At 63.6% G+C, this 112,074-nt stretch carries 116 protein-coding genes, 1 tRNA gene and 1 pseudogene (2 of these 118 running past the window's edge); 48 read left to right on the top strand and 70 right to left on the bottom strand.

Annotation, left to right across the window (positions count from 1 at the left end):
• Positions 1-580: the 3' portion of a DUF7504 family protein gene (locus tag BM083_RS09380; RefSeq protein ID WP_089868833.1), read on the top strand. 164 nt of this gene lie to the left of the window's left edge; only the last 580 of its 744 coding nucleotides appear in the window; the start codon falls outside the window, past its left edge; it ends in the stop codon at positions 578-580.
• A gap of 229 nt (positions 581-809) precedes the next feature.
• Here the strand turns inward: BM083_RS09380 and BM083_RS09375 are convergent, their stop codons facing one another.
• The 7 genes from BM083_RS09375 to BM083_RS09345 all read right to left on the bottom strand — a co-directional run bounded on the left by BM083_RS09375 (position 810) and on the right by BM083_RS09345 (position 9,399).
• Positions 810-1,454, bottom strand: a complete 645-nt coding sequence (locus tag BM083_RS09375; RefSeq protein ID WP_177197596.1) for an FkbM family methyltransferase — start codon at positions 1,452-1,454, stop codon at positions 810-812.
• A 217-nt stretch (positions 1,455-1,671) separates the two neighbouring features.
• Entirely contained in the window at positions 1,672-2,658 is a 987-nt protein-coding gene (locus tag BM083_RS09370) for a segregation and condensation protein A (RefSeq protein ID WP_089868829.1), read from the bottom strand.
• On the bottom strand, positions 2,651-6,232 hold the full coding sequence (gene smc, locus BM083_RS09365) for a chromosome segregation protein SMC (RefSeq protein ID WP_089868827.1): 3,582 nt from the start codon (positions 6,230-6,232) through the stop codon (positions 2,651-2,653). Before smc ends, BM083_RS09370 begins: the two co-directional genes overlap by 8 nt.
• Before the next feature lie 74 nt (positions 6,233-6,306).
• The gene (locus tag BM083_RS09360) at positions 6,307-6,576 is read right to left on the bottom strand and encodes a DUF7518 family protein (RefSeq protein WP_089868825.1); all 270 of its coding nucleotides are present in this window, start codon (positions 6,574-6,576) and stop codon (positions 6,307-6,309) included.
• Positions 6,577-6,717: 141 nt separating this feature from the next.
• Complete coding sequence (locus BM083_RS09355; protein WP_089868822.1) at positions 6,718-8,046, bottom strand: amidohydrolase; 1,329 nt, start codon at positions 8,044-8,046, stop codon at positions 6,718-6,720.
• A gap of 1 nt (position 8,047) precedes the next feature.
• A complete protein-coding gene (locus tag BM083_RS09350; protein ID WP_177197595.1) occupies positions 8,048-8,536 on the bottom strand; it encodes a hypothetical protein in 489 nt (162 codons plus the stop codon).
• A complete protein-coding gene (locus BM083_RS09345) occupies positions 8,533-9,399 on the bottom strand; it encodes a DUF3100 domain-containing protein (RefSeq protein WP_089868820.1) in 867 nt (288 codons plus the stop codon). Before BM083_RS09345 ends, BM083_RS09350 begins: the two co-directional genes overlap by 4 nt.
• A 228-nt stretch (positions 9,400-9,627) precedes the next feature.
• Here BM083_RS09345 and gatB point away from each other — a divergent pair, with 228 nt between their 5' ends.
• A complete protein-coding gene (gene gatB, locus BM083_RS09340) occupies positions 9,628-11,118 on the top strand; it encodes an Asp-tRNA(Asn)/Glu-tRNA(Gln) amidotransferase subunit GatB (RefSeq protein ID WP_089868818.1) in 1,491 nt (496 codons plus the stop codon).
• 101 nt (positions 11,119-11,219) lie between these two features.
• Here gatB and BM083_RS09335 read toward each other — a convergent pair whose 3' ends face one another.
• The 3 genes from BM083_RS09335 to BM083_RS09325 are packed head-to-tail and all read right to left on the bottom strand — an operon-like array spanning position 11,220 to position 12,612.
• Positions 11,220-11,405, bottom strand: coding sequence for a hypothetical protein (locus tag BM083_RS09335; protein ID WP_245756875.1), 186 nt, complete (start codon positions 11,403-11,405; stop codon positions 11,220-11,222).
• Positions 11,389-11,634 (bottom strand): hypothetical protein, encoded by a 246-nt coding sequence (locus BM083_RS22795; RefSeq protein ID WP_143085708.1) that lies wholly within the window; start codon positions 11,632-11,634, stop codon positions 11,389-11,391. The genes BM083_RS09335 and BM083_RS22795 overlap by 17 nt, the downstream gene beginning before the upstream one ends.
• A gap of 45 nt (positions 11,635-11,679) precedes the next feature.
• Positions 11,680-12,612: a diacylglycerol/lipid kinase family protein gene (locus tag BM083_RS09325; protein WP_089868809.1), complete on the bottom strand. Its 933-nt coding sequence runs from the start codon at positions 12,610-12,612 to the stop codon at positions 11,680-11,682.
• Positions 12,613-12,848: 236 nt separating this feature from the next.
• On the opposite strand from BM083_RS09325, the gene BM083_RS09320 reads away from it, so the two are divergent.
• Positions 12,849-15,347 (top strand): DNA topoisomerase I, encoded by a 2,499-nt coding sequence (locus BM083_RS09320; protein ID WP_089868807.1) that lies wholly within the window; start codon positions 12,849-12,851, stop codon positions 15,345-15,347.
• Here the strand turns inward: BM083_RS09320 and BM083_RS09315 are convergent.
• From BM083_RS09315 to BM083_RS24215, 3 genes and pseudogenes are all read right to left on the bottom strand, one after another.
• Complete coding sequence (locus BM083_RS09315; RefSeq protein ID WP_089868805.1) at positions 15,344-15,670, bottom strand: DUF5615 family PIN-like protein; 327 nt, start codon at positions 15,668-15,670, stop codon at positions 15,344-15,346. The genes BM083_RS09320 and BM083_RS09315 overlap by 4 nt on opposite strands.
• Entirely contained in the window at positions 15,667-15,900 is a 234-nt protein-coding gene (locus tag BM083_RS09310) for a DUF433 domain-containing protein (RefSeq protein ID WP_089868803.1), read from the bottom strand. The genes BM083_RS09315 and BM083_RS09310 overlap by 4 nt, the downstream gene beginning before the upstream one ends.
• A 36-nt stretch (positions 15,901-15,936) precedes the next feature.
• Positions 15,937-16,041 (bottom strand): annotated as a pseudogene (locus BM083_RS24215) (restriction endonuclease); the annotation flags it as partial.
• 79 nt (positions 16,042-16,120) lie between these two features.
• On the opposite strand from BM083_RS24215, the gene BM083_RS09305 reads away from it, so the two are divergent.
• Positions 16,121-17,131, top strand: a complete 1,011-nt coding sequence (locus tag BM083_RS09305) for an HNH endonuclease (RefSeq protein ID WP_089868801.1) — start codon at positions 16,121-16,123, stop codon at positions 17,129-17,131.
• Between the two features lie 65 nt (positions 17,132-17,196).
• On the top strand, positions 17,197-17,919 hold the full coding sequence (locus BM083_RS09300) for a phosphoglycerol geranylgeranyltransferase (protein WP_089868798.1): 723 nt from the start codon (positions 17,197-17,199) through the stop codon (positions 17,917-17,919).
• A 166-nt stretch (positions 17,920-18,085) separates the two neighbouring features.
• Here the strand turns inward: BM083_RS09300 and BM083_RS09295 are convergent, their stop codons facing one another.
• From BM083_RS09295 to BM083_RS09285, 3 genes are read right to left on the bottom strand one after another with little or no spacing between them, the layout of a single operon-like run.
• Positions 18,086-18,580 carry an Lrp/AsnC family transcriptional regulator gene (locus BM083_RS09295; RefSeq protein WP_009366456.1) on the bottom strand — a complete coding sequence of 165 codons (495 nt, stop codon included), beginning with the start codon at positions 18,578-18,580 and terminating at the stop codon, positions 18,086-18,088.
• Between the two features lie 42 nt (positions 18,581-18,622).
• Positions 18,623-20,842, bottom strand: coding sequence for a universal stress protein (locus BM083_RS09290; RefSeq protein WP_089868796.1), 2,220 nt, complete (start codon positions 20,840-20,842; stop codon positions 18,623-18,625).
• Positions 20,842-21,324, bottom strand: a complete 483-nt coding sequence (locus tag BM083_RS09285) for an NAD-binding protein (protein ID WP_089868795.1) — start codon at positions 21,322-21,324, stop codon at positions 20,842-20,844. The genes BM083_RS09290 and BM083_RS09285 overlap by 1 nt, the downstream gene beginning before the upstream one ends.
• Before the next feature lie 160 nt (positions 21,325-21,484).
• On the opposite strand from BM083_RS09285, the gene aspS reads away from it, so the two are divergent.
• The 5 genes from aspS (at position 21,485) to BM083_RS09260 (ending at position 25,832) form a co-directional block, all read left to right on the top strand.
• Positions 21,485-22,789 (top strand): aspartate--tRNA(Asn) ligase, encoded by a 1,305-nt coding sequence (aspS, locus tag BM083_RS09280; RefSeq protein ID WP_089868793.1) that lies wholly within the window; start codon positions 21,485-21,487, stop codon positions 22,787-22,789.
• A gap of 235 nt (positions 22,790-23,024) precedes the next feature.
• Positions 23,025-23,462, top strand: a complete 438-nt coding sequence (locus BM083_RS09275) for an SHOCT domain-containing protein (protein ID WP_089868790.1) — start codon at positions 23,025-23,027, stop codon at positions 23,460-23,462.
• A 73-nt stretch (positions 23,463-23,535) separates the two neighbouring features.
• Positions 23,536-24,117 (top strand): hypothetical protein, encoded by a 582-nt coding sequence (locus BM083_RS09270; protein WP_089868788.1) that lies wholly within the window; start codon positions 23,536-23,538, stop codon positions 24,115-24,117.
• Positions 24,118-24,185: 68 nt separating this feature from the next.
• Positions 24,186-25,031 carry a pantoate kinase gene (locus BM083_RS09265; protein WP_089868786.1) on the top strand — a complete coding sequence of 282 codons (846 nt, stop codon included), beginning with the start codon at positions 24,186-24,188 and terminating at the stop codon, positions 25,029-25,031.
• Positions 25,032-25,082: 51 nt separating this feature from the next.
• The gene (locus BM083_RS09260; RefSeq protein ID WP_089868784.1) at positions 25,083-25,832 is read left to right on the top strand and encodes a 4-phosphopantoate--beta-alanine ligase; all 750 of its coding nucleotides are present in this window, start codon (positions 25,083-25,085) and stop codon (positions 25,830-25,832) included.
• A gap of 1 nt (position 25,833) precedes the next feature.
• On the opposite strand, the gene BM083_RS09255 is transcribed toward BM083_RS09260, so the two are convergent.
• The gene (locus tag BM083_RS09255) at positions 25,834-26,919 is read right to left on the bottom strand and encodes a molybdopterin-dependent oxidoreductase (protein WP_089868783.1); all 1,086 of its coding nucleotides are present in this window, start codon (positions 26,917-26,919) and stop codon (positions 25,834-25,836) included.
• A gap of 59 nt (positions 26,920-26,978) precedes the next feature.
• Entirely contained in the window at positions 26,979-27,638 is a 660-nt protein-coding gene (locus tag BM083_RS09250; RefSeq protein ID WP_089868781.1) for a hypothetical protein, read from the bottom strand.
• A 98-nt stretch (positions 27,639-27,736) separates the two neighbouring features.
• Here BM083_RS09250 and BM083_RS09245 point away from each other — a divergent pair, with 98 nt between their 5' ends.
• Positions 27,737-28,264: a hypothetical protein gene (locus BM083_RS09245; protein WP_089868779.1), complete on the top strand. Its 528-nt coding sequence runs from the start codon at positions 27,737-27,739 to the stop codon at positions 28,262-28,264.
• A gap of 1 nt (position 28,265) precedes the next feature.
• Here BM083_RS09245 and BM083_RS09240 read toward each other — a convergent pair whose 3' ends face one another.
• Complete coding sequence (locus tag BM083_RS09240) at positions 28,266-29,237, bottom strand: glutathione S-transferase family protein (RefSeq protein ID WP_089868777.1); 972 nt, start codon at positions 29,235-29,237, stop codon at positions 28,266-28,268.
• Positions 29,238-29,410: 173 nt separating this feature from the next.
• Between BM083_RS09240 and BM083_RS09235 the strand changes: the two genes are divergently transcribed.
• From BM083_RS09235 to BM083_RS09225, 3 genes are read left to right on the top strand one after another with little or no spacing between them, the layout of a single operon-like run.
• A complete protein-coding gene (locus BM083_RS09235) occupies positions 29,411-30,445 on the top strand; it encodes a thiamine pyrophosphate-dependent dehydrogenase E1 component subunit alpha (RefSeq protein ID WP_089868776.1) in 1,035 nt (344 codons plus the stop codon).
• Positions 30,442-31,452, top strand: coding sequence for an alpha-ketoacid dehydrogenase subunit beta (locus BM083_RS09230; RefSeq protein WP_089868774.1), 1,011 nt, complete (start codon positions 30,442-30,444; stop codon positions 31,450-31,452). The genes BM083_RS09235 and BM083_RS09230 overlap by 4 nt, the downstream gene beginning before the upstream one ends.
• Positions 31,449-32,492 carry an NAD(+)/NADH kinase gene (locus BM083_RS09225; RefSeq protein ID WP_089868771.1) on the top strand — a complete coding sequence of 348 codons (1,044 nt, stop codon included), beginning with the start codon at positions 31,449-31,451 and terminating at the stop codon, positions 32,490-32,492. Before BM083_RS09230 ends, BM083_RS09225 begins: the two co-directional genes overlap by 4 nt.
• A 28-nt stretch (positions 32,493-32,520) precedes the next feature.
• On the opposite strand, the gene BM083_RS09220 is transcribed toward BM083_RS09225, so the two are convergent.
• Positions 32,521-33,483, bottom strand: coding sequence for a TRM11 family SAM-dependent methyltransferase (locus BM083_RS09220; protein WP_089868768.1), 963 nt, complete (start codon positions 33,481-33,483; stop codon positions 32,521-32,523).
• A 207-nt stretch (positions 33,484-33,690) separates the two neighbouring features.
• On the bottom strand, positions 33,691-35,523 hold the full coding sequence (locus BM083_RS09215) for a 2-oxo acid dehydrogenase subunit E2 (protein WP_089868766.1): 1,833 nt from the start codon (positions 35,521-35,523) through the stop codon (positions 33,691-33,693).
• 102 nt (positions 35,524-35,625) lie between these two features.
• On the opposite strand from BM083_RS09215, the gene BM083_RS09210 reads away from it, so the two are divergent.
• Positions 35,626-36,552, top strand: coding sequence for a sulfide-dependent adenosine diphosphate thiazole synthase (locus BM083_RS09210; RefSeq protein ID WP_009366475.1), 927 nt, complete (start codon positions 35,626-35,628; stop codon positions 36,550-36,552).
• Positions 36,553-36,567: 15 nt separating this feature from the next.
• On the opposite strand, the gene BM083_RS09205 is transcribed toward BM083_RS09210, so the two are convergent.
• The 4 genes from BM083_RS09205 to dcd form a co-directional block, all read right to left on the bottom strand.
• A complete protein-coding gene (locus BM083_RS09205) occupies positions 36,568-37,461 on the bottom strand; it encodes an SDR family oxidoreductase (RefSeq protein ID WP_089868764.1) in 894 nt (297 codons plus the stop codon).
• A 198-nt stretch (positions 37,462-37,659) separates the two neighbouring features.
• A complete protein-coding gene (locus tag BM083_RS09195; protein ID WP_089868759.1) occupies positions 37,660-38,331 on the bottom strand; it encodes a class I SAM-dependent methyltransferase in 672 nt (223 codons plus the stop codon).
• Positions 38,332-38,337: 6 nt separating this feature from the next.
• Positions 38,338-39,240 (bottom strand): thiamine-phosphate synthase family protein, encoded by a 903-nt coding sequence (locus tag BM083_RS09190; protein WP_089868757.1) that lies wholly within the window; start codon positions 39,238-39,240, stop codon positions 38,338-38,340.
• Entirely contained in the window at positions 39,237-39,827 is a 591-nt protein-coding gene (gene dcd / locus BM083_RS09185; protein WP_089868755.1) for a dCTP deaminase, read from the bottom strand. Before dcd ends, BM083_RS09190 begins: the two co-directional genes overlap by 4 nt.
• A gap of 377 nt (positions 39,828-40,204) precedes the next feature.
• Between dcd and pth2 the strand changes: the two genes are divergently transcribed.
• The gene (gene pth2 / locus BM083_RS09180; RefSeq protein WP_009366481.1) at positions 40,205-40,543 is read left to right on the top strand and encodes a peptidyl-tRNA hydrolase Pth2; all 339 of its coding nucleotides are present in this window, start codon (positions 40,205-40,207) and stop codon (positions 40,541-40,543) included.
• A 7-nt stretch (positions 40,544-40,550) separates the two neighbouring features.
• Here pth2 and BM083_RS09175 read toward each other — a convergent pair whose 3' ends face one another.
• Positions 40,551-40,970, bottom strand: a complete 420-nt coding sequence (locus tag BM083_RS09175) for a DUF8048 family protein (protein ID WP_089868753.1) — start codon at positions 40,968-40,970, stop codon at positions 40,551-40,553.
• A 180-nt stretch (positions 40,971-41,150) separates the two neighbouring features.
• Between BM083_RS09175 and truD the strand changes: the two genes are divergently transcribed.
• Positions 41,151-42,491, top strand: coding sequence for a tRNA pseudouridine(13) synthase TruD (gene truD, locus BM083_RS09170; RefSeq protein WP_089868751.1), 1,341 nt, complete (start codon positions 41,151-41,153; stop codon positions 42,489-42,491).
• Between the two features lies 1 nt (position 42,492).
• On the opposite strand, the gene BM083_RS09165 is transcribed toward truD, so the two are convergent.
• Complete coding sequence (locus BM083_RS09165; RefSeq protein ID WP_143085707.1) at positions 42,493-43,854, bottom strand: hypothetical protein; 1,362 nt, start codon at positions 43,852-43,854, stop codon at positions 42,493-42,495.
• 191 nt (positions 43,855-44,045) lie between these two features.
• Between BM083_RS09165 and BM083_RS09160 the strand changes: the two genes are divergently transcribed.
• From BM083_RS09160 to BM083_RS09120, 9 genes are all read left to right on the top strand, one after another.
• A complete protein-coding gene (locus BM083_RS09160; RefSeq protein ID WP_089868747.1) occupies positions 44,046-44,813 on the top strand; it encodes a DUF2103 domain-containing protein in 768 nt (255 codons plus the stop codon).
• A gap of 108 nt (positions 44,814-44,921) precedes the next feature.
• Positions 44,922-45,194, top strand: a complete 273-nt coding sequence (locus BM083_RS09155; RefSeq protein ID WP_089868745.1) for a 50S ribosomal protein L37ae — start codon at positions 44,922-44,924, stop codon at positions 45,192-45,194.
• Positions 45,194-45,328, top strand: coding sequence for a DNA-directed RNA polymerase subunit P (locus tag BM083_RS09150; RefSeq protein WP_009366488.1), 135 nt, complete (start codon positions 45,194-45,196; stop codon positions 45,326-45,328). Before BM083_RS09155 ends, BM083_RS09150 begins: the two co-directional genes overlap by 1 nt.
• Before the next feature lie 4 nt (positions 45,329-45,332).
• The gene (locus tag BM083_RS09145) at positions 45,333-45,650 is read left to right on the top strand and encodes a KEOPS complex subunit Pcc1 (RefSeq protein WP_009366489.1); all 318 of its coding nucleotides are present in this window, start codon (positions 45,333-45,335) and stop codon (positions 45,648-45,650) included.
• 7 nt (positions 45,651-45,657) lie between these two features.
• Positions 45,658-46,122 carry a halocyanin domain-containing protein gene (locus tag BM083_RS09140; RefSeq protein WP_089868743.1) on the top strand — a complete coding sequence of 155 codons (465 nt, stop codon included), beginning with the start codon at positions 45,658-45,660 and terminating at the stop codon, positions 46,120-46,122.
• Between the two features lie 51 nt (positions 46,123-46,173).
• On the top strand, positions 46,174-46,581 hold the full coding sequence (locus BM083_RS09135) for a spore germination protein GerW family protein (RefSeq protein WP_089868741.1): 408 nt from the start codon (positions 46,174-46,176) through the stop codon (positions 46,579-46,581).
• Between the two features lie 66 nt (positions 46,582-46,647).
• Positions 46,648-47,037, top strand: coding sequence for a prefoldin subunit beta (locus tag BM083_RS09130; RefSeq protein WP_009366492.1), 390 nt, complete (start codon positions 46,648-46,650; stop codon positions 47,035-47,037).
• Positions 47,038-47,050: 13 nt separating this feature from the next.
• Positions 47,051-47,299 (top strand): DUF3194 domain-containing protein, encoded by a 249-nt coding sequence (locus BM083_RS09125; protein WP_089868738.1) that lies wholly within the window; start codon positions 47,051-47,053, stop codon positions 47,297-47,299.
• 75 nt (positions 47,300-47,374) lie between these two features.
• On the top strand, positions 47,375-47,587 hold the full coding sequence (locus tag BM083_RS09120) for an HVO_0649 family zinc finger protein (RefSeq protein ID WP_089868736.1): 213 nt from the start codon (positions 47,375-47,377) through the stop codon (positions 47,585-47,587).
• Positions 47,588-47,642: 55 nt separating this feature from the next.
• Here BM083_RS09120 and BM083_RS09115 read toward each other — a convergent pair whose 3' ends face one another.
• The 4 genes from BM083_RS09115 to BM083_RS09100 all read right to left on the bottom strand — a co-directional run bounded on the left by BM083_RS09115 (position 47,643) and on the right by BM083_RS09100 (position 53,104).
• Positions 47,643-49,631, bottom strand: a complete 1,989-nt coding sequence (locus tag BM083_RS09115; RefSeq protein WP_089868734.1) for a DUF2070 family protein — start codon at positions 49,629-49,631, stop codon at positions 47,643-47,645.
• An 86-nt stretch (positions 49,632-49,717) separates the two neighbouring features.
• Positions 49,718-50,269: a GMP synthase subunit A gene (locus BM083_RS09110; RefSeq protein ID WP_009366496.1), complete on the bottom strand. Its 552-nt coding sequence runs from the start codon at positions 50,267-50,269 to the stop codon at positions 49,718-49,720.
• A 77-nt stretch (positions 50,270-50,346) separates the two neighbouring features.
• Positions 50,347-50,883 carry a DUF7097 family protein gene (locus BM083_RS09105; protein ID WP_089868731.1) on the bottom strand — a complete coding sequence of 179 codons (537 nt, stop codon included), beginning with the start codon at positions 50,881-50,883 and terminating at the stop codon, positions 50,347-50,349.
• Positions 50,884-50,968: 85 nt separating this feature from the next.
• Positions 50,969-53,104 (bottom strand): peptidase M6, encoded by a 2,136-nt coding sequence (locus BM083_RS09100; protein WP_394327613.1) that lies wholly within the window; start codon positions 53,102-53,104, stop codon positions 50,969-50,971.
• A gap of 165 nt (positions 53,105-53,269) precedes the next feature.
• Between BM083_RS09100 and BM083_RS09095 the strand changes: the two genes are divergently transcribed.
• A complete protein-coding gene (locus BM083_RS09095) occupies positions 53,270-53,635 on the top strand; it encodes a DUF192 domain-containing protein (protein ID WP_089868729.1) in 366 nt (121 codons plus the stop codon).
• 178 nt (positions 53,636-53,813) lie between these two features.
• A complete protein-coding gene (locus tag BM083_RS09090) occupies positions 53,814-55,349 on the top strand; it encodes a (R)-citramalate synthase (protein WP_089868727.1) in 1,536 nt (511 codons plus the stop codon).
• Positions 55,350-55,601: 252 nt separating this feature from the next.
• Here the strand turns inward: BM083_RS09090 and BM083_RS09085 are convergent, their stop codons facing one another.
• Entirely contained in the window at positions 55,602-56,825 is a 1,224-nt protein-coding gene (locus BM083_RS09085) for an outer membrane protein assembly factor BamB family protein (protein ID WP_089868725.1), read from the bottom strand.
• A gap of 110 nt (positions 56,826-56,935) precedes the next feature.
• Between BM083_RS09085 and BM083_RS09080 the strand changes: the two genes are divergently transcribed.
• A complete protein-coding gene (locus BM083_RS09080) occupies positions 56,936-57,253 on the top strand; it encodes a DUF8081 domain-containing protein (RefSeq protein ID WP_089868723.1) in 318 nt (105 codons plus the stop codon).
• 1 nt (position 57,254) lies between these two features.
• Here the strand turns inward: BM083_RS09080 and BM083_RS09075 are convergent, their stop codons facing one another.
• Positions 57,255-57,437: a hypothetical protein gene (locus BM083_RS09075; protein WP_009366504.1), complete on the bottom strand. Its 183-nt coding sequence runs from the start codon at positions 57,435-57,437 to the stop codon at positions 57,255-57,257.
• A 205-nt stretch (positions 57,438-57,642) separates the two neighbouring features.
• On the opposite strand from BM083_RS09075, the gene BM083_RS09070 reads away from it, so the two are divergent.
• Entirely contained in the window at positions 57,643-58,050 is a 408-nt protein-coding gene (locus BM083_RS09070) for a hypothetical protein (protein ID WP_089868721.1), read from the top strand.
• Positions 58,051-58,259: 209 nt separating this feature from the next.
• Here the strand turns inward: BM083_RS09070 and BM083_RS09065 are convergent.
• Positions 58,260-58,344: transfer RNA gene (locus BM083_RS09065), tRNA-Ser, on the bottom strand.
• A 120-nt stretch (positions 58,345-58,464) separates the two neighbouring features.
• Between BM083_RS09065 and BM083_RS09060 the strand changes: the two genes are divergently transcribed.
• Entirely contained in the window at positions 58,465-59,415 is a 951-nt protein-coding gene (locus BM083_RS09060) for an AAA family ATPase (RefSeq protein WP_009366506.1), read from the top strand.
• 44 nt (positions 59,416-59,459) lie between these two features.
• Here BM083_RS09060 and BM083_RS23255 read toward each other — a convergent pair whose 3' ends face one another.
• From BM083_RS23255 to BM083_RS09040, 5 genes are all read right to left on the bottom strand, one after another.
• Positions 59,460-59,606, bottom strand: a complete 147-nt coding sequence (locus tag BM083_RS23255; protein ID WP_177197594.1) for a hypothetical protein — start codon at positions 59,604-59,606, stop codon at positions 59,460-59,462.
• A gap of 114 nt (positions 59,607-59,720) precedes the next feature.
• Complete coding sequence (locus BM083_RS09055; RefSeq protein WP_245756873.1) at positions 59,721-60,263, bottom strand: DUF7519 family protein; 543 nt, start codon at positions 60,261-60,263, stop codon at positions 59,721-59,723.
• Positions 60,260-61,534, bottom strand: coding sequence for a DUF58 domain-containing protein (locus BM083_RS09050; RefSeq protein ID WP_089868719.1), 1,275 nt, complete (start codon positions 61,532-61,534; stop codon positions 60,260-60,262). The genes BM083_RS09055 and BM083_RS09050 overlap by 4 nt, the downstream gene beginning before the upstream one ends.
• Positions 61,531-62,094 carry a DUF7269 family protein gene (locus tag BM083_RS09045; RefSeq protein WP_089868716.1) on the bottom strand — a complete coding sequence of 188 codons (564 nt, stop codon included), beginning with the start codon at positions 62,092-62,094 and terminating at the stop codon, positions 61,531-61,533. The genes BM083_RS09050 and BM083_RS09045 overlap by 4 nt, the downstream gene beginning before the upstream one ends.
• Positions 62,091-63,062 carry a DUF4129 domain-containing protein gene (locus BM083_RS09040; protein WP_089868714.1) on the bottom strand — a complete coding sequence of 324 codons (972 nt, stop codon included), beginning with the start codon at positions 63,060-63,062 and terminating at the stop codon, positions 62,091-62,093. Before BM083_RS09040 ends, BM083_RS09045 begins: the two co-directional genes overlap by 4 nt.
• 239 nt (positions 63,063-63,301) lie before the next feature.
• On the opposite strand from BM083_RS09040, the gene BM083_RS09035 reads away from it, so the two are divergent.
• The 7 genes from BM083_RS09035 to BM083_RS23770 are packed head-to-tail and all read left to right on the top strand — an operon-like array spanning position 63,302 to position 70,430.
• Positions 63,302-65,593, top strand: a complete 2,292-nt coding sequence (locus BM083_RS09035; RefSeq protein ID WP_089868712.1) for a type II/IV secretion system ATPase subunit — start codon at positions 63,302-63,304, stop codon at positions 65,591-65,593.
• Positions 65,590-67,566 carry a type II secretion system F family protein gene (locus tag BM083_RS09030; protein ID WP_218148957.1) on the top strand — a complete coding sequence of 659 codons (1,977 nt, stop codon included), beginning with the start codon at positions 65,590-65,592 and terminating at the stop codon, positions 67,564-67,566. The genes BM083_RS09035 and BM083_RS09030 overlap by 4 nt, the downstream gene beginning before the upstream one ends.
• Positions 67,563-68,288, top strand: coding sequence for a DUF7289 family protein (locus BM083_RS09025; RefSeq protein ID WP_089868710.1), 726 nt, complete (start codon positions 67,563-67,565; stop codon positions 68,286-68,288). Before BM083_RS09030 ends, BM083_RS09025 begins: the two co-directional genes overlap by 4 nt.
• The gene (locus tag BM083_RS09020) at positions 68,281-68,742 is read left to right on the top strand and encodes a DUF7266 family protein (protein ID WP_009366515.1); all 462 of its coding nucleotides are present in this window, start codon (positions 68,281-68,283) and stop codon (positions 68,740-68,742) included. The genes BM083_RS09025 and BM083_RS09020 overlap by 8 nt, the downstream gene beginning before the upstream one ends.
• Positions 68,739-69,485, top strand: a complete 747-nt coding sequence (locus BM083_RS09015; protein WP_218148956.1) for a DUF7263 family protein — start codon at positions 68,739-68,741, stop codon at positions 69,483-69,485. Before BM083_RS09020 ends, BM083_RS09015 begins: the two co-directional genes overlap by 4 nt.
• On the top strand, positions 69,478-69,894 hold the full coding sequence (locus tag BM083_RS09010; protein WP_009366517.1) for a DUF7262 family protein: 417 nt from the start codon (positions 69,478-69,480) through the stop codon (positions 69,892-69,894). The genes BM083_RS09015 and BM083_RS09010 overlap by 8 nt, the downstream gene beginning before the upstream one ends.
• Complete coding sequence (locus tag BM083_RS23770) at positions 69,891-70,430, top strand: DUF7261 family protein (RefSeq protein ID WP_089868708.1); 540 nt, start codon at positions 69,891-69,893, stop codon at positions 70,428-70,430. Before BM083_RS09010 ends, BM083_RS23770 begins: the two co-directional genes overlap by 4 nt.
• Here the strand turns inward: BM083_RS23770 and BM083_RS09000 are convergent.
• From BM083_RS09000 to BM083_RS08980, 5 genes are all read right to left on the bottom strand, one after another.
• Positions 70,427-72,031, bottom strand: a complete 1,605-nt coding sequence (locus BM083_RS09000; RefSeq protein WP_089868706.1) for a Na+/H+ antiporter NhaC family protein — start codon at positions 72,029-72,031, stop codon at positions 70,427-70,429. The two genes, BM083_RS23770 and BM083_RS09000, sit on opposite strands and share 4 nt — an antisense overlap.
• Positions 72,032-72,295: 264 nt before the next feature.
• Positions 72,296-72,736, bottom strand: coding sequence for a cytidine deaminase (locus BM083_RS08995; protein ID WP_089868704.1), 441 nt, complete (start codon positions 72,734-72,736; stop codon positions 72,296-72,298).
• 46 nt (positions 72,737-72,782) lie between these two features.
• Positions 72,783-73,622: a carbohydrate ABC transporter permease gene (locus tag BM083_RS08990; RefSeq protein ID WP_089868702.1), complete on the bottom strand. Its 840-nt coding sequence runs from the start codon at positions 73,620-73,622 to the stop codon at positions 72,783-72,785.
• Positions 73,619-74,545, bottom strand: a complete 927-nt coding sequence (locus BM083_RS08985) for a carbohydrate ABC transporter permease (RefSeq protein ID WP_009366522.1) — start codon at positions 74,543-74,545, stop codon at positions 73,619-73,621. Before BM083_RS08985 ends, BM083_RS08990 begins: the two co-directional genes overlap by 4 nt.
• 66 nt (positions 74,546-74,611) lie before the next feature.
• Positions 74,612-76,075, bottom strand: a complete 1,464-nt coding sequence (locus BM083_RS08980) for an extracellular solute-binding protein (RefSeq protein ID WP_089868700.1) — start codon at positions 76,073-76,075, stop codon at positions 74,612-74,614.
• A 170-nt stretch (positions 76,076-76,245) separates the two neighbouring features.
• Here BM083_RS08980 and BM083_RS08975 point away from each other — a divergent pair, with 170 nt between their 5' ends.
• Positions 76,246-77,385: an ABC transporter ATP-binding protein gene (locus BM083_RS08975; protein ID WP_089868698.1), complete on the top strand. Its 1,140-nt coding sequence runs from the start codon at positions 76,246-76,248 to the stop codon at positions 77,383-77,385.
• Here the strand turns inward: BM083_RS08975 and BM083_RS08970 are convergent, their stop codons facing one another.
• From BM083_RS08970 to BM083_RS08910, 13 genes are all read right to left on the bottom strand, one after another.
• Positions 77,386-78,186 carry an IclR family transcriptional regulator gene (locus BM083_RS08970; protein ID WP_089868696.1) on the bottom strand — a complete coding sequence of 267 codons (801 nt, stop codon included), beginning with the start codon at positions 78,184-78,186 and terminating at the stop codon, positions 77,386-77,388.
• 163 nt (positions 78,187-78,349) lie between these two features.
• On the bottom strand, positions 78,350-79,246 hold the full coding sequence (locus tag BM083_RS08965; protein WP_089868694.1) for a DMT family transporter: 897 nt from the start codon (positions 79,244-79,246) through the stop codon (positions 78,350-78,352).
• Positions 79,247-79,311: 65 nt separating this feature from the next.
• Positions 79,312-79,773, bottom strand: coding sequence for a nucleoside 2-deoxyribosyltransferase (locus BM083_RS08960; protein WP_009366527.1), 462 nt, complete (start codon positions 79,771-79,773; stop codon positions 79,312-79,314).
• Positions 79,774-79,859: 86 nt separating this feature from the next.
• Positions 79,860-80,294: a nucleoside 2-deoxyribosyltransferase gene (locus tag BM083_RS08955; RefSeq protein WP_089868692.1), complete on the bottom strand. Its 435-nt coding sequence runs from the start codon at positions 80,292-80,294 to the stop codon at positions 79,860-79,862.
• A 131-nt stretch (positions 80,295-80,425) separates the two neighbouring features.
• Positions 80,426-81,481, bottom strand: a complete 1,056-nt coding sequence (locus BM083_RS08950; RefSeq protein ID WP_009366529.1) for a mannonate dehydratase — start codon at positions 81,479-81,481, stop codon at positions 80,426-80,428.
• A 63-nt stretch (positions 81,482-81,544) separates the two neighbouring features.
• Complete coding sequence (locus BM083_RS08945) at positions 81,545-82,261, bottom strand: MBL fold metallo-hydrolase (RefSeq protein ID WP_089868690.1); 717 nt, start codon at positions 82,259-82,261, stop codon at positions 81,545-81,547.
• A gap of 3 nt (positions 82,262-82,264) precedes the next feature.
• Positions 82,265-83,203: a nucleoside hydrolase gene (locus BM083_RS08940; RefSeq protein ID WP_089868688.1), complete on the bottom strand. Its 939-nt coding sequence runs from the start codon at positions 83,201-83,203 to the stop codon at positions 82,265-82,267.
• Positions 83,204-83,278: 75 nt separating this feature from the next.
• On the bottom strand, positions 83,279-84,226 hold the full coding sequence (locus BM083_RS08935) for a nucleoside hydrolase (protein ID WP_089868686.1): 948 nt from the start codon (positions 84,224-84,226) through the stop codon (positions 83,279-83,281).
• 4 nt (positions 84,227-84,230) lie between these two features.
• A complete protein-coding gene (locus tag BM083_RS08930; protein ID WP_089868684.1) occupies positions 84,231-85,067 on the bottom strand; it encodes an NAD-dependent epimerase/dehydratase family protein in 837 nt (278 codons plus the stop codon).
• A gap of 148 nt (positions 85,068-85,215) precedes the next feature.
• Complete coding sequence (locus tag BM083_RS08925; protein WP_089868682.1) at positions 85,216-86,349, bottom strand: mandelate racemase/muconate lactonizing enzyme family protein; 1,134 nt, start codon at positions 86,347-86,349, stop codon at positions 85,216-85,218.
• A gap of 74 nt (positions 86,350-86,423) precedes the next feature.
• Positions 86,424-87,251: a fumarylacetoacetate hydrolase family protein gene (locus tag BM083_RS08920; RefSeq protein ID WP_089868679.1), complete on the bottom strand. Its 828-nt coding sequence runs from the start codon at positions 87,249-87,251 to the stop codon at positions 86,424-86,426.
• 1 nt (position 87,252) lies between these two features.
• Positions 87,253-88,044 (bottom strand): SDR family oxidoreductase, encoded by a 792-nt coding sequence (locus BM083_RS08915; RefSeq protein ID WP_089868677.1) that lies wholly within the window; start codon positions 88,042-88,044, stop codon positions 87,253-87,255.
• A gap of 1,057 nt (positions 88,045-89,101) precedes the next feature.
• On the bottom strand, positions 89,102-89,890 hold the full coding sequence (locus BM083_RS08910; RefSeq protein ID WP_089868675.1) for a helix-turn-helix transcriptional regulator: 789 nt from the start codon (positions 89,888-89,890) through the stop codon (positions 89,102-89,104).
• Between the two features lie 250 nt (positions 89,891-90,140).
• Here BM083_RS08910 and BM083_RS08905 point away from each other — a divergent pair, with 250 nt between their 5' ends.
• The gene (locus tag BM083_RS08905; protein WP_089868672.1) at positions 90,141-91,094 is read left to right on the top strand and encodes a DMT family transporter; all 954 of its coding nucleotides are present in this window, start codon (positions 90,141-90,143) and stop codon (positions 91,092-91,094) included.
• Between the two features lie 9 nt (positions 91,095-91,103).
• Here the strand turns inward: BM083_RS08905 and BM083_RS08900 are convergent, their stop codons facing one another.
• From BM083_RS08900 to BM083_RS08880, 5 genes are all read right to left on the bottom strand, one after another.
• Positions 91,104-91,754 (bottom strand): metal-dependent transcriptional regulator, encoded by a 651-nt coding sequence (locus tag BM083_RS08900; RefSeq protein ID WP_245756871.1) that lies wholly within the window; start codon positions 91,752-91,754, stop codon positions 91,104-91,106.
• A 64-nt stretch (positions 91,755-91,818) separates the two neighbouring features.
• Complete coding sequence (locus BM083_RS08895; protein ID WP_089868669.1) at positions 91,819-92,829, bottom strand: metal ABC transporter permease; 1,011 nt, start codon at positions 92,827-92,829, stop codon at positions 91,819-91,821.
• Positions 92,826-93,608: a metal ABC transporter ATP-binding protein gene (locus BM083_RS08890; protein ID WP_177197593.1), complete on the bottom strand. Its 783-nt coding sequence runs from the start codon at positions 93,606-93,608 to the stop codon at positions 92,826-92,828. Before BM083_RS08890 ends, BM083_RS08895 begins: the two co-directional genes overlap by 4 nt.
• Positions 93,605-94,690, bottom strand: a complete 1,086-nt coding sequence (locus tag BM083_RS08885) for a metal ABC transporter substrate-binding protein (RefSeq protein WP_089868665.1) — start codon at positions 94,688-94,690, stop codon at positions 93,605-93,607. Before BM083_RS08885 ends, BM083_RS08890 begins: the two co-directional genes overlap by 4 nt.
• Positions 94,691-94,913: 223 nt before the next feature.
• Complete coding sequence (locus tag BM083_RS08880) at positions 94,914-95,414, bottom strand: hypothetical protein (RefSeq protein ID WP_089868662.1); 501 nt, start codon at positions 95,412-95,414, stop codon at positions 94,914-94,916.
• A gap of 219 nt (positions 95,415-95,633) precedes the next feature.
• Here BM083_RS08880 and BM083_RS08875 point away from each other — a divergent pair, with 219 nt between their 5' ends.
• From BM083_RS08875 to BM083_RS08855, 5 genes are all read left to right on the top strand, one after another.
• Positions 95,634-96,881 (top strand): sensor histidine kinase, encoded by a 1,248-nt coding sequence (locus BM083_RS08875; RefSeq protein ID WP_089868660.1) that lies wholly within the window; start codon positions 95,634-95,636, stop codon positions 96,879-96,881.
• Positions 96,882-96,896: 15 nt separating this feature from the next.
• Positions 96,897-97,670 (top strand): sugar phosphate isomerase/epimerase family protein, encoded by a 774-nt coding sequence (locus BM083_RS08870; RefSeq protein ID WP_089868658.1) that lies wholly within the window; start codon positions 96,897-96,899, stop codon positions 97,668-97,670.
• Positions 97,671-97,736: 66 nt separating this feature from the next.
• Positions 97,737-98,228 (top strand): hypothetical protein, encoded by a 492-nt coding sequence (locus tag BM083_RS08865; RefSeq protein WP_089868655.1) that lies wholly within the window; start codon positions 97,737-97,739, stop codon positions 98,226-98,228.
• Positions 98,225-99,793, top strand: coding sequence for a sodium:solute symporter family transporter (locus tag BM083_RS08860; protein WP_089868653.1), 1,569 nt, complete (start codon positions 98,225-98,227; stop codon positions 99,791-99,793). The genes BM083_RS08865 and BM083_RS08860 overlap by 4 nt, the downstream gene beginning before the upstream one ends.
• On the top strand, positions 99,793-100,239 hold the full coding sequence (locus tag BM083_RS08855) for a hypothetical protein (RefSeq protein WP_089868651.1): 447 nt from the start codon (positions 99,793-99,795) through the stop codon (positions 100,237-100,239). Before BM083_RS08860 ends, BM083_RS08855 begins: the two co-directional genes overlap by 1 nt.
• A gap of 203 nt (positions 100,240-100,442) precedes the next feature.
• Here the strand turns inward: BM083_RS08855 and BM083_RS08850 are convergent, their stop codons facing one another.
• From BM083_RS08850 to BM083_RS08840, 3 genes are all read right to left on the bottom strand, one after another.
• The gene (locus BM083_RS08850; protein ID WP_089868648.1) at positions 100,443-101,249 is read right to left on the bottom strand and encodes a DUF1801 domain-containing protein; all 807 of its coding nucleotides are present in this window, start codon (positions 101,247-101,249) and stop codon (positions 100,443-100,445) included.
• A 330-nt stretch (positions 101,250-101,579) separates the two neighbouring features.
• A complete protein-coding gene (locus BM083_RS08845; RefSeq protein ID WP_089868646.1) occupies positions 101,580-101,825 on the bottom strand; it encodes a hypothetical protein in 246 nt (81 codons plus the stop codon).
• 845 nt (positions 101,826-102,670) lie between these two features.
• Entirely contained in the window at positions 102,671-103,396 is a 726-nt protein-coding gene (locus BM083_RS08840; protein ID WP_089868643.1) for a helix-turn-helix domain-containing protein, read from the bottom strand.
• A gap of 102 nt (positions 103,397-103,498) precedes the next feature.
• Here BM083_RS08840 and BM083_RS08835 point away from each other — a divergent pair, with 102 nt between their 5' ends.
• Positions 103,499-104,368 carry an SDR family NAD(P)-dependent oxidoreductase gene (locus BM083_RS08835; protein WP_089868641.1) on the top strand — a complete coding sequence of 290 codons (870 nt, stop codon included), beginning with the start codon at positions 103,499-103,501 and terminating at the stop codon, positions 104,366-104,368.
• Positions 104,369-104,580: 212 nt separating this feature from the next.
• Positions 104,581-104,973: a cupin domain-containing protein gene (locus BM083_RS08830; protein WP_089868639.1), complete on the top strand. Its 393-nt coding sequence runs from the start codon at positions 104,581-104,583 to the stop codon at positions 104,971-104,973.
• A gap of 90 nt (positions 104,974-105,063) precedes the next feature.
• Here the strand turns inward: BM083_RS08830 and BM083_RS08825 are convergent, their stop codons facing one another.
• The 3 genes from BM083_RS08825 to BM083_RS08815 form a co-directional block, all read right to left on the bottom strand.
• On the bottom strand, positions 105,064-106,509 hold the full coding sequence (locus BM083_RS08825) for a short-chain fatty acid transporter (protein ID WP_089868637.1): 1,446 nt from the start codon (positions 106,507-106,509) through the stop codon (positions 105,064-105,066).
• 217 nt (positions 106,510-106,726) lie between these two features.
• The gene (locus BM083_RS08820) at positions 106,727-107,086 is read right to left on the bottom strand and encodes a DUF7344 domain-containing protein (protein WP_049893598.1); all 360 of its coding nucleotides are present in this window, start codon (positions 107,084-107,086) and stop codon (positions 106,727-106,729) included.
• Positions 107,087-107,242: 156 nt separating this feature from the next.
• Entirely contained in the window at positions 107,243-107,851 is a 609-nt protein-coding gene (locus BM083_RS08815; protein WP_089870044.1) for a DUF6663 family protein, read from the bottom strand.
• A 130-nt stretch (positions 107,852-107,981) separates the two neighbouring features.
• Between BM083_RS08815 and BM083_RS08810 the strand changes: the two genes are divergently transcribed.
• The gene (locus tag BM083_RS08810; protein WP_177197592.1) at positions 107,982-109,286 is read left to right on the top strand and encodes a hemolysin family protein; all 1,305 of its coding nucleotides are present in this window, start codon (positions 107,982-107,984) and stop codon (positions 109,284-109,286) included.
• Between the two features lie 70 nt (positions 109,287-109,356).
• On the opposite strand, the gene arcD is transcribed toward BM083_RS08810, so the two are convergent.
• On the bottom strand, positions 109,357-110,859 hold the full coding sequence (gene arcD / locus BM083_RS08805) for an arginine/ornithine antiporter ArcD (protein ID WP_089868634.1): 1,503 nt from the start codon (positions 110,857-110,859) through the stop codon (positions 109,357-109,359).
• A 125-nt stretch (positions 110,860-110,984) separates the two neighbouring features.
• Positions 110,985-112,074, bottom strand: the 3' portion of a protein-coding gene (locus tag BM083_RS08800; protein WP_089868632.1) for a dihydrolipoyl dehydrogenase family protein. 341 nt of this gene lie beyond the right edge of the window; only the last 1,090 of its 1,431 coding nucleotides appear in the window; its start codon lies off the right edge, out of view; the stop codon is at positions 110,985-110,987.

The raw sequence follows: 112,074 nt of genomic DNA, 5'->3' as shown, positions 1-112,074 counted from the left end.
TCGTGACAACACGCCGCTCGACACCGACTTCGACCCGACGCGGTTCGGTTTCGTCGACGTCACCGGGTCGGCGACACGGGCGACACTCACCGAGTCGGCTGACAGACCAGACAGCGGTGACGTTACGGACAGGTTCGGTACGGTCGACTCCGTCGAACCCCAGACGCCGTACACGCCGGCGTCCACTGCCGACGACATGCCACGGTGGTTCAGTCGGGTAGAACCGAATGCCTCACTGTCAACACTCGCTAGACACGTCCACGACCACCTCACGCGATTCGAGACGACCGACCCGAAACCGGGCGAGATTCGCGTCTGCGTCGACTCACTGGACACACTCGTCGACGACGCGCCCTCTCACCACCTTCGACGGTTCCTCCAAGTGGTTACGAGTCGCATCCGGGCCGCCGGAGCAATCGGTCACTTCCACCTCTCGGCGTCGCCCCGCGAGAACAGCCCCGTCACTGTCGACGGGTTGTTCGATGCGACGGTCGAGACCCGACCGACAGTTGACGGCACACAGCAGCGCTGGACGCTCCACGGACCGGGGATTCAGACGGACTGGCTGCAGTTCGACTGAACGAGCACTCGTGCGAGTTGGGGGAGGATTTCGTACTTTGCAAAGAGGTGAGTTCCAACATTCAGGACTCAGTATACAACACCGGGAGGTGAGTCTGTCACCGTGCAGATTCGATACGGAATCGAACAACGAGACCCGGTCTGATTCCACACTCCCCGAACTGAAACTTCCCCGGCGTGAACTCCGAAGGCGACTGCTCCGACGACGCTGTGCTCACGCGAGTTTGCCGTTACCTGGAATGTTCCGACTTCTTGGCCTTGAGGAGGTTTTCTCGAAGGTGTTCCACTTTGTCGAACCCGTATCTCCGTAGAAGCTTCTCTACGTCCTGTGTACTACCTCCAAGACGTTCCAATGGCTGGTCGTGAGTGACGATATACGCCAGCCGTGTCGTGGGTGACGAGAAGACCGTCAACCCGCCACGGAGTAGGTTGAGTTCCTCGCCCACAATATCCGCCACAATGACCGTCGGCGATGGAATACCATCGTCCGTGACGACTCCATCAAGTGTTCGAACTGGTATCTCCGACCCCTGCCCCGAACGGTGAGCCTCTTTCGCCCCACCACGAGAGGCGTGTCGAGTGTCTAACACCATCACCCCGTCCGAATTCGAGACGGCACAGTCCATGACGATGGCGTCGAGGCCATTCAATTTGAGATTCGTCTCCAAGCGTTTACGTGTCCGTGGATTGGGTTCGAAACAGACGATGTCGAGATCGCGATAGTGTCGACCGACGACACAGCTGATGATGCCCATATGGGCACCGATCTCGAAGAGAACGTCCCTCTCGTTCATCTCTGAAAACATATCTTCGAACAACTCGTGGTATCCTCCGCTATCGGCCGGGATAGATTGGTGCTCGTTTTCGGACGTCACTTGGAACTGCACCTCGACACCACACACCGTCGTGTGAGTCGGGTCCTCGAACGAACGTTCTTCGTCTCGCTCCATGATGCTGACGAGAGGCACTAATTCGACATAACAGTCCGCTTCCCCTATCACGTACGTGATGGCTTCGCGCCCGCGATTCAGCACGAGAACTCCGTCAACGGGAGAAAACGCCAGCCGAACGGACGAGAACTGTCACTCGCGCTCAGTCGGCGATAGCTTCGACTTCGTCTTCTTCGCTCTCGTCGGTCTCCTCGTCTGAGGACTCCACTGCAGTCGGGTCCTGCACCCAGAGGTCACCGAACAGTTCGTCCTGCTCGAGACGAATCTGTCCGCGGTGTGCGAGAAAGAGGAGTGCGAGGAACGTCTGGAACGCCCGGCCACCGGCGTCGCGTATCTCGGCGAAGAGCACCTCGGCGCGACCCTCGCCGTAGTGTGTCGCGAGCGTCGCTTCGACCTGTTCGATGGTCGCTTCGATGTCTTCGTCGTGAGTCGTTCCCGTGACGTCCGCCTCGCCGGGTTCGCCGTCGCGGCGGAAGTCGTCCGCGGAGTGGTAGTCGAGCGTCTGCGTCCCGCGACGGAACCCTTTCGGCGAGTTCGTGGTGTCGTACTCACGGGACTCCTTCCACCACGTCCCACGTTCGGCGTCGCGGAGTTCGCGGACGAGTTCGTCGAGCGTCTCCGGCGACCCCCGAGCACGCTTGCGTTCGAGACGGCGGTCCATCTCGGCTTCGAGTGCGTCGACGGGGTCGAACCCGTTGGTCGCGGTGTCACCGTCGTCGTCGAACGCCGGGTCGTCGCCCCGCATCGCCATCTCCCACGGTTCGAGTTCGGGTTCCTCGTCGGCTTCGTCCGGCGAAAGCAGTTCGTCGCCCTTCATCCGTAGGAGGACGCTCGCGTAGAACAGCGCCCGACCGGAGGTCCGGAGGTCAGTCGCGTCCAACCGTTCGAGAAAGGCGTCGGTGACGGCGACGATGTCGATGTCCCACGGCTCTATCTCGCCCTCTTCGGCCAACTGGACGAGCAGTTCGACCGGTTCGACTTCGTCTTCGGCGTCGGTCGAGTCGTCGACGTCGGGAGCGTCGTCGAAGTCAGCGGCGGCCGAGACGTCGTCCGGGAGCGCGTCGTCAATATCGTCGACATCGCCGCCACCGTTTGTCGCTTCCGCGCCGTTCTCGCGGGGGTCAGTCATCCGCAGTGACCTCCGCCTCTTCGAGTTCGCCCAACTGGATGCCCGTCACGGCGCTGATGTTGTCCTCCTGCATCGTCACGCCGATGGCACGCTCGGAGCGTTCGAGCAGGGCCGAGCGATGCGAGACGACGACGAACTGCGCGTCGCCCGCGAGGTCGTCGACCATCTGGCCGACGCGCTCGGCGTTGACCGCGTCGAGGAACGCGTCGACTTCGTCGAGTGCGTAGAACGGGGCCGGGTTGTGTCGCTGGATGGCGAAGATGAACGCCAGCGCCGTCAGCGACTTCTCGCCGCCGGACATCGCGTCGAGACGCTGGACCGGTTTGTCGCCCGGTTGGGCCTTCATCGTCAGCCCCTCCTCGAAGGGGTCGTCGGGGTTTTCGAGGACGAGTTCGCCCGTCCCCGCCGAGAGTCGCTCGAAGATGTCCTGGAAGTGCTCGTTGATGGCGTCGAACGACGTCATGAACGTCTGTTTCTTCTGGGACTCGTAGGACTCGATGCGCTCTCTAATCCCGTCTCGCTCTTCGGCCAGTGTGTCGCGACCCGCTTGGAGCGTTTCGAGGTCGTCTTTCACCTCGTCGTACTCGTCGATGGCGAGCATGTTGACCGGTTCGAGTGCCTCCATCTTCCCGGTCAGACGCTCGATAGTCGACTGGACTTCGTCGTGGTCGGGCACGTCTTCGGGGTCGTAGTCACCCACCTCGGCTTCGAGTTCGTCTATCTCCCACGCCAAGCGTTCGACGGCACTGCTGAGACTGGAGATGCGCGACTCGACCGAGGAGACCTTCTCTTTCTGCGCGTCGCGTTCGTTCTTCGCCTCGCGCAGTTCGTCTTTCAACTCGCTTCGCTCCTCTTTGAGTTCCGCGAGTTCCTCTTCGAGTTCGGAGACGGCCTCGCGCTTCTCGTCGAGTGTCGCCTCTCTCTCCTCGATTGCCTCGCGGCGCTCCTCGATGTCTTCTTCGGCTTCCGCCTTGCGGTTCTGGGCGGACTCGACGGTGTCGTGCAGGTCGTCGACGGCGTCTTCGGCGTACTGCTTCTCCAACTGGAGTTCGTTGAGTCGGCCGTCTAAGTCGTCCATCCGGTCCTCGAACTCGCCGATGTCGGCACGAATCTCGTCGGCTTGCTGGGTGAGTTCGGGAATCTCCGAGTCTTTCAACTCGGTCTCCAACTCCTCGATGTCGCTCTCGACGTCGGCGATTTCGTCGGCCTTCGTCGAGATGTCGGCGTCGAGCGACTGCATCTTTGCGTCGACGTCTTCACGTTCGTCCTGCAACTCGTCGAGTCGCGCTTCGAGCGTCGCTATCTCGTCTTCCGCGCCGTCGAGTTCGCCTTCGACGCGGTCGATGTCGCTCTGAATCGAGCGGACCTTCTCGGTCGCGTCGGCCTGCCGGTCGCGCACGTCGTCGATGCGGTCCTCTACGTCCTGAACGTCCGCCTGTAACGACTGGCGACGGTCTTCGAGGTCCGATATCTCCTTCGCGATTCGTTCGAGTTGCCCTTCACCAGATTTGGAGAAGGAGTAGCGCGACCCACCGCCGGACCCGCCGGTCATGGCACCGGAGCGCTCGACTAAGTCGCCGTCGAGCGTCACCATCCGGTAGTCGCCCATCAGGTCCCGTGCGGTGTCCATATCCTCGACGACGAGCGTCGACCCCAGGACGTAGGAGAACACGCTGGCGTACTGGCCGTCGAAGTCGACGAGGTTGTACGCGAAGTCGACGACACCGGGCTTGTTCGGCTTTCGGGGAAGGCTCCGGTTGTCCATCTTCGTGATGGGCAGGAACGTCGCCCGACCCGCGTTACGGCGCTTCAGGTAGTCGATACAGTCGGACCCGACGCCGTCGTCGTCGACGACGACGTTCGCCAGTCGTCCGCCGGCGGCCGTCTCACAGGCCGTGGCGTACTCGCCGGGGACGCTCGCGAGTTGGCCGACCGCACCGTGGACGCCGTTCATCCCGGCGTTGATGACCGTCGTGACCGCCCGCGGCCACGAGTTGCCACCGTCGCCGTTCGCTCGCGACTCCATCTCGGCGTACTGGCTCTGCTTACGCCGAATCTTCTCTTCGACGTCCGAAAGCTCGTCTTTCGCCTCCTTACGCTCGTCGCGGAGGTCGTTGACGATTCCCTGCACTTTCGCCTTGTTCTTCTCGGCTTTGTCGAGTTCGCTGTGGAGTTCCGAGAGTTTGGCCTTCAGTTCGGGGATGCGCTCACGGGCGTTCTCTATCTCCTCGCGCGTCTCGCTAATCTCGTTGGAGCGACGGCGCGCGTCGTCGAGGAGGCGGTCTTTCTCCCGCTGGAGGTCGTTCTTCTCCGTCTTGAGTTCCTCGACCTCCTCTTTCCGACTACTGAGTTCGTCTTTGAGTTCGTCGAACTCGGTGTCGACGCTCTCGATTTTACCCTGGACCTCGGCGAGTTCGACCTGCTTCGACTGGATGTCGCTCTTGATAGACGCTTTCTCGACTTTGACCGAGCGAATCTCGTCTTCGTACTCGTCGACCTGCTCTTGCTTGCGGTCGATGCCGACGAACGCCTGTCTGCGCTCGTTTTCGGCTTCCTCGATACGCTCTTCTGCGGTCTCTATCTTGCCTTCCAGACGACTTATCTCGCCTTTGACTTCCTCGATTTCGCTCTTGATTCGGAGTTGTTCGTCCTCACCTTTCCGCTCGATGTCGCGGTTGAGGTCCTCCAACTCGTCGTCGAGGCGCGTGACGCGACCTTGCTTTTCGTCCAACACCGACTGGAGGCCGTCGAGTTCGTCCTCTTTCGTCTCCAGTTTGGATTTCGTCCCGTCTAAGTCGGCGCGTTTGTCTTCGAGTTCGGCGGCTTTGAGGTAGCCTTCGTACTCCTCTCTCTCCTCGCGGAGCGACTTGTACTCCAGTGCCGTCTCGCGTTCGTCTTGCAGTTGGTCGAGACGCTCCTCTTTCTCGGCGATTCGGAGGTCGGCCTCACCGATGCGTTCTTCGACCGTTTCGAGTTCGCCGAAGGCGTCCTCCTTCTTCGCGTCGAACTCGGCGACGCCCGCGATTTCGTCGATGATGCCCCGCCGCTGGTAGGGCGTCATGTTGATTATCTCGGTGACGTCCCCCTGCATGACGACGTTGTAGCCCTCGGGGGTGACACCGGCTTGCGCCAGCAGGTCTTGGATGTCCGAGAGGTTGACCGAGCGTTCGTTCAGATAGTAGTACGAGTAGTAGTTGTCCTCGGTCTCTTTCACCCGTCGTTTGATGGTGATCTCGTCGACGTCGCCGACGTTGTCCGTGCCAGCGGCGTTGACCACCTGCGACCGGTCGAGCTTACCGTCGCTGTTGTCGAGGACGACGGTAACACTGGCCTCTTTGGTTCCCGGCGGTTCCTGACCGTCGTCGTAGCCGGGGTTGTAGATGAGGTCGGTGAGTTTCTCGGCCCGAATCCCGCGGGTACGGGCTAAGCCGAGCGCGAAGAGGACACCGTCGATGATGTTCGACTTGCCCGAACCGTTCGGTCCGGTGACGACGGTGAAATCCTCGTAGAACGGGATCCGAGTCTTCCGCCCGAAGCTCTTGAAATCGTCAAGGACGAGCTCTTTGATATGCATGTGTTGTCTTCACGTTCCGACGTGAACGGCTCGATGAATACCGTTCATCGATGCTCACGAGAGAAGTCGCAAGCTTACGCGACGATGATGTCGCTTCCGCTGGACTGCTCCTCGTCGTCTCCTTCCTTGGCGTCGTCTGCTTTATCAGCTTCGGCCTGCGTTTCTTCGTCCGCTGTCTCTGCGGCGCGGTCACGACGCCGACCGGTGGGGGCGACGTCGACATCGACCTCTTCTTCGAGTTGTCGGACGCGCTCTTTCGTCTCGACGAGTTCCTCGGTCAGTCCGTTGACCGCTGCCTGCAGTTCCTTCACTTTGGATTCGAGTTCCTCCACCCTGTTGCTCATGGGCCTATTGGCTGTCTCTGGCCGTATAAAGGTACGTCAGACGTTAAGTGGGAGATGGTGATATGTCGGCGGCTGGGGACACGCTCACCCACAGACCTTCGCTACTGAAAAACCGGGCGACGGCGTAACGGGACAGCGCTGTCAGTCCAAGTACGACGCCTCGACGTCGCCGCGGAACGACCGTACTTCGTCGAGATACGTCTCAGTGTCCTTCTTCGCGGCTTTAGCAGCGAGTATCGACTGTCGACGCTCTTCGGAGGCGAGTACGTCGACGAGCGTGCACGCGGTGAGTTTCGCCGGCAGGATGTAGGCCATCTCCTCGTCGACGACGCGGAAGTCGCGGGCGTGCAGACTGCCCTCGAACCCGCCGACCCACGGATGGATGCCCGGCAGAATCTGCGTCACGTCGCCCATGTCGGTCGACCCCGTGAGATGCGTCCCGCTGGGACCGAGTGCGTCGGTGCCGACGAGGTCACGGACGTTGTCGTCGTACGCGCCGACGATGGTCGGGTCCGTCCGAAGCGGCATGTAGCCGGGGTAGTCGTTTATCTCCACATCTGCGCCGACGCCCATCGCGCCGGATTCGAGCGCACGGTTGACTGCAACGTTGGCTTCGCGGACGGCGTCGACGCTCTTGGCTCGCACGTACGACTCCATCTGCACGTCCGCCGGGACGACGTTGACGCCGTCGCCGCCCTTCGTGATGATTGGGTGGACGCGAACGGCGTCCTCGTCGGCGAAGCGCTCGCGCTGGGCGTGGATGGCGTTCATGCCGAGCATCGCGGCGTTGAGCGCGTTGACACCCTCTTCGGGTGCTGCTCCGGCGTGAGCCTCTCTTCCTCGATACGTGACGAACTTGCCGACGAACCCGTTCGTCGAGAAGTCGCTCGTGACGACGCGTTCGGGGGCGTCGTTGCCGGCGTGCATCATGATGCCGAGGTCGACGTCGTCGAGGTGACCGCGCCGGATGAGTTCCTGTTTCCCGCCGACGAACTCTGTCTGCCCGGATTCGATGAGTTCGCGGCGATACGAGAGGTCGAGATACTCTTCGGCGGGAACGCCGACGAAGTCGATGGCGGCGTCCAGTTCGTCGACGACGCCAGCACCCGTGAAGCCGGATGCGACACCGACGAGATGTGCGAGTTGCGCGTGGTGCCCACAGGCGTGGACCGCACCCGTCTCCGGGTTGGCCTTCGGGTGGTCGGGGTTCACTAGCGCGTCGAGTTCGCCGAAGACGGCCGCTCGCATCTCGCCCGACCCGAGTCGAGCGCGTGCGCCGGTGACGGCGAGTTCCTCTTCGACCGAGAGTCCCATCGACTCGAACGCCTCGGCGACTTTCCGTGTCGTCTTCGTCTCTTTGAACCCGAGTTCGGGTTCGGCTTCGACGGACTTCGCGAGGTCGATTATGGCCTCGCGGTTGTCGTCGATGGCAGCACAGACCTGTTGTTTCAGTGCGTCGGCGTCGACCATCTCAGATCAACCCCTGTGCGCTGAGCACGGCCTGTGCGATGAGTGCCGACCCGAAGTACGTCCCGAAGAAGACGAAGACGGCGACGACGACGAGTTTCCAACTGACCTCCTTCATGCGGCCGGTCTGGAGTCCAATCGAGAGGCCCGCGTAGGCCAAAATCGGCGTCGTCGTCGCGAGGAAGTCCACCCGCTCGACGTAGCCGAGGAACGGCCCTTGCACCGGCGAGAACGGTAGTGCGAGTGCGAAGGCGATGATCATCGCGTAGGCGAACGCCGGCAGGTCGAGCGGAATCGCCCGCCCGAGCAACAGCGCCACGAGACCGATGAGGACGATGAGTCCCATCCCGGGGATGGACTCGACGAACCCCGCTCTGAATCCGGTCTCCGGGCCGATGGAGTTGGCGACGAGCGTCAGGATGCCGACGACGAGCAGCATCTTCAGCGAGTTCAGCGCGAACCGACCCGTCTCCATCTGGGTGGTGTCGCTCATGCGTCCCTCCCGACGACCGGTTCGAGTACTCGATACAACCGGGTGATGACCGGGAGGCCGACGAGCAGTACCATGTAGAGACCGGTGATGCCCGTGAGGAGGTTACTCGTCGCCGCGAAGGAGAGAATCTGGTCTTCAGGTACGGAAGAGACGGTCTGGGCCAACGAGGCGGAGCAGGCGGTCATCATGCTCGCACTGCCCATCCCGCAGGCCATCGAGAGCGCGAGTGGGTGAATGCCCGTCGCCGGTGCGAACCCGCCGAGCAGACCGAAGAAGACGGTGCCGAGGACGGTTCCCGTGAGGTACGTCCCGAGGACGCCGCGGCCCTCGGGAGAGTCGATGCCGTACTTGTCGGTGATGACTCCGAGCGTCGGTTCGCGAGCGATGCTCACTGCACTACCGATGGCCTCGCGCTTGAGGCCGAGTGCGAGCGCCAACGGAAGCGCGAGGAGAATCGTCCCGAGGTTGCCGAACTCCTGCAGGACGAACGCAGGGCCAGCCTCGACGAGTTGGTTGAACGCCGGGGCGACGAGCGTCCCGTACTTCACACCGAGCGGCATGAGCGCGATGATGAGCAGCGGCGAACTGACGCGACTCACATCCTTCGAGACGATTTTACGAAGCGGGTCGACGTATCGCCCGAGGACGTTGTACGTGACCAGAATCCCGATGACGACGGCGTAGAGCATCGGAAGTAAGACGACTTGCCCCGGACCGACGGGGAAGGAGATTTCACCGATCAGTTCGGCGACGACGACGATTGCGAGGACGGTGAGATGCGTCCGGGCGTGAACGCCCCACCGACCGGCGGTCCGTATCGGTGCCCAGCGGTCGCTCGCCGGTTCGTCTGCATCATCCGTCATGCGATGGCTCACCACACATACCTCGAACGGTGACGGCACCGGTATAAAAATACACAGCTAATTCGACACGAATGTCGAAAATTTGTCCAGCTGGAGAAACAATTGTCAAATTTTGCAGTGGCGGCGAGGACCAGCATCGCGTGTGTGAGGTCGACAGAGATGGCCGACGCCGAGGCGGCCCGACGCAGTCCCGTTAGCCTTTAGCCACCGGCACGCAAATCCCGGATAATGACTGCTCAGGCGCTCGAACAGCGAGAACTCGCCTCCGTCATCGGACTGGAAGTCCACGTCCAGTTGGAGACGGCGACGAAGATTTTCTGTGGATGTTCCACCGCGGCGGCGGAAGACGAAGAACCCAACACCCGGACCTGTCCCGTCTGTCTCGGACTGCCCGGCGCACTGCCCGTGCTCAACGAGGGTGCAGTCGAGGCGGCGGTGAAGATTGGCAAAGCCCTGAACGCCGACATTCCCGAAGAGACGACGTTCCACCGGAAGAACTACTACTACCCCGACCTCCCCAAGAACTTCCAAATCACCCAGTACGACGCCCCTATCTGTCAAGACGGACAGTTGGAAGTCGACATCCGTGACGAGCGACGCATCATCAACGTCCGCCGCGCCCACCTCGAAGAAGACCCGGGAAGCCTCCAGCACAAAGGCGGCAGCATCGACACCGCCGACTACACGCTCGTCAACTACAACCGTGCAGGGACGCCGCTGATGGAAATCGTCACGGAACCCGACTTCCGGAGTCCGAAAGAGGTCAGAAACTTCCTCGCCAAGTTGGAGGAAGTGCTCGAATATCTCGGCGTCTTCGACTCCACGCGCGACGGGTCGCTCCGCGTCGACGCCAACATCTCGATGGTCCCCGCCGACGACGTCGCCGACGACGGGTCTATCTCGAAGGAGACGCTCGACGCGGCGAACCGCACGGAGGTCAAGAACATCTCCAGTCACAAGGGCGCAGAGAAGGCGCTTGCCTACGAGGTCACTCGCCAGAAGAACGCGATTCAGCGCGGCCGCGTCATCGAACAGGAGACGCGTCACTGGGACGAATCTCGTGGCATCACCGTCTCGATGCGCTCGAAAGAAGAGGAGAAAGACTACCGCTACTTCCTCGAAGCCGACCTGCCGCCGCTACAGGTCTCCGACTGGAAACAGCAGATTCCGATTCCGGAACTCCCCGACGCGCGCCGCGAGCGCTTCCGCGAGGAGTACGGACTTGACGAGGAATCTGCTTCCAAACTGACCTCCACGAAGGAAGTCGCGGACTTCTACGAGGACGTCGCCGAGTCGTTCGACCCCGACCTCGCAGCGACGTGGGTCGCCGACAACCTCCTCGGCGAACTGAACTACCGCGACATGGAGATTACCGACGTCAGCGACCGACTCGACGAGTTCAAGCATCTCGTCGAACTCGTCGCTACCGACGACATCACGACGAAGAACGCCGAGGAGATCGTCCTCCGGCAGATGCTCGACGACGGTGTCGACCCAGACACCGTCATCGAGCAAGAGGGACTCGGTAAGGCCGACGACGACGAAATCGTCGACTTCGTCGAGGAGGCCATCGAGGAGAACCCCGACGCCGTCGAGGACTATCACTCGGGTGAAAGTGGCGCGTTGAACTTCCTCGTCGGGCAGGTCATGCAGAAGTCCCGCGGAAGTGCAGACCCCGGTACGGCGAACCAGTTGCTCCGCGAGCGACTGGACGACTGAGGACGCGACGGAGCCACACAGCAATCTGCGCTGTGCGCGGGTCTCTGCGAGTCGACTCTCGCGACTCGCTGGTTCGGCTCTTCGGTTCTTCGATGCTCTGACTACTGGTGTTCGTCGCCGTGGTACGCCCATCGCTCGGTAGCGACGAACTCGGTACTCTCGCACGCGCCGCACCGGTCGGGTGCAGAGAACTCGTGGCCGTCCTCGATTTCGGCGACTGACCCCGCGTGGACGACTTGGCAGTTCGTACAGACGAACATTTCGACGTGCTCAGGGACGTGAGACATACTGTACCAGAGGGACAGAAGCACCATGATTCTTTGTGCGCTCGCCGTGACGCCAGTGCACGTTTCGTGGTGCGTCGTTCACGAGCGTGAGTCCGTCGTCGTCGACGGTCAGCTCTGTCGCTTCGTACTGGTAGTCCACTCCCGTCACGTCGAACAGCGGGGCGTAGAGGGGTACAGTGACGAGGAGGACACCGACGAGGAGGGCGAGCGAACGGAGACGCGAGTCCATCACCGAATCTCGTGGCAGTGCGTCGAAAAGGCTTGTCCTGTCGCGTCACTCGTCCGTGGGGTCGGCTTCGTAGTCCGGGCCGACACACACCTGTAGCGCCTTCGGCCGAGTGTGCAAGACGAGATGGTCGTCTCGGTGCGGTTCGCCGTCGATGCTGAAGTTGATGGGTTCGCCGTCGAGCGCGTCGACGGTCAGTTGACTCGCCTGAAACCGGTGGACGTGTTCGGTGTCGCGGGCGAACACGCGGTGTGCGGCGGCCTCCGCGACGGCTTTGCTCGTCGGCATCTGCTCGATGACGACGACTTCGAACAGACCGTCTTCGACGTTCGCCTGCCCGCCCTGTTTCGCGAAGCGCCGAACGTTGCCGACGAGCGCACCGAGTGCCTCGCCCGCCCATCGCGTCTCTTCTCCCTTCGAGACGGCGCTGACGTCGATGTGGAGGCCGTCGAAGTCCGCCGCTTGTTGGACGCCGGTGATGGCGAACGCCAGCGACCCGAATCGCTCTTTCAGTTCGCTCGACGTGGCGATGCTCGCCTCTGCGGTCAGCCCGGCGACACAGGACATGACGAACGGTGTCTCGCCGGCGACGCCGATGTCGATTCGTCGCCGCTCGCCCGTGTCGAGGACGGCGAACGCTCGTTCGATGCCCGTGACGTCGATGTTAGTGGCGAAGAGATTCTCCGTCCCCGTCGGGACGACGCCGAGCGTGACGTCGTCGAGTCCGTCGGCGGCGTCGAGTCCTCGAAGCACCTCGTTCAGCGTGCCGTCGCCGCCCGCCGCAGCGACGAGGTCGGCGTCGGCTTCGACGGCGGCCTCGGCGAGTTCGACCGCGTGACCCGGTCCCTCGGTCTGCTCGATACGGTAGCCTCGCTCGGCGGCCAGCGAGCGGACGCGGTCGACGTGGGTTGCGGTCCCACTCGTCGGATTGAGAACGAGCCAGCGGTCGTGCACGCACTCGGATTCGTCCTCGTGACTCATTTGTGTACTGGCTACGGCCATCGACGGGACCGGTTCCCGGGGGCGAGTGGTGTGGACGGTATCTGTACGGGATGCGTCTCGAAAGTCCGGCGAACCGATGAGCCACGACCTGTTTACCTTCGCGCGCTTGCGCGCATAATGCGCACTCGCCCACACACGTTGTGTCGTCGCCGTCGTGCGGTTTCTTCGTTGCCGGCACGAAAGATTTAGGCCGTCCCTGCGCCTATCGCTCGGCAATGAGTCGTGGCCCCGAACTGATAATCACGGAAAAAGACAACGCGGCGAGACGAATCGCCGCCATCCTCAGCGGTGAGTCCGCCGAGGCCGAGCGGATGAACGGCGTCAACGTCTACAAGTGGGGCGGGAAGCGCTGTATCGGTCTCTCCGGGCACGTCGTCGGCGTCGACTTCCCGGCGGAGTACAACGACTGGCGCGACGTCGAACCGGTCGAACTCATCGACGCGCCAATCGACAAACATCCCACACAGGAGAACATCGTCGCTGCCCTCCGGCGACTAGCGCGGAAAGCGGGGAACGTCGTCATCGCGACAGACTACGACCGCGAGGGTGAGTTGATCGGCAAGGAAGCGTACGAACTCGTCCGCGAGGTCAACGAAGACGTCAACATCGACCGCGTGCGCTTCTCCTCTATCACGAAGCGCGAGGTAACCGAGGCGTTCGAGAACCCCGACGACCTCGACTTCGATTTGGCGGCGGCGGGCGAAGCCCGACAGGTAATCGACCTCGTCTGGGGTGCCGCACTCACGCGGTTCCTCTCGCTGTCGGCGCGGCAACTCGGTAACGACTTCATCTCGGTCGGTCGGGTACAGGGGCCGACGCTGAAACTCATCGTCGACCGTGAACGCGAAATCGACGCCTTCGACCCCGAAGATTACTGGGAACTCTTTGCAGACTTAGAGAAGGACGACGAGTCGTTCGAGTCGCAGTACTTCTACCTCGACGAGGACGACAACGAGGCCGAACGCGTCTGGGATGAAGAGTCGGCCACGAAGGCGTTCGAGACACTCCAGAGCGAGTCGTCGGCGACGGTCACGTCCGTCAACCGCCGGACGCGAACCGACGAACCGCCCGCGCCGTTCAACACGACGCAGTTCATCCGCGCCGCTGGCTCTATCGGCTACTCGGCCCAGCGAGCGATGAGCATCGCCGAGGACCTCTACACGGCGGGCTACATCACGTACCCCCGAACGGACAACACCCACTACCCGGAGGACCTCGACCCGCGCGAACTGCTCGACGCCTTCACGGGTTCGAGCACGTTCAGCGACGACGCCGAGTCACTGCTCGACCAAGAGGAGATAGAGCCGACGACAGGCGACAAGGAGACGACGGACCACCCCCCGATTCACCCGACGGGCGAACTCCCCTCCGCGTCGGACCTCTCGGAGGACGAACACGACGTGTACGAACTCGTCGTCCGGCGGTTCTTCGCCACCGTCGCGGAGGCCGCGAAGTGGGAACACCTGCGCGTCGTCGCCGACGTCGCCGGTCTCTCGTTGAAGGCCAACGGCAAGCGCCTCATCAAAGAGGGCTACCACGCGGTCTACCCGTACTTCAACAACACCGAGAGCTTCGTGCCGGACGTCGAAGAAGGCGAAGAACTCGCCGTCACCGACACCCGCATCGAAGCCAAGCAGACCCAACCACCGCGGCGCTACGGCCAGTCGCGGCTCATCGAGACGATGGAGCAGATGGGCATCGGGACGAAGGCGACTCGCCACGACGTCATCCAGAAGCTCTACGACCGCGGCTACATCGAGTCGGACCCGCCGAAGCCGACACGACTGGCACGGGCCGTCGTCAAAGCGGGCGAGGACTTCGCGGACCTCATCGTGTCGGAAGAGATGACCGCCCAGTTGGAGGAGGACATGCTCGCCATCGCCGACGGGAAGGCCAACTACGAGGACGTCACCAACGAGTCTCGCGAGATGCTCGAACAGGTGTTCGAGGGGCTGATGGAGAACAGCGAGGAGTTGGGCTCACAGCTCAAGAAGTCGCTGAAGGCCGACAAGACCCTCGGACCGTGTCCGGAGTGCGGCGAGGACCTCCTCGTCCGCAAGTCCCGCCACGGGTCGTACTTCGTCGGCTGTGACGGCTACCCGGACTGCACCTACACGCTCCCGCTCCCCTCGACGGGCAAGCCGCTCATCCTCGACGACACCTGCGAGGAGCACGACCTCCACGAGGTGAAGATGCTCGCCGGGCGCAAGACGTTCACGCACGGCTGTCCGCAGTGTAAGGCTGACGAGGCCGACGAACAGGAGGACGAGATTATCGGTGTGTGTCCGGAGTGCGGTGAGGAGGAGGGCGGTGAGTTGGCTATCAAGCAACTCCGCTCCGGGTCGCGCCTCGTCGGTTGTACTCGCTACCCTGACTGCGACTACTCGCTACCGCTGCCTCGGCGCGGCGAAATCGAAGTCACCGACGAGATGTGCGAAGAACACGACCTGCCGCACTTGATTGTGCACTCCGGCGACGAACCCTGGGAACTCGGCTGTCCCATCTGCAACTACCGCGAGTATCAGGCCCGACAGGTCGACGGTTCGGAGTTGGAGTCGATTCAGGGCATCGGCGAGAAGACCGCCGAGAAGCTGAAAGAGGCCGGTATCGAAGACGTACCCGGTCTGAAGGAGTCGGACCCCGACGACGTCGCCGCGAAAGTGGAGGGCGTGGGAGCGGATACGGTGCGGAAGTGGCAGGCAGCGGCGGATTAGAGGTAGTGGATTCCGCGCCACTCGTCGTCGACAGCTTCGAGAAACGCGTCGAGTGATTTGACGAGGTCACCGACTCGTGCCTTTGACTGGTCGGCGAAGATAATCCCTGCGTGGTCGAGACTCTCCGATTTCACGAGCGAGAGGAAGTCGTCGTCGAACGTGAACAGAAGCCAATCGTTCTCGACGACGAACTGAAGGTGTTCACGGTCGGGTGCTCCCAGCCGCTCGTGGTCACGAACGGTGTGTATCTCCCAGCCACGCCGTTTGAGTCCCTCGGCGACGGGAATCCAGATCCCCTCGTCACAGTAGAGTGGCCGAGTCATGCCGACGCCGACGCGGAGGAACTGGAACGGAACTCGTCGATATGGTCGTAGTAGAACGCGAGTGCAGTGTGAACGTCGCCGAGTGTCAAGAACGGGTAGAGGTCGACAATTTCGTCAGGTCCGTAGCCGCTGTGCTCGTAGGCTTTCGCGATGTCGATGACGCGAACACCCGTCCCCTCGATTGTCGGCGCACCGTTGCTGTGCTCGGGGTCTCGGACGATTTCGGTCATGTCCGATAGTTGCTCGGCTTGACGGTTAAACCCTCACTAGGAGACCGCCGCTTCGACGATTTCGATTTCCTCCTCGGTCAGGCCGTACAACTCGTAGACGATTTCGTCGATGAGTTGGTCGGTCTTCTCGATTTTCTCTCCGATGCGTCGGCGCGTTGCTTTTGCGTAGAATCGCCAACAGAAGAATTAACAGCTTGTTGACCATCGTCTGTAAACATCGATGAGTGATGTAGGGAACGTGTTTCTCGCGCCGTGCAGCAACGCCCACGCACAGAAGCATCTCCGAGACACAGTTATCGACGGTGTCGGACAGTCTCTCTACCGGAAGTTCACGGAGAGAGAGTTCGGTGACCGCGTCGCCGTCTGGGGAGCGTCCCCGGGTGCGGACAAGTATATCGAACAGATGCGACACGGCGACGTCATCCTCTTCTACACCGGCAATCAGCGGTACCAGTACGCCGCGAAAGTCGTGACGACCGAGTACAATCCGAAATTCGCCGCGATGCTGTGGACGGATTACGACCTTTCCCTTCGAGACAATATGGACGACCTTTGGCCATACGTGATGTATCTCTCGGACGTGCAAGAGGTCGATATCGACAGCACCGAGATACACCACAAACACGCTGGCCACAGTCGCGGTCATCCACAGAACTTCATGCGGTTGAACGACGGCGGACGACGAAGCATCGTGCGCGAGTACGGGAGCGTCTCCGCGTTCGTCGACCACACTGCTGTCGAAGACCACTCCGACGAATACGACGACGCCGAGAGCGAGTTGTACGAGCGAGTACAGAAGACACCAGAACTCACCGAAGACGAGGCACAGTACACAGAAGCGTATCGCCGTGCTCGCTCGTCTGCGTTCCGACGAGGCGTCAAACGGGCGTACGACAACCACTGTGCAATCTGTGGCGCGAAACGGTTCTCACCGACAGGCCGTCCGGAGGTCGAAGCAGCACATATCTACCCGCGGAGCCAGAACGGACGCGAAGATATCAGAAACGGTCTCGCGTTGTGTAAACTCCATCACTGGGCCTTCGACAACGGATGGCTGTCGGTTCGAGATAGATACGAGGTTTTGGTCAATGAACGGCCTGAGCTACCGGGATACGACGAGTTCGTTCAGCTTCGAGAGAAGCCGCTCTGTCTCCCCGAACGTGAAGACCTGCATCCTGCAAAGATGTATCTACAGGAGCATCGCGCACTTCACGGCTTCTCCGCCGATTGAGCATCGCCACCACACCACTCACCGATTCGCACCCTTTTTCATCCCCTCACGGAGTATAACGCCCAATGACTACACCGTGGACTGACTGGGACCACATCACGAAGATCGATCCGGACAAGGACCTCGTCGACGGCGAGACGTTCGAAGACGTCTGCGCCACCGGCACCGACGCGCTCGAAATCGGCGGCACGCTCGACATGACCGAAGAGAAGATGGAGCGCGTCGTCGACGCCTGCGCGAAGTACGACGTCCCCATCTACCAGGAACCGTCGAACCCCGGCGTCGTCATCGACGACGACGCTCTCGACGGCTATCTCATCCCGACGGTGTTCAACGCGAAGGACTCCTTCTGGGTCACCGGCGCGCACAAAGAGTGGGTCCGAATCGAGGACGGCCTCGACTGGGACCGCACGCACACCGAGGCGTACATCGTGCTCAACCCGGACTCCTCTGTCGCAGAGTACACCGAGGCCGACACGGACCAGAACGCCGACGACGTCGCCTCCTTCGCCCGCGTCGCCGAGAAGATGTTCGGCCAGAAAATCGTCTACATCGAGTACTCCGGTACCTACGGCGACCCCGAGAAGGTCGCCGCCGCTCACGACGCACTCGACGAGGCCACGCTGTTCTACGGCGGCGGCATCCACGACTACGACTCGGCGCACGAGATGGGGAGCAACGCGGACGTCGTCGTCGTCGGCAACCTCCTGCACGACGAAGGCGTCGACGCGGTTCGCGAGACGGTCGAAGGGGTCAAAGCCGCCCACGGCGAACTGGCCGAACCCTGAGTGCGGCGTCGGCCGGTCGGCTGGTCGACCTCGGCACACGGCTCAGTCTGCCATCGCTCCGAGGGAGGCGGCGAGCAACCCGGAACGACCGAGAAGAGAGTGGATTTTCCGCCCGTACAGTCACCGTATCTCCCGCAACACGCCGCGCCGAGAACAGCAAGGGCAGTCAGGACTCGCGAGACTCCAGTTCTGTCTCGTCGTCCTGGCCGAACCAGTAGAACGGACAGCTATACTCGTTGTGTACGAGTTCTTCTTCGACGATCTCCAAGCCGAGTTTCGAGAGGTCGCGACCGAGACGGCTGAGGTCGTCGCTGTCACGGCCGACTGCGATGACGTGGAGGTTCTCCTCGCCGGTCATCAGTTCGCGGACGGAGACGACGCCGGGAACTTCCAGCGCCTCGCGAGCGAGTTCTTCGCGCTCGGGAATCGGCGCGGTACAGAAGATGATGGTGAACAGTTGGTAGCCGACGAGTTCGTAGTCGACGTCGACGTGGGCTCCTTGAACGACGCCGTCGGCTTCCAGACGGCCGATTCGGTTGCGAACAGTGCTCGGCGAGACGCCGTAGTCCTCTGCAATCTCTGCGGCGGACGTGCTGCGAGCGTCCTGCTGGAGACGGTAGATGATGTAGCGGTCGAGTTCGTCCAACTCGCGGTTCGGCATACGCAGTCAGGTGGGCCGGCGTCTGAAAGCGTTTACGTTCCCCTAGAGGAGCCTACGTTCGAGTCTCCGGCCGAGCCATCCCGGTGTCGTCTCGTCACGGGGACGGACGAGAATCGACGGGCAGTCGACGGCGAGAGAGACCGAACTGCTCCCCGTGACCAACACGTCTGTCTCGCCGGTCTCTAAGTCCGATGCCCCATCGTCGGGTCGTAAGAACCCGGTTCTGACGGGCGACGAGCAGAGACTCGCGATATCCTCGTGATAGTCGTCGAGCGTGCTGCGCTGGGCGTCGGAACCGAACTCGCCGACGACGTACTCGAAGCGGATTTCGGCGTCGTGGGCGGCGGCGATGGCGTCTGCGATGGCCACCTTCGCCGGGTCGTACGGCCCCTCGTCGGTGACGACCGTCACGACGTTCACCTCGCCGAGACCGGTGTCGCTGTCGTCGCCATTCGTCGCGTGGCGGTCGGTGGTTGTCGTTCGGTTAGGGTCGACGAGCACCGCGTCACAGTCGGTGTGAGCGAGCACCCACTCGACGTCCGACCCGAACAGTCGTTCTCGCAACCCGTTCGGTTCGGTCTCCATGACGAGCATGTCGACGTCCGTGGAGTCGATGTAGTGCGCGAGCGCGTGGCGAGTGTCGTGGCTGACAACCTCGCTCACGCGAATCGGGAGGTCGAAGTCGGCCGCCATCGCGTCGGTACGCGCTTCGAACTCGATGTCGTCGGCCGACTGCGTCGTGGCGGCGTCGAGCGGTACCTGGTCTGCGACGTGGTCGAAACGGACGACAGAGACGCTCCCGTGATGTGGTCGGGCGAGGTCCGCCGCGACGTCGACGAGCGTTCGCTCGTTTGCGAGGTTCATCTCCTCGGGAACCGCGACCAGCACCTCGTAGCCGTCGGTCGCGGGCGTGACCGCCTCACGAGTGCGTTCGACGGCCTGACTGCCCAGTTCGCGTCGAATCGCGTCCACGGCAGCCCCCTCGCGGTCGACGCGACTCCGACCGTAGGCGAGATACCACACGGTACCGGCGACGATGATGACGACTGCGCCGACGAGCGGAAGGGTTCCCATCTGCGTGAGCAAGAGCAGTCCGCTACCCACGCCGAACAGCTGAACCCACGGGTAGAGCGGCGAACGGAAGTCGGGGTTGTACTCCATCGCCCCGCGGCGGAACGCGATGAGTGCGACGTTGACGAGCACGAACACGAGAATCTGGAACGCGCTCGCGAGTTTCGCGATGTCTGCGATAGGGACGAACGCGATGAGCAGGAGCAACACCACGCCGGTGAGCGTGATAGACGTGCTCGGCGTGTTGAAGCGGTCGCTTATCTCCCCGAGCGAGGGCGGTGCGAGGTTGTCTCGACTCATCGCGAACGGGTACCGCGAGGAGGAGAGGACGCCCGCGTTTGCGGTACTGATGAGCGCCAGCAGTGCTGCGACGACCACGGCGAGGACACCCGCAGTGCCGAGTGCGGCGTCGGCCGCGACGGCCATCGGCGCGCTCGAGTCGCTGAGCGACCCCGGTTCTGTGACACCCAGCATCACGAACACGATGAGCACGTACAGTACCGTGGTAAAGGCGAGCGATCCGAGGATGCCGATCGGGATGTTCCGCCCAGGGTCTTCGATCTCCTCGGCTACGCTCGCAACTTTCGTCACGCCCGCGTAGGAGACAAACACCAGCCCGGTGGCTTCGAGGATGCCGCCGACGCCGCTGTCGAAGAACCCGTCGTAGTACGTCAACTGCACCGTCGGAACGCCGCCGACGGCGAACCAACCCAGGGCGGCGAGCATCACGGCGACGATGGCGACCTGGAGCTGTCCAGTCTGTTTCGCGCCGAGCACGTTCACGACGACGAGGAGTGTCGCCAGCGCCAACGCCAGCGGCGTCGTGATACTCTGTGGAACGTCGAAGAGATACAGCAGGTACGGGACGCCGCCGACGAGCGCCAGTGCCCCCTTGAACGAGAGCGCGAACCACGTTCCCGCACCGGCGATGGTGCCGAGGAGCGGTCCCATGCCGCGTTCGATGAACACGTACGTCCCGCCGGATTCGGGCATCGCGGTCGCCATCTCGGACTTCGAGAGCGCCGCCGGCACCACCAGCAGTCCGGCGATGAGGTAGGCGAGAACCACGGCCGGGCCGGCGATGTCCGCAGCTAGCGCCGGGAGGATGAAGATGCCGCTCCCGATCATCGCTTCGATGCTGATGGCGAACACCGAGAACAGCCCGAGGTCACGTTCGAGGGTCTTCGGCACTACGCATCGACCCCGCTGTCGGAGGCATCGTCCGACGTGTCAACTTCGCTTGCAACTCGCGTACGCTGTGGAGCGGCGTCCCGTGTGGTTCGGCGGCGGTCGTCCAGCGCCGAGACGAGCGCGGAGGTGGCACACACCGGTTCGACACCGGCGTCGACGAACAGCTCGACGTTGTCGGGGTCGTTCACCAACGCGACGACGCGTCGGGCACTCCGAACTTGTAACAACTGAGCGACGAGGAGGTTCCGGCTGTCCTCGCTCGACGCGACGATGGCGATGCCGACGTCTTCGGCACTCACGTGGTCGAGTGCGGTTGCCTCACTCGTTTCTACTAACTGTGCGTCGACGCCGGATTCCGCTGCACGGTCGACGGCGCGGCTGTCCGTGTCGAGGTAGACAACTTCGACGGATGCCCGCTCGAGTGCCTCCGCGAGCGTCTCCCCGACGACCCCACCGCCGACGATAACTATGTCATGTCCCATGGCGAATCGATTCTATATCCGTTTCTATTTGCTGAATCGAGATAAGTAGTGCGGTATATTTACTGAATCGTCCTAAACGGTTCGAACGATGGTGAAGGATTCGGGACACAGTAGCGCCGAATCGACCGTTTTTAAGTCCCGTAGGTTGAAACGGCCACGTATGCAAGGCCGAACCTACACGGCAGACGCCGAACCCGGCGACACGGTCAAGGTCGCTGGCTGGGTCCACGAGATTCGTGACCTCGGCGGCATCGCCTTTCTGATTCTCCGAGACAAGTCGGGGAAGATTCAGGTCAAGTTCGAGAAAGACGAGATGGACGACGACCTCGTCGAGACGGGGCTGGGCGTCCACCGCGAGAGCGTCGTCGTCGTCGAAGGCGACGTCGAAGAGGAACCGCGCGCACCGACGGGTGTCGAAGTCACGCCCGAGTCGGTCGAGGTGCTCGCCGACGCCGACCCGGAACTCCCGCTCGACCCCTCCGGCAAGGTCGACGCCGAACTCTCGACGCGTCTCGACAACCGGACGCTCGACCTCCGCAAGGACGAAGTGAAGGCCATCTTCGAGATTCGCGCCGAGGTCCTTCGCGCCGTTCGCGAGAAGTTCCGCGACGTCTACGCGACCGAGATCAACACGCCGAAAATCGTCGCGACGGGGACCGAGGGCGGAACCGAACTGTTCCCCATCACCTACTTCGGCAAAGAGGCGTTCATGAACCAGTCGCCGCAGCTGTTCAAGCAGCTGATGGTCGGCTCCGGCCTCGAACGCGTCTTCGAAATCGGCCCGATCTTCCGCGCCGAGGAGCACAACACGCCGCGACACCTCAACGAGGCGACCTCCATCGACTTCGAGTCGGCGTTCGCCGACCACCAAGAGGCGATGGACGTCTGTGAGGCCGTCGTCAAGGCCGCCTACGAGGCAGTCGACGAGAACTGCCAGGAAGAGCTCGAAGCGCTCGACCTCCAAGACGAATTCGAGGCACCCGAGGGCGACTTCCCGCGTCTCTCCTACGAGGAGGCAATCGAGCGCATCAACGCGACGGGCAAGCTCGACGAGCAACTCGTCTGGGGCGACGACCTGCCGACCGAAGGCGAGAAGGCGCTCGGCGAGGACGTCGGCACCCACTACTTCATCACCGACTGGCCCAGCGAGATCAAGCCGTTCTACATCAAAGACCACGACGACGACGAACAGCTCTCGACCGGGTTCGACATGATGCACCCGAACATGGAACTCGTCTCCGGTGGTCAGCGTGAGCACCGCTACGAGCATCTCGTCGAAGGCTTCGAACAGCAGGGACTCGACCCCGAATCCTTCGAGTACTACACGAAGATGTTCAAGTACGGCATGCCCCCGCACGCCGGGTTCGGACTCGGCGGCGAGCGTCTCATCATGACGATGCTCGGTCTCGGCAACATCCGTGAGGCTGTGTTGTTCCCGCGAGACCGTCAGCGTCTGAGTCCGTAGGACGAAGACCTGACTGTCAGCAAGACTCACGCTGTTCGTCTTGCAAGACCGACAACGGCTCTCGCCGTAAGGCGAAACGGCCACCAACTACGGTGTCCCCTCGTGGCGACGACGGTGCACCGAGCACCACATCTTCTGCGGTTCTCGGTTCTGGAGAGAGCCACGACTACGCAGTCGTCTCTCGGTTCGTGCACCAGCGCGGTGCGTTTATGTCCGTTACCGGCGATTCTCTACCATGTCCCGCGGACCCTACGACTCACACTCCCTCCGAACCGACGGCGGCGAAGAAGACGAAGAAGAGACGCCGCTCCAGCAACTCGTCGCCGGCGTCGTCATCGCGCTCATCTTCCTCGTCGGCTTCGGTCTTCTCGCGGTCGGCTACCCGTGGTTCTGGGTGGCCTTCCCCGTGGGTTTCGCGGGAGTACTCCCGGCCGCGCTCGCACTCGCGAAGTTGTACGAACACAGTCGTGACTCGCGCGCGAGTCGGCCATCCGAACCGACCGTCACCGACGAACACGCCGACGCACTAGCGGCGCTCCGCGCTCGCTACGCTCGCGGCGAACTCGACGAGGAGGAGTTCGAACACCGACTGGAGCGACTCCTCGAGACCGAGACCGTCGACGACGCGAGAGCGCACGTGACCCGAGAGAGAGAGCGAATCAGCGAACGCTGAGGACCGACAGTCGAAACCGGTGAACGCCCCGTCGGCCGTGGCGCTTTTTCCCGTCTGACCCCTCTCGTCAGGCATGTCCCAGTTCAACGAGCACGTGCTCGAAGAGGCGGGGAGTCGCGGAGAGAAACTGCTCGTCGACGACCTCGTCCTCCTCATCGAGCGCCACGAGAGAGAGGGTGGCCCCGGCGTCGCCATCGACCGCGTGGAGGCGTACGCCGAGAAACTCGCCGCGCAGGACGCTCCCGTCAAGCCGGACAAGGTCAGACCGGCCATCGAGGAGCGACTCACCGACGCCGAGACGTGGTCTGCCGACGCGGCGGCCAGCGGCACGTGGTTCGGGTCGGGGACACTCTACGACGTCGGTAACGGCCGCGTCAGTACACTCCCGTCCCGCTGGCACCGAGAACTCACCGGGACGAGAGACCTCACCCGATACCTCGAAGTCATCCTCGACGACACACACGGAAACGGCTTCGACAGCGGTGGTACCGACGGCGGCGTTCCCGAGACGGTTCTCGTCCACGCGGCGACAGTGCTCGGCGGCCTGGGTCAGGGACAGGCCCGCGAGCAGTTAGCGGACCTCCACGAACGCAGCGTCGTCACCGAGTCGGCTGACCAGCATCCGAACGCTCGCATCCATCTGACCGACGACTGACTCTCGACCGCTCGGCCACTCCAGAGAAGATAACAACCGTTAATCGGCGGCTTCTCCTTTTCCCGACAATGACCGACGAAGCCACGGCGTTCGTCCCGGGTCACGTCACCGGCTTCTTCAGCGCACACCCGGCCGACGAGCCAGTACAGGCTGGCTCTCGCGGCGCGGGGGTGACGCTCGCCGACGGCGTCGAGGTGACTATCCGACGACCAGAGACACCGACTGCAGCAACAACACAGCACGTCGAACTCGACGGTGAGACCGTCGAGATGCCGCCCGTCGAGCGCGTCCTCGACGCACTCGGCGTCGACGCATGGGTGAGCGCCGAGACGTCGCTCCCGCTCGGTGCGGGGTTCGGCGTCTCCGGAGCGATGGCGCTCGGGACGGCGCTCGCGGCGAACCGCGTCTTCGAGTGCGGCCGCTCGGAGAACGAACTGACCGCACTCGCACACATCGCAGAGGTTCAGTCGGGGACGGGTCTCGGCGACGTCGTCGCCCAAGCACGAGGTGGCGTCCCCATCCGCCTCGACCCCGGCGCACCCGGCTACGGCCGACTGGACGGCGTCCCCGAACGGCCCACCGTGGAGTACGTGACCTTCGGCGAACTCTCGACCGAAGACGTGCTCTCTGGCGACACTACCCAGTTGTCGGCGGCCGGCGAGGACGCACTCGCTCGACTCGTCCGCGAACCGACGCTCACACAACTGATGTACGCCTCTCGGCGGTTCGCGCGCGAGGCTGGCCTGCTGACCGACGAGGTGACCGAGGCGATTCGCGCCGTCAGCGACGCCGGTGGTGAGGCGTCGATGGCGATGCTCGGCCGAACCGTGTTCGCGCTCGAAACGGGGCTCTCGGACGCTGGCTACGACGCCGTCTCTTGTCGGACGCATCCGGCGGGGGCGACGCTCCGATAGCGACGGTCCCGGTTCCTTCGGGTTTTTCAGCACCCACGTCTCAGTGCCTCTATGAGCGACATCGACATCCCCGAAGACCATCCGCGATACGAGTCGTTGCTCACTCGACACCGTATCGAGGACGGGGTGGACAAGGGCATCACCAGCCGCCAAGGACTCATCGCACAGGGGCGCGGAGAGACGTTCGACTATCTACTCGGCGAGCGCACTATCCCGAGCGCCGCCGCCGCCGAACGCGCCGCCGCCGCCTACCTCCTCCTCGCGGAGCATCCGGTGCTCTCGGTCAACGGAAACGTCGCCGCGCTCGTCCCCGGCGAACTCGTCGAACTCGCCGAAGCGACGGGCGCGGACCTCGAAGTCAACCTGTTCAACCGAACCGAAGCGCGCATGCAGGCCATCGTCGACCACCTGCGCGAACACGGCGCAGACGAGGTGAAGGGACTCACCGCCGACGGCCGGATTCCCGGTCTCTCACACGAACGCGCCAAAGTCGACAGCGACGGCATCGGCGACGCCGACGTCGTCCTCGTCCCGCTCGAAGACGGCGACAGAGCGGAGGCGCTCGCCGCGATGGGCAAGGTCGAACTCGTCGTCGACCTCAACCCGATGTCCCGGTCGGCGCAGTCTGCGACCGTCCCCATCGTCGACAACATCGTCCGCGCCGTCCCGAACATCACACGCCACGCTCGTGAACTGGCCACCGCCTCCCGCGAAGAACTCCAGCGCATCGTCGACGAGTTCGACCGCGACGAGGCGCTCGCGGCCGCCGAGCAGGCGATTCGTGAGGGTGGCGAGGACTGAGTCAGTCGAACCCGCTGACCAGCACGGCGACCCACTGGCCGAAATCCTGCGTCTCGCGCACGTCGACGGACTCGACCCACTTGACCCACTGGAACCCTCGACGGCCGGGCGCGACGAGACGAATCGGCGCACCGTGGCCGTGACTCAGTCGCTCGCCGCCGACGTGTGTCGCCAAGAGCGCGCCACGAGCCTCCTCGATGGGGAGACTCCAGCGATATCCCGTGACCGACCGGAACTGGACCCACTGGCCGTCGTCGTCGACACCCGCGCGGTCCAGCAAGTCGCCGACGCGGACGCCGCGCCAGTCTTGGACGGTGTACCACCCGCTGGTACAGTCGAGGAGCGCCTGCAGTTCACCGTCGGTGTCGAGGTTTTCGACACCCAGTTCGAGTTCGTCGGCGACGAGACCGCCCACCCGAAGTCGCCACGTCGAGCGGTCGATTGGGTCGGGGTCGTCTGCCACCCAACTCGTGACCGGGAACTCGCTCCCTTCGATGGGCTTCGACCCGGTGAATCGTCGCGTCGCACCGGCCGTATCGAACACTCGATTGACGGTCTGCTGGCCGCGCCAGAGGAGTGCGCCGCCGACGAGCAGACCGGTGTACCGGAGCACGTCTCGGCGGCCGTCGACGTCCGAGCGTCGCGGCAGACGGAATCCGGGGAGCGTCCGCCGCGTCCAGAGATGGGCGAGAAAGAGCGGGACCAACAGGAGTCCGAAGAAGATGTGGACGTTCAGCGCCCCCCAGTAGAGCAGTCGAAAGTCGCCGCCGAACACCCAGAACACGCCCGTCGACAACGCGCCGACGGTCACCGCCGTGAGCGCGACGGAGAGCCACGTCGCGTTCGTCCGCAGGCGTCGCTCGGCTACTCGGCGGCGTACCCGCCACAGTTTGACAGAGAGAACGAAGAGGAGGACGACACCAGCGACGCTGTGGAACCAGAAGACGAACGCGTCGTTCGGGTCGCCGGAGACGAGGCTCACCAGCCCCGACCCGACGAGCGAGACGACGAGGACGAGCAGTGTCCAGTCGACGAGGCGGGCCGACGGTGTCGCGCGAGCGACCCACCGACGTACACGAGACGGCACAGTCGCTCTCTTCTAGTGGTTCGACAGTAAAGACTGCATCGCGAGGAAGGGGTGCGTCGCTACGACTCGTCGTTCTCGTCGTCTTCGTCGCTGTCGCCGTCCTCGTCACTGCTGTCTTCGTCTACTGCCTCGTCGTCGTCTGCCTCTTCGACGACGTCGTCTTCGGCGAGGACCTCCTCGGTTTCGGCGTCTTCGTCGTCTTCGTCTGCTTCGTCGTCGACGGCGAGTCCAGCCTGGTGGCCACCGTCGTCGACGTCGTCGAACGTCGACTGCGCCGTGTCGTCTGCGCCGCTCTGGCGGTACTTCACGACGGCGTAGGTGACGCCGGCGGCGACGCCGAGGAACGCCAGACGCGGAAGCGTGACCAGTCGCGAACTCGACTCCTCGTCTGCTTCCTCTTCGTCCTCGTCGACGTCGACGGTGATGGACTCCTCGTCGTCGGCCTCGACCGACGCTTCGGTGTCGTCCGACTCGTCCGAGTCTGCCGACTCACTCGCACCGCTTCGGGACTTTCGCTTGCGGTCGATGAGCGTGAACCCACCGACGACGGCCGCCGAGAGGAGTTGCTTCTTGAGTTCGGCGTCGTCTAACTCCGCCAGCGCTTCGATTGCACTGGGAAGGTCCATCTCGCCGCTCATCACGGCGTTCACGATGTCGGTGTCGCCGTCGTCGGCCGAACTGAACAACTGCACTACGTTGAGAAGTGGCGTCGTACTCATAGGGAGATACCACCACCTTCGAGCGACACCATCCCAAACGTTTCGGCCGTGACACCTCTTCGGTACGAGTTTATCCGACCTGCTCTCGTAGCTACAGTATGGCATCTGATAACACACCAGACCGTGAACGCGTAAACGAGCAGGCGCTCGCCGAACTCCGTTCCCACGAGACGTGGCACGGCCCGCATCTGATTCGGAGCATCGAGCGACATCACTCGGAGACGCATCCTGGCATCCCGCTGTCGCTGTTCGATGCGTACACCGAGCGACTGGGGTACGACGCCATCCGGTCGCGCGCCGACGTCGAGGAGAAAGTCGTCGACGACGAGAACTGGCAGTCCGAGGCAGCCTACTACCGCATCGGTGACAACGTCAGTGCGTACCCGGTCACGTGGCATCGACACTACGAGGACGGTGGGGTTCGCGGACTGGTCGGCGTGATGCAGCAACAACTCGGACACGACGTTCAACGTGGCGACCTCTTGCTCGCACTCGAAGCCATCGCTGGCGTCGACCGACCGACGGCGGACGCGATGTTGACGACGGCCCGACGAGAGAGACAGGTCGTCGTTCAACCGCGGACGAACCCCGAGGCGTTCGTCTATCCGGCGAAGACCGAAGGGTGAGCTACTCGAACAGTGCTTCGGGCGGCCCGCCCGGAAGTCTGTCGCGGTCGTGTTCGGCGCTGAAGTCGATGTCTGGACCGATTGGGACCAGACGCTTCGGATTGACGTCGCCGTGGCTTCGGTAGTAGTGTTCGACGATGTGTTCGACGTTGACCGTCTGGGCGATACCCGGCAGTTGGTAGAGTTCCTTCGTGTAGTTCCAGAGGTTCGGATACTCGTGGATGGCCCGCCGATTACACTTGAAGTGAGTGTGATAGACGTGGTCGAATCGGACGAGCGTCGCGAACATGGCGAGGTCTGCCTCGGTGAGCACGTCGCCAGCGAGGTAGCGCTGTTCGGAGAGGACCGCTTCGTAGTGGTCGAGCGCGTCGAAGAGTTCGCCGACGGCGCGGTCGTAGGCGTCCTGTGACCCGGCGAATCCGGCGCGATAGACGCCGTTGTTGATGGGGTCGTAGATGTCGTCGACGAGTTGGTCGACGTCGTCCTGTCGTCCCTCGGGGTAGAGGTCGACGTCGTGTTCGGCGAGTTCGTCGAACTCGGTGTCGAGCATCCGCATGATCTCTTCGGACTCGTTGTTGACGACCGTCTCGCGCTCTTTGTCCCAGAGGACGGGGACCGTCACGCGGCCGGTGAACTCGTCGTCGGCCTTCACGTAGATGTCGCGGAGGAACTCCTGTTCGTACAAGGGGTCCGGATACTGCTCGGAGAACTCCCACCCGTCGTCGATGCGAACGGGTTCGACGAGCGACAGCGAGATGGCGTGTTCGAGGCCTTTCAGCGCGCGCATCATCGCCGTCCGGTGTGCCCACGGGCACGCCCGGCAGATGTAGAGGTGGTAGCGACCCGCCTCGGCGGGGAACTCGTCTTCGCCGATCCAGTTGCGGAAAGAGGTCTCCTGTCTGTCGAACTCACCGTCGTCGTCGGTCGACTCGTACGCGTCGGTCCGCCACTCGCCGTCGACGAGCATGTTCATGCCGTCACCTCACAGCAGACTAATCGGTCGTTCACACCCGAGATAGCGGCCGACGCTCGAAAAGGATTCGGGGCCTGTGCGTCAGTTGCCGGGAACCAGACGAGAGGCACGTATCACTATCGTTACCAATCCCGAAACAATGATTATGGATAATAGTGATAGATATACGAGCCATGGTAGCAATAGACATCGAATCCGAAGAGGGACAACGAGAGGCACTCAGGCGGATGCTCACTATCCGCGCGTTCGACACGAAAGCAGGCGACCTGTTCGGGGACGGTGAACTCCCCGGGTTCGTCCACCTGTATATCGGCGAGGAAGCAGTCGCCGTCGGCGCGTGTTCGGCGCTCGAAGAGGAAGACTACATCACGAGCACCCACCGTGGTCACGGCCACTGCATCGCCAAAGGCCTCGAACCGGAGCAGATGATGTCCGAACTCTACGGGAAGCGAGACGGCTACTGTAACGGGAAAGGTGGGTCGATGCACATCGCGGACGTCGACGCCGGGATGCTCGGCGCGAACGGTATCGTCGGTGCCGGCCCGCCGCTGGCGACAGGGGCGGCACTCACCTCACACCTTCGAGGAGAAGACACCGTCGCACTGGCGTTCTTCGGCGACGGCGCGGTGGCACAGGGCCAGATTCACGAGGCTATCAACATCGCGGCGACGTGGAAGCTTCCAGCCATCTTCCTCGTCGAGAACAACCAGTTCGGAGAAGGGACACCGGTCGAGAAACAGCACAACGTCCAGCATCTGAGCGAGACGGCCGAGGCGTACAACATCCCCGGGTTCACCGTCGACGGGATGGACGTCACGGCCGTCTTCGAGGCGGTACGTGAGGCCCGAAAACGTGCGCTCAACGGCGAGGGACCGACGTTCATCGAGGCAGACACCTACCGCTACCGCGGTCACTTCGAGGGCGACCAACAGCCCTACCGGACGAAGGAGGACGTCGCCATCTGGCAGGACCGCGACGCCATCGAGTCGTTCAAGCAGAAACTGATCGACGCGGGAACCATCACCGAAGCCGAGTTCGACGAGATGGAGTCGGAGATTCACGACCGCATCGAGCAGGCGGCGGCCGACGCCAAGGAAGCACCGTACCCAGACCCGAGCGAAGCGTACGAGGACATGTTCAGCGCGACGGTCCCGGAGATAAACGAGTTCGCACGACAGATGCGGGCAGACGGAGGTGAACGACAATGAGCACAGAGAGTCGAAGTGGATCCGGCCCAGCACAGACCGAAGAGATGACCGTACGCGAGGCGATTCGTCTCGCACTCCGCGAAGAACTCGAACGCGACGAAGACGTCTTCCTCATCGGTGAGGACGTCGGTGCGTTCGGTGGCGTCTTCGAGGTGACGGGCGGCCTCGTCGAAGATTTCGGCGAGAAACGCGTCCGCGACACCCCCATCAGCGAAGCGGGGTTCATGGGTGCGGCCGTCGGTGCCGCGGCGACGGGGACGCGTCCCGTCGTCGAAATCATGTTCGCGGACTTCATGGGCGTCTGCTCGGAGCAGATTATCAACCAGATGGCCAAGAACCGCTACATGTTCGGCGGCAAGACGGAGATGCCCGTCACCGTTCGGACGACAGAAGGCGGCGGCATGGGTGCGGCCAGCCAACACTCGGGGACGCTCCACACGTGGTTCGCGCACTTCCCCGGCGTGATGGCCGTCGCCCCGGGGACGCCACGTGCGGCGAAAGGTCTCCTGAAATCTGCCATCCGGTCGAACGACCCGGTGTTCGTCTTCGAGAACAAGATGATCTACGAACAGAAAGGCGAAGTTCCACTCGACGAGGACTACACCATCCCGCTCGGGCAGGCGAAGGTCGAACGTGAGGGCGAGGACGTCACCGTCGTCGCCACCCAGCGCATGGTCGGCGAGTCACTCGACTTGGCCGAAGAACTGGACGGCGACATCAGCGCCGAGGTCATCGACCTTCGGTCGCTCTACCCGCTCGACACCGACACGCTCGTCGAGAGCGTGAAGAAGACGGGCCGACTCGTCATCGCCGACGAGAGTCCGCTGTCGTACGGGACGCACGCCGAGGTGGCGACACGGGTGATGGAGAACGCGTTCTACAGTCTCGACGCGCCGGTTCAGCGGGTCGGCGTCGCCGACGTGCACATCCCGTTCAGCCCGGAACTGGAGAACGAGGTGCTCCCACACGGTGACGACGTGGAAGCAGCCATCCGGCGCATAATGTGAGCGGCAACAGACGGAGACAGACGACGGTCGGACTCGTCGTCAACCCGGCCGCCGGACGCGACATCCGACGACTGACCGGCGGCGCGAGCGTCAGTGACAACTACGCCAAGCGTCGGACCGCCGAGTGCGTCCTCGAAGGCCTCACCGTCGTCGACGACGTGCACGTCCTCGTCATGCCCGACAGCACGGGGTTGGCGAACAAACTCGTCGACGACGCGCCCGCCGACCTCGACGTCGAACTGCTCGACACGACGGTCACGGCGTCGGGCCGCGACACCCGACAGGCCGCCGAACGGTTCGCCGAGCGAGCGGACGCCGCCGTCGTCCTCGGCGGCGACGGCACGAACCGCGACGTCGCCCACGGTATCGGCGACGTGCCCGTCGTCAGCATCTCGACGGGGACGAACAACGTCGTGCCCACGCCGGTCGACGGAACCGTCGCTGGCGCGGCCGCGGCGCTCGTCGGGTCCGGTGCCGTTCCGGTCGAAGAGTCGACCTACCGCCACGGGATGGTGGAAGCGCGTGTCGACGGCGACGAGGAGAAGACCGTCCGCGGACTGGCGACGCTGGGTGTCCTCGACCGCCCGTTCGTCGGCACGAGAGCGATTCTCGACCCCGGCGACATCGTCGGCGGTGTGGTCTCGCGCGCCTCGTCGACGGAGATCGGTCTCTCCGGAATCCCCGGCGGACTGCTCACGCACCGTCCCGACGACCCGGGCGGTGTCGGCTTCCGCCTCGGGCCGCCGGCGGAGTCGTCTCGGACAGTTCGGGCGGTCACCGTCCCCGGCGTCCTCTCGACAGTCGGCGTCGAAGACTACCGCGTCCTCGACGACGGCGAAGACTTCGTCTTCGAGATGCCGCGCGGCGTCGTCAGCGTCGACGGCGAACGTGAACTGGCGGTGCGAGAGGCGACGATTCGCGTCCGACCGCTCGCCGACGGGCCGCGGATGGTCCGTATCGAAGATGTCGTCGAACGGGGGGCACAGGAGGGGTGGTTCCGAGTCGACGTAGGCGCGGTCAGTCCGGAACGTTCGGAGTGAGAACGAGGCGAATCCGAAGAAGAAAACGTCAGACGTGCTCGCGCCGGGCGACGTGCACGTAACGAGCAGAGCCAGCGCGCTTGAACACTGGATACACCACGACGTCGCGGTAGCCGGCGTCCTCCAGCCACGTCGTCATCGTCTCACCGGCGACGTACACGGCGACCGGTGCGAGTTCGACGCCGCGTCGGAGAATCCCCCGGATGACCGACTCGTCGGCGTCCAGCGACCGCCCGTAGGGTACATCTGTCACGATGGCGTCGGCGGTGCGTGTGATAGTGCGGGCGTCGGCACACTCGACGCTGGCGTCGTAGCCGAACTGCGTCAGATTCTCGCGTGTCATCTCCACCATCGTCCGATTCCAGTCCACTCCGTAGGCTTCGATACCCATCGACTGGGCTTCGAGCAGAATCGACCCAGTGCCACAGCACGGGTCGAGTATCGTCTGTGCCGGGGTGACGAGGTTGACGAGCGCACGTGAGAGACGACTGGAGAGCGACGACGAGGTCCGGCGGGGTTTGTCGTCGTGTCGTCGGTAGTCCTGCGTGTACTCGCTCACGACTTCGCCGAACCAGAGATAGTCGTCTATGGCGCACACGACGAATCGGTGTCGCGGGTCCTCGAGGTCCGGATAGAACGGGAGCGCGTCCGCGAGTTCGATAGTCGCCGCTCGGTGTGTACCGTCGAGCGACCCGACAGACGAGTGGACGTCGATGCGGAAGTCGTCCGCCGGGAACGCCGCCTCCTCGACGGCCGCCACCAACTCGTCGAGCGTCGTCCCCCGTGCGAGGAGGCGCAGTCCCGTGCGAACGTAGGCCGCGCGGGGGACGTGGACGACGGTGTCACAGCGTGCGACACCGTCGCCGTTCGGTCGCCCGCCGGTGAGGTTCGCACACTCCGCTGCGACGAGGGCGTTGTGCTGACTGCGCGCACAGATGGCTGCGAACTCGCTCTTTCGGGTCGTCTCTGCGGTCTGATAGAGGGTCTCCATGGGTGGGGTGCGTTCGGGTGGACGCACCTCACGACGAGTGAGCGTCTAGTGGGCCGAGTCGTTGTCGCGCATTGAACGCTCTGGTCGGTGTCGGCGCGGTGTCGGTGCGGTGTCGGTGTCGGCGCGGTGTCGGTGCGGTGTCGGTGCGGTGTCGGTGTCGGCGCTGGGGTCGGCGTCAGCGTCGCCGTCGCTGTCGCCGCCGCAGTTTCACGCCCGCTCCCACGACACCTCCACTGGCAGGTCCTCGCGCAGCAACTCGGCGACGTGACAGGTCCGCTCACCGTTGTTGACGATGCGGTCGATGATGGCGTCGTCGGCGTCGGTGGCGACGGTGACGTGGACCGCGAGTGACTCGACAGAGCCCTCGGGCGGTGTCGCCTCCACGTCGACCGTGATGTCGTCGAAGTCGATGTCTCGCATATTCGCCTGTACGCCGATACTGGACGAGAGACACGCCGACAGCGCACCGAGGAAGAAGTCGACCGGCGTCGGCGCGTCCTCGCTCCCGCCGAGTTGCTCGGTGACGGCGAAGGAGTACTCGAACGACCCCGCCGAGATACTTCCGTCGAACGCCGGGTCGACTGACGCCGAAACCTTCCCCTCTGGGAGTTCGACTGGCGTCGCCTCCCTGCGGTCGACACCCTCCAGGAGGGGCCAGGGGTCTTCGAGGTGCCCGACGAGCGTGTCGAGGAACCGCGCCGCGTCCGCGCCGTCGACGACGCGGTGGTCGAACGAGAGGTCGAGCGGCAGCGCCCGTCGGAACTCGACGCCGCCGTCGTCGCCTTTCGTCGGGCGTTCGGCGATGGCGTTGACGCCGAGGATGGCGACCTGTGGCGGGTTGATGACCGGGTCGAACGATTCGACACCGAGGACGCCGAGGTTCGTCACGGTGAACGTGCCGCCCGAGAGGTCGTCCATCGAGTACTCGCCGGAGAGCGCCCGTTCGGTCACTCGCGCACGCTTCTCGGCGATGTCGACGATGTGGTCCGACCCGACGTTGCGGACGACCGGTGCGATGAGTCCCTCCTCGACGTCGACGGCGACACAGAGGTTGTGGTCCTCGTGGAGGCGGTGGACGTCGTCTTCGAACGTCGCGTTGAACTCCGGATGGTCGGTAAGTGCCGCCGAGAGCGACCGGAGCAGTACGTCGGTGACCGAGACATCTGCGGAGAACGTCTCCGAGGCGGCCGTCGCCGCAGAGAGCAACGCCTCCGCGTCGGCGGTTCGGTGTTCGGTGACGTGGACGGCCTCGCGATAACTCGTTCCGAGGCGGTTCGCGATTGTCTGTCGCATCCCCGAGAGCGGTCGGTCCGTCGTCCGGCCCGCACCGGATGCGTCGTCGCCGCGTTCCGCACTCGCGCTCTCGACGTCCTCCTCGGTAATCGCTCCCTGATAGCCGGTTCCTTCGACCCGTGTCAAGTCGACGCCCAACTCCTCGGCGCGCTTCGTCGCACGCGGTGACGCCCGAACGTCGCTCGCAGCAGACCCTCCAGCGCCGCTCTCGGCGGCCGCCGTCACGTCGTCTTCCGTAATCGCGCCCTGTGGGCCAGTGCCCGTGACCCGTGTCAGGTCGACGCCGAGTTCCGTCGCCTGCTGCTTCGCTCGCGGCGAGGCGCGCACGTCGTCCGCCGCACCGTCGTCTCGCTTCGTGACGGCCGCCGTCTGGTCGGCCTGCCCCGACTGCCCAGACTGTCCATCCGACGACGTCGCCGAACCGGACTCGGTAGCCTGCTCGCCCGACTCGCTCTCGGCAGATACGGACGCGCCGTCGACTTCCGCGACGAGCGGCGAGATGTCCTCGTCGGCACCGGCGAGGATAGCGAGTGACCCGCCGGGTGCCGTCTCGTCGCCCTCGCTCATAAACCGCTGTCTGAGCACGCCCGCCTCGCGTGCCTCGATTTCGGCGGCGGTCTTCTCGGATTCGATTTCGGCGACGACGTCTCCCTTCTCGACTGTCTCGCCTTCGTCGACCACCCACCGTGTGATGGTCCCCGACTTCATCTCCATTCCAAGCTTCGGCATCTTGACGATGTACCCCATGGTACCAAAGCACACATTCGTTCGTGATAAATCGATACGGTCACTGGACGCCGACACCATAGGCCCCCAACAGTTAACTACTAAGTAATATCACTAGGTAGTATGTCGGCATTCACCGGCTTCAGCGACGCAGGCGAAGCACAGGTCACCCGCGCAATCGCGAAAGAGTGGGGCGACGAGTTCCTCGACTTCACCGAGAGCGACGTCATCGTCGTCGGCGGTGGGCCATCCGGACTCGTCGCGGCGAAAGAACTCGCAGAGCGCGGCGTGAAGACGATGGTCGTCGAGAAGAACAACTATCTCGGCGGCGGCTTCTGGCTCGGCGGCTTCCTGATGAACACGGTCACCGTCCGCGACCCGGCCCAGGAGATTCTCGACGAACTCGGTGTCCCCTACGAGGAGAGTACCGAAGCGGAGGGTCTCTACACCGCGAAGGGGCCGCACGCCTGTTCCGCGCTCATCGCCGCCACGTGTGACGCGGGCGTGAAAGTGCAGAACATGACGGAGTTCACGGACATCGTCGTCCGCGAGAACCACCGCGTCTCGGGCATCGTGATGAACTGGACGCCGGTCCACGCGCTTCCGCGCGAACTGACCTGCGTCGACCCTATCGCCGTCGAGTCAGACCTCGTAATCGACGCGACGGGTCACGACGCCGTCGTCGTCTCGAAACTCCAAGAGCGCGGTGTCCTCGACGCGCCCGGCATCGAACACGCCCGCGAGCACAACACGGGGATGGACCAGACCGAAGACGGCGAGTACGGTGCCCCCGGTCACGACTCGCCGGGCCACGACTCGATGTGGGTCCAAGAGAGCGAGGACAAGGTCGTCGACTACACCGGAAGAGTCCACGACGGACTCGTCGCGACGGGGCTGGCGACGGCGACGACACACGGACTTCCCCGGATGGGGCCGACGTTCGGCGCGATGCTCCTCTCCGGCAAGCGCGCCGCACAGGTCGCACTCGACGAACTCGACGTCGACGCCGACCCGGTCGACCTGACGCGACCGGTTCCCGCTGACGACTGACGCTCTCCTCTCTTCTTACCGCTCGATGTCCCAGTCGGGCGAGACGCCGACGAAGCCGGCGCTCACGTCCCAGAGCCGTCGTCGGGCCTCTTCGTCGAGAGAGGCCTCGGACGACGCCGATACCTCGCCGTCTTCGAGATACTGACCCGTCACGTCGGCGAACTCGGGGGCGACAGCGGCCCGAATCAGCGTCTCCGCACCCGTCTGGAGGTCGTTTTTGAACGGCAGCGGGAGTTTCGAGAACGCCCCGAGCAGCAGTCGATTCCGGAGCGACGCCTCGCGTGCGAGACTCGTACTGGGGACGAACCCGGGGTCAACGGCGTTGGCGACGACGCCGGACCCGTGGAGGCGGTCGGCGAGTTCGTAGGTGAAGTAGACGTTCGCCAACTTCGAGCGACCGTAGGCCTGCAAGCCACTGTAGTCGTGCTCACCCAGTAGGTCGGAGAAGTCGAGTTCCACGCGGGTGTGCAGTCCCGACGAGACGGTGACGACCCGTGCCGGGGCGCTCTCGACGAGCAGGTCGACGAGTTCGTGTGTCAGGAGGTACGGCGCGAGGTGGTTGATGGCGAACGTCGACTCGATGCCGTCGACGGTCTCTCGTCGCTCGTCGCGGGTGACACCCGCGTTGTTGACGAGCACGTCGAGTCGGTCGTGTCGCTCCCGAAATCGGTCGGCGAGGCGTCGAACGCTCTCCTGCGAGGAGAGGTCGGCGCGGTAGAACTCACACCAGCCGTCGCCGTTGCGCCCGTCGAGGTCCGCGAGGACGTCGTCGCCGCGCTTGCGGTCACGGCCGACGATGGCGAGTGAGGCACCGCGGTCGGCGAGCGCACGAGCGGTTTCGGCACCGAGACCGCTGGTTCCGCCCGTGACGAGCGCGACCGTTCCGTCGAGACTGTCGGAGGACGTCATGGACTCGACGTACTCACTCGAACGGAATAAAGTCGCGTGCGGGGCGTGTGTCGAACCCCACAGTCGGAGGGGGTTCTACGACAGACAAGAGAGACCACGAGTGGCCGACGTAGCGTCTGACTCGGCCCGCGGCCCGTGGATAGACTATCTGACGATGGTCGCAGAACACGTCGCCGACGGGGAGTCCCCTCGCTAACTCTACTCGACCGTCCCGGCGGCCAACCGAGCGAACCCGAGCGCGTGCGTCGAGTAGTGTACGTCGGTACAGCGTTCGCGGAGCGCCTGCTGTGCGGCGACGACGCGGTTATCGAGGAGTCTGGGTGCCTCGGCGGCGTCGGCGCGGCGTTTCGACGGGAGACCGGCGAAGACGAGGCCAGCGAAGAGGACGTTGAGCGACCGTCCGACTGGCCGCGTACTCCGAGCGAGGTCCAGCAACCCGAGTCGGCCGCCCTCGTCCACGAGGTCCGCCCACGTGTCGACGGCCGCGGCCGGGTCGGCGAGCATCCCCGAGACGAACGAGGCGAAGACGGCGTCGGCGTCGGCGACGGGCGGCCGTGCAGCGTCGCCCGCGACGACGTGGACGTTCTCCCAGCCTTCGCGTTCGATGCGAGCACGGGCTTCGGCGAGCATCCCGCCGGTGAGGTCGACGCCGACGACGGTTCCCTCGCTGCCGACGCGTTCGCGGAGATAGGGGAAGTTCGCACCCGTACCACAGCCCATCTCGACGACGGTGTCGCCGCGAGCGGGGGCGAGTCGGGTGATAGCGCGCTCTCTGAGACCGCCGATTCCTGGCGTGTGGCTGGCGAGTGCGTCGTACAGACCGGCCCAGCGCGTGTAGAACTGCTGTGTCTCTGCAACTCCGTCTCCCATACTGGGTTAGAGGAGGACCTGACGGACGACGCTTGCGGCCGTCGCCGCATTGGGCGCGAGGACGTACGTGATGGGTTCGATACCGTACCCGCCGGTCTGATAGAGGACGAACGTCTCGTCGTGTTCCGCAGCTTCGAGTGCGGTGACGATAGGGTCCGTCGGCGCGTCGGGGTCGAACTCGACCGTCTCGTAGCCCGCGTCGGCGAAGCGCCGAACGATATCGTCGTCGTAGCAGATATTGACCGCGGCGCGCGCGTCGACACCGGCGTCGCGCACTGAGAGGAGGACGCCCGCGACGTGTTCGCTGACACCGAACTCGGGGTCGCTCGGCACCGTCGCTCGGCCTTTGATGTCGAAGATACGCCCCGGAATCGCCGCGACGTCTTCGATACCGCGCGCGTCGGGGAGACACTCGGCGAGGTTCGACCCGACGTTCGGGATGAGACCCGCGAAACCGCTGGCGTTGGTGAGCGTCCGGACGCCACGGCGGACCGAGGAGAGAACCTGTTCGGTGGTGCGTACCGTACTCTCGGGGTCGTGGATGGTGAAGTCGGCGTCGTACTCGGCAAGTTCGGGCATCGCCTCCTCGTGGAGCGTCGCCAAGAGGTCGCCGTCCTCCAGTTGTCGAACGAGTACCTCGGCTTCGACGAGCGCCTGCACGCTCGACATGTCGCCTGCGGCGAGGCCGTCGGCGACGCGTTCGACGAGTTCTTGGACGCGTTCGTCGTCGAGCACCTCCTGTCGACGGCTGATGCTGCCGTGAGCGTACTTCGAGACGGCGCTCTGACTGATGCCGAGTGCCTCGGCGACTTCGTGCTGCGTGAGTCCTCGTTGACGGAGTTCTCCGGCCAGCATCGACCGAAACGTCGGCAAGAACTCCTCGACGACGACTTCTTCGATGAACTTCATCGCTCTGTCTTCGAGAACTCGGGGTCGTTCCCGATTTTAGACGCTTGCGGACCCTTCTGGTTCTGGTACTTCGACCCTCGCTCCTCGCCGTAAGGGCGCGCCGCGGGCGACGTGAGTTCGGTGAACGTCAACTGCGAGATACGCATGCCGGGCGTCAGCGCGACGGGGGCCGAGCCGAGATTCGAGAGTTCGAGCGTGATCTGTCCCTGATAGCCCGGGTCGCAGAGACCGGCAGTCGCGTGGACGACGACGGCGAGTCGGCCGAGCGACGACCGGCCTTCGACGTGGGCGACGAGGTCTGGCGGAATCTCGACGCGCTCTGCCGTCGTCCCGAGGACGAAGTCGCCGGGGTGGAGGATGAACTCGTCACCCTCTTCGACCACCGTCTCGCGGATGTACTTCGAGACTTCGTCCTCGCGGTTCGGATGGATACACGAGATGTTCGTCCGCTGGAACTCCAGAAACTCCGCGCCGAGACGCAGGTCGATACTGGCCGGTTGGACCTGCATGTCGATGTCGTCGAGCGGGTCGATGACGAGGTCACCCTCCTCCAGACGCTTCAGTAGATCCGTGTCCGAGAGTATCATGTGCGGGACAGCGCGACGGAAGAGGTAAAAACTCCCGGTCAGTGCCTCTTCGACGAGGACGAGGACGACCCGCAGAAAGGGGTATTTCAGAAGCCATGACTGATAATGGATAGAGATTATCTGAAATAACAGCATACGAGGCGTTGGGTGACAGATCACCCGCAGCAAGCCGGTGTGCCTCTACACACCCACGTCGACCGATACTGGCACGCGGTCGGTCGACGTGTAGTTCTACACTCCCCGTCACGTCTGTTCCCCACACGTGACGTTCCCTTTCCGTTCTCTTCGACCACGACGCCCAACGAGACCCCCGCAAGCGTCTGCTCGATACGGAGAGCGATGACAGGAGATTTACCGCCGGACGGGCGAGCAACGGTATGAAGCAGGCCATCGTCGCTCGGACGGACATCGGGATGGGTCGCGGGAAACTCGCCGCGCAGGTCGCACACGCGTCGCTGTCGGCCTACGAAGACGCCGACGACCGGACGCGAAAGAAGTGGAAAGGCGAGGGACAGAAGAAAATCGTCTTGAAAGCCCGCGGAGAGAAGGAACTGTTCGAGCTAGCCGACCTCGCCGACCGCGAAGGCCTCCCGAACGCCATCATCCGCGATGCGGGGCACACACAGCTAGAACCCGGCACGGTGACGGCGTTGGCCGTCGGCCCCGGACCGGACAACCTCGTCGACAAGGTGACTGGCGACCTGTCTCTGTACTAGGTCTCTCTCACACCATCTCTTCTGCAGTGTCGACGCCGATGACGACGCCGACCGTCTCGTCGTCGAACTGCACACTCTCGACGGCAGAGTCGAACAGCAGTTTCGCCTGTCGGGTGTGGGCTTCCTTCGCGGCAGTCGCAAGGTCACCGCCCACGTCGCTAGTCGGGACCACGTCGTCCCAGAGGTGTTGTGGAACGGCGTAGGCCCGGCGGTCGTCGACCGTCACGTACTCACTCGACTCGTCGGACTCCAGGTCCGAGTGATGTCCGCGGAGCGACGCGTCGAGGATGGAGAGGGCGTCGGTCAGGTCGTCGACGTCGACGCCGGCGTTCTCTGCGGTTTCCTCGACGACGCGCTCGTCGAACGGCGTCGTACGAACGGTGTCGCTGGCGTCGCTGGAGTCGCTGGCTGTAGTGTCGTCGGACATAGTTCTCGTCTCGACAGACGACTGCGAGCGGTTTCAGGGCTGTGGCCGGCGAATCGATGCGAGTCGGTACAGGCTAGTGCGGGTCGGTACAGGCCAGTCCGGCGAAGAGTGGTGCGTTTATCCGCCTGCTGACGCAAGGTCGGACAATGACGAGCGCCGAGACGACGGAGGTCCCCGAGGATGCGTGAGGCACACCCTATCGAACGCGAAGTCGGTATGGCCTACTACGTCAGCGACGCCGACGGCGTCGGCGGGACGCTCCGCGTCGACCCCGAGGACTTCCAGGTCACCGAGTTAGAGCGATTCGACACGCAACCACTGGACGCCGACCCGGGCGACTTCGGACATCTCGTTCTCCGCGTCACCCTGCGTGGCTGGGACACGAACGACTTCGTCCGCCAGTTGACGAACCAGATGGGCATCAGCCGCGAACGCGTCTCGTGGGCCGGGACGAAGGACAAACACGCCGTGACGACGCAGTTGTTCACGGTCAAGCAGGCCGACTCCGAGGAGATACCCGAGGTCAACAACGCCGACATCGAGGTGCTCGGACGCTCGGGCCGCGGCCTCCAGTTCGGTGACCTCGCGGGCAACGCGTTCACCATCCGCGTCCACGACCCAGACCGACCGGAAACCGTCGACGACATCACAGACAACCTCCACGCGTTCGCCGGGTCCGACGCGCACGTGGGCGTGCCGAACTACTTCGGTCAACAGCGGTTCGGTAGCCACCGACCCGTGACGCACACGGTCGGCCTCCACGTCGTCCGCGGCGAGTGGCGCGAGGCCGTCCTCGCCTACGTCGGCCACCCGGCCGAGAGCGAACCCGAGGGGACGCAAGACGCTCGCGCGTTCGTCGACGAACAGGCCGCGAGTGACGACCCGGACTGGCAGGAGGCCTTAGAGCAGATGCCGAACCGCCTGCGCTACGAGCGGTCGATGCTGCATCGACTGAACCAAGACGGCGACGAGAGCGACGACGACTGGCGACACGCACTCGAAGCCGTCCCGTCGAACCTCCAGCGACTGTTCGTAAATGCCGCGCAGTCCTACATCTTCAACCGCATCCTGAGCGAGCGCCTCGACCGCGGACTTCCCTTCGACAAACCCGTCGAAGGCGACGTTGTCTGCTTCGCCGACCGAGACGCACCCGAAGGTCTCGTCATGCCGGACGTCGACCGCCTGCAGGAGGCGACGGGCCGCCGCGTCGACGTGATGGCGCGCCACTGCGAGCGTGGCCGAGCGTTCGTCACCGCGCCGCTCGTCGGCACGGAGACGGAACTCGCGAGTGGCGAACAGGGCGACATCGAACGCGAGGTACTGGACGAACTCGACCTCGAACCGGCGGACTTCGAGTTGCCGGGGAACTTCGACTCCTCGGGGACACGCCGAGCGATTCTCCTGCGGACCGAGATGGCCGTCGACGACGACCCGCTCTCGTTCACCTTCGCGCTTCCTTCTGGCTCTTACGCGACGGTGATGATGCGCGAGTATCTGAAATCCGGACCGCTGGACCTGTGAGTCAGTCGGCGGCCGCGACACGTTCGGTGTCGTGGTGGCCGTCGCGTTTTGACTCGTTCTGCGCGAGAAGCGCACCGGCCAGGAGCAACGGGCTAGCGACGAGCGGATAGCCGGCGGCGAACGCGAAGACGAAGAACCCGCCGAGTCCAACCGTCGGCGCAGTCAGCGGAAGAAGCGCGCAAGCGAAGCAGACGAATCCGACGGTGGCAGTCACGACACCGACCCATCGTCGGCCTCGTGCGAAAGCGTACCCTGCAGGAACGAGCGTGAACACGGCCAGCGAGAGCCCCACAGTCATCGGTATCGACACGGCACGGAGCGACGCTCCGTCGACGACGAGGGCCGCGACGACTGCGCCGACGACACCGACGAGCGCTGCAGTCGCCGTCGCGGCGGTCAGCGCGCGATAGCTTCGCCCCAGTCGCGCAGAACAGACCCCGAGCGCCGCGAACCCGAGTGAGAACCCGATAGCGACGCCGTCCGTGTTGCCGAAGAGGTTTCCACCGACCGCGCCGACGACGGTCACCACCGTCGTGACGGCACCGAGCGCCGTCAGTAGCGATGGGACGAACTCGCCGCCGAGTGAGGTGCGCGCGAGAACCCACGAGACGCCGCTGCCGACGACACCGACGGCGAAAGCGAATACGAGTGCGGACGGAACGACGAACGTTCCGACGTGCCCCGCGACGGTCGGTGCGTGGAACCCGGCGACGGCGACGAGGCTCTTGACGGGCCCGAATGCGGCAGTGCGCGGTTCGAACGTGACGACGTGGCCGACGTCGCGTTCGTCGAGGCTGGTGAGGGTCATCCGACTGCGGTCGTCCGAGACTGTCGAACCCGGCACTGTTCGCCCGACGACCATCCCCTCGGGTGCGACGACGGTGAGTTCGTCCGGGCCAAGACTGGCGAGTCGGAGGTGTCGCTCGGGGTGGTTCGTGAACGCCGCAGAGCGGAGAACGCCGACCGAGCGCTCGGCGAACTGGCCGTCCCGGAAGCGAGCGACGACAGTATCGCTGTCGACTGCCGACGAGACCAGCGTGCCCGGTGCCGCGCCGTCGACGACCGAGTCACGAAGTGTCGCGTTCTCTCGTAGTCGAGTCATCGTCGCCGCGTCGGCGTCAGTAGTCGCACGGACGACCCACGTCGCACTTCCGTTCTCGTGGACCTGAACGGTCGCCGTGCTGGTCGTGACCGTCAAGTCGAGAGCGTGCGCTGCCGCACCGCCTTCGATTGCGTCCCCACACTGACAGAACGGTTCGGGTGGTGGGGCGGCGACGGCGGGTGCGACGCTACCCACGAGGAGAGTACAGAGGAGAGCGAGGCCGACGAACACGTAGTGCCGGCGGCAGGTTGGAGGGCCCATACTCGACACTCTCGGACGGCGGAGAAATATCTTCGTGTGGACAGGTTCGACCACGACATGCCCGCCGAACTCAGGCTCAGCGGAAAGCGACGCTCGACGAACTCGGGGGAGAGCGGCCTTCCTCGACGCCTTCCAGTGGCTCCTTCGCTCGGAATAAACGGACTTATCCACGCTGACGGCAAGGTCGAATTATGAACTGTCGGCGGTGTGAGTCGCCACTGCAGAAGCCCGGAGACTACTGTCTCACCTGCAACACCGCCAACTGCGACGCCGTCGTCGTCGAGTTCCGCCGTGACCGGGCGACGCTGACGATGCTCGACGAAGACGAGATAGTCGGCGAGACAATCGTGACGACGCTTCCAGAACCCGACGAGGAACGCGGCGGCGTCGAACTCCGAAACTTCGCCGGACGTGTCGCCGACGAGATTCAGCGCAAACGCCCCGAGACGGTGTACGCCGCCGCCCGGCGCGACGAGAGCGGTGGGACACAGGGAACGCCGTACGACGCTCGCGACGCCCTCCGCGAGACGAAGGCGCAGGTCCACTACGAGTTCTACCGCGTGACTGGCGACGACATCGTCCAGAGCGTCCTCGACCGGCGCGGCGAGCGGTCGCTGGAGGTGGTCGAGACACCGCCACGAGAGAAGATTGGCGGCACCCATAGCACGCTCATCGGTGGACGAAAGGGACGGAAGGCCATCGCACTCGTCGCCGACCACCCGCACGTGAAGAAAATTATTCCCGGCCCCATCGACGCCGGCGGCACGGGGTCTCGAACCAGCCTTCGAGCGAAGGTGACGCGCGCCGACGACAACGGGAATGTCCGTCTCTTGCTCCGCGACGGGTCGAGCGTCCAAGAGAACCGCATCGTCACGACGGCGATGGACCGCGAAACGGGCGAGTGGGTCCGTGACGACCTGAACGAGGCGCTCAGGGAAGCGGAGTTACAAGAGTCGTGACGATGGAGCGACGCCCAGTAGCGGTCGGGACGGAAGCGTGCGAACGGGAGACAGGACCGAGAGCGACTCGTAGCCTTTTTGTGTCCACTGGCGGTAACTGACAGTACTATGGCCGACAAAAAGAAGGCACGAAAGACCGGGAGCGCCGGCCGGTTCGGCGCCCGCTACGGGCGTGTCGCGCGGAAACGCGTCTCCGACATCGAGAGTGACATGCGCAACGCAGAACTCGACGGCGACGAGGTCAAGCGCCTCGGTTCCGGCATCTGGATGAACAAGAAGACCGGCGAGAAGTTCACCGGTGGGGCCTACCGTCCCGAGACCCCCGGTGGTCGCACCGTCAAGCGGTCCATCCGCGCAGCGCTCTCGTCCGACGAGGAATAATGAGCTACAAGTGCTCCCGGTGCAAGCGCGACGTAGAACTTGACGAGTACGGCGGCGTTCGCTGTCCGTACTGCGGTCACCGCGTCCTCCTGAAGGAACGCGGCGGCGGCATCAAGGAAGTCGACGTTAAGTAGCCGCGTGGAGCACCACGACGCACAGTCGGGCCGTGATTCAGGTTCACCACGCGCCCACACCGCTTCTCTCTCTTTCACGTATCCCGACGAGCGACGCGCCCGTGTCGTCGAACGGAGCGTCGCCGTCGAAGTCGGCGACATCGACGACGCTCGGTCGGGAGCGACCGTCGCCCGCGACACAGACACCGTCGAGGTGACGGTTCACGCGAGTGACCTCGTCGCCCTCCGGGCGGGCATCAACTCGTGGACGCGCATGGTCGGCGTCGCCGAAGACGTCGCCGTCGCCGCCGAATCGAAAGGCACGTCTCGGTCGCCCCGGTAGTCGACGTATGCAACGACGTGCCTTCCTCGCGGCCCTCTCGACCGGAGCCGTCGCCGTCGCTGGCTGTCTCGGAAGCGGCGCACAGTCGTCCGGTGGGTCCGGCACTGGAGACTCGACGAGCAGTGGCGAGTACGACGGTTGGTTCGACGACGTCTCGAACTACGACGGTACCGTCGACAGGACCGGTCAGGAGCGCGTGACGGTCAAAGTCGGCACGCGGGCCAACGGCGGCGGCAACGGGTTCGGACCGGCCGCCGTCGAGGTGTCGACGGGAACCACCGTCGTCTGGACGTGGACCGGCAGCGGCGGGACGCACAACGTCGTCGCCGAGGGCGGCGCGTTCGAGAGCCAGTACGCCAGCAAGAAGGGCTACACCTTCGAACACACGTTCGAGGAGACGGGCACGTACACCTACTACTGTCAGCCCCACATCGCAATGGGGATGAAGGGCGCGGTCCGCGTCGTCGAGTAGGGCTATCGACGAGCGGTATCGCTATCGCACTGGCGAGCGTCTCTCTGTGGCATGAACCCACCGGGCGACCTGCGTGAACTGACCGACATCGTCACTCACCTCCGCGAGCACGCGAACGTCCAGACCGTCTTCGGCGACCCCATCGTGGGCGAAGGGCGAACCGTCGTCCCCGTCGCCCGTATTCGGTACGGTTTCGGCGGTGGCTACGGGACGACACCTACCGAGTCCGACGAGATGGAAGCGAAGGCGACGGACGCCGACGAGAGTGACGAGAACGCGACGGGCGGTGGCTTCGGTGTCGGTGTCGTCGCATCACCCGTCGGCGTCGTCGAACTTACCCCGAACGGGACACGGTTCGTCCGTGTTGGAAGCCGAGAGCGCCTGTTCGGCGCGCTCGGCGTCGGTATCGTCTTCGGCTACCTCCTCGGTCGTCGCCGGTCAGACGGGGCAGAGACCTGACAACCGACGTATCGCTGACGAGACGGAATACGGGGCTTTTTCAATCCGGGACACATTCCTCCGACCATGCAGGGTAACCTACCGCCGGACGCACAAGAGAAAATCGAGGAACTGCAGGACCTTCAGGAGACAGCACAGCAGCTGTCCGCCCAGAAGCAGCAGGCCGAGACGACGCTCTCGGAGTCCAAGAGCGCCCTCGAAGCACTCGACGACGTCGACGAGGACGCCACGATGTACCGCGAAGTCGGCGAACTCTTCGTCGAGACGAACTACGACGAGGCACACGACTCTCTCGAAGACAAGGTCGACAGCCTCGAGATTCGTGTCGAGCAGCTCGACAAACAGGAAGAGCGCATCCAGAGCCAGTTCGAGGAGCTCCAGCAGGAGCTTCAGCAGATGCTGCAGGGCGGCGCAGGCGGCGGCCCGATGGGCCCCGGCGGCGCAGGCGGCGCGTAAGCGCACCCGCTCGATGACCGAGCCAACAGACGAAGAGGTCGTCCAGACCGCGGCCGAAGCCGCGGAGGGCGTCATCTTCAAACACTACAAACAGTCTGCGGTCAAAGACTTCGACGTCACCGTCACGTTCGACGACGGCGTCCTCGAGGTCGACGTCTATCTGAACGCGCCGGGGGACGAGGTCGACCCCGACGCGGTGGCCGACGAGGCCGCACGGACGGCACAGGACGCTGTCGACGACCTCTTTGCCGAGGCGGAGTAGCGCTCGACTTTTTCCGTCTCGCCTCTTCTCGTTCTGAGGCGAGGATTAATCACCTAGGATGGTAATTGATACCACATGGCAGCCGATAGGCGAGCGGGTACGACCGCACTCGACCGACTCCGAACCCACTACGACAGCGTCGACATGGTCTGCCCGAAGTGTGGATACGAAGACACCGACGGCAAGTGGCGCAGCGAGATGAACGGGAGCAGAGTCGACTATCAGCATCTCTGTCCGAGTTGCGGCGCAATCCGGCGGCGGACGATTCGACTCGATTCGACCGAGTGAGCGCGTGCAACTCGGATACTTGCGGTCGAAACAGATACCGCGAGTGGAGACGCCGTTACGTGAGAAAGAAGATGAGCACGCTGACTACCATCGCCGAGAGGATAATCGCGGCGGCGAACGCCCCACCCATCGAGACGGCGACGTTGGCGTGACTGGCGAGCGTCTCGGTTCGGTCGTTACCGAAGACGGTGACGGTGACCTCTTCGACGGCCATCCCTGCGCTCACCGGTTCGCAGTCTGCGCGCGCCTCGGCGACGAGTGCAGAGATACGGTCGAGGAGTTCGTCTTGGTCGAGAGCGGCCCCGACCTGATTGTCCGCCTCGACGGTGTTGACGATGTGCGTGTCCGTCGTCATCACTTCGACCACGTCGACGGTCTGTCGTCTCGCTCCGTCGGCGGCGACCGGTTGTGCTTCGGCCGGGCGCGTGACCGTCTCGTCGGTGAGTGCCGTCACGATACGGTCGCGGAGTCCCGGTTCCATGTTGTTGCCGTCGACGAGCACGTACGCCGTCGTCTGTTCGGCGACTTCCGTGACGGCGACGCGAATGCCGAGCGGTCCGATACCCTCGCGCGGCGTCCAGTCGGTTCGGTCCCAGGCCGTCCCGAGTGAGAGCGGTCCGCGTTCGGCGTCTGCGAGTGTCTCTCCAGCCAACCCGGCGGCGCGAATCATATCGAAGGAGCGCTGACTACCGGGCGTGATGTGACCGAGGTCCGGCCCGTCGAGACCGTTGTTCGAGTTGTGGGCGTCGACGAGAAGCACGTCGTCGAGGCCGTGTGTCCGCGCCTCCGTCGCGGCGGCGAGTCCGACCGCGTACTCGACGTCGTCGGCGAACGCTGGCGCGTAACTGGAGACGAGCATCGCGTCGTCGCCGAACCCTTGGCCGAGCATGTTCGCCTCACCCGACTCGGTTCGGATGCTCGTCGTCGCCTCGTTCGCGTACTCGATGCGCTCGGTAGCGTCGTCGACGGCGTCGAGGATGGTGTCGACTTCACGCTCGGTGACGAGGTTGAAGTCGTGGCCAGCAGTCGCGTGTGGCGGGAAGGCCATCCCCTCCGAGCGGCGGGCGGCCCGTTCGGGGAAGTTGCCGCCGCCGATTTCGCCCATCGGGCCGGGGTGAATCATCGGGAGGACGAACCGGGCTTTCTCTTCGCCGTCGCCGTCGCCCTCGGTACTTCGACGGAACGAGAGGACAGTCACCGGGACGATAGCATCCTGTCCGAGTTGCTCGAAGAAGTCTTCTAACTCACGAGAGCCTTCGGCGATGTGACCGATGAACCCACGGATGAAATCGAGGACGGAGACACCGAGGCTGTTTCGCCACGGGCGGTCGACGACGTAGAGAAAGACGTAGACGGCGGTGGCGTAGATGATGCACATCACGCCGAGGAGACCGAAGTGACTCGGTTGAACTGCCGAGAGCGCTGCCGGCCCCTGGTCGGAGCGGGCGAGGTACTGCCCGACGTAGGGGATGAGGTACGCGTCGAGAATCGGGCCACCGAATTCGAGAAATCGGAGGGTTCCGCTGTAGATGAACAACAACACGGCCGAAGCGACGGTTTGGATGCTCGCCGGAACGGACGCGACGAGCATCGACGACCGTGAGACGGCCATGATGACGAGGAGGCGAAGCGCGAACACCGACGCGAGTGCGACGACGAGGGCGTTGAATACGAACCCCTGGTCGAGCGGGAGAAACACCGAGGCGATGGCTGCGACGGTGACGACGGCGACGATGATGACTTCACACGCCAACGCGAGCAGCGAGGAACGATTCGGCGTGAGTCTCCCGCCGACGAATCGGTCGACGCCAGTCGTGCCGAAAGCGGCGATGATAGTCGGAATACCGATGAAGAAGATTCCCTCCCACGCGTCGCGGCCGAACAAGAAGAGACCGGACCACGTACGCTCGGGGAGACCCGTCTCGAAGGCGGCGACGCCGGCCATCGCCGCGATGAGGAGCGCGAACGCGAGACTGGAGTACCACCGCGGCGCGCGGAAGATGAACCGCGACAGCCCAGCGAGGTTGCTTTGCGTCGCTGTCATTGCCGCGTCTTTTCTCGCCGTCGTCTAAAACTCTCGCACTTTCGTGTACTCCGACGAATACGGTGGGACTACCGAGGCGACCGAAGCTACTGCGAGCAGATGTCGATGAAGTTCTCGAACACTTCCTCACCCTCTGCTGTATGCGCAACCTCGGGGTGCCACTGGACGCCGTAGAGACCTTCGTCGGCGTTGCTCATCGCTTCGATGCCACAGACGTCGCTCGTCGCGGTGTGGGTGAACCCGTCGGGGAGTTCCTTGACCTCGTCGGCGTGGCTGGCCCAGACGCGCGTCTCGGGGGCGAGAGAGCCGATAAGCGGGTCGTCCTCGTCGAGCACTTCGACCGTCACGTCGGCGTAGCCACCGTAGTCGCCCTCGCCGACGCTGCCGCCGAGTTCCGTGGCGATGACCTGCAGACCGAGACAGATGCCGAGCACCGGAACGTCCATCTTCAGATACTCCGCACAGCGGCCGATACGGTCCATGTCTGGCCCGCCGGAGAGGACAAGTCCGTCGGCGTCGATCTCTTCCGGCGGCGTGGTGTTGTCGACGATGTCCGTGTCCACACCGAGGTCACGCAGCGCGCGCCCCTCCAGGTGCGTAAACTGTCCGTGGTTGTCGATGACGACGATTCTGGTCATACACCGGGTTGGATAGATGCGCCTAAAAGTCAATCGAACTGGCGTCGTTTTGCGCATCCCTGTGCATCATCTGGCCGTCACTCGTCACCGAACCGCTCGCGTGCCGACTGAAACCCGAACTCCTGCATCTCCTTCCCTCGGCGTTCCTCGCGGGCGGCGATAGCCTCCGGGTCGGGACTGGCGTCGTCGTCGATGCGAGCGAACGAGTCGTGGACCTTCGCGTGACACCACCGACAGAGCGCGACGGTAATCTCGTGGCTCACTTCGTCGTCGTCACCGGTCTCCGAACCGCCGTTTCCGTACGAGAGGTGGTGTTCCTCTAACAGAGGCCGGGCCGACTCGTGGGCCATCCGGACCTCTTCGAGACCACAGCGTACGCACTCCGTCCCGTCGGTGGTCGAGCGGTAGTGCGGGCAGTCACGCCATTCGCAGTCTTCGTCGCCCGCGAGACAGGCGTAGTCGTCGGCGCGGCGGGCGGCGGCGAACTCCGGGTCGTTTCCGGCGTACTGGAGGGCGTAGCGACACCGGCCGTCGTTCGTGAGGTGGTCACAGCGACCGGCGACGTCGTAGGGGTCGTCTACGCCGACCGGGGTACCGGTGGGCGTCTTCTCCATGGCTGTCGCTACGGCGGCAGACAGTTGAATCCGTCGGGGCGACGGGAAAAATCGTAATCGCGGTGAGTCGGTGTGAGAGGGACCGCTACTTCTCGTGACCCTTCTGCTTGCCGTCGTTACCTTTCTCTTCGTTCTCACCGGCGAACGTGAACTCCGCGCCGACCGGGACGCGGCCGCTCTCGTCCTCACCTGCGGCCCACGTCGACGCGACGATGACCGTCTCGAAGTTCCCGTTGTGGAGGAACTGCTTGAGGTCCTGTTCTCCGTTCTCGTCGAAAGTGCGCATGTCGAGTTGTTTGACCTTGTAGTTCCCGTTCTGCTTGATGCCGATGAACGTGAACTGGTACTCGACGTTGTCGCCGGTGGCCTCACGGAGACTCATGTAAGGTTCGGTGCTGTCGGTGGCGACGTCCTCGCCGGCGACCTGCACGTTCTTCACGTACATGCCGGGTTGGATGAACGCCCAGTCGGTGGCGTAGCGGAAGGAGACGAGCACGTCACCTTCGCCTTCGTACTCGGAGAGGTCGACCGATTGCTCGACCCATCCGTCGGACGTGCCGGTGTATCCGGGGACGTTCGCCTCGACCGTCGGGTGTGCACCGTCGGCGAGTTCACTGCTCATCTCGTCGGTTTCGACACTCTCCCACGTCTCGCCGCCGTCGGTCGAGACTTGGACGAAGCCGTAGTCCCACGTCGACTCGATGTCGTAGTAGGTCTCGTAGGTCAGCGTCGAGTCGCCCTCCGAGAGGTCCGCTTCGACGATGGCGTGGCGGTCCAGCAGATTGCCGGACCCGGAGTAGAGCACGTCGCCCTCGCCGGTGACGGGGTCGGTCGCCGTCTGCCACTTCGTGCCGATGAACTCCGTCCCGGTGACGGAGACGCTCTTGACGGGACCTTTGTCGGCGACGTCTATCTCCTGGTAGTTGGTCCCCCACGCGCCGGCCGTGCCGACGTCTTCGGAGGTGTTGACCTCGAGGTCGATACCGTCGATGTCGTACTCGTCTTTGTTCGGCTTGTCGACGTCGTCGAGGACGACGGCCGTCGAGAAGTCTTGGTACAGTTCGTAGAAGTCACGCTTCGCGCCGACTTCGTCGAGAGTCTTCTCGACGCCCGCGATGCCGTTCGCGTCCTCTTGTGCGAGGTTACTGATGAACTCCTGGCCGTACTGGTCGTCGAGGTACATCTGGAAGGCGAACGCGATACCGTAGTCCGCGAGCACGTTGATGGCGCCTTGGTCCTCCCAGTTGGTCAGCGAGTTGTACGGAATCTCTTCGTAGGCGGTGACGTGGCCCTCGGAGACGCCGTAGCCCGTCACGACCTCTGCGTAGTCGGACATCCCTTCGTTCACCCACGTCGTCTCGTCGGCGTCGAGGTCGTTGTGGATGAGATGTTGGAACTCGTGGGCGAGCGTACCCTCGTAGCCGACCGTTCTGTCCGTCTCGTTCACGTCGTCCCACCCGTAGGAGTCGACGTTGACGATGTTGCGGTTCGAGTAGTCCTGCACCGTCGAGGAGTAGTAGCCCGCGATGTAGACCGGGTAGTCCGAGTCGTAGTAGTTCTCGTCGCGGATGTTGTCGACGAGGAGGATGGTGCGGTCACCGCTTCCCTCGCCGGTGTTGTAGTAGTCTTCGGGGAAGAGGCCGAGTTGCGAGAGCGTCGAGTTGATGCCGTCGCGCGCCTTCGGCTTGCCGAACACTTCGACTTCGGGGTCGTACATCCGCTCGTCGAACTGCTCGGTCAGTGCCTCGGCCTGTTCCTCGGAGATGACGGGGTCCTGTCGCGGGTCGTCCGCAGCGGGGAACGACATGTTGCGTGCAACCCACACCTCGACGTTGTCACCGACCGAGACGGCGGTAAACTGCTTGAACGCGTAGCCGTCGGGACCGGAGGTGTAGAACAGTTTCGTCTCACCGACGAGTTCGGCGTCTTCGGTGTCGTCGCTCGGGTCCATCTCGATAGACTGCGCGTCAGCACTGCCACCGGAGCCACCGGCCGCACTCGTCGCGGAGTCGACGGTTATCGAGGAGGGGTCGTCGGGGTGTTCGAAGTAGTCCGCAGCGGGTTCGCCCTTGCGATACTTCGTCGTGGAGTCGTTCACGACGTCCTTCGGTTTGTGAAAGTCGCCAGCGGCCGAGGCGTCGAGTTGCGCGCTCGTCCCGCTCGCTGCTGTGGTTGCGAGCGCGCCGCCGGTCAGCACGACCGAACTGGCAGTCACAACCATGAGTGCCGTTAGTATGGTTCGTAGTTGCATCCGACCGACTAGCCCCAGAGTCAGTACTTAACAATTTTCATTTTTTAAATAGGTAATATTTTCCTCTGACCGTACCGGGTGCAACTCGGTCTGTTTGCCCAGACAGTTTTTGTGAGAGAGGCCGTAGGGGCACTCGTGCAACTCATCCACGACCCGAATGGAGGCAATCCTCGTGTGCTCGCTAGTCACGTCGACGTCGCAGACGGGGTGCTCTCGCAGGCCCGTGGATTGATGTTCCGTCGGTCGATTCCGGACGACTACGCACTGGCGTTCCCGTTCGACGAGGTGGGAACGCGGAGTCTCCACATGCTGTTCGTCCCCTTCGCCATCGACGCGCTCTGGGTCGTCGACGACGAAGTCGTGGGAACGAAGCGACTCTCGGCGTGGACCGGGCTGGGGTGGAACACCGCAGACGTCGTCTACGAACTCCCCGCCGGTGCCGCAGACGGCGTCGACGTCGGCGACACCGTCGTTCTCGACGGCGACGACGGAGCGGTGTGAGAGAGGTGCCGAGCGGCCAAGTTGACACCAAATGCTGTCCGAACCCGCTCCTTTATGACACCTGGAGGCATGGTACCGAGTACAATGTCGGAACACACCCCGACAGACGAGGATAGAGTAAGTCGCCGCGAGGCGGCTGGCTGTGAAATTCTCCGAGTCAACTGACGACCCACATACCGTGACCGAGTTATTCCGGGGCTCTCCCGAAGTTCCCCTCACTTCTGACAGACATGTACAGCTTCTCGACACTACACTCCGCGACGGCGAGCAGGCACCAGGTGTCTCGCTAACACCCGCGGAGAAAGCCGACATCGCACGCGCGCTCGACCGGGCGAACGTCTCCGTCATCGAAGCGGGGAGCGCCTGCACCGGCGCGGGCGAGCGCGAGACCATCCGTCGCGTGACGGACCTCGGTCTCGACGCGAAGGTGACGAGTTTCGCCCGCGGCGTCCAGAACGACATCGACCTCGCACTCGACTGCGACGTCGACGGCGTCACACTCGTCGTCCCCGCCAGCGACCGCCACGTCGAGACGAAAGTCGGGACGACGCGAGACGACGTCGTCTCGAAGACCGAAGACCTCGTGGCCTACGCGAAAGACCACGGACTCTGGGTCGAGATTCTCGGCGAAGACGGTTCGCGGGCCGACCTCGACTTCCTCGAACGACTCGCGAAGGCGGGTCTCGACGCCGGTGCCGACCGCTCGTGTTTCGCCGACACGGTCGGCCACACGAGTCCCGAACACACCTACGAGGCCGTCTCCCGACTCGCCGCCCTCGGGCCGACGAGTACGCACACGCACGACGACCTCGGGTTGGCGATGACGAACGTCTACGCCAGCCTCGCCGCCGGAGCAGACATGGTTCACGCGACGGTCAACGGCATCGGCGAACGCGCGGGCAACGTCGCACTCGAAGAGGTTGCCATCGCGCTCCACCACTGCTACGGCGTGGAGACGGCGAAACTCGACGAACTGTACGACCTCGCCCAACTCGTCGCCCACTCGACGGGTGTCGACCTCGCACCCAACAAAGCCGTCGTCGGTCAGAACGCGTTCACCCACGAGAGCGGCATCCACACCGACGGCACGCTCAAAGACGACTCGATGTACGAACCGTACGCGCCCGAGACGGTCGGTCGTGAACGCCGTCTCGTACTCGGCAAGCACGCCGGACGTGCGGGTGTCCGCGCCGCGTTAGAAGAACACGACGTCGACGTCGACGACGACGAACTCTCGACTGTCGTCGAACGCGTCAAGACGCTCGGCGACCGGGGCAAGCGCGTCACCGACGCCGACCTGCTCACCATCGCCGAGGAGGTGCAGGGTCGCGAGCGTGAGCGTCGCGTCGAACTGAAAGACCTCACCGCCGCGAGCGGTGGCGGGACGCCGACGGCCAGCGTTCGCCTTCTCGTCGACGGCGAGGAGCGCGTCGCTTCCGGTACCGGCAGTGGGCCGGTCGACGCCGCCGTCGAAGCTGTCCGCTCGGCACTCGGCGCGAGCGCGAACGCCCAGTTGGACTCCTATCACGTCGACGCCATCACCGGCGGGACGGACGCGATGGTCACCGTCGAAGTCCAGATGTCCCGAAACGACCGGACGGTCACCGTCGCCGCCTCCGACTCGGACATCACCCGCGCGAGCGTCGTCGCGATGGTCGACGCCCTCGACCGACTGCTCGCCTCGGACCCGGCCCCGACCCCGGCGGACGACTGACGCCAGAGACGGCCGTGCGTCCCGGTTTTACTTCGTACGTGGATACACGAGAGTCGCGTCGCTCGGCGGCGTCTCCAGAACCAACGCTCGCACGAACCTGCACGCGGCCGTGGTGTGCGAGAAAATCGTGGCCGCGTGCGGTGCGGTTCCGACCGTGCAGAGTTGGCCTAACGCAGTGCCTGCGTACTGGACGGAACACTAGAAGTCGGAACGATGATGTGCATAAACGTATCGGAGTTCAGTATCTCTCGCTCACTCGAACGCGTAGAGCGTGCCGTCGCTCGTCCCTGCATAGAGGCTGTCGCCGACGAGCGTCGGAGCGACGACGACGGGGTGACCCGTCTTCTTCGCCCAGAGCTTTGCTCCGTCCTCGGTATCGAATGCGAAGACGCGATGACCGGCCGAACCGACGTAGACGACGCCGGGCGCGTGACTCGGACCCGTGAGTGTCGCATCGTCGACGCGCTGGCTCCACCGGACGTCGCCGGACTCGGGGTCGACGCAGTGGAGCGTCTGTCCAGCGACGACGAACACGCCCTCGTCGCTGACGCTCGGTGGCGTGAGGATACTGCTCTCGAACGAGACCGACCACCGTTTCGACCCGGTCGACCGGTCGAGACAGCGGAGGTCTCCGTCGGACGTGCCCGCGTAGACGACGTCACCAGCGATGGTCGGTGGGGCGTTGACAGTCGACTCCGTCTCGTGGTCCCACTGCTGTGCGCCGCGCTTGTTGAGGCCAGTGACTTCGTCGGATGCCGTGACGACGACGCCCGAGTCGTCGACGGCGGGCGTCTGGACGCCGCCGTGCGGGAACAGCGCCGAACGAGCGACCTGCTCACCGTCGGCGACGCGGAGGCCGTAGACTTTCGAGTCCGCCGCACCGAAGTAGACGACACCGTCGTGGACAGTCAGGTCGGTTCGCGGGCCGTCACCGACAACTGACTCCCAGCGCGTCTTCCCCGTCGCAGGTTCGAGTGCATAGAGTCTGTCGGCGGCGACGAGCAGCGTCTCGTCCGTGCAGGCTGCTGCGTGTTCGAGTGTCGCTCCGAACGTACGCGTCCACTGCTCGCTCCCATCTCGACGGGTGTGAGCAGCGAGCGTCTTCCCAGAGACCGCGAACAGTCGGTCACCGAAGACGACTGGCGGTGCCTGTAGCCGACCGTCCAGTTTTGCGGTCCACCGAACAACCCCCGTCGTCGCGTTGCCTTCGGCCGCGAACCCAGTGTTCGCGGCGTCGCCGTAGGCCTGTGCCCACGCAGTGGCCGACGGGCTCGGTTCGGGTGTCGCCGTCTCGGTAGTCGCCGTCGGCGTGGCTGTCGCCGTCTCCGTCGCGTCGTCTCCAGTCGACGCCGGCGACTGCGTCACCACGTCGTCGGTGGTTCCCTCGTCTGACCCGCCGAGACAACCGGCGAGTGCAACTGCACCGCCACCAGCGACGAGGCGGAGGACCTCGCGCCGAACAAACTTCTTTTGCATACTGTCTTTTATGACTATATGTTAAATTAACTGTTGTGTTGTCACTGTGTGTCTGTCACACGGTCCACCCGTGTCGACCGGTTCATGTGTCTCGACCAAGTATACGGGGTGTGACCTACGTCGTCGACGTGAAACGCTCGGCCCGCCGAACGAACGGCGCTGTCGGGGCGGCCGTCTGTCGCGACGGGACGCGCTGGGAGTTCGACGACCGACCGGCCGCCGACGCGTGGGCCGACGACCTCTCGACGCGGGGTGACGGCCACGTCTGGGTTCGGCGTGCGGACCCCGACGACGACTCTCCTGCCGACGCCTATCTCGTCGGTCGTTACCGACAACCGCGACTCGACGGCGCGTACGATAAGCGCCGGCGTCGACTCTACACGCCGTCGGTGGAACAGGCCGGACTCACCGAGTACGAACTGGAGTGAGTCAGTTGACGCCGTCGGCGACCAGATACGTCCGGTTCGCGCGGCGTTCGAGTCGAACCGATGCCCCGTGTAGTTCGGTGTCGACGTAGTCGGTCAGTGTCGCGACGTCCATCTCCGTGACGTCGATGCGTCGATTACCCGTCGTTCCGGTCGTCTGTGGACTAGTGATGTGCAGTACGTCCATACACGAAGATGCACAGGAAGTGACTTGTAACTCATCCTAGCGGAGCGAAAGTGAAACTGCACGACGGCAGCGAACTGTTCGTTCACTCAGTCTCTCTAGTGCTGGGGAAGACACGAACAGTACATCGTGTCACTACCACATCCGAGCGAGCAGTTCGGGGCTTGGACGACCTATCATTTATGTTCGAATGAACGAAAGAGAAACTATGTCGAAAGTTGTCAACTCGTCGTTGCGTCCGACGGCGTCCGGTGTCGAGCGGTTCCTCGGTCTCTCGTTGCTGACGCTCCTCGGCGTCTACGTGCTCGGAGCGGTGAGTAGCAACGTGTTACCCACTCTCGACGCGGTCGGTGTGGTGTCGGTTCACCTCGCTCTCGTCGTCGCCGCACTCTTCCCGCTCGCCGTCGTGGGCCACGCCGTCGTCGGCCGTCTGTGGTCGACGCTCACACGGCCACGCCGTGTCGAGACTGTCACCGCGACTGTCGTCGTCGCCCTCTACTGTCTCGCGGCCGGACTCCAACTCGCAGCACTGCTACCGGAAGACGCCATCCTCGTGCTGTACGGCGCTGCTGTCGCTTCGTTGCTCGTGCTCGTCGGCCTCGTCGTGGGTCGTTGACGTTCTCGGGAGAACGCTGGCCGCTCGAAGACACAGTGGTCTCTCGTGGACTGGGTTCGCTGAGAAACGCCGAGAGTGAGAGTTGAACCACGGTCACTCCACTCGCTATCGCTCGTTTCGTTCTCTGGTTCAAACTCACAGTAGCGTGTACGACACTCACAGCAGTGGCGAGCACACGAGGTGCTCACCGTGTGAGTCGTGTCGAAAAGCGCCGAGAGTGAGATTTGAACTCACGTGTCCGAATGGACAGTAGATTTCGAATCTACCGCCTTGGCCGGGCTAGGCTATCTCGGCTTCCACTCACAACTGTGCCGTGATACGTTTAATCGGTTTCGATTTCTTCGGACCGTGTGGATGACAACCGAGTAACGTGTAATCGGTTAGCATAAGTGCGGGGGTCATCTCCCTCCGCGCATGGATATCGCAGCAGCAAGCGAAGCCTGCGACGACGTGTTCGACACCGTCCGCGGCGCGGTCATCGCCGAAGACGAGTTCCTCGAACGCGTCATGCTCGGCGTCCTCTCTCGCGGTCACGTCCTCCTCGAAGACGTCCCCGGAACGGGAAAGACGCTCACGGCACGCAGCATCGCCAAAGCCCTCGGACTGTCCTTCTCCCGCATCCAGTTCACCCCGGACCTCCTCCCCTCCGACGTCACCGGCACGAACATCTTCAACGAACAGGAGAGCAGTTTCGAGTTCTCGCAAGGCCCCATCTTCGCGAACGTCGTCCTCGCCGACGAGATAAACCGCGCACCGCCGAAGACGCAGGCCGCCCTCCTCGAGGCGATGGAAGAGGCACAGGTTACCGTCGACGGCGACACCTACCAGTTGCCGAAACCGTTCTTCGTCATCGCGACGCAGAACCCCGTCGAACAGGAGGGGACGTTCCCGCTCCCCGAGGCACAGGTCGACCGCTTCATCGTCAAGACGGCCATCGGCTATCCGGACCTCGACGGCGAAGTCGAACTCCTTCGCCGCCGTGTGAGCCGTGAAGCCCGCAGTCCCTCCGTCGAACGCGTGCTCTCGGAAGAAGCCGTCTTGGACATCCGGCGCGCGCCCGAGACGGTTCGCGTCGACGAGGACCTGCTGACCTACATGGCCGAAATCGCACAAGCGACGCGCCGTGACCGCCGGGTCGCAATCGGCGTCTCCCCCCGCGGGACGCAGCGACTCCTCGAGGCCGTCCGCTCACAGGCGGTGCTCCGGGGTCGTGAGTTCGTCACGCCGGACGACGTCAAACGCATCTGCCAGCCAGTGCTCGCCCACCGACTCGTCTTGACGCCGGACGCGAAGGTGAACGACGTCTCGAAAGCCGACGTCGTCGACGACGTTCTCGGCGACGTAACCGTACCGACGGTCGAATAGCGAGTAGCGAGTAACGAGCGTGGTGAGCGGTCGCTCGGCTAACTCTACGGCGACGCTGTCTCGTTCTCCGTATCACTCGGCGAGTGTGACAGGTTGACGACGACGCCACAGCAGTCGAATATCGACTCGGTAGGGCCGATGGTGACGACGACACCGGGCGTCTCCGAGCAGTTTGGGTTATAGTTGCACATGGAACGATGGGGAGGTTGTAGTGTTCCTCTGTTCATCGTTCTGACCTATGGCGGATAAAACTATTTGCCAGCATAGCGAATATCTTGCCAAACATGACGTGACGAGAAGGTGAGTCAGCGGTCGAGTACCGAGACGAGGAGAATGGCTCCGAAGAGGAGAAACACCAACGCTGTCAGTGGCTGGCCACTCGCCGCAGCGAGGTAGACGCCGTAGCCGAGTGCCGCGGTGACCGCGCCGACGGCGAGACTCGACGCCGCGTGGACGAGTTCGACACGGCGGGTGTCGGCTTCACGACCCAACTGCGCACCGACGCCGATACCGTTCTCACCCACGTCCCACGCGAGTACCGCTCCCAACGTGCCGACGACGAGCGGTTCGGGGCCCGCCCCCGACGCACCCGCGAGCAACACACCGACGAACAACAACCCGGCCCCTGCGGTCAGTATCCGCCGTGAGCCACGCACCAACCCGACACCGAGGACGAGTACTCCGACTGCCGCAGGAGCGACACCGGCGAGCGACCCGAGGGCCGACCCGAGCAGACTCACCACGCCTGCGCCGACGGCGAGCGTCGTGCTCACGATGGCGGGCGACCGGTCGATTTCGTCGACACCGGTCGTGTCGCTCGTGTCGCGCATGCCACGAATGCCGCTCATGCCGACCACCGCACGGAGGCCCGTGCGAGCTCTGTCGCCAGCGGCCCGTCTCCCCAGTCGACGACCCTGATTCCGCTCTGTCTGAGCCGGCTCAGCCGGTTCTGCCGTTCGAGACGAGCGAGTCGATGTCCCGGCGTGTCGTCGACAGTCGGGTCGGGGCTGACCACCGTGACGAGGTGGCCGATGGCGTCGAGTCGACGGGCGACAGACACCATGTAGTCGTCGGTCACCGGCGAGAACAGGAGTATCTGTGCGTCCGACGGCAGTCGTCGGAGGAGTCGACGGAGTCGAATCGACGGGAAGAACTTCCCGCCGTCGGGCGTCGACGACAACGCCGGATGCGTCGCCAGCAACTGCCGTGCTCTGGCGCGGTGGTCGTTGCCCGAACCGGGTGCCAGCCAGCACTCTTCTGGTCCGAGGGCGGCGATGCCGACACGGTCACCACTGGTGAGAAGCGACGAGAACGCCTGACTCGCCGCGTCGACACTGCGTTCGACGGCGTTTTCGCCGTCTTCACCGCCACCGAGATACGCGTCCTTCCGGACGTCGACGAGGAGAACGACCGTCGCCGCGCGTTCTTCGCGGAACTCCAGCGTCGCGAGGTCACCGCTCCGCGCGTATCGGTTCCAGTCGATGCGCTTCAGCGGGTCGCCGTGTTTGTACTCGCGCGTCGAGTGGAACTCCAGTCCCGTCCCGCCGACGTCGGTGGCGATACGGCCCGTGTACTGCGTCGTCAACCCGCGGAGCGGGAGGTCGGCCGTCGCATCGAGCGTCGGGAAACACCGCATCGACGTCTCACACTCGACTTCCGAGCGTCGCTCTCTGGACCCGCTCGCGTCGCGGGTGATCGCCACCGTGGGTTGCCACGCGTGGTCGCCGCGGACGGCCGTGACGACGTACTCGAACGTCGCCTGCTTCCCCGGTCTGAGCGCCGTCCCGTGTCGCGGCGACCCATCGGTGACAGACAGCGCAGGAGGGACACCGTCGACGAGTCGGAGGTCGGGAAGTGTCGCCTCGCCGGCGTTCGTCACCCGGACGGTCACGCGAACCTCGTCGTCGACGGCAGGCGTGTCCGTACTCAACTCGCGCTCGATACGGAGGTCGGGAACGGGTGCCTCACCGCTCCGAGCGTAGGCCGCGTAGGCGACGCCGACGACGGCGGTGAGGAGGAGCCCCGGTTGCCGACCGAAGACGATCGCCACGCCGACAGCGAGCGAGGCGACGACGCCGACACCGACCCATCGATTCGTGTCGAACGCCGTGCCGGTCATCGACCCACCTCTCGGAGCGACACGATGGCGTCGACGGTGTGACGGACCTGCACGAGGAACCGCGACTCTCGCCGAAAGAGGAGTCGAAGGCGTGTGCGGAGCGGTGGCGTCGGAACCTCTTCGGAGAGGAACCCGGCGGCGATGACGTCGTCGGTCCACGTTCCCGCACGGATGTGCGCCTCTGCTTCGTCGGGCGAACAGTGCTCGTGAATCACGAGGACGTCGACGGCCGTTCGGTGCAGTCGACTGCGGACGTCGCGTTGCTCGGAGACGTTTCGGAGCGACCAGCCGAGCGCACTCGACACCTGTCTGTCGAACTCGTCGCCGGGCGTCGGCACGCGAAACCGTTGTTCGGGGTCGCCGGTCTCCGTCTCGGCGTACTCGGACTGTCGCCGGCGACTCACGTACCGCAGTCCCTGGACGATGGCGAGAGCACCGACGAGCGTGACGAACGTGTACGTCAACGAGAAGCCGAACGTCTGTCGGAGGACGACGCTCACGAGACCGACGCCGACCGCGACGAGCGCCAAGAGTGAGAGGAGTCGCCCCGTGAGGCTCATCTGTCGCCTCCCGTCTCGGGGTCGTCGCCGTCGGCGTACGTGGACTCGATGCGCCGAAGCGCGTCCACGGCCCGCGCTTCACGTTCGTCCGTGACGTCGGCCCCGCCGTACCGGACGTCCTCGAAGAGGCCAGTGAGTTCGTCGACGTCCTCGCGGGCCATCCCGGCGTCGACGGCGGCCGCCGCGAACTCGCCAGCGGTACTGGACTGCGGTCGGGGAACGTCGAGCAGTCGCGTCATCTCGCCCCACGCGCGGTACACTTCGTTGTCGACGTCGGCGTCGGCTTCGATTCGGTCGGCGGCGTCGCCCGCCGCACGGCCGATAGCCGCGACGTCGGGCGCCGTGTCGTCCGGTTCGACCTCCGGTTCGGGCACCTCCTCCGTCGAGTCACCGGTCGAGAGGAACAGCATGAGTACGCTCCCGACGACGGCGACGACGAGGACGAGTCCCAAGAGTGCCGACGGCGCGGAGAGCACCTCTCCGGCTTGGTTCAACCCGGTCGCCCCACCTGCTTCCGGGAGGATGCTCGACCCGTTGTTGGGGGTTGGGATGAGCGACGACTCGCCTTCGTCCGAGACGACACACGCCGTCAGCAGCGACTGAACGAGTACCACAGGGATTCCGACACCGAACAGCGTCGCTCCCGAGAGGATAGCCGACCGAGTCCGCCAGTAGACGACGCCGACGAGCAATGCCATCCCGGCGAGGAGGAGTGCGACTGTCGACGGCGCACTCAACACGGGGTAACACGGGAAGTTAGAGCTCACTTGTCCGCCGAAGAGAGGCCCCTCGTTGCCGACACCGCCACCGGTGTCACTATCGCTGACTCCGGACTCTGCACCGGGGCCCGCACCGAGACGACTGCCGCCTTCGGCAGTCGTCGCCGTATCTAACGTCGCGGCGGAGATGGAGAGGGCGACGACGGCGAGGAGAGCGAAGACCACTGTCAGGGCCGTGTTGCGATTCACGCCACAAGTTAGCATGAAATCAGGTAAAGGCGTTTCGAGAACGTCGCGTCGATGACACGCGAACGAGAGACACCGATAGAAGTCTGAGTTCCTTCGTCCCGAGTCGGTGTCCAATATTTGATAGGATATTCGGAGAGCGGATAAAGGTAAGAAATCAAGACAGTCTCCGAAAATTTAAAACGTAAACTGTCACCATTCCCAGCCATGTCAATCGACGGACTGTGGGAGGACTCCGGTCGATGACGGTCGACGTCCCGTCACCACTTCCACCAGACGATGCCGATGCGTGGTACGCCCCGGACGTTCAGGCACAGTACGAACCGCACCCCGGCGTCGTCGCGACGATACGCGAGACGGAGGCTGGCTTCGACTACGACGTGCGAGAACCAGTGCTCGGCGCGGACGGTGAGGTGGGGATGGAACAGATTCGCGACCACTTCAGTACGGCCGGCCGGCGGCGGCCACTCACACGCGAGGGTGCCGTCGAACGTGCCGAACACGGGTTCGAACCGAAGTACGAACGCGTTCTCGACCGACTGCTCGACGCCTCGACGGCGACGCGACGGCGAGTGAACTACCACGCGCTGTGTGAACTCCGCGTCCTCGAAGCGGTGACACCACTCGCTCTCGACGACCGTATCGAAATCGTCGACACGGGCGACGACACTGTCGACGAGGCCGGTGAGGGACCACATCTCGTCGTCCACACGGAGAACTTCGCGCCAGCGACGACCGAGTTCGCGGCCGACACCGACTTCGTGGGCCGCATCGCGGGCGAGCGACTGACGCGATACACCGTCCCGTTCTGTGGGTTCGGTGTGGAAGTGGTCGTCTACCGCGAGCATCTCCTCGGAAGCGACCGATTCACGACGAAGTACGCCGTCCTCGAACCGGACCTCCTACCCGGCGACGAAGCACTCATCGACGAGTGCAAGTCCCGTATCTGGGAGGCGAACGTCGAACGCGTCGTCGACGACCCGCGAACCTTCGTCGGCAACCGTGCCCGACAGTTCCTCTCGCGGCGACTCACGGCGCGAAACACTCGCGCGTGGGTCGACGCGGCGACGTATCGGATGAAACGCGCACTCGCCGAGTACGACCTCGCCGTCCCGCCGGTCGACAGTCGGTTCGCCGAGGACCGCCTCGACGATCTCGTCTACTACGTCCTCCGCGACTACGTCGGTGAACACATCCTCACCGTCCCGATTCGCGACCCGCATCTCGAAGACATCGAGGCCAACCGGGTCGGTGAGCGGGTGAAGGTAGTCCCTCGGACAGATATCGTCGGTGCTGGTGGCGACGGCGTCGGAACCGGTAGAGACGGCCGTGTGCCGACGAACCTCACGTTCGACGAGGAGACGACGTTCGTCAACGTCGTCACGCAACTCGCCGCCAGCGACGGGACGGAGTTGAACGCGAGCACACCGAGCGCGAAGGTGAACCTCTCGCCGCCGTCGGTCGACGAGACCATCCGGTGTGCCGTCGCGTTGCCGGTCATCAGCGAGGACGGCCCGCACGTCTCTATCCGCAAGCAATCCGCCGACGCGCTCACCCCCATCGACCTCGTGCAGAACGGCGCGCTCTCGACGGAGGTCGTGACACTACTCTGGTTGCTCTACGAGTACCACGGTATCGCGCTGTTCTCCGGGCCGACGGGTGTCGGGAAGACGACGCTGATGAACGCCCACATGCCCTTCATCCCGTACGACGACCGGCCCATCAGCATCGACGAAGGCTCACGAGAGGTCAGACTCCCGCACGAGACGGGCGTCTCGCTCACCACCCGCGACCACGAAAACGAGTACAAGCGCATCACGATGGCAGACCTGATGACCGAGACGAACTACCTGAACCCCGACGTCGAGGTCATCGCCGAGATAAACACGCCCGCGAGTTTCGAGACGTTCGCCGAGACGCTCAACACCGGCCACGGCGTCATCGGGACGACCCACGCCGAAGACGTCGAGACACTCGTCAACCGCGTCGTCGAGCAGGGACTACCGCCGTACCTCCTGCGCGAAATCGACCTCGTCGTGTTCCCCCGGCACGTCGACGGTGAGCGCTACGTCGGCGAAGTCGTCGAACTCGTCTCGGCCGACGACTACGAGGACGTCTCCGGCCGCTGCGGCGTCGTCGAGAAAGATGACACCGAGATACACTGGAACACCGTCGCGTGGCGCGATACGAGCGGCGAGTTCCACCTCGACTACGCCCATCCGCAACTCGGCGACGACAGTCGTCGCGTCGGACTGACGACGTTCGACCGACTGGCCGCGCGAACCGACCGCGACGTCGAGGCCGTCGAAGCCGAGTTCCACCGCAAACATCGATACGTCCAGTATCTGGTCCGAGAGGGTGTCGAAGACGTCGAGACGTTGTTCGACTTCCTCGCTGACCTCCGGACGGACGAGGCAGCGACCGTCGAGCGCGCCAGTCGGCAACTCGAACGCGCGGAGCGAAGCGAACGCGACGGACGAGACGAGCAAGACGAGTGGGACGCTACCGTGGCGACCGACGGAGGAGAGGGATGACGCTCGGGACGACCACGTCTTCGTCTTCGTCCTCGTCAGCGTCCGCGTCGTCTGGCTCTACGGACCCGAACGCGACGTCGCTCTCTGTCCCCGACCGAGCACTGTACGCTCTCTTCGCGCGCCACGCCGACACGGACCGACACACCAGTGACCGCCGACACTACCGTGGGACCGACCTCCGGACGAGTTTCGACGTCTACCTCGCACGAGTGTACGGCGTCTCGTGGCTCGCGTTCGCCGCGCTCGTCGTCCCGACGTTCCTCCTCGCCGTCGCGTTGCCAGCGTCGACGCTCGCTGCCGTCGCGACGTTTCTCGAATCGGGCGTTCCGGTCGTCGACCAACTCGGCGTTCCGGCGATGCCGCGCGTGTACGCCGCCGTCGGTGTCTCGTTCGTCGTCGCCGCCCTCGGCAAGTGGACCACCGTTCGCCTCGGCGGACTCCATCTCCGCTGGCGGGCCACCGCCCGACGCTCGGACATCGAGCGCACGCTTCCCGGTGCAGTGCGCTATCTGCACGCGCTCTCCTCGGGGAGCGACGACCAGCGAGCGATGCTGCGGAAGGTCGCCGACAGCGACGCCTACGGCGAGACGGCCGTGTCGCTTCGGAAGGCGCTGAACACGGCCGCACTGACGGGAAGTGTCAACGAGGGACTCCGGCGCGTCGCTCGCGACACTCCCTCGCGAGACGCACTCGCCCCGTTCCTCCTTAAGTTCCGCGAACACGCCGACCAAGGCTCCGAAGAACTCGCGAACTACCTCCAGATGGAGAGTCGGATGCTCGGCCACCGACAGGCGCGAGCGAGAGAGCGCGCGGAAGGCTTTCTCGAACTCCTCGCGGAGTTGTTCATCGTCCTCCTCGTGATGCCGTCGCTCTTGGTCATCGTCCTCACGGTGATGAGCGTGCTGGCACCCGGTCTCTCTGCGCCGATACACACTCCGCTCGGGTCGCTATCCGTACGCGCAGCTATCGTCTACGGGAGCGCCGCGTTCGTCCTCCTCGTCGGCGTCGTCGCGAGCACGCTCGTCGGGACGCTCCGCCCGGCGGACCAGTCGACGGCGTACGCCCGACCGGCGAGTGTCCTCGACACCCTCCGGACGGCAGGGACGAATCCAGCGAGTGCGGCCGTCGTCGTGGCGGTTCCGACATGTCTCGTCGCTGCGTTCCTCTGGAACACCGGCTACCACCCGGTCAACGTCGCCCTCCTCACCTACGTCGCCTACGCGCTCCCCGTCGGCGTCGTCTCCGTCCGACGTGCCCGTCTCGACGATGCCAAAGACCGGGAGATAGAGGACTTCGTCCACGCCGTCTCCGGGCACGTCAGTCTCGGCCGACCGTTTCCCGAGGCGGTCGAAGTCGTCGCCCGCGACGTCGACCTCGGTGCGCTGAACCCTGACGTCTCTGACCTCGCGTTCAACCTGCGGTTGACGACGAGCGGCCAGGTCGACGACGGGTCAGTCGGTGACGGCGAGGGTGAGAACGGTCTTCGTTCGGCCGCACTCGGTCGCTTCGTCGACCGAGTGGGGACGCCACTCGCCGCGCAGTCGATGGGTCTCGTCACCGGGGCACTCGACGCCGGGAGCGACACCGAAGCCGTCTTCGACACCCTCCAGACCGAAATCGGACGACTGTACCACGAGAAACAAGCGCTCCGGTCGAATCTCCTCGTCTACGTCGCCGTCGGCTGGACGACGGCGCTCCTCGTCGTCGGCATCACCGTCGCCGTCAACAGCTACGTCCTCGACGGGTTCGCTCAACTCTCGTCGCTCTCCGGTGGGTCGGGGTTCGCCTTCGACCCGAACGCCGTCGACCCGGCCCGCGACCGGTTCCGCTTCTACGTCGTCACGCAGGCGACGATGCTCGCTTCGGGATGGTTCGCGGGAACGGCGAGTCGAGGTCGGTACGAGGCGCTGTTGCACTCGGGAGCACTGGTCGTGGTGTGTTACGTCGTCTTCGCGGGGGCGGGATTGGTGTGAACGCCCACCCCACTGGACGTGCACAATCCGCCGTCGTCGGCGTCGCTCTCCTCCTCGGGGTGACGATGCTCAGTCTCGGTGTGCTCACGGCGAGTATCGGCACCGTCGTCCAGAGTAACGCCGACGCCGCCGACGCGGGCCGCGTCGCCACCGACCTCGACGCGGCACTCGACCCCGTCTCGGCGACCGGTCCCGACAGCGGTCACGTCTCGTTCACCGACGGAAAACTCCGCCGCGTCGACCGGAGCGTCCGCCTCCTGAACGACTCGGGAGTGGTCAGAAACGAGTCCGTCGACGGCCTGGTCTACAGCAACGAACACCACCGCGTCGCCTTCTCGTCGGGCGCAGTCGTCCGCGGGACGGGCGAGAACGCGCGGTTCACGGCCGACCCGCCGCTGGCGACGTCCGAGAACGTGCTCCTCGTCGGCGTCGCACGACTGAACGCGTCGGGTCCGGACACCGTCGATGGGACGAATCAACGAGTGCGACTGGAGACGAACGTCAGCCACCGACGACAGTCGCTCGGGAACGACTCCTATCGCGTCGCCGTCGAGACGGCGACACCCGCCGCGTGGGAACGATACTTCGCACGGCAGAACGCGACGACGACCAGACGAGACTTCGACGGCGACGGCGTGACGAGTGTCGTCGGGCAGTATCCAGGTGACCGGACGACGTATCTCGTCGTCCACGACGTACGGTTGGTGATTCGCCATGGGTGAGCGGTGGCGAGACGACCGGGCTGTCTCGCCCGTCGTCGGCAAGACGCTCGAACTCGGTATCGTCGTGCTGTTCGTCGGTCTGATGACGACGACGCTCTACGGTGGCATCGTCCCGGACTACCGGACGAGTGCCGGTGCGGAAGTCGGCGACCGAACGCTCGTCACCGCCGCAGAGCGCATCGAGACGTCGATTCCACCGAACGCGACGGCGGTTCACGGCGAGACGCGAATCGACCTGCCACGGACCATCCGTGGCGAACAGTACGAACTCCACACGACGAACGGGACGCTCGTTCTCGACCATCCGCTCGCCGAGATTGGTGGTCGGACGCCGCTGGCGCTCCCCGACGCAGTGGTCGATATCTCGGGAACGTGGCGAAGCGGCGACGACCTACTCGTCGTCGTCGATGGAACGCCGCGCGGTCTGACCGTCGAACTGGAGGGGTCAACGTGAACCGGAGTGGGCGAACTCGCGAACCCCGCGAAAACCGCGAATCCCGCGAATCCCGCGAAAACCGCGAAAACCGTGGACAAGCGAACCTCCCGGTCCTCGCCGTCGCGTTGATTCTCCTGACGACGGTGACGGCCGTGAGCGTCGCACTGGCAGACGGTGCGCTCGTCTCTGCGGACCGCGACGCTGCAGACAGACGTATCGCGAACACAGTCGCGACACGACTCACCGCTGCCGATGCGTCGGTTACGACACGGGCGAACGTCCTGAACGAGACGGCGGTCGAGTCACTGAACGCGACTGAGCTCCGCCAGTCGGTCCCGACTGCTCGGGCGGCCAGCGTTCGAGTTCGACTCGCCGGGCAGACGCTCGTCGAACACGGAACTCCCACAGATGGGGTGACGATTCGGCGGGTCGTCCTCGTCTCGAACCGGACGAGCGAGACGCGGACGCTCGACCTCTCGACGGCGACGTCGGTGACGCTACCGCGGCGAACGGCCCGCGTCCGTCTCGACGTCCAGACAGGCACCGACACGACCGTCTCGACCGTCCGTGCCAACGACCGGGTCGTCCTCCACGACGACGCCGGTCTGAGCGACGGCGGGGTGATGGAGGTGCGAGCGTCACGGTACGAGACGACGACGCTATCGTTCGAGACGAGCGGTGAGAGGACTGGAACGGTGACGGTGACGTACTACCCCGCCGAGACGACGAAGGCGGTATTGGCGGTGACGGCCGATGCGTAGGCGGAGCGACCGAGCGCAACTCTCACTGTCGGCCATCGAAGCGAGTGTCGGCGTCGTGTTGGTGCTCGCCGTCGCCGCCGGCTTCGGTCTCGGGCTGCCACAACCGGAGACGCAAGCGGCGCAACTCGACGCGTACGCCACCGACGCGACCACCGTGCTGTCGAGAGAAGCGCCCCGACACGGGGGAGCGACGCGTCTCTCGGAAGTCACTCGGTCGGAGACGAGTTTCACTCGTGAGCGAGACGCACTAGAGCGACGTGTCGACCGGATTCTCCCGGCGAACCTCATGTTCCGCCTGCAGACGCCACACGGGAGCGTCGGCTACCGGCGACCGACCGGCGTCCCCGTCGGTCAGTCGACGGTGACGACCTTGCACGGCGACGTCACTATCTGGGTGTGGTACACATGAGAAGCGGAGAGACCGAACGTCGCGGGCAACTCGTCCTCGTCGCCGCCGGTGTCGTCGCGATTGCCCTCGTGCCGATGGTCGCCGCGTACCTCCAGTTGGGCTATCACGCCGACGTCGATGCGAGCGCCGAGTACCGCCAGCCAGTCTCGAACGCAGAGCGCGTCCTCGAACGGGCCGTCCACAACGCGACAGTGAGCGTCCGTGGCGACTACGACTGGTCGCAACGAACACTCGCCGCCGACGGTGTCAACCGGACACTCGACCCTTATCGGACGCGAGTCGAGCAGTCACGACTGGACACTGGCGTCGTCTACGAGGTGACGCAGAACGGGTCGGCCGCGGGGAGATGGGCCGTTCAGCACTGTCCGAGTGGCCCGAACCGCGAGTTCGGCGACTGCGAGGCGGTCGGTGGTGTCGTCGTCCAAGAGCGAGCGGGTGAGACACACGCGCTCGCCGTCGTCTACGACGTTCGAGTGACGACCGAAGACGGAACGACGGACGTGACGTTCGTGTTCCGCGGCGTGGGTGGTCGTTAGTCGTCGCTGGTCACACGCTGCGTCGCCGCCCTCGTCGAGGCCGGTTTCGCCGAGAGGTCCTTGCGCCGCGCGTCCAACTCAGAGAACCCGTAGACGAGACCGATCAGTGTCAGAATCCCGACCGGGAGCAAGACGAGCGGACTGAGGTTCGTCGCACCGTACAGCAGGTACACCACGATGGTCGCGAGGAGGACGGTGAACGCGTAGTACATCTGTGTCCGGACGTGGTCGATGTGGTCGGACCCCGCGAACGTCGAGGCGAGGACGGTGGTGTCGGAGATGGGCGAGCAGTTGTCACCGAAGATGGCACCACTGAACATCGCACCGATGGCGACGGCGAGGAACTGCGGTTCGTTGCCGCCGATCTCCCACGCCAGCGGGATGACGATGGGCGTCATGATGGACATCGTCCCCCACGAGGTGCCGATAGCGAAGGCGATGAACGCCGAGGTGACGAACACGACGACGGGAACCATCATCGGCGAGACCACACCGGTCGCGAACTGCGTGACGTACGCGCCGGTTCCGAGTGCCGTCGCGACGGCCCCGATAGACCACGCGAGGACGAGGATGCTGAGCGCCGGGAGCATCGTCCCGAACCCGTCGAGAATCGTCTCCATCGACTGTTCGAGCGACAAGAGACCCTCGGTCAGACCGAGCACGACGGCCGTCGCCACCATCGCGAACGACCCCCAGACGAGTGCCGTCGCAATATCGGTGTTGTTGACCATCTCGACGAGCGTCCGGTCGGGCGCGTACCCCATCGTCACCGCACCGCCGACGACGACGGCGACGAGCACTGTGACGGGGAGGAAGAACACGCGCAACGGTGCGTCGTCGGTGATCGGTTCACCGAGTTCGTTCTTGATGTTCTGAAGCGGTTGGGCGTCCTCACGGATGACGTTGCCCGTCCGCTGGGCGCGGGATTCGGCGTCGAGCATCTCGCCGAAGTCGCGTTGTGTGATGACGATGATGCCGACCATCGCTATCGCGAGAATCGAGTAGACGTTGAACGGGATGCTCTGGATGAACGTCGCCGCCGCAGACGGCGTCTGGTCGGCGATGCCGAGTTCCTGGTACTGGTTCGCGATGAGACCGATCTCGAAGGCGACCCAACTCGAGATGCCGATTGTCGCCACCGGTGCGGCAGTCGAATCGAGCAGGTACGCCAACTTCTCGCGAGACATCTTCATCTCGTCGGCGAGGTTCTTCATCGAACTGCCGACGATGGCGTTGTTCGCGTAGTCGTCGAAGTTCCAGAGAATGCCGAGTAGCCACGTCGCGAGTCCGATCTTCCGATGTGAGTCGACTCGTTTCGTCGCGAAGTTCGTGATAGCGAGTGCACCACCCAACCGCCAGATGAGTGCGATTCCAGCCCCGATTTGGAGCGTGAAGATCAGAATCTTCGCGTTGAACGTGCTCTCACCGATGGACGTGATGACCCAGTCGTACAACTGTGCGACGCCGGTTCCACCACCGTAGATGATGCCACCCACCCAGATGCCGATGAAGAGTGATAGCATCGCGCGACGTGTCGCAATCGCGAGAACGATTGCTAACAGTGGTGGTACCAACGATAAAACGCCGAAGTCTGACGCCATGCTATTCGGGTACACGACTCATCCGTGAAAGGTCTTATTGCCAGCGTATTGAGGAGTCCCCCCAACGACGACTCTCAGTATCGGCCGATTGTTGAGTGCGCTGGCGGTGTCTGTGCGAGCCGAGAAAGACGACAACCAGACGCAAAAATATCTGATTACCTCTGTCAAAGATGCCCCTCAGCCGACGAGTTCGAGCCGATGCTCGAAACGAGTGGGGTGAGAGAACTGTGAAAGGAGAGACGAACAGCGACGCGACGGAACGCGTTACTCCAAGTGGGTCTTCCGGTAGCTCTTGACGTATTTACCGGGGAGCAGGTCTACAGCACGCGTCTTTTTCACCTCACCGTCGTGGTCGTAGATGACGGTGATGTCCTCGTCGAGGTCCGAGATGAGTTCCCGGCAGACGCCGCACGGGGAGACGACGGGTATCTCGTCGCCTTCGTCGGGACCAGGGTGTCGGACGGACGCAATCACGTCGATGTCGTGTGCGCCGTCGGAGACGGCCGTCCCGAGTGCAATCGGTTCGGCGCAGACGGAGGCGCGACCGACGTTGGCTTCGATGTGGACGGCGCTGTAGACGTCGCCCGATTTCGTTCTGACAGCGGAACCGACGTAGTGGCGACTGTGGACATAATTCTCTGTAACGACACGTCTCGCTTCTTCGACGAGCGCTTCGTCGTCTTCGGTGAGTGTATTCTGTGACATTTTGATGGAAGTAGTTGTATAGTTGTCTGTGAAATCGAAGGGAGTCTCAGCTCATCTCGAAGGACTCCGAGAGATACTGCCTCGCCCAGAGGTACAGTACCGTCGGCGGAATCCCGATGATGAGCGTCTCGGCGGTGATGAGTCCCCAGTCGCTGGTGTCGCCGCCGGCGACGGTGATGAACAACTCGACGACGGCGGGTCGCGGCCCCGTCCCCGTCGTCAGGATGCTCGACATCAGGAAGTCGTTCCACGCGGTCAGGAACGACAGGAACGCGATGGCGACGATTGCGGGCCCGGCCATCGGGAGGATGACCCGGATGAAGGCCGTAAACTGCGTACAGCCGTAAATCTGGGCGGACTCCTCGATGTTCCGGGGAAGCTTCGCGAAGTAGTCGCGAAGAATCCAGATGGCGAACGGCGCGACGAACAACTGGTACGAAATCCACAGGCCGGGGATGGTGTCGTACAGGCCGAGGGTGAACCAGAAGTCCGAGATGGGGACGATGAGCAGGATGTACGGGAACATCAGCGCGACGATGATGATGTAGAAGAAGTACTTCTTCCCCGGGAACTGCTTCCGTCCGAAGACGTACGCACCCGGTACGATGATGAGTAGCGACAGCAGCGTCGTCCCCGTCGCGATGAGGAAACTGTTGACGAGTGCGTCGCCCAACTCGGCAAAGGCGAACGTCCAGTTGTCCAGCGTCGGATTCGTCGGAAACAGTTGGACGTCGTTCGAGTAGAACTCGTTGGCGGGCCTGAACGTCATCAGGAACGTGTACAGGATTGGGAACACCGAAATCGACACGAGAAAGAGCGTGAGCACGCCCGTGACGAACTTGTAGAAGCCGTCGGACTCGAAGCCGACGCGGTCTCTGACGCTCATGCGTGGGCCTCCTCTAACTCGAACTCACGGATGAACAGCGCGATGAACACCAGCATGATGATGAGCAAGATGACACCCACAGCGAACGCCATCCCCATCTGTCCCTGTTCGTAGGCGAACCGGTAGAGGAACACCGCGAGTAGGGAGGTGTCGTACCCCGGACCGCCACCCGTCATCTGGATGGTCTGTGAGACCTTCGTCATGTTCCACGCGAGACGGATACTGACGGCGACGAGGATGGCACTCCGGAGATGCGGAAGCGTGATGTGACGAAACGTGTCCCACCGACTGGCACCGTACATCCGAGCACTCTCGTAGTACTCGGTCGGAATCGACTCCAGCGTCGCGAGGATGATGATGAACATGAACGGCCAGAACGTCCACGCCGTCACGAGCGTGACGACGGCGAGTGCGAGGTTCCCCTCCGACGCCCAGTAGATGGGTTCTTGAAGGATACCGTTCTGCGTCAGGAACTTGAACACTGGACCGAGACTGGGGTCTAGCAGGTAGAGCCAGATAGTCCCCGTCGCGACCGGTGGCATCGTGTACGGGATGAGAAACGACGCGCTGACGACGTTCTTGAACTTCCCGATGTTGACCACGAGGAGCGCGGCCAACAGCGCCGCACCTAACTGGAGCACGGTCGTCAACGCGAAGACGAACGTCGCCTTCAGCGAGGTGTAGAACGGTCCCCACGTGAGCAGGTACTCGTAGTTCCCGAGACCGACGAACGTCGGGTCGCCGCTGCCGAACGGCCACTGGTGGAGACTCATCCACACCCCGTTCAGGAATGGCACCCAGACGAGCAAGAGCAAGAACAACACGGTGGGTGCCAAGAGCAGGTACGAGAACCAGTGCTCGTTGAGACTCGACTTTACCGTGTCGTACCGCGCCTTGAAACCGGGTCGCTCAATGACGCTCATCGTCCTCCGTTGGGCGCACTGTTGGTACGCGATGGGTCTGTGTGACTCTTACTCATAGTTCCTCGATTACTGTCTGCTCGACCAGTACTCCGACAATTGCTTGTCGCCCTCGGCAGCCGCCTGCTTACACGCCTCTGCGGGCGACATCTCGCCTTTCAGTGCCGACTGCACCTTCGGGCCGATGGTCGACCCGCTGAACGACCCGTAGAGCGGGTGCGTCGTGTTGAAGTGCTCCGTTCGGTCGATCATCGACTTGACGACCTGCGGGGCGCGGTTCTTCTCCGCGCCGTCGATGGTGCCTGCGACTTCGCTCCACACGTCTTCGCGGACCGGGTAGAAGCCAGTGTTCTTGAAGACCTGCTTCTGGAAGTCCTTCGAGAGCCACTTGTTCAGGAGACCCGCGGCGGCCTCGTGTTGTCTCTGCCACTTCGCCTCGTCGACGCCGTCTGGTTTGCTCGCTAACGCCATTCCGAACGGGAGAAGCGTCGACCCGAGTCCGCCGGAGCCTTCCCAGAACGACCCCCACTGGAGGTCACCGCTGGTGAACAGGTCCGGTCCTTTCTCGGCGAACTGCGGCATGTCCATCGGTTCACAGATACTCATGCTGACTTGCCCGTTGATCATCAGCGCGAGCGTCTGTTCGGTCGAGATGTTCGGCGTCTGCGGCCCCGACACCTCGTGTTCGCGGTACAGCGAGACGGTCTTCTCCATCGCGTCGATCCAGATGTCCGAGTCGAGCGGACACTTCGTGAAGTCGTCGGCGAAGTAACCGCCCTCGCCGCCGTTCGCGTACACCATCGGCGTGAGGAGCGTGTACCAGTCGAACAGGTCGCCGTGGAGTTGGAAGCCGATGTCGCCCGGCCCGTTTTCCTGTAGGGCGGTGGCGACTCGGAGTAAGTCCTCGAAGTCCTTCGGCGGGAAGTCCTTCTTCGGGTCGAGTCCGGCCGCTTCGAGGTGGTCGACACGGACTTGGAACGGTTCTTGCGGTGCGGCCATCACGGGGAGCGCGTGGATGACCTGTTCCATCCCGAGTTTCCCCTTCCACGAGTTCGCCTCCTTGAACGGTTCGACGAGCCACTGGATGTTCTCGACGACGTCGTCGTCGAGGAGATGCTTCCACTCCTCGAACGGCATGAGCCACTCCTCCTCGGAGAAGCGCCCGGTGAAGATGGTGTCCGCCGAGATGATGTGGGGCCCGTTTCCTCGCTCGAAGTTCGAGTACCAGTTCGACCCGGTGAGTTGCTGGTAGCCGCTGTAGTTGACCTCCGCGTTGGCTCCCGAACTACTGCTGTAGTCGTTCACCGACGTCTTGACCATCTGCTTCGCCGCACGGGACTGCGTGTTGAGGATGTCCCAGAACTCGAACGATGCGGAACTGCCGCCGCCGCCACTGGAGTTGTTGCTCGTGCTCCCCCCACCACCCAGAGCGCCAGTACAACCTGCAACCGAAGCAACAGTAATTCCGGCCGTCGCCTTCAGCAGCGAACGGCGGGTGCTACGCGTCTGAGTAGAGTGACTCTTGTCGGACATAGTTTGCTAACTCGTTGCACACAACTAACCAGCGCAGCTTATAAACGTGTGCTCTCCGGCAAGTATTTTGGTAACTCTTAGTGAAAGTTCAGTCGGTCGTGACGATTGAGAACCACCATCACCACAACAGTTAACAACCGACGTGGAAGTACTCTCGATTAGCGAAACCGATGACTCCAGACCAGCCAGTTCAGACTCGCCACGCCGCATCGGCGGGGGGCGACGAGACGGACGACTACGTACAGCTCAGTGACATCCGGAAGACGTTCTCTAAGGGGAGAGTGCTCGCATGCGACGACGTCAACCTCGACATCGGCCAGTCAGATTTCGTCGTCCTCCTCGGTCCCTCCGGATGTGGGAAGACTACGACACTCCGGATGATTGCCGGACTCGAAACGCCGGATTCCGGCTCTATCACCATCGACGGCGAGGACGTGACGGGACTGAAACCGCGAGACCGAAACCTCGCCTACGTCTTCCAGAACATCACACTCTACCCCCACATGACCGTCCGGAAGAACATCCGGTTCGGACTCGATATGAAGACCGACCTCTCGGCCGACGAGAAGCGAGAACGCGTCGAACACGCCGCCGGATTACTCGGCCTCTCCGAACTCCTCGACCGAAAGCCGAAGGCGCTCTCCGGTGGTCAACAACAGCGTGTCAGTCTCGGTCGTGCGATGGTGATGGAGCCTGATGCGTTCCTCCTCGACGAACCGTTCTCCGCACTCGACGCGAAACTTCGAGACCAGATGCGCGTCGAGGTGAAGAAACTGCAGCGTGAACTCGACACAGCGATGATCTTCGTCACGCACGACCAAGAGGAGGCGATGACGCTCGGCGACAAGATCGTCATCATGGACGGCGGCCACATTCAGCAGGTCGGGTCGGCGTACGAGATCTACAACGAACCGACGAACCAGTTCGTCGCCGAGTTCATCGGGTCGCCCTCTGCCAACATGGTCGAGGCGACAGTCGTCGAGACGGACAGTGGTCTCGTCGTCGAGAACGAGTGGTTCTCTCTCCCTCTCACTGGGGACGACCCGTCGCTCACCGGCGGCGAAACGGTCACCGTCGGCTTCCGGCCCGAGTACCTCGAACTCGACGTCGCCGACGGCCAGTTCGAACTCGACGTGACCGTCATCGAACCGCACGGCAAAGACGACGCAGTGTATCTCGCCTCGGGCGACACGGAGTTCACCGCAATCACCGAACAGGGAACGATTACGGACGAATCGGAGACACTCAGTGTGCGCGTCGCTCCCGAGAACGTGTGGTTGTTCGACCACGAAGGCCAGCGTCTCCGGTGACTAGACGTATCGAGGCAAGTTTCCGCGCCGTTCTGCCATGTTGATGTTCATCTCGATGACCGTCGCCGCATCCGTCACCTTTTCTGGCATCACGTCGGTGAACTGCTCGTCTTTCATCCGACTCACCGGACCAGAGACGCTCACTGCACCGAGGACCGCCCCATCCTTGTTTCGAATCGGCGCACCGACGGCGCGCATCCGTTCGACCTCTTCCTCGTCGTTGAGTGCGTACCCTCGCTCGCGGATTTCGGCGAGCGTCTCGTAGAGTTCGTCGCGGTCGGTTATCGTCTGTTTCGTTCGCTCCGGTAGCCCGTAGTAGTCGATGATCTCTTCGACGCGACTTCTCGGAAGGTACGCCAAAATCGCCTTGCCGGTGGCCGTGTAGTGGAGACAGTCGGGCTTCTGGAGTTTCGCTCGCTGGTACTCGGTGCCGACGGCGTACTCGCCGCGGACCTTGTGGAGTTTCTGACTCAGTCCGTGTTGTTCCGTCGAGAGGTGAGCGTACTCGCCCGTGTCGGCGGCCAACTGCTCGACTTCGGCTTTCGCGTTCTCGTACAGGACGCTACTGTTTCGGAGGTACTCACCGATGACGAGAAACTTGAGACTCAGCGTGTACGTGTTGCCCTGTTTGACGACGTAGTGGTGTTGTTGGAGCGTCGCGAGATGGTTGTGGGCCGTCCCCTTGGTGACGCCGAGAGCGTCCGCCAGTTCGGTCACCGTGGCACCGTCGAGGGATTCGAGCGCCTCGATGAGTTCGATGGTCGTCTCGACCGCGCCGACGGGGTTCTTTGCTGGCTTCATTGGTGGACAGTGACACACACGTCTGCAAAAGTCTTGTTCACCATGGCTAAACATGACTGTGGCGTCATGTCCGTCCCGTTACCCAGCCTCCGATTCGAAAGTGACCGCCACGACGGCGTTCCTCGGGACGGGTCTCGGACGGAAAAGCGGCGTGAGAGAGATGCTACTGCGGCAACGTGACAAACGCGATACCGAGGATGGCGACGAGGGCGGCGACCAACCGAATCAGGAAGTCGTCCTCGTCGAGGAGGACCCCGGCGAGCACGACAGCGACGATAGCTTGCAGACTGATGAGCGGTGCCGCAACACTCGCCGGGATGCCCGCGTAAGCGAGTGCGACGAGATGTTCACCGGTCGCGACGAACAGACCAGCCACGGCGAGCGTCGGAAGATTTCCTCGCACGTCGACCGACCAGCGTCGCGCCGCCAACGGTGCGAGGAGGAGTGCGACACCGCCGTTCTTGACGACGACCCACACCTGCGGCGTCATCGCGAAATCGTACAACAGCGCTCGTTGCGAGACGTTGACGAGCGCCATCAACACGGCACTGAGTAAACCGAGTTGCGCCGGACGCGACGAGACGAGTCTCCGGAGGGGAAGCAACAGCCCGTCGCCCGAGTAGTTCGCGAGGTAGACGGCGACAGTCGCCAACACGATACCGACCACCTGCAACGGCGCGACGTGCGCACCGAGGACGAGCACCTCCATGGGCACGACGAACACCGGATGAATCTTGCTGATGGGCGTCACGAGCGAGACGGTTCCGCGACCGATGGCGGCGTAGAAGGTGAGAAGCGCCAACGCGAACAGGACGACGGTGAGTGCCGCGAACGCGAACTGTGTCACGCCGAACGAGGACGGAACGACCGACGCACCGCCCCAGAGCGCGTAGCCCGTGACTGGCAGGTACCACGCCACGCCGAACACACTGGTCAGGACGAGTGCGACGGTCGGTGGATAGTCACCGAGGTTCCGCTTGAAGTAGAAGAGGAACACCCCCCATACGGCAGCGGCGGCCAGTGCGTAGCTACTACCGACGCTCACGACGTCAAACGGCATCGGCGAGACTCGGAAGCGACCCGGTAGAGAGACGCACGCTCACTGTGACGACCATACTCGACCAGTTATTCGGAGTCTGCTGTGAGTCGGTCGGCTTGGTCGTCGACGGCGTCGACGAGTTCGTCGGGCGTGTCGACGATGTCGTCGAGGACGCCGAAGACCATCGCGTTGTAGGGTTCGTCCATCGCGAACACCCGACGGTCCGTCTTGAGACCGACGACCGGGATACCGTGTTCGTGGGCGATGGCCGCCTCGATGACGGTTCCTTCGGAGGGAACGCGGCCGTCGAGCGTCGCCGTCACGATGTCGGCGTCGAGGACGCCCTGCCGGTCTATCTCGAATATCTCCTGCATCACGTCCTCGTCGGAGACACCCTCTTGGTCCATCACTTCGAGTTCGCCGATGTCGCCGACGTCACGCTGCGGCAGGAAGACGTCGTACCCGGCCGATTCGAGTGCCTCGGTGGCCCGTGCGTTGAACTCACGCTCCGCCTGATTGAACAGCGGCGCTGCAAAGTAGACTTGCATCGCTCTCGACAATGCATATCACACACATAAAGATTCGCGTCCGGTCGTTCCGAATCGAGCGGGACAGATGGGGCCGAATCAGTGGCTCAGTTGTCGTACTTCCCGACTGCTTCGACGAGTGCCTCGGGTGTCTCGACCTTCTCCTCGAACAAGCCGTAGAGCATCGCGTTGTACTCCTCGCGGAAGCCGAACGTTCGGCGGTCGGTCTTGAAGGCGACGACGGGGATGTCGTGGTCGTAGGCGAACGCCATCTCGACGCAGACGCCTTCGGAGGGGACGCGGCCGTCGAGCGTCGCCGTCACGAGGTCGGCGTCGAGGACGTTCTTCCGGTCGAGTTCGAAGATCTCCTGCATCGCCTCCTCCGCACCCTTCTCCTCGGAGAGGGTGTCGCTCTCGAGGCCGTCGCGCTGGGGCAGGAAGACGTCGTAGCCTTCCGCCTCCAGCATCTCGACGACACGCTCGTTGAAGTCTAGCTCTGCCTGTGTGAACAGGGGTGCTGCGTAGTAGATGCTCAGCGTCATCGCCTGAACCATTCGAGAGGGCCATAATAAGTATTCGGGGGACGGCCAAACGCGGTACGCGAGAGGGTACTCACTGGACGGTCGATGAACCGGGTCGGTCGTAGTGTCGTCAGCGCTGGTCGCGGACGGTGTCAGTCACTCGCTTCCGAGCGGACGCCCTTGAGGAGCCCTTTGAGGTAACCGACGGTGTACGTGCGGCCGGTGATGCTCCCGAACTCCCACTCGGTGTCACCCTGCATCGAGGGGACGTGGTCGGGCGTCATCGCACCGGAGAACCCAATCTCGTGGAGCGTCTTCATCACCTCGTACTCGTCGAAGTTGCTCGTCTCGTCGTCGAGGAACGTCTCGTGGAAACTCGGCACCGTCCCGATGACGTCGCGGAAGTGGACGTAGATGACGTTCTCGCCGCCGAAGTATCGGAGGACCTCCGGGATGTCCTCGCCCATCTCCGACCAGCAGCCGAGACAGAACTTCAGGCCGTGGTTGTCGCTCGGGACGAGGTCGAGCGCGCGCTTGAAGTTCTCGAAGTTACGGAAGAGGAGGGGAACGCCGCCGAGACTCTCGACGGGTGGGTCGCTCGGGTGGACACCGAGTTGCACACCGGCCTCTTCGGCGACGGGGATGACCGCTTCGAGGTACTCTTCGTAGGCGGTCCAAATCTCGTCTTCGCTGTACTCGCGGTCGTAGAGCAGCGTCTCGCTGTCGATGTCGTCCATCGAGAACGCGGAGGCTTCGGCACCGCCGCGAATCTCGACGGTCCGCGAGGTTCGGACCGCACCGTCTGGCGGGTGACCACTGTATCCGAGCACCGGGACGCCCGCTTCTCCCATGTTCCGAATCGTGGTCTTGATGGCCTCCGTCTTCTCTTCTCTGTCGCCGTCGCCGAGGAGAATCTCGTAGAGCGGAATCGGCATCTTCTCGAAGGCGAACAGTCGGAGTCCGTGCGACTCTATCTTCGCCTGTACCTCCTGAATCTCGTCGACGGTCCACGCACGACCCATCGGCATCGCGGAGTCGAATCCGGGGTGACGGTGTGGCGTCAACAGCACGTCGTCGACGCCGAGTTGCTTCATGAGACTGAGTAGTTCGTCGGTCAGCGGCTGGTACGAGCCCATCGCCACTCGCATCGGAAGCTGTTCGAACTGCTCCCGACGCTCTGCTTCGCTCTGTGAAGTCTGGGCAGACATCGACCCACAGTTGTGAGGTGTGCTATATAATCATTCTGCAGAGAGCGCTGACACGAATTCGAACTACTCGCCGAGTGCTCGTCGGTCGAACGGCGTCAGTCGGGCGAGTTCGGTCGTTCCGTCGGCGTCGTCGAGGTGCGAACGGAACGCCTCGACTTCGTCGCTGCCGGGGACGTAGTGGACGGGAACGACCGTCTCGACGTCTAACCACCCGGTGACGACGGCGGCCTCTCGTGGCGGCAGCGGCGCACGCGCGCCGGGTGCGGCCCCAATCGGAACGAGTGCCACGTCTGGGTCGTACAGGTCGGCGAACAGTTCGAGGTCACTGAAGATGGACGTGTCGCCCAGATAGTAGACGCCGAAGCCGTCGAAGTCCAGATGGAAGCCGAGCGGCATCCCCGAGAGACGCCGGTCGCCGGACTCGAAGTACGAGAGGTGCCGCGTCTCCAGTGCGCGACAGACGACGCCGCCGACGTCGAACGGGTTACCCCAGATGACGCGCGTCACCTGTTCCGCCGGTAACCCTTCGTCGAGGAGATGGTCGGCGACGGCGGGTTCGGTAAAGACGTGTGCGCCGGATCGTTTAGCGATGGGAAACGTGTCGCCGAGATGGTCGTACGCACCGTGGGTGACGAGGATGTAGTCCACGTCGTCGAACGCGTCGAGCGAGGGTGTCTCCCAGGAGGGTTCGGTGAACCACGGGTCGACGAGTATCTGCATCCCTCGCCACTCGATGCCGAACGACGACAGACCGTAGTATTCGAGCACTGGTTCCGTCATGGTTCAGGCGAGTTCCTCCAGTCGGCCGACGACGATGTCCTCGTAAGAGGCGTCCTCACGGATGCCGAGCGCACCCTCGCAGTTCGGTTCGTGACCGTAGACACCGTGTTCGTCGTAGATGGTCGCGCCATTCGACGGGCCGCCCGTGGTGTCGACTTCGACGTAGGCGTCCTCGTAGTCGAGGAGGCCGGCGACGATGTCGGCGACGAGCACCGCGTCGCTCGCGAGACCACCGTCGTTGCCGAACTTGTCGCGAACCTCGTCGATGCTGAACGCGAGGATGTCGCCGATGGTCGACAGCGGTTCGGGTTCGCCCTGAAGGCGTTCGATTTCGGCGGTCGAGACGTATACACGCTCGGTGACGTCGAGACCGACGAGTTTGGGGGTCGCCTCCTGGACGACGCGCGAGGCGGCGGCCGCGTCGACGTAGAAGTTGAACGAGGCCATCGGCGTGACGTTTCCCGTCACCGTCAGCGCGCCGCCCATGAGATAGATGTCGTCGACCCACTCCGCGATACGTGGTTCGACGGCGAGTGCCAGCGCGAGGTTTGTCTGTGGGCCGAGGGCGGCGATGGTCAGGTCGTCGCGGTGTTCGCGCGCCTGCTCGACGATGAACTCGACCGCGTTACCGTCTACAGGTTCCTGCGTCGGTTCGGGGAGTGCCTCGCGGACGTGTTCCGGCAGGCCACCGGGGCCGTGGACCTCTTCGGCGGTCACGAGTTCGTCCGAGAAGGGTCGCGCCGCACCCGGAATCACCGGGACGTCGGTTCTGTCGACGTGTTCGAGGAGTGCCAGTGCGTTCCGCGTCGCGTTGTCGAGCGTCGTGTTGCCCATCACCGTCGTCACGCCGACGACGTCGACGGACGGGTCGGCGAGTGCGACGTACAGTGCGATTGCGTCGTCGTTACCGGGATCTGTGTCTATCAGTAGCTTCTGGGCCATCGGGTTCGACCGTCAGTTTTCGGAGGGCCACGATAAGCGTTTTCCCGAAGGTGTCGTCCGACCGGACCGACTCCCCTACTCCGCGAGACGCTCGGCGGCGTCGAGCGAGTCGTAGACGACCTGCCGACACCGGTCGACGTCGATGTCGACGGCGACCGAACAGTTCGGTTCTCGTTCGAGGACGCCGTGTTCGTCGTAGACGCTCGCACCGTGTGACGGGCCACCAGAGGTGTCGATGTCGACGTAGGCGTCCTCGTAGTCGAGGACGTCGTCGACGATGTCGGCGACGACGACGGCGTCACTCGTGAACGCGCCGTCGATGTCGTAGCCGCTGTCGGGGTCTTTGGACTTGTATTCGAGTGCGGCACCGACGAACGCGCCGACGGCCGTCCCCTCGTCGAACCGGTCGAAGTCCGACCGAGGGACGTACGCCTGTTCGGTCACGTCGAGACCGACCATCCGCGGCGAGGCGTCTTGGACGACGCGGGCCGCCGCCGCCGGGTCGGCGTAGAAGTTGAACGACGCCGCGGGCGTGATGTTCCCTGTCGCCGTGAGGGCACCGCCCATCTGGTAGATGTCGCCCACCCAGTCGGCGACGCGCGGTTCGACGGCGAGTGCGAGTGCGAGATTCGTCTGCGGGCCGAGTGCGGCGATGGTCAGGTCATCACCGTGCTCGCGCGCCTGTTCGACGATGAACTCCGCGGCACCCGAGTCGCTCAGTTCGGCCTTTCGGTCGGGGAGATGCTGCCGTGCGACGTCCGGGATGCCGCTCGGGCCGTGGACGTACTCGGCGTCGACGAGCGTGTCGCAGAACGGCCGTGCCGCGCCCGCCGCGACGGGGACGTCGGACGCTCTCGCGAACCCGACGAGCGACCGGGCGTTCTCGGTCGTATGTTCCAGTTCGGTGTTGCCCATCACCGACGTGACGCCGACGACGTCGACGGCGTCGCTGCCGAACGCCATGAGCAGCGCGATGGAGTCGTCCAGACCGGGGTCGACGTCGAGGAGGAGTTTTTCGGCCATCTCCCTACCTCTCGCCGCTTCGTTCCGGCGGCGCGTCCCACTCCTCGGCGTTGTCCTGCGGGTCGTAGCCGATGACCTCGCGGGCGTTCTCGATGTCGAACCAGCGACGGTCGTTGTCACTGACACCGTTGAACACGCCGAACTCGACGTCTTCGTCCTGCAGACAGCAGTCGACTTGGTGGGCGAGGTCACGGCGCGACTGCCACATCGCCTTCATGCGTGCGACCATCTCGTCGTACTGGTCGCTGCCGCGTTCCCACTCGCCGTCGTCGACGCCGTGTTCGGCGTCGCCGTAGGGGTGGTCGTACTCCTCGTGGCGGACGCTGCAGATTCGGAGCGCGTAGAACTGCGTCGGGGCGTCGAAGTTCTCGACGTAGTAGCGGCCCAGGTCCTCGCCGAACGCCTTCGAGGTGCCGTAATAGGAGTCGGGTCGGTGCGGCGCGTCGTGCGGGACGCGCAGTCCGAAGTCCGGATAGTAGATGTCGGGCGCGTTGTCGACTTCGTGCATGCCGACGACGTGGTTCGTCGACCCGAACACGAACGTCTCGACGCCCGCCTCACGGGTCGCTTTGAGCACGTTCTGCATCCCGACGATGTTGTTCTCGTGAACTTCGTCCCACGTCCCGTCCGTCTCGGGGTAGCCCGCGAGGTGGATGACCGCGTCCTTGTCGTCGAAGGCGGGACGCATCGCCTCGTAGTCGGAGACGTCCGCGACGAACGTCTCGTGGTTCGGGCGGTCGGACCGGTTGAGATACGTGAAATCGTACTCGTCTCGGTCCGCGAGGTGGTCGATGATGGCGGTTCCGACGCGACCGTATGCACCGGTGAGTAACACCTGCATGGTACTCCGGTTCATGGTACCACTACAAAAGCGTTCAGGTGGTGTCGACGGCGACCCACCTGATGGGGTGCCCTGACTCCCATCGGGACGACACGTCGAGCTGGTGGCGCAGGACTCGTCGTGTCGGCCGTCATCTAGGGTTGATTCTTCAGTCGAGCCGTGTGACGCGTTTCTCTTCGCCGATGCGGAACTCGTCGAGCATCTCGTCGTCGAGCGTGACGCCGTGGCCCGGTCGGTCGGGCAGTTCGATGACACCCTCCTCGGGGGTGAGGGGGTTCTCGATGATGTCGTCGAACACCTTCACGTCGGAGTCGCGGTGGAAGTATTCGACCCAGAGACCGTTCTCGACGGCGGCGAGCAACTGCGCGTGCAGGTCCCAGTTGTAGTGCGGCGCGACCGGGATGTCGCTGACGGCGGCCGTGTTGGCGACGCGCATCCACTCGGTGACGCCGCCGACGACGGTCACGTCGGGTTGGATAATCTCGACGGCGTCCTCTCGGAGCAGTTCGGAGAAGCCGTATCGCGAGAACTCCAACTCGCCGGAGGCGACGGCGTAGTCGAGCGCCTCGTTGACCTCGCCCATCAGTTCGACGCTGTCGGCGATGACCGGTTCCTCGATGAAGTAGGGGTCGTACTCGGCGAACCGGCGGCAGGCCCGGACGGCCTCCTGTTTGTTTCGCCACTTCCCGTTCGCGTCCAAGAGGAGCGTGCGCTCTGGACCGATGGTCTCGCGAGCGACTCGGACGCGTTCGACTTCTTCTTCGACGGAGAGACGTCCGACCTTGATCTTCATCGTGTCGTGGCCGCGGTCGACGTAGCGCTGCATCTCGTCGCGGAGTCCCTCCAGTCCCTTGCCCTCGCGGTAGTAGCCACCGCTGGCGTACGCGGCGACTTCGTCGGAGTACGCGCCGAGCAGTTTGTAGAGCGGTTGGTCGGCGTCTTTGGCTTTGATGTCCCAGAGTGCGGTGTCGATACAGGAGATTGCCCGGAGCAGCACGCCCTTTCGGCCGATTTGGACCGTCCCCTCGAACATCTCACGCCAGAGGCGTTCGGTGTCACGCGGGTCCTCGCCGAGCACCATCGGTGCTAAGACAGAGTCGACGGCGGCGGCGATGACGTCTGCGCCGCCGTATCCGAGCGTGTATCCGAGTCCTTCGGTACCGTCGTCGGTGCGGACGTAGACGATTGTGTGGTCTCGCTCTTCGACGACACGCGTCGCGAACGCGACAGGGTCGTCGAGCGGAATCGATACCGCGAAGCTCTCGACTTCTACGATTTTCATGCGCACCCTCACCGACCTACTGCGAGTATATAACGATTGTCCCCGAGTCAACTGTTGACCCGGGACGCGCGTGTTTAGCGACCCTGAACGACGTCTGCCGAGAGGGTGCCGACGTGGTCGACTTCTGCGCGCACCGAGTCGCCCGGCGCGATGACGTGCGCACCCGGTGTTCCCGTCGAGATAACGTCGCCGGGTTGGAGCGTCATGACCTCCGAGTGGAAGGAGACGAGTTCGTTGGGCCGGGTCATCATGTTCGCCACCGTGTTCTCGGCGACGACGTCGTCGTTGACGACGGTCTTGACGGTCACGTCGTCCAGCGAGTCGACTTCGTCGGTCGTCCGAAGCCACGGGCCGACGACGATGAACGAGTCGAAACTCTTCGACCGGGTCAGATACCGCGGGTTCTGTTCGAGGATGTCCTCGGCCGTCATGTCGATGATGGGGACGTAGCCGGCGACGACGTCGTCGGCGTCGTCGACCGACACGTTCCGACACTCACGACCGATGACGACGCCGAGTTCGGCCTCGGCCGTGACGCGGTCGGTCAGCTCCCGCGGTGGGAGTCGGATGGGTCCAACCGGACCGGTCACCGCCGTCGACGGTTTCATGAAACTCGCCGGTTGCGTCGGTCGTTCTTCGTTCAGGTCGGCGGCGTGGTCGGCGTAGTTGAGGCCGATACCCCAGAGTTTGCCGAACGCGTCGAGCGGGGTCGAAAACCGCACGTCGTCTTCCACTATCGGCGTCGAGGGCGTCTCGTCGACCGAGGGGAGGTCACCGCTCGCGGCGAGCGCCAGCGCGTCGGCCGTCGTCGAGCAGGCCGGCAGCGCCGACCGAAGGGGGACGAACCCGCTGTCGTCGCCGAGTAGTGCCGCACCGTCTGTCGTGCGTGCGAGTCTGGTCATGTTACAGGTTCGACTTCCCGTTTCCGCCGTCGATGGGGACGGAGATACCGTTGATGTAGCCGGAGCGGTCCGAGGAGAGGTACGCGACGGTGTCGCCGAGTTCCATCGGGTCGCCGAGTCGACCCACCGGGATGCTGCTACTCCGCTCTTCGAGTCCCTGTTCGTAGGACTCGTACTGGCCGTGTTCGACACCCTGTTCGACCAACTCCTCGATGCGAGACGTCTCGTGTGGACCGGGCAACACCGCGTTGACTCGGACCTCGGGCGCGAGTTCGCGCGACAGCGTCTTCTCCAGTCCGATGACGCTCATGCGAACCGAGTTCGAGAGGACGAGGCCGTCGATTGCTTCCTTCACGCTCCGAGAGGTGATGTTGACGATTGTCCCGCCGCCGTCGGCCGCCAAGGGGTCGGCGGCCTCACGGACGAGTCGGACGACGCTCATCACGAGGAGGTCGAACGCCTGGTACCAGTCGTCGTCCGTCGTCTCCATGAACGGACCGCTCGGCGGTCCACCAGCGGAGGTGACGAGGTGGTCCAGTCCACCGAACTCGTCGACAGCCCTCTGAACGAGCGCTTCGATATCGTCTTTCTCCGTCAGGTCGCCCGGTTGCGCGACGACGGTTCCCTCCGCTACCTCTTCGATTTCTGCTTTGGCGGCCGCGAGTGCGTCTTCGTCACGCCCATTGATTACGACGTTCGCTCCTTCGCGTACGAGTGCCGTCGCCGACGCCTTACCGAGTCCGCTACTCGACGCCGTCACGAGAGCACTGTTTCCAGTTAGGTCTAACTCCATGAATACAGGCTGGATTCTCTCGACAGAGTGTATAAAGTTTCGTGCCGAGACATCGTCAGTCGGTGTTTAGCACTGCTAAACCCTCGAGAACTACCGAGGAGGGTGTGAGCAGAGACAGCGTCTATCCCACGCCGACTGAATGCCCAGTGTCGTACAGAGACAGTCACAGCACACGATTTAGGAGAGCTAAACGACACAGCCGACGTAGACGTACTACTCAACCCGTCATTCTCGGTGAGAATCAGTTCGAGGCCGCCTCACCATGCGGTTTTCGTCGGTGAGGGAAGTGGAATATATCGGCGACGGCAACTCGTTCCAACTACCGGTCGAAAGCCCCCGATTACGTGGGTCATCTCTCGCGTGTGAGCGGTTTCGTGTACCACTATCCGACCCGATAATTACTCATCTCGTCGAGCGACGTGTTGTCCGCGCTATGCGTTGGCTAGCTAACTCGTTTCTGTGACGAAATACCACAATCGTAGTGAGTTGTCTGCGAGAGGTTCGTTGTCGTTTAGCAGTGATGAACGCCCATACGTAGCCACAGACGTTACAGTTCTATACTTGTCACATTAGGTCGCTCACTGGTGTCTCGGAGATTACACACCTACAACTGTAACGGGTTCCCCTGAGGAACCCGAATCGTCACGAATCGCCTGGTGAATAACACCGCGAATTTATCCAATAAAATATGTTCTAATGATCTTACTATCGATTGGAGAATTAGAGAGGAGTAAAGTCGATTCTCGAATGCTTTTCTGCTTATCTATTGGAATCTATCAACTATTCGCGCATTTTTCTGGCTTGACTGAAACATATGCGAGTTCAGCTCTTCTTTCCATCTTTAGATGGACTACAGACCAATCCACCACATATACGCGCTACTACTGCTATAGACACGTTTTACATCGGTTCCTACATAGTCTCTCGAAGGTATTCATACGAGTTAGAACCTTTTTTGTTGGAGTTGTTTGGACATTTTGAAGCCTGTCGAAGTATCGCCGAGAGACTGGTCGCAACCAAGCGGCGTCGCCGGAGAACGGTCGAACACGCAATCGGCCTACAACTGGTCGCTGTCGAGCGGTGTCGCCGTCTCCCAGTAGCGAGCGAACAGGTCGTCGGCCCACGCACTGACGGCAGGTTCGTCGACGTCGAGTGACGCCTGGAGGATACCCCGGTCGTCGCGCAAGAAGAGGTGGACGACCGAATCGGCAACCGTCGCGGCAAGTGGAATATCCTCGTCCGTGATGCGCACCGACGCTCGGTCGGAGTCGAGTAGTTCGCGGAGTTGGTGGCGGAGTCGCGAGTCGTCGGCGAGCGCGTCGATGGCGGCGGAAGAGAACACTCCCTCGAACCGCTGTTCGCCGGCCTGCGTCCGGTCGACGACGACGTCCAAGCTCTGTTCGTTGAAGGCGTACGAGACGATACGAACTTCCTCGGCGTCTTCCAAGAGGTCGAGCGCTCGCTTGACCGGCGCGTTCGGGCGGACCTGACTCGGTGTCGTCACCGTCGCGGCCGTGAGGTGGTCGAGGTCGAACGACATGGTGTCGGTCGGAAGCCACCGAACCACCGGGCGCAGTTTGGCCTCGGTGTCGAGGATGTCGAGCAGGTGGCCGAACCCGTTCGCGACGAGTCGTCCAGTCGCTGTCGCACGATACGTACTTCCCTCGCGGACGACCCACGACCGTTCCTCGAAGTCGCCGAGGATACGTCCCAGCGTTGGCTGTGATGCGCCCGTCTCTTCGACCAGTTCCCGACGGGTGTACGGTCCGTCGGCGAGTAACCGCAGCGTGTCGACCCGATTCGGCGAGAGTGCGAGAAACTCGACCTCCGCCAGTGCGGACTCCATACAGGGCAGTCTCGACACTCCCGTATACGGCTTTCGCATCGTGAAAAAGTTTCACACAATGAATCATCGACGACCGTCGGCACAGTTTCTTGCCGCGAATGGATTTCTGAACCAATGTATACGTGGCGAGTGCGTATCGACTGGTAATGAGCACACTCGAACACATCGACGACGGTCCGAGTGCTGGCGTCGGTGTCGACGCCGGTATCGGCGTCGCTGTTGACGACGGCACCTGCCGTGGAGGAGCACCGTGACCGGAACGCGTCGGCGACTCGTCCTGTTCGTACTGGCGAGCGTCCTCTTCGGCGGAACGTTCGTGGCGGCGAAAGCGGGACTCGAGTACTTCCCCCCGCTCTTGTTCGTCGCCTTCCGGTTCGACATCGCCGCCGTCGTCCTCGCCGTGTACGCCGTGGCGACGACGTCTCGCGACCAGTTGGTTCCGCGGACGGCCCGCGACGTCGCCGGAATTCTGGCGACGGGTGTGTTCGTCATCGGTCTCGCCAACTCCTTCCTGTTCGTCGGCCAGCAGGAGGTGTCGAGCGGTGTCGGGTCGATTCTCTTCAGTCTCAACCCCATTCTGACGCCGGTGTTCGCCGCACTGCTCCTCTCGGACGAACGACTCTCCGCGCGCGGGGCGGCCGGGATGCTCGTCGCCCTCGTCGGCGTCGCATTCGTCGTCAACCCCGACCCGGCGACGCTTCTCGGTGGGGCGGCCGTCGGGAAGGCTATCGTCTTCCTCGGCGCGGTCTGTGGTGCACTCGGAAGCGTCCTCGTCCGGTGGGCCGACACGTCGTTGTCGAGCACCGCCCGGACGGCGTGGGCACTCCCGGTCAGTGCAGTCCTGACTCACGCGCTCAGTCTCGGAACCGGTGAGTCGCTGGCAGCGGTCACTTGGACGCCGATGGCACTCGTCGCACTCGGCTACGTCGGCATCTTCGCCGGCGCTGTGGCCTACATCGCCTACTTCGGCCTGCTCGACGACGTGGGCGCGATTCGTGGGAACCTCGTCTTCTACGTGGTTCCCATCGTCGCGACACTCGGCGGGTCCGTCCTCCTCGGCGAGTCCATCTCGACGCTCACGCTCGTCGGCTTCGCGACCATCTTCGCCGGGTTCGCCGTCCTCGGTGGCGACTCACTCGTCGAGATGGTTACGAGACGCTACACGGCGCTGGCTGCACATCTGCCGACCAACGAGGCGGCCTGAGACGAGCAGCTATCCGCCACCCGATTCGACGAGAATCGCCGATGCCACTGCCTCGGGAAGCGTCGTCTGTTGGTCCGTCCCGGAGACGGTGACGACCACCGTTCCTAACGGAGTCCGCTCGGTGAGTGTGAGAACCGCCGACGGTTCGATACCGACCGAGACGAGCTCGTCGAGCGTCTCGTCGTCTCGGAGGAGGATTCTGACCACCTCGACTACCGCTGCCTCGTCGACGTCGAAGAGCGGAATCAGATCACCGTGTTCGACGTCGAGCGCAGCGTCCGGAATCGGATCGCCGTGCGGGTCCGCGCTGGGCATTCCCAACGCCCGCTCGATTTCGCGACAGAGTCGGTCGCTGAGGTGGTGTTCGAGTCGGTCCGCCTCGACGTCGACTTCGCTCATCGCGTAGTCGAACATCTCGACGAGTAACGTCTCGACGAGTCGATGTCGCCGCACGACGTCGAGGGCGGCAGTCTCTCCCGCCTCCGTGAGTCGAACGGGTCGATACGCTTCGCGCTCGACGAGTCCACGTGTGGCGAGTGCGTCGAAGGTGCTCGACACTGTCGCACGGGTGACGTCGAGTTGGGTCGCTACCGCTGTGTTCGACACCCACCCGTCGCCCGTCTCTGCCAATCGGTAGATGTGCCGCAGGGCGTCTTCCATCGATGGAGTCAACGTGAGTGTCGACACAGCCGACTTCGGCGAGTTCGCCTTCGAAGGAGACATCTCAGTCAGAGTGCGTCTCGACGTCGTTGGTGCTGATACTACCCACGTCTGTCGGTGTATCGTCGCCGACTGCACGGACCGTCTTCCCTGCCACGACGGTGACGACGTAGATGGCCACTGCCACGAGGACGATGACGCCGCCCGCAGTCGCTTCACCGTAGTAGGCCACACCGATACCGAGCAGCACCGCGAGTTCGGCGAGGACGACGGAGACGAGCAACGATTCCGAGAAACTGCGCGACACCTGTGTCGCGCCCGCGACGGGGACGACCAGCATCGCGGCGACGAGGATGACGCCCATAATCTGCATCGCACCGACGACGACCAGTGCGGTCAACATCACCATGACCCGGTTGTACCAACTCACCGAGAGACCGGAGACGGCCGCCGCCGTCTCGTCGAACGTGACGTAGAGTAACTGGTTCCGGGTGAGTGCGACGGTGCCGACGATGACACCGAACAACACGAGCAGGATGGCCGCGTTCTCTGCCGAGACGGTCGAGAGGTTGCCGAACAAGAACTGGTTGATACCGACGGCGAGTCCACCGGCGTTGATGCTGATGAGCGTCGACCCGAGCGCGAACCCAGTAGAGAGGACGATGGCCATCGAGACGTCGTTGTAAGCGTCGGTCGCCTCGGAGATGACCTCGATGAGCAACGCCGCAATCATGGCGACGACGACGGCCGTCAGGTACGGCGAGACGCTCAACTCGAAGACGGCGTTGACGAACAGACCGACCGCGACTCCTGCAAAGGCGGTGTGCGCCAGTGCGTCACCGATGAGTGCGAGTTGCCGGTGGACGAGGAACGTCCCGATGAGTGGGGCCATCACGCCGATACAGAGACCGACGAGGATAGCCCGGTGCATGAACTGGTACTGGAGCAGTTCGAGTCCGGTCGCCCCGGCGAGCCAGAACATCACCTCCGACCAGAGACCGAGCAGCCAGTACAGCGGCGCGAAGACCGGGTCGAGCGGACTGCTCTGCAACGCGACAGCGAACGTCTGTGTCATTGGCGGTCACCGACGAACGTCGCCGCCGTCCCGAAGGCCCGAGCGAGTGCGTCGCTCTCGACGAACTCGGCCGTCGGGCCGTCGAAGTAGATTTCACGATTGAGACAGACGACGCGTTCGGCCTGTTCGGTGACGGCACTCAAGTCGTGTTCGATGAGGAGAATCGTGATACCGCCCTCGTTGAGCGTGTCGAGCAAGTCGTAGAACGCCTCGACGGACTCGGCGTCGACGCCGACGGTCGGTTCGTCGAGGACGAGGAGGTCCGCCTCACCGGCGAGCGCTCGGGCGATGAACGCCCGCTGTCGCTGGCCGCCGGAGAGTTGCGTCACGCGACGGTCCGCGAACCCCGCCATCCCCACCGTGTCGAGCGCCCGGTCGACGATTTCTCTGTCTTCGGCGGTGAGACGACCGAACCCGACGTGGGGGAACCGACCCATCTTCACGACTTCGCGGACGGTGATAGGCATCTCCTTCGAGGCGCTGGCGTGTTGGGCGACGTAACCCAGTCGAGCACCGTCGTCGAACCGATGAGACGGCTCACCGAACAGTCGAGCAGTCCCCTCGTCGGGCGTGAGCAGGCCGAGCATGAGTTTCATCAGTGTCGACTTCCCCGACCCGTTCGGGCCGACGATGGCGACGTACTCGCCGGGGTCGATGCGCAGTGAGATGTCCTCGACGACTGGCGTGGCGGTGTAGCCGAACACGACGTTCGAGAGGTCGACGACCGGGGTGGCCGCAGTCGCGTGGTGACCACTCGCCTCCTCCTCTGCGAGGCTCATTCGAAGTTCCTCCACTGCTCGTTCCACCCGTCGGGACCGACCTCGTCGGGTTGCTTGTTGCCGAGGACGACTTCGAAGGTAGGCATGTTGATGTTGTAGGCGATCTCCTCGTACCCCCAGTCGTTCTCGACCCAATCTTTCCGGACACCCGCGTAGGGCGTGACCGGGAAGTAGCCCTCGACGGACGTCTCCGCGAGGAGTTGTTTCGCCGGTTTTCGGGTCTCGAACACCCCTGCGCCGATGTAGCGGATGTCGTTCTCCTCGATAACCTCCTTCGCCTTCGTGATGTCGGAAGGCTTGATGTCACCGCTCGCCGCGAGGTTGAACACCAGCGGCCGCATCTCGACGCCGTACCGCGTCCCGATGTACTGGAAGGCGTTGTGTGCGGCCAGTTGGACGACGCTCTTCGACGCCTCGTCGAAGATAGACTGGTAGTCGCTATCGATTCGGTCGAGGACGTCCGATTTGTAGGTCGAGGCGTTCTCGCGGAACGTCGACTCGTGGTCGGGGGCCAGTTCGACGAGGCCCTCGGTGATGTTGTCGACTGACGTCTTCGCCCGCTGGGGGTCCAACCAGAAGTGGGGGTCTTTCCCGCGTCCTTGGCCGACACCTTCCTCGTCTCTGTCGAGACTGGCGGCGAGATTCACGAGTTCGACGCCCTCACGGACGTTGATGAGTTGCGTCCCCGCATCGTCGTCCTTCAGCGTCTGAATCGCACGGTCGGCCCACGGCTGGAAATCCTCGCCGACGTGGATGAACGCGTCCGCTTCGATGATGTCTTTCGTGACGCTGGCGTTCGGTTCCCACCCGTGGCCGTGGAGGCCGGTCGGGACGAGGTTCCGTATCTCGACGGGTGTGTCGCGGGCAATCTTCCGCGCGAAGTCGAAGAAGCTGAAGAACGACGCGACTGCGACGAGGCCGTCTCCGGACTCCTCTCCCTGTTCGCCGGTTCGCTGTGCTCCGTTCTCGCCACCGCTCGCGAGACAACCCGCCAGACCGGCCGTAAGGAGTCCGGAACCGGTGACGAGTGTCTGCCGTCGCGAGAAAGTGTCGTCGGTTGCTGGACGAGACGCATCGTTCATGTTCGTGAGTCCGTCTCTACCCAAAAGCAATAATGCTGTTGGTCTAATTTCTAAATTAGATACCTCTAACAATTGCTGAGACAGCTACCGAGCGCTGTAAACGGGCAGACGAAGGCGAGATTGTGTCAGTGACGGTGAGGAAGGTTCCAACGGAGAGAACAGCAGTCGCTCGTGTCTATCCGGAGCGCCAGGGGGAGAGAAACAGAACGTGAGACGATACCGCTCAGTTCTGTGGCTGCTTGTCGGTGACGGCTTCGAGCGTGAGCGTGTACTTCTCGACTTTCGCTGGGTCGACGTTCGGGAACTGCGTCGTGAGGTCGTAACTCTGGTCAGACTCGAACTCCCGGAGAACGTCGATGTCGTTGCCAGCGGCTATCTTGCTGTACCACACCTCACCGCGGAGGAGTAGGTTACCGTCGATGGCTGCAGCGTCGGCTACCGTAACAGACGCTTGGACGAGAAGCGTTCCGTCGTCGACGGACGCCTGGTGAGAGTCGACGGTGGCCGCACCGTCGAGGGTGTTCTCCACCTCGCCCTCTATCGCGCTCGGGTCGGCGGTGTCGCCGTCGGTCGAGGTAGTGCTCGAACCGGCGTTCGAGGAACTGTTGTTCGTCGCGCTGTCGCCACCGCTGTTACTGTCCTCCTCACTAGAACTGTCACCGGCGAGTCCGGAACACCCCGCGAGAGCGACGGTGCCACTTGTTGCAAGTCCGATACGAGTCAAAAACGTACGTCGAGTCGAAGTCATAAATCGGGATGCCTCTGAACTGACTGTCGGTCGGAACGACCAGTCGGTGGGATGGACGGCAAACGTCGATAAGTGTCTTCGGGCCGTTGTCTGACGCGTGTCTGTGGGTTCGGGTCGCACATCGACCGCGAGTGATACGTGTTGTGCGACGACACGACAGAGCAGTTATATCACTCGACGTCCTTCTTTTGCATAATGTCCAGGTGGATGAGAATTCGGTCGCAGATGACCGGGGCGTTAGTCATCGTCTCGGTCGGACTCCTCTTGCGAACCGTCGGCGTCGCCCACCTCTACCAGTTCGCACTGAACCCGTTTCGAACGTTCGAGACGTCGCTCGTCGAGTTGGTCTCGCTGACCGGGTGGGCGTCGGCCATCGTCATCGCGGGCTACTGGTTCAGTCGGCGCGGACTCCGTCCCGACCAACTGTGGCGTATCGCCACCTGGTGTCTCGTGACGATGGGGCTCATGACCGCGTTCGTCGGCTACATCCTCGTCGACGTGTCGCTCGGTGGCGGGTGGCTCCCCGACCCGAGATTCACGCTCTTGCTCGGCGCGAACGTCGGCGCTGGCGTCGGCATCGCCCTCGGGTGGCAACGCGTCCGCGCCATCGAGACGGCCAAGCGCCGCGAGCGTCGAGAGACCCAGACCGAACTGCTGGAACGACAGACGCGCGTCCTCTCGCATCTCAACCGCCACCTGCGCCACCACGTCCTCGACACCGTCACCGTCGTCGACGGCTACACCGACCTCCTCTCTCCACACATCGACGACGATGGGCGACGCTACCTCACCCCCATCCGCGAGCGAAACGCTCGAACCGTCGACCTGCTGGCGAACGTGGACGCACTCGTCGACGCACTCGGCACGCCGGCGTCGCTCGTGACTCGAGACCTGTCGCTCGTCCTCCACGCCGAAGTAAGTGCGGCGAGACAGGCGCACCCCCAGGCCACCTTCGACGTCGACGTTCCCACGGGCGTCGTCGTCCGGGCCGACGACCTGCTCGATATCGTCGTCGCCAACCTCGTGCAGAACGCCCTCGTCCACAACGGGAGCGACCATCCACACGTCTCCGTCCGTCTCGACGACGACGACACGCGCGTTCGCTTGACCGTCACCGACGACGGGCCGGGCATCCCGCAGTCGGTGCGAGAGACGTTCGGTCACGTCGACGGCGTCCCCGAGACGACAGACGACACGGGACTCGGCCTGTATCTCGCCAGCGTCGTCGCCCAACGCTACGGGTCGGAACTCACCTTCAGCGCGGAAGACGACGGAGGCGCCGCGGTCGGCTTTACTCTCCAACGCGTCGCTCCCGCTCCGTGGACGACGACCCCGAGTACGCAACTGATGGACCGACCGCAACCCACCGCGGGCGAGTCTCGGCGACGACCCGCCGAAGACGACGAGGCGGACAGCGCTATCTCCTCGCCGCTCCAACGGTGAGAACGGTGAACGACAGTGCACTACGGCGCATCACTGGACCTCCGGTTCGACGAATCGGTCGAGGAGTTCGTCGAGTTTCTCGACACGCAAGGCCTCTCGCACGTCGAGATTCGACGTGGCTATCTCGACGTCGCCGCTGACGCCCCCACGCCAGCAACCCTCCGCGATATCGCCGAGTCCTACGACGTGACGTACACGTTCCACGCCCCCCACGTCGACAGCAACCTCGGGAACCTCAACGAGGCGCTTCGGAGAGGAACTGTCGCGTCCGTCGTCGAGACGCTGGACGACGCGGCTCTCGCGGGTGCAGGTGCCGTCGTCGTCCACGGCGGCGACGTCCCGAAACGCTACCCCGACCGAGCACAGGTCCACTCCCGCGAGCAGGCCGTTCGCTCCCTTCGCGAGTGTGCGCACCACGCCGACGACGTGGGCGTCCCGCTCTGTCTCGAGAATCAGCGCGAACGCGCGTCCCGACGGCGGCACACGGCCACCCCGGACCGACTCGCCGCCCTCGTCGACGACGTCGGTGTCGACTCGCCCTACTTCGGTATCACGCTCGACGTCGGCCACGCGAAGGCGACGGGGTTCGACTACCGCGAACTCGTCGACCGGTTCGGCGACCGAATCGTCGTCGCCCACCTCCACGACAACGACGGCACCGGCGACGACCACGATCCGCTACCGTCGTTCAGGGCAGTCGCGAGTGAAATAGGGGCCGAGTACAACGTCTTGGAGATGAAGTCGCTGGGGGACATCGAGCGGTGCGTTCGAGGAGCAACGTTCGACTGACTCGGGTCTGCTGTTTACATATCAACCCGCCGTTTTTCGCCGCTAGGTTCCCTGTTCACAGTAGGCATGGTGGAAACACACGACAGACGGAACACACTGATGGGCATCCTCGCCTTGCTCGCCGCGGCACTGCTCGTCGCCGCGGCGGTACGGGCGTACCGCGTCTTCTCGTATCTGGCGATTGGGTTGCTCGTCGGGAGTATCGGCGTCGCGTCTATCGAACGGAACAGGAGCGAACTGAGCGTCGCACCGTACAACGGACTGGTCGTCGGGTGGGCGGCCGTGTTCGTCGCCGGGTTCACCGGCATCTGGCTGCTGTGGAGCCCTTCGGTCACCTCCTACAGCTACGTGTTGGGACTGCCGACGCCGACGCTCGTCTACGTCGTCTGTATCTGGTTACTCCCGATTCTCGGGGCGTTCTACTACGCGTTCGTCTTCCCCGAAATCGGTGACGACGACGTCGTCGACGACATCATGGACGACGCGCGCGAGGCACAACGTGACCGGAATCTGCCGCTCGCGCCTCGCGTCGGCACCGACGGAGGTGAAGACGAATGAGTCCACTGTCACTGCCACTGCAGGCGATTCCCATCGCCGACAGTCCGTTCGTCCTCCTCTTCGGTGGCCTGTACATGCTCCTCGTCCTCGGCATCGGCGTCTGGGGGTACATGCAGACCGAGAGTACGAGCGACTTCCTCATCACGGGCAAGAGCATCGGGACGTGGGTGCTGGCGCTCACGGCGTTCTCGGTGGTACAGTCCGGGTTCGGCTTCGTCGGCGGCCCCGAACTCGTCTACTCGTTCGGGACGACGGCGCTGTGGATCTTCTTCACCGCACCGCTCGGCTTCGTCGTGACGTGGGTCCTGCTCGCGAAGCGGATGCGCATCCTCGCGGACATCCGCAACGTGATGACACTCGCCGACGGGATGTACGTCCGGTACGAGAGCGACGCGGTGCGCGGACTCACGGGCGTCGCCGTCGTCGTCGGCGTCGTCGCCTACCTCGCGACGAATCTCGCGGCCTTGCAGTACGTGATGCGGGCCATCTTCGGCCTCCCGGTGTTCTGGGGACTCATCATCGGCGCGACCATTCTGTTGCTCTACTGCATGCTCGGCGGGATGATTGCGGGCGTCTGGACCGACTTCGTGCAGGCCATCACGATGATTGTCGGGTCCATCCTCGTGTTCGCCTTCGCGCTCGGGTTCGGCGGCGGGATGGAGAACATCTCGCGGAACCTCGCCACCGCCGACCCAGCGCTCATCTCGCCGTTCGGCGCACTCGGCGAACCGGTCGCCGCCGTCTTCGTCGGCCTCGGGTGGTGGATTCTGTTCTCGCTCGGCGCGGCGGGCCAACCCCACCTCATCACGAAGTTCTACATGTCGAAGAACCTCAAGATACTCCGCTGGGGCGCACCGATTGCGGCAGTGACCTACGCAATCTCCAGCCTCCTCGCCTTCTCGACCGGCCTGTCGATGCGTGCGATGGTCGAAGCGGGCCAGACGGCCGCGCCGAGGACTGCCTCTATCGTCGGGCCAGTGTTCGTCCTCGAACACACCCCCGGTGTCGTCGCGGGTCTCATCCTCGCCGCTCTGCTCGCGGCCATCATGAGCACCTCGGACTCCTTCCTCAACATCGGCGCGGCGGCCGTCTCCCGCGACATCCCGCGCGCCCTCGGCCGTCCCATCGAGGACGACAAGACCGAACTCCGCGTGACGCAGGGCGCACTCGCTGGGTTGACCGTCATGTCGACGCTCATCGTCTTCTACTCGGAGACGCTCGTCGGCATCCTCGGCACCATCGGGTGGGGCTTCTTCGCCGCCGCCTTCGTCGCCATCGCGGCACTCGGCCTCAACTGGAAGGGAGCGACCGCAGAGGGTGCAATCGCCGCCATCGTCGGCGGACTCGCCATCAACTTGTTCTACAGCGCTGTCCCGCGTATCGCCGACGCCGCTGGCTTCACGGGTATCGCCGAAACCGTCACCGGACTCTACCCGTTCACCTCCGGGTTCCCGGTCGGAACGGTCGCACTGCTCGTCACCATCGTCCTCTTCGTCGGCGTCTCGCTGGCGACACAGGAAGGTAGTACCGTGCCGAAAGATATCGCGATACTCCTCGAACGTTGATGGCCGAAACGCGACTCGCTCACTTCACGCAGTGGTTCCGCCAGCGACCGACCTCCCTGGAGTTCTGGGAGGTGGTCGTCACCGACGAGCGACTCGTCTGGTGTTTCGTGGGCGAGTCGTTCTCGTCGCTCCTCCTCCGCGCCGACGTCGGCGAGACAGGACGACGCGAAATCGAAAACCGAGCGACCGACGAGTTGCTCACGCTGAACGAGGAGAACTTCGCCGTCCCGCTGGCCGACGTTCGTCGAATCGACCTCGACGAAGGGTCCCGGTTCCGACGGGCGTCGCTGACGATAGCGTGGGAAGACGATGGTGGAGTAGAGGAGTGGAAACTCTCGAACACGAGCGACGGCGACAGCCAGCGCGACGTCGTCGAGTCGCTGGCGGCCGACGAGCGGTTGGCGCACGTCGATAGTTCGGTGGCTGCGCGTCGTCGGTTGTTCTGACTTCCGGTACGGCGTCGCTGAGAAGACGACTTCGGTCACTTTCGTTCGTCGGGCTGAGCACCGCGCGTACGGCGGCTGACAGCTCTCGGTCCGGAGGGGAGGTTCTCGGGATGCCGACTGTCAGGGAGTCGTTGCTTTGGGCTTGTCCCGGTAGGTAGCGGGTCGATTTGCGGGTTACTGCCACCACACGGGTGCGTCTCTCTTCACCAGCCCATCCCCGGGTCGGTGGCGGCTTGCCGTATCCAGGAGGCGACCTGCTCCTCGTCCATCGTGTCTGTCTCCTTCAGGTCTAAGGCCTGTCTCTCCGGACCCGTCCCGCTGGGTGGAACCGGTTCGAGGTACGTCTCACAGACGAACGACAGTTTCACGTGTTTCGAAAACGCGCTGAACGCCGCGAACCATCCTTCCGCTTCGATGCCGTAGAACGGCTGGTGGTACTTCACGGCGCGGCGCACGTTCGGCACGGCGTGCTGAACGACATCGTCGAATCGTGCAGCAACCTCGCGTTTCCAACCCGGCAGCGCCGCGATGTACGCTCTCACCGCCGCCGACCCATCGGTAGTATCGTTCCTCCGCGCCGCCTGGTACCGTTTTTGCCGTTCTTCCCACTCCTGCTGCGTCGGAACCTGCTCCGGCAGTTCGATTTCTCCGAACGCTTCGTCGACGACGGCTTCCTGTCCCTCTCGGCCCGAGATGGCGTTCACGACCAGAATCGGCTCCGAGTCATCGAGTTCAGAGAACAGGTCGAACTCCACCCGTAGTGTCGCTCCTCGCCAGTGGCGGGCGAAGCCCACCCAACCGTCGGGATGGTCGTCCCGAGTGTCCTCCGCGACCCAGAACAGGTCTATCAGGGCCGGAACGACGTCGGCGCCCCATTGAAGTCCCTTCTCCAGGTCTGTGAACCGAACTCCCTCGTCGTGGTCGGCCCGGTAGTAGGGTGCTCTGATCGCCCGGTTCGCCATCACGAGTTCGGAGACTTGCTGGGTCGAGAGTGGGCTGGCTACGCTCATACTCAGGCAGTATAACGTCGTATGAACTCATCAGCATTTCCGCGGTTCGGGGACGCCGAGTTCGGTCACCGCTGATAGTTCCTTGGGAGACACACGCACCCGCTTGCTTTGGAACTAGAGCGAAATTCACGACGACGACACACGAACCGTCCGCGGCTTTTGTACGCTGCTCCGGGTATGAAAAACTCAGGTGGTGGATATCGTCGTCTGTTCGACGCACTACTTCTGACAGCGTTCGGTGAGGTGTCTACGGTCGTGTCGAACTCAGTGTGAATCGGCCAGCGTGAATCTGCCAACCGACGACGAATCGAACCTGTGGTCTCTGGAGTTCTACTTCTCGGCGTCCGAGGAGTCGAGTCCGTAGTCTTCTGAGTCGTACTCGTCAGTTACTGACAGAGCGAGTAGTGCTGCGAACAGAGCGAGGGAAATATAGAATAGGTCTAACTGAAGTGGGCCGAGATGGACGAAGTCGGTTCCTGGTGTAGCGAACACGACTGTTGCTGCTATGCCAGCGATTCCGAGAACCACATAGTGATAGTGGTAGATCTTAGTGTGTAGTCGGAACCATTTCGCCATATCTACTCGAGAGAGACTGTGGATAAGACGTCTTTGGCGTCTAGTTTTTACTCTCTTTTTAACGGCTGGTTCAGTAGATAAGTGCTGAAACGAACCAGCCAGTCATGCTGCATACATTCTCTCTATTTAGCACGCCGTTTACGGCAGATTTCGGAGAGGTTTCTGTGCCGTGCTGAATACAGAGCGCAAGTCGGTCAAACTGCCCTTTGTCTCTGCGGAAGCTATTTTCCAATCCTAGAGTGATTGTACAGTATGAATTGGTCTCGCGTTCTTCAGGGATTCGGTGGTCTCAGTCTCTTTCTCGGTTGTATCGCAGTCTGGTACGCATTTCAGCGTCAGATGTGTTCTGGAGGTGGAGAATGTGCTCCGAATATCGTGTATCTCATTCCTGGGGTTCTTGCTGTTCTTCTTGGGGTCAGTTTAGCTGTGCTTGCCCATCGACGCAGTCCGGCGAAGAAGGCGATTCAATCCTGAGAGATTCACTCTCTGAGTGTTGCACGCCGGTTCTGACAGCGTCCGGGGAGGTTTCTGTGGCCGTGCTGAATACAGCGCGCATATCTTGCAGCAAAAGCTCTGCCTCAGGTGTTAATACGACAGAGAGGGACTAGGAATTATGGGTAATATAGACGCAACGCATCCACTCATATTTTTCTTCGTTATACTCGCGAGTTTGATTACTGGCTTGCTTTTGGGCGGTCTGTTTGGCGCTGCGATTACCACAGTTCTTGGTCTTATGATTTACGCGATTACTGCTTCCGAAGCTGAGAGAGAAGTTGCTGAATAGACTCTCTATATTCAGCACGCCGTTTCTGACAAACTCTGTGTAGGTTCCAGAGACCCGCCGGTCACTCACGCTCGGACCGCGCCGTCTCGTCGAGACTTGACATCGCGGCGACGACGCGCTCTAACACCTTCTGTTCGCTCCGCCGCAAGTTCTTCGAGGCGGCCGTCTTCGAGACGCCGAACTCGTCGGCGAGTGTCCCGAGCGTCGCGTCTCGGGGCGTCTGGAAGTAGCCGCCGTCGACGGCGCGTTCGAGCGTGTCGCGTTCGACGTCCGAGAGCGCCCGACAGCCGTCGAGGAGTTCCTTCGCAGGGTCGACGTTCTGGACGATGTCGAGATAGTCGTCGAGCGTGGTCGACGTTCTGGCCTCGATAGAGAAGTCGTTCTCTCGTTCGAGGTCCGAGAGTGCATCGTCGGCCGCGTCGCTCGTGTCGAAGCCGACGTTCCACAGTTCGCTGCCCTCGCGGATGCGGAACGGGCCGGTGATGTAGCCGTCGTTCTCGCGGATGACCTTCATCGCGTTCGTCTGGTCGATGAAGGACTTGATGACCGCCGACTCCCCCTGCCGAGAGAGCAGGTCGAACTCGCGCATCCCCGCCTGCTCTCGAAGCGCACCGAGACCGTTCGTCAGCGACCCTCGGTCCTCTCCCTTCACGAGGATACGCGTCTCCAAGGCCTCGCGGGCGGCGTTGAAGTCCCAGTGCATGGTGTAGAAAGAGACGTCGACGTCGTCGGTGACAGTGATGTACGGACAGTCGTACTGCACCATATCCATCGTCAGAGAGATCATGACCACCTCCGACTCTCGTGTCCTTCCTCATTAATCGTGTGGCAGGTCGTTCCTTCACATATCAACCCGCTGCTTTTCCACGATTCGGACCCTCTCTGCGGTATGTCCGAGGAAGCCGAGAGCGACCACCTCGCTGCACCGACGTTCGACCCCGACGACGTCCTCCACGTCGACGACGACCACTTCAGCGCCGACAGCGTCGCTATCGTCACGGGCGGCGGGTCCGGTATCGGCCGTGCGACGGCGCTCGCACTGGCCGCCAACGGACTCACCGTCGTCGCCACCGACGTCGACGACGACGGCCTCGTCGAGACGGCCGAGCAAGCGAGCGACCACGACCTGGCAGGCACCGTCGAGACGGTCACTGCCGACCTGACCGACGACGCTGAAGTCGAGGACATCGTCGAGTCTGCAGCCACGTTCGGCGAGGTTCGGTATCTCGCGAACATCGCCGGACTACAGCATATCGACCCCATCGACGAGTTCCCGATGGAGCAGTACGACCTGATGCACGACGTGATGCTTCGGGCACCGCTCAAACTCTCGCAACTCGTGATGCCGCACGTCCGCGACACGGACGACGGCGTCGGTGCCATCGGCAACATGGCGTCGGTCCACGGCCACTACGTCACCTCCGACAAAGTCGCCTACAACGTCTCGAAGTTCGGTCTGCGGGGGCTCACCCAGTCCATCGCCGCCGAAGGCGACGGGAGGCTTCGGGCGTTCTCTATCAGTACGGGCTACGTGAAGACGCCGCTCGTCACGAACCAGATTCCCGACACCGCCGAACAGCGCGGCATCTCCGTCGATGAAGTCGTCGAAGACGTGATGCTCGGCCAGTCGCGGACGAAAGAGATGATGACACCGGTGGACGTCGCCAACCTGTTCGTCTTCGGTTTCTCGAAGCACGCGAAGCATCTGAACGGCGGCGACCTGACGTTCGACGGTGGGATGACGTTCACCTACGAGTGAGCGGAGACGAAAGACGAACCGAGAGACGTGCCGACTCGTGCGTACTGCTCAGTGTTCACCGCGGGCAGACAACGCGCTACGTTCGACAGTCGGGATGTGGAGTGACAAGAGGTAACACGGTAGCGGTCGAAGTACACTGGAAGCACTCCGAGAGGAGCGACGTAGTCGAGCGTGCCGTGTCCAGTCGCGTGCTTCACACGGAGAGGAGACCGATGAAGATTGCAACACACGATATTCCGACCAAAATCGACAGCCCGAACGCCGTGGCTCGGCATCAGCCAGACTTCGGCGACGCGACGGGGTACGGAAACATCGCTGCAGAACACTTTACGATGGAGAGAGGAACCGACCTTGCCGGACTTCTCGAAGGACTGGAAGACGATCTCTGCCAGTCGCCGCACTGGGGATACGTGGTGAGCGGTGAGTTGACCGTCACCTACACCGACGGCACCGAAGAGACCGACGAAGGTGGCGACATGTTCTACTGGCCACCGGGTCACACGGTACGAGCAGACGAGAAGTCCGACTTCGTTCTCTTCAGTCCGCAACACGAACACGGTCAGGTTCTCGACCACGTAGAACAGAAGATGGCGGAGAGTCCCTGAGTCACCGTCTCCGTCCCATATTTCGGTCCGGTCGGTCGACCAGTTCCGGGCGAAGCAGTTCTGTAGTCTGTCGGGGGAGTTCGGTGAACGCTACATCGGCAGGAACGTCACGGCGACGAGGACGAGACCACCGACACCGAACAGCACTAACACGCAGTAGCCCATGATGTCGCGGACGGAGAGCCCACTGATCGCCAGCAGTGGAATCGCCCAGAACGGCTGAATCATGTTCGTCCACGCGTCGCCCCACGCCGCGGCCATGGCCACCCGGGGGACACTCGTCCCACTGGCTTTCGCCGCCGTCACGAGCGTCTCGCCGATGACGGCCCACTCGCCGCCGCCGCTGGGAACGAAGAAGTTGACGATACCCGCGGTGAGGAAGGCGATAGCGGGGAGGAAGAAGCCTTCCGGAGAGAGTTGGACCATCCCCTGTGCAATCTGCGTCGCGAGACTCGTCGACCCCTCGGGCGCGTAGGCCATGATGCCCATGATGCCCGCGTAGAACGGGAACTGAAGAATGATACCCCAGACGTTCTCGACGGCCTCTTTGACGACGTCGATGTAAGCCGCTGCCGACCCGTGGAGCAGGAGTCCCAAGAAGAGGAAGCCGAAGTTGACGATGTTCAGGTTGAGGTTGTTCCACGGCATGACGCCGTTCTGGATGCCGTCGAAGAAGTACAGACCGACGGCGAGCAGTCCGGAGAGACCGACGACGAGCACGAGCGTCGTCGACTGCTCGATACGGTCTGCGACCGAGAGGTCACCGGACGAAGAGACGTTTTTCGTCGCCGTCTCGCCGCCGTCGGCGACAGTCGCCGTCTCGAACTGTGCGGGGTCGATTGGCGTCTTCTTGTCCTCGCGTTCGGGGTACATCAGCGCGAACAACGCGGGGAGAAAGAGGAACGCGACGACTGCAAAGAGCACGAGGTTCATCGGCGTAAAGATGGTCGCGGCAGTGCCGATAGTCGAGTCGAGGACGCCCGCTTCGAGCAGGAAGTTCCCGTTCGAGGCGTCGGAGTTCAAGACGAGCGGAATCGACCCGGCGAGACCACCGTGCCAGACGACGAACCCGGCGTACGCGCCGGCGACGACGATGGGGAAGTCGATGCCTTCGATCTCTTGGGCGACCTTTCGGGCGAAGATACCGCCGACGACGAGACCGAGGCCCCAGTGGACGAACGAAGCAGTCGCGGCGACGACGGGGACGAGCGCTGCGGCGCTCCGCTCACTCGACGGAATCGTCGCCAACCGAGCCAAGAGTGCGTCGACGGCGCTCGTCTGTGCCAGCGCGTATCCCGTCATCAGGATGAGCGTCATCTGCATCGCAAAGGAGAGCAAGTTCCAGAACCCACCGTACCAGCCAGCCGTGAGGATGGTTCGAGCGTGTGTGAACATCGACGCCTGTGGTTCGACGAAGACGAGCGCCATCCCGTAGGCGACGAACGTCAACAGGACCGCAAACAGGAACGCCTCGGGCAGGAAGCGCTCCACGATGCGAGAACTGCCCTCTGCCATCCGACGGACGACGTTTGCCATGTGTGGACGTAGGTGTCTGATAATCCGTTATAAACGTGGGGGCTCTGCCGTCGGTGGATATCGACTGACCGAGGTTCCTCGATGGTGGGAGACAAAACCGAGTTCCGAGAGACAGCGATACCACTGGTGACGACACACGACCCGTGGTCGAACGGGCGAGCGAGGGAGCGCGTCGTCACTCAGTGGTGTAGAGAGCCAGAGGAGGGAGGGTGCGGTGTTATGCGAGTGCCTCGAATGCAGCGGTGTTTCGGGTCACACGGACGCCGTCGGTTCGGTCGACGGAGACGATGCTGGCGTCGGCCAGTTTCGGCAGGTGCGTGTGGTGCAGCGAGACGAGAACGCGCTCGTAGCGGTCTTCGGGGACCTCGTCGCTGTCGGTTCCGAACTCGGTGGCGGCGACGGCGGTGGCCAGTTCGTCCAACTCGACTGCAGAGTCGCGGCTACGGAGGTACTTCAGGACGGCGCGACAGCGGGCGTTCGCGAACACGTCGCTGACGGTGTCGGCGGGGATGTCGGCGTCGGTGTCGTCCTCGGTCGTTGCGATGGTGAACGTGCTGCTTCGGTCTTCAACGCTCATACTTTGTGCCATACGCGCAGTCGGTATAGCGCGTTTGCCAAAACAGATAGGTGAATATTCGGGAACAGCCTACTTTCGGCCCTAGACGACTGAATACATGCGATTAGAAAACTCGTTTAAGTACTCTACCGACCCGAGCATCACGTCGACCGGGCGTCACTCGCGCGGGCAGTCGTAGGTGTCACGAACCGTGTTCGCGAGGACACCGTCCGCTCGGAAGACGATGTAGACCAACACGAACGGTTCGTCGGCGGGTCGCATCACGAACACCTCGCGCGGGTCGTCGTCGTCGCGGTTCTCGTTCACCCGTTGGAGGAGCGGTTCGATGGGACGGACGCCGCTGCGAAACTCCTCGAACAGGTCGCGCGCACCGGCCTGCTTCGCGAAGACGTAGAGCACGCCGTTGGGCGCACCGTCCGTGTCGTAGGTGACACGGGAGTTCATCCCCTCGTTCTCGGCTTCGGCGGTCTGCCACGTCTCGCGGGCGGCCTCGAAGACGCCGGTGACGCCGTCGACGAACTCCAGTCGGGTCTCTCGTTCGACGTCGAGCGAGGCGAATCGCGGCGTCCCGTCCTCTGTCCACGTGAGCGTCGCCTCGACGACGAACCCGGGGCGGAGTCGGTCGACGGCGTCGGCCAGTGCGTCGTCGTACCCCTGTGTCTCGACGTACGTCGGGTCGAAAGAGTCTAGGTCGATGAGCAGGAGTTCCGGTCGCTCGCGGGGACTGTCGAGGACGCGGAACCGGCCGCTCGTCGTCAGTTCCATGGGATGCGATACCGACTGCGGCCGCTTAAGCCGGGCGGTCCGCTCCTCGGTAGTGAAGGGCCACGTATCAGTGAAGGAGAATCACGGTTCGGTGGCAAGGAACTATGTCTCGCTCTCCGAATGGTGTGATATGGTGCAGGTCTTCGACGTGACGACGATAGTCGGCGTCGCTGCGGTTGCGGCACTGCTCGTGTGCAGTGCCTTCTTCTCCGGAAGCGAAATCGCCGTGTTCTCACTAGAGCGCCACCGCCTCAGTGCGCTCTTGCAGCGCGAGACGGAGAGTCGTGTCGCCCCGTTGCGACGCCTCCGTGACGACCCTCACCGACTCCTCGTCACCATCCTCGTCGGCAACACCATCGTCAACGTGGCGATGGCCAGTATCGCGACGGCAGTCATCGCTCGTCTCTTCGACCCGACCACGGGGGCCATCGTCTCGACGATCGTCATGAGCGGTCTCATCCTCCTCTTCGGCGAAATCTCGCCCAAATCGTACGGCGTCGCCAACGCCGAGTCGTTGGCGCTGTCGACGGCGCGGCCGCTCGAACTCGTCCAGAAGGCGCTCTACCCGGTCGTGGTCTTCTTCGACGTCGCCTCTCGCGGTATCAACCGAATCACGGGCGGCGGACAGGATATCGAACGCCCCTACGTCACCCGCGAAGAGATAGAGGCGCTGCTCACGACGGGCGAGCGCGTCGGCGTCATCGACGAAGTGGAACGCGACATGGTGCAAGGCGTCTTCGACCTCAGTTCGACGACGGCCCGCGAGGTGATGGTTCCCCGCGTAAACGTCGTCGGCGTCGACGTGGAGACGCCGCTGGAGGAGGTCCTCGAAGTCTGTTCGACGAACCGACTCACGAGGCTCCCCGTCTACGAGGGGACGCTCGAACGGATGGTCGGCATCGCCGACATCCGCGACGTCGAACGCGCCGCCCGCGAGGGTGGCCACCTCCGAGAGGCGCTCTTGCCGACGTTACAGGTCCCGGACAGCCGAGAAATCGACAGCCTTCTCACCGAGATGCAGGACAAGCGAGTCCCGATGGTCATCGTCCTCGACGAGTTCGGCGAGATGGAGGGCATCATCACCATCGAAGATATCTTGGAGGAGATCGTCGGCGAAATCTTCGAAGTCGGCGAAGAGCGGTTCATCCGGCCCACGGCGAGAGGGTTACTCGTGAAAGGCGAAGTCACCGTCGGCGAGGTCAACGACTTCCTCGGCGTCGAACTCCCGCTCGAAGGCGACTTCGAGACGGTGGCCGGTCTCATCAACACCGAACTGGGCCGTATCGGTGACGTCGGCGACACCGTCGAAGTCGCGAGCGTCTCGCTCACCGTCGACAGTATCGACGGCAACCGCATCAGTCGCGTTCGAGTCGAGCAAGTGGCGGACGAGAACAGCGGAGAAGACGAAGAACTGCCGGGGACCGGAACGGAGTAGCATCGTCACGCTCGGTCGAAGAAAAGCGAGCGAGAAACAGCGGTGAGAAAGAGAGAACGAGACGGCGGTGTCAGTCGTCGTCCGCGACGGACTTGACCGCACCTTTGATACCAGCTTCCGTCTCCTCGTCCTGCTTCGTGATGCGCCATCCGGTGAGTCCCATCACCACGAGGATGGCGGGCGAGAGGAACCCGAGGAAGTAGTACGGTGCGTAGCCCGCGAGTCCCCAGTTCCCGGCCCAGACGGGGACACCGAGGACGCCCGCCATGTAGACACCGCCCGCGTTCCACGGGATGAGTGCGCTCGTCGTCGTCCCGGCGGCTTCGACGCCGCGCGAGAGGTTCCGCGAGTCGAGGTCGTACTCGTCGTACAGCCCTCGAAGACTCATGCCGGGGACGACGATGGACATGTACTGTTCGGCCGCGAGGACGTTCATCCCGATAGCCGAGGCTGCGGTGCCGACCGTGAGACCAGCGACCGACGAGATGAGTTGGCCGACTGCGTGGGCGATGACCGCGAGGACGCCCGTCCGTTCGAGCAGGCCGCCGAGCGACAGAGCGGCGACGACGATGGTGATGGTCCACGCCGACCCGAGCAGACCGCCCGTGTTCAGGAGGCTGTTGACGAGTTCGACGCTCGTCTCGGGGGCCGTTCCGTTCTGGGCGACGTCCCACGCGGTGACGAAGCCCTCGACGCTGACCGGACCTTGGACGAAAATCTGCGTGAACACGCCGGTGAAGATACCCGCCACGAGCGCCGGAAGCGCCGGGTAGCCGCGAAGCGCGAGTCCGAACGTCACGACGAGCGGGACGAACACCAGCGGCGAGACGCTGTAGGCGCTGGTGATGGCTCCCTGAATCTCCGCGACACGGCCAGCGGACGACCCGCCCGTCGCGGAGAGGCCGAGCAGTGCGTAGCCGACGAGCGAGATACCGAGCGCGATGCCCGTCCCGACCCGCATCGTCCGGATGTGGGTCATCAGGTCGGTGTTCGTCACGGCGGCGGCGAGGTTCGTCGTGTCCGAGAGCGGCGAAATCTTGTCACCGGTGTAGGCACCGGTCAGCACCGCGCCCGCGGTCATCGGTTCGGGGATGCCGAGTCCGGCCCCGATACCGATGAACGCGACGCCGAGCGTCCCTGCGGTGGTCCACGACGAACCGACGGCGAACGCGACGAGCGTCGCCAAGAGCGCCGCCGCAGGCAGGAATATCTGCGGCGAGAGGATATCTAGCCCGTAGTAGATGAGCGCCGGAATCGTCCCTGCACCCGTCCAGACGGCGATGAGGATGTAGATGACGAAGATGATGAGTATCGCTTGCATCCCCATCCGAAGACCGTCGACGATGCCTTCGTACATCCGCTGCCACGAGACGCCGATCCAGTAGCGGCCGACCAACCCCGTGAGTACCATCCCCCACACGAGCGGGAAGTGCGCGTCGAGTCCCAGTCCGATGGCTCCGACGCTCAGAAACAGCAACATCCCGACGACCGGTACCAACGCCTGCACGAGCGTCGGCCGGTCCTCGGCCGGGATGTCGTCGTATGTCAGCGGTTCGAACGATAGTGTCGCCATACAAGCGACGGTATTCCGGTGGCGCATATGTATCTGCGGTTTGCATGCGCCATAGACATTAGTTGACACGGCTGAGAGTCTCTCACGGAATCACGCTCGCTCGTGGGATACGGAGTCGCCGACGCTCACTCGTCCAGTTTCTTACTCGCCGACCGGAACAGACCGTCGAGAATCTCCGGCGTCGTCGGGTGGTACGCTCGGTCCGGCAGGTCGCGCACGTCCAACTCCATCTCGACGGCCACCTGCATCGTCTTGGCCATCACGTCGGCGTGATAGTGCAGACCCTGATACCCCAACACGGTGCCGTCGTCGGCGTCGACGACGAGCGTCGCGCGGCCCCGTGGCGTCATCTTCGTCTTGAACACGCCGTCGTCGCTCGCCTCACGGGAGACGGCGACGTAGTCGAGTCCCGCTTCGTCCGCAGAGAACCGCGAGTGGCCGACGCGGGCGTACGGGTAGACTGCCGCACCCGAGAAGACAACGTGGTGGTGGACGTTCTCGTAATCCACTAACTCCTCGCCGCGGGCGTGTGCGAGGATGTTGTCGGCCGCCACGTATCCCTGTTCTTTGGCGACGTGCAGGATGGGTTCCTTCTCGTTGACGTCGCCGACGACGAAGGTGTGGCCGTCGTCGCGGGCCTGCATCGTGTCGTCGACCCACCCGTCTTCGACCGTGAGGCTCGTGTGCCCCAAGCCGAGGCCGTCGACGGTCGGTCGGCGGCCAGTGAAGAGAAAGAGTTGCTCCGCCTCGATGGCCGCCGACTCGCCGTCTCGCTCGACGTGGAGTCTGACGCCACCGTCTGCAGTCTGTTCGACGGATTGCTCGTGCGTGTCGGTCAGAATCTCGATGTCGAACTCCTCGCGGTAGAGAGCCAGTAGGTCGTCACCGAACTCCGGGTCGGCCTCGTCTAAAGGCCGGTCGTCGTGTTCGACGACGGTGAGTTCGGAGACGCCCGCTTCCTTCAGGTACGGGACAAGTTCCAGACCGACGTAGCCGAACCCCATCACGACACCCGACTCGGGTAACTCGGTCGCATCGAGGACGTCTGCGCTCGTCATGTAGTCGACGTCGTCGATACCGTCGAGGTCGGGGACGTTGACCGACGACCCCGTGGCGACGACGACGTAGTCGGCATCGAGTTCTCGCTCTCCGTCCTCGCCGTCGATATCCGAGACGCGAACCGTGTGGTCGTCGACGAACGTCGCAGTGCCGTGG

Source organism: Halogranum rubrum (assembly GCF_900114455.1).
In the GTDB taxonomy this organism is placed as follows: Archaea; Halobacteriota; Halobacteria; order Halobacteriales; family Haloferacaceae; genus Halogranum; species Halogranum rubrum.
This window is presented reverse-complemented; position numbering and strand designations above follow the sequence as displayed.

Excerpts from the sequence above, each read along its gene's own strand:
- BM083_RS09370 (WP_089868829.1), bottom strand. The coding sequence starts at position 2,658 with ATGACTGACCCCCGCGAGAACGGCGCGGAAGCGACAAACGGTGGCGGC.
- smc (WP_089868827.1), bottom strand. The coding sequence starts at position 6,232 with ATGCATATCAAAGAGCTCGTCCTTGACGATTTCAAGAGCTTCGGGCGG.
- BM083_RS09360 (WP_089868825.1), bottom strand. The coding sequence starts at position 6,576 with ATGAGCAACAGGGTGGAGGAACTCGAATCCAAAGTGAAGGAACTGCAG.
- BM083_RS09355 (WP_089868822.1), bottom strand. The coding sequence starts at position 8,046 with ATGGTCGACGCCGACGCACTGAAACAACAGGTCTGTGCTGCCATCGAC.
- BM083_RS09350 (WP_177197595.1), bottom strand. The coding sequence starts at position 8,536 with ATGAGCGACACCACCCAGATGGAGACGGGTCGGTTCGCGCTGAACTCG.
- BM083_RS09345 (WP_089868820.1), bottom strand. The coding sequence starts at position 9,399 with ATGACGGATGATGCAGACGAACCGGCGAGCGACCGCTGGGCACCGATA.
- gatB (WP_089868818.1), top strand. The coding sequence starts at position 9,628 with ATGACTGCTCAGGCGCTCGAACAGCGAGAACTCGCCTCCGTCATCGGA.
- BM083_RS09335 (WP_245756875.1), bottom strand. The coding sequence starts at position 11,405 with ATGTCTCACGTCCCTGAGCACGTCGAAATGTTCGTCTGTACGAACTGC.
- BM083_RS22795 (WP_143085708.1), bottom strand. The coding sequence starts at position 11,634 with ATGGACTCGCGTCTCCGTTCGCTCGCCCTCCTCGTCGGTGTCCTCCTC.
- BM083_RS09325 (WP_089868809.1), bottom strand. The coding sequence starts at position 12,612 with ATGAGTCACGAGGACGAATCCGAGTGCGTGCACGACCGCTGGCTCGTT.
- BM083_RS09320 (WP_089868807.1), top strand. The coding sequence starts at position 12,849 with ATGAGTCGTGGCCCCGAACTGATAATCACGGAAAAAGACAACGCGGCG.
- BM083_RS09315 (WP_089868805.1), bottom strand. The coding sequence starts at position 15,670 with ATGACTCGGCCACTCTACTGTGACGAGGGGATCTGGATTCCCGTCGCC.
- BM083_RS09310 (WP_089868803.1), bottom strand. The coding sequence starts at position 15,900 with ATGACCGAAATCGTCCGAGACCCCGAGCACAGCAACGGTGCGCCGACA.
- BM083_RS09305 (WP_089868801.1), top strand. The coding sequence starts at position 16,121 with ATGAGTGATGTAGGGAACGTGTTTCTCGCGCCGTGCAGCAACGCCCAC.
- BM083_RS09300 (WP_089868798.1), top strand. The coding sequence starts at position 17,197 with ATGACTACACCGTGGACTGACTGGGACCACATCACGAAGATCGATCCG.
- BM083_RS09295 (WP_009366456.1), bottom strand. The coding sequence starts at position 18,580 with ATGCCGAACCGCGAGTTGGACGAACTCGACCGCTACATCATCTACCGT.
- BM083_RS09285 (WP_089868795.1), bottom strand. The coding sequence starts at position 21,324 with ATGGGACATGACATAGTTATCGTCGGCGGTGGGGTCGTCGGGGAGACG.
- aspS (WP_089868793.1), top strand. The coding sequence starts at position 21,485 with ATGCAAGGCCGAACCTACACGGCAGACGCCGAACCCGGCGACACGGTC.
- BM083_RS09275 (WP_089868790.1), top strand. The coding sequence starts at position 23,025 with ATGTCCCGCGGACCCTACGACTCACACTCCCTCCGAACCGACGGCGGC.
- BM083_RS09270 (WP_089868788.1), top strand. The coding sequence starts at position 23,536 with ATGTCCCAGTTCAACGAGCACGTGCTCGAAGAGGCGGGGAGTCGCGGA.
- BM083_RS09265 (WP_089868786.1), top strand. The coding sequence starts at position 24,186 with ATGACCGACGAAGCCACGGCGTTCGTCCCGGGTCACGTCACCGGCTTC.
- BM083_RS09260 (WP_089868784.1), top strand. The coding sequence starts at position 25,083 with ATGAGCGACATCGACATCCCCGAAGACCATCCGCGATACGAGTCGTTG.
- BM083_RS09250 (WP_089868781.1), bottom strand. The coding sequence starts at position 27,638 with ATGAGTACGACGCCACTTCTCAACGTAGTGCAGTTGTTCAGTTCGGCC.
- BM083_RS09245 (WP_089868779.1), top strand. The coding sequence starts at position 27,737 with ATGGCATCTGATAACACACCAGACCGTGAACGCGTAAACGAGCAGGCG.
- BM083_RS09240 (WP_089868777.1), bottom strand. The coding sequence starts at position 29,237 with ATGAACATGCTCGTCGACGGCGAGTGGCGGACCGACGCGTACGAGTCG.
- BM083_RS09235 (WP_089868776.1), top strand. The coding sequence starts at position 29,411 with ATGGTAGCAATAGACATCGAATCCGAAGAGGGACAACGAGAGGCACTC.
- BM083_RS09230 (WP_089868774.1), top strand. The coding sequence starts at position 30,442 with ATGAGCACAGAGAGTCGAAGTGGATCCGGCCCAGCACAGACCGAAGAG.
- BM083_RS09220 (WP_089868768.1), bottom strand. The coding sequence starts at position 33,483 with ATGGAGACCCTCTATCAGACCGCAGAGACGACCCGAAAGAGCGAGTTC.
- BM083_RS09215 (WP_089868766.1), bottom strand. The coding sequence starts at position 35,523 with ATGGGGTACATCGTCAAGATGCCGAAGCTTGGAATGGAGATGAAGTCG.
- BM083_RS09210 (WP_009366475.1), top strand. The coding sequence starts at position 35,626 with ATGTCGGCATTCACCGGCTTCAGCGACGCAGGCGAAGCACAGGTCACC.
- BM083_RS09205 (WP_089868764.1), bottom strand. The coding sequence starts at position 37,461 with ATGACGTCCTCCGACAGTCTCGACGGAACGGTCGCGCTCGTCACGGGC.
- BM083_RS09195 (WP_089868759.1), bottom strand. The coding sequence starts at position 38,331 with ATGGGAGACGGAGTTGCAGAGACACAGCAGTTCTACACGCGCTGGGCC.
- BM083_RS09190 (WP_089868757.1), bottom strand. The coding sequence starts at position 39,240 with ATGAAGTTCATCGAAGAAGTCGTCGTCGAGGAGTTCTTGCCGACGTTT.
- dcd (WP_089868755.1), bottom strand. The coding sequence starts at position 39,827 with ATGATACTCTCGGACACGGATCTACTGAAGCGTCTGGAGGAGGGTGAC.
- pth2 (WP_009366481.1), top strand. The coding sequence starts at position 40,205 with ATGAAGCAGGCCATCGTCGCTCGGACGGACATCGGGATGGGTCGCGGG.
- BM083_RS09175 (WP_089868753.1), bottom strand. The coding sequence starts at position 40,970 with ATGTCCGACGACACTACAGCCAGCGACTCCAGCGACGCCAGCGACACC.
- truD (WP_089868751.1), top strand. The coding sequence starts at position 41,151 with ATGCGTGAGGCACACCCTATCGAACGCGAAGTCGGTATGGCCTACTAC.
- BM083_RS09165 (WP_143085707.1), bottom strand. The coding sequence starts at position 43,854 with ATGGGCCCTCCAACCTGCCGCCGGCACTACGTGTTCGTCGGCCTCGCT.
- BM083_RS09160 (WP_089868747.1), top strand. The coding sequence starts at position 44,046 with ATGAACTGTCGGCGGTGTGAGTCGCCACTGCAGAAGCCCGGAGACTAC.
- BM083_RS09155 (WP_089868745.1), top strand. The coding sequence starts at position 44,922 with ATGGCCGACAAAAAGAAGGCACGAAAGACCGGGAGCGCCGGCCGGTTC.
- BM083_RS09150 (WP_009366488.1), top strand. The coding sequence starts at position 45,194 with ATGAGCTACAAGTGCTCCCGGTGCAAGCGCGACGTAGAACTTGACGAG.
- BM083_RS09140 (WP_089868743.1), top strand. The coding sequence starts at position 45,658 with ATGCAACGACGTGCCTTCCTCGCGGCCCTCTCGACCGGAGCCGTCGCC.
- BM083_RS09135 (WP_089868741.1), top strand. The coding sequence starts at position 46,174 with ATGAACCCACCGGGCGACCTGCGTGAACTGACCGACATCGTCACTCAC.
- BM083_RS09130 (WP_009366492.1), top strand. The coding sequence starts at position 46,648 with ATGCAGGGTAACCTACCGCCGGACGCACAAGAGAAAATCGAGGAACTG.
- BM083_RS09125 (WP_089868738.1), top strand. The coding sequence starts at position 47,051 with ATGACCGAGCCAACAGACGAAGAGGTCGTCCAGACCGCGGCCGAAGCC.
- BM083_RS09120 (WP_089868736.1), top strand. The coding sequence starts at position 47,375 with ATGGCAGCCGATAGGCGAGCGGGTACGACCGCACTCGACCGACTCCGA.
- BM083_RS09115 (WP_089868734.1), bottom strand. The coding sequence starts at position 49,631 with ATGACAGCGACGCAAAGCAACCTCGCTGGGCTGTCGCGGTTCATCTTC.
- BM083_RS09110 (WP_009366496.1), bottom strand. The coding sequence starts at position 50,269 with ATGACCAGAATCGTCGTCATCGACAACCACGGACAGTTTACGCACCTG.
- BM083_RS09105 (WP_089868731.1), bottom strand. The coding sequence starts at position 50,883 with ATGGAGAAGACGCCCACCGGTACCCCGGTCGGCGTAGACGACCCCTAC.
- BM083_RS09100 (WP_394327613.1), bottom strand. The coding sequence starts at position 53,104 with ATGGTTGTGACTGCCAGTTCGGTCGTGCTGACCGGCGGCGCGCTCGCA.
- BM083_RS09085 (WP_089868725.1), bottom strand. The coding sequence starts at position 56,825 with ATGCAAAAGAAGTTTGTTCGGCGCGAGGTCCTCCGCCTCGTCGCTGGT.
- BM083_RS09075 (WP_009366504.1), bottom strand. The coding sequence starts at position 57,437 with ATGGACGTACTGCACATCACTAGTCCACAGACGACCGGAACGACGGGT.
- BM083_RS09070 (WP_089868721.1), top strand. The coding sequence starts at position 57,643 with ATGTCGAAAGTTGTCAACTCGTCGTTGCGTCCGACGGCGTCCGGTGTC.
- BM083_RS09060 (WP_009366506.1), top strand. The coding sequence starts at position 58,465 with ATGGATATCGCAGCAGCAAGCGAAGCCTGCGACGACGTGTTCGACACC.
- BM083_RS23255 (WP_177197594.1), bottom strand. The coding sequence starts at position 59,606 with ATGTGCAACTATAACCCAAACTGCTCGGAGACGCCCGGTGTCGTCGTC.
- BM083_RS09055 (WP_245756873.1), bottom strand. The coding sequence starts at position 60,263 with ATGAGCGGCATTCGTGGCATGCGCGACACGAGCGACACGACCGGTGTC.
- BM083_RS09050 (WP_089868719.1), bottom strand. The coding sequence starts at position 61,534 with ATGACCGGCACGGCGTTCGACACGAATCGATGGGTCGGTGTCGGCGTC.
- BM083_RS09045 (WP_089868716.1), bottom strand. The coding sequence starts at position 62,094 with ATGAGCCTCACGGGGCGACTCCTCTCACTCTTGGCGCTCGTCGCGGTC.
- BM083_RS09035 (WP_089868712.1), top strand. The coding sequence starts at position 63,302 with ATGACGGTCGACGTCCCGTCACCACTTCCACCAGACGATGCCGATGCG.
- BM083_RS09030 (WP_218148957.1), top strand. The coding sequence starts at position 65,590 with ATGACGCTCGGGACGACCACGTCTTCGTCTTCGTCCTCGTCAGCGTCC.
- BM083_RS09020 (WP_009366515.1), top strand. The coding sequence starts at position 68,281 with ATGGGTGAGCGGTGGCGAGACGACCGGGCTGTCTCGCCCGTCGTCGGC.
- BM083_RS09010 (WP_009366517.1), top strand. The coding sequence starts at position 69,478 with ATGCGTAGGCGGAGCGACCGAGCGCAACTCTCACTGTCGGCCATCGAA.
- BM083_RS23770 (WP_089868708.1), top strand. The coding sequence starts at position 69,891 with ATGAGAAGCGGAGAGACCGAACGTCGCGGGCAACTCGTCCTCGTCGCC.
- BM083_RS09000 (WP_089868706.1), bottom strand. The coding sequence starts at position 72,031 with ATGGCGTCAGACTTCGGCGTTTTATCGTTGGTACCACCACTGTTAGCA.
- BM083_RS08995 (WP_089868704.1), bottom strand. The coding sequence starts at position 72,736 with ATGTCACAGAATACACTCACCGAAGACGACGAAGCGCTCGTCGAAGAA.
- BM083_RS08990 (WP_089868702.1), bottom strand. The coding sequence starts at position 73,622 with ATGAGCGTCAGAGACCGCGTCGGCTTCGAGTCCGACGGCTTCTACAAG.
- BM083_RS08985 (WP_009366522.1), bottom strand. The coding sequence starts at position 74,545 with ATGAGCGTCATTGAGCGACCCGGTTTCAAGGCGCGGTACGACACGGTA.
- BM083_RS08980 (WP_089868700.1), bottom strand. The coding sequence starts at position 76,075 with ATGTCCGACAAGAGTCACTCTACTCAGACGCGTAGCACCCGCCGTTCG.
- BM083_RS08975 (WP_089868698.1), top strand. The coding sequence starts at position 76,246 with ATGACTCCAGACCAGCCAGTTCAGACTCGCCACGCCGCATCGGCGGGG.
- BM083_RS08970 (WP_089868696.1), bottom strand. The coding sequence starts at position 78,186 with ATGAAGCCAGCAAAGAACCCCGTCGGCGCGGTCGAGACGACCATCGAA.
- BM083_RS08965 (WP_089868694.1), bottom strand. The coding sequence starts at position 79,246 with ATGCCGTTTGACGTCGTGAGCGTCGGTAGTAGCTACGCACTGGCCGCC.
- BM083_RS08960 (WP_009366527.1), bottom strand. The coding sequence starts at position 79,773 with ATGCAAGTCTACTTTGCAGCGCCGCTGTTCAATCAGGCGGAGCGTGAG.
- BM083_RS08955 (WP_089868692.1), bottom strand. The coding sequence starts at position 80,294 with ATGACGCTGAGCATCTACTACGCAGCACCCCTGTTCACACAGGCAGAG.
- BM083_RS08950 (WP_009366529.1), bottom strand. The coding sequence starts at position 81,481 with ATGTCTGCCCAGACTTCACAGAGCGAAGCAGAGCGTCGGGAGCAGTTC.
- BM083_RS08945 (WP_089868690.1), bottom strand. The coding sequence starts at position 82,261 with ATGACGGAACCAGTGCTCGAATACTACGGTCTGTCGTCGTTCGGCATC.
- BM083_RS08940 (WP_089868688.1), bottom strand. The coding sequence starts at position 83,203 with ATGGCCCAGAAGCTACTGATAGACACAGATCCCGGTAACGACGACGCA.
- BM083_RS08935 (WP_089868686.1), bottom strand. The coding sequence starts at position 84,226 with ATGGCCGAAAAACTCCTCCTCGACGTCGACCCCGGTCTGGACGACTCC.
- BM083_RS08930 (WP_089868684.1), bottom strand. The coding sequence starts at position 85,067 with ATGCAGGTGTTACTCACCGGTGCATACGGTCGCGTCGGAACCGCCATC.
- BM083_RS08925 (WP_089868682.1), bottom strand. The coding sequence starts at position 86,349 with ATGAAAATCGTAGAAGTCGAGAGCTTCGCGGTATCGATTCCGCTCGAC.
- BM083_RS08920 (WP_089868679.1), bottom strand. The coding sequence starts at position 87,251 with ATGACCAGACTCGCACGCACGACAGACGGTGCGGCACTACTCGGCGAC.
- BM083_RS08915 (WP_089868677.1), bottom strand. The coding sequence starts at position 88,044 with ATGGAGTTAGACCTAACTGGAAACAGTGCTCTCGTGACGGCGTCGAGT.
- BM083_RS08910 (WP_089868675.1), bottom strand. The coding sequence starts at position 89,890 with ATGGAGTCCGCACTGGCGGAGGTCGAGTTTCTCGCACTCTCGCCGAAT.
- BM083_RS08900 (WP_245756871.1), bottom strand. The coding sequence starts at position 91,754 with ATGGAAGACGCCCTGCGGCACATCTACCGATTGGCAGAGACGGGCGAC.
- BM083_RS08895 (WP_089868669.1), bottom strand. The coding sequence starts at position 92,829 with ATGACACAGACGTTCGCTGTCGCGTTGCAGAGCAGTCCGCTCGACCCG.
- BM083_RS08890 (WP_177197593.1), bottom strand. The coding sequence starts at position 93,608 with ATGAGCCTCGCAGAGGAGGAGGCGAGTGGTCACCACGCGACTGCGGCC.
- BM083_RS08885 (WP_089868665.1), bottom strand. The coding sequence starts at position 94,690 with ATGAACGATGCGTCTCGTCCAGCAACCGACGACACTTTCTCGCGACGG.
- BM083_RS08875 (WP_089868660.1), top strand. The coding sequence starts at position 95,634 with ATGTCCAGGTGGATGAGAATTCGGTCGCAGATGACCGGGGCGTTAGTC.
- BM083_RS08865 (WP_089868655.1), top strand. The coding sequence starts at position 97,737 with ATGGTGGAAACACACGACAGACGGAACACACTGATGGGCATCCTCGCC.
- BM083_RS08860 (WP_089868653.1), top strand. The coding sequence starts at position 98,225 with ATGAGTCCACTGTCACTGCCACTGCAGGCGATTCCCATCGCCGACAGT.
- BM083_RS08855 (WP_089868651.1), top strand. The coding sequence starts at position 99,793 with ATGGCCGAAACGCGACTCGCTCACTTCACGCAGTGGTTCCGCCAGCGA.
- BM083_RS08850 (WP_089868648.1), bottom strand. The coding sequence starts at position 101,249 with ATGAGCGTAGCCAGCCCACTCTCGACCCAGCAAGTCTCCGAACTCGTG.
- BM083_RS08845 (WP_089868646.1), bottom strand. The coding sequence starts at position 101,825 with ATGGCGAAATGGTTCCGACTACACACTAAGATCTACCACTATCACTAT.
- BM083_RS08840 (WP_089868643.1), bottom strand. The coding sequence starts at position 103,396 with ATGATCTCTCTGACGATGGATATGGTGCAGTACGACTGTCCGTACATC.
- BM083_RS08835 (WP_089868641.1), top strand. The coding sequence starts at position 103,499 with ATGTCCGAGGAAGCCGAGAGCGACCACCTCGCTGCACCGACGTTCGAC.
- BM083_RS08830 (WP_089868639.1), top strand. The coding sequence starts at position 104,581 with ATGAAGATTGCAACACACGATATTCCGACCAAAATCGACAGCCCGAAC.
- BM083_RS08825 (WP_089868637.1), bottom strand. The coding sequence starts at position 106,509 with ATGGCAAACGTCGTCCGTCGGATGGCAGAGGGCAGTTCTCGCATCGTG.
- BM083_RS08820 (WP_049893598.1), bottom strand. The coding sequence starts at position 107,086 with ATGAGCGTTGAAGACCGAAGCAGCACGTTCACCATCGCAACGACCGAG.
- BM083_RS08815 (WP_089870044.1), bottom strand. The coding sequence starts at position 107,851 with ATGGAACTGACGACGAGCGGCCGGTTCCGCGTCCTCGACAGTCCCCGC.
- BM083_RS08810 (WP_177197592.1), top strand. The coding sequence starts at position 107,982 with ATGGTGCAGGTCTTCGACGTGACGACGATAGTCGGCGTCGCTGCGGTT.
- arcD (WP_089868634.1), bottom strand. The coding sequence starts at position 110,859 with ATGGCGACACTATCGTTCGAACCGCTGACATACGACGACATCCCGGCC.